Consider the following 107,782-nt stretch of genomic DNA (forward strand, 5'->3'; position numbering starts at 1 on the left):
CAGGAGATCCGCCGGATCCGGGATCAGTACCCGGAGACCAAGCGGCACAAGGCCACCGACGTCCCGGGCATCGCGTCCAACGACATCGGCATCATTAACAGCGCGCCGCGGCCCAGCATGCAGCGCCTGGTGCTGATCAAGCGCGTGCTCGACCGCGTCCTCGGCCGCAGCCGCTTCGGGCTCGGCGCGGTGCCGATCGACGAGGCGAACTGGTGGCACATCGCCCTGTTCGACACGGCGGTCGTCACCGACGCGAACCAGGAAGGCGTCCGCGTCCGGTCCTACGACAAGGTCAAGATGTTCGACCTGGCCAAGCGCGGCGCGAAGGTCGTCCAGCGGCTGCGCAAGGAAGGCGCGGCGGTGCAGGAGCAGTACAAGCGCGCCATGCCGGAGCTGACCTCGCGCGAAAACTGGAAGCGCCTGTACAAGCTCTGAGCTGGGTAGCCTGACCGCATGACCGATCTGGTGGCGCGTGCTCGGGCGATCGCCGACGACGTCCTGTTCCCGGCCGCGGCCGAGGTGGACGTCAAGGGCGAGGTGCCCCGGAGCCATTTCGACCTGCTGGCCGAACAGGGTTTCTACGGCTTGGCCGCCCCGGTCGAGCTGGGCGGTGCGGGAGCGGACCTCCCGCAACTGTCCGCCATCGTGGAAACCCTGGCCGGCGGTTGCCTGAGCACGACGTTCACCTGGTTGCAGCACCACGGCCTGGTCGCCGGGCTGGCGCGGTCCGCGTCTCCACTGCGGGAGCGCTACCTGGCGCCGCTGATCCGCGGTGAGGTGCGCGCGGGCGTCGCGTACGGCGGGGTGATCCCGAAGACGCCGCTCATGCGCGCCACCCGGGTCGACGGCGGGTACGCCTTCACGGGCCTCGCGCCGTTCGTCAGCGGTTGGGGCCTGATCGACGTGCTGCAGCTGTGCGGCCGGGACGGCGACAAGCTGATCAGCGCGGTGGTCGACCCGGCCGCCGGACCGCAGCTGGCGGTCCGGCGGCTCGACCTCGTCGCGGTCCAGGGCACCGCCACCGTCGCGCTGACCCTCGACGGCTACTTCGTCCCCGAAGAGCTCGTCTACGACGAAACCTCGCACGAGGCCTTCATCGCCGGGAACACCTTCGGGGCCCGGCTGAACGGCTGCGCCCACCTCGGCCTGGCCGGGCGGGCCACCCGGCTGATCGACGAGGCCGGGCAGCCGGACGTCGCGGCCACCCTGGCGGCCGAGCAGGCGCAGGTCCGCGACGCGCTCGACGAAGCGTTGGCCGCGGGCGACCTGGCGCGGTTGTTCGAGGCCAGGGCCGCGGGCGCGGAACTGGCCTACCGTTCGGCGGGCGCCCTCGTGGTGGCGGTGGGCAGCCGCGCGGTGCTGACGGGCGAGCACGCACAGCGGCTGGTCCGCGAAGCCACGTTCCTGCTGGTGGTCGCGAGCCGCCCGGAGATCAAGGCGGGACTGCTGGCGCGAGCCGCCCGTTAGGCGTGCATGCCGAAGATGTTCGTTTTCCGGTTGAGGTCGTCGACGTAGGCGGCGGCGACGTGGGCGAAGTTGATCGCCACCTCCGCGTCGTTCTTGGTCGTCACGGTCTCCACCGCGCCGGTCTTCACCAGCTGGGCGAGCTTGCCCGTCAGCTTCGCGGATTCTTCGGTGGTCAGCGCGAACAGCAGCGGTTCGCCGCCGGTCGCGAGGTGCAGCACGAGTGCGGGTTTCTGGTCAGCCATGCACCCATCGGACCAGCGGCGATCTTCGCGCGGCAAGCGAGTTCGCTGAGGGCGCAGCAGGTTCCGCGTCCAGCTGCGGCCCTCGTGCGCGGTGGACTACCGTTTCCCGCAGATCCGGAAACCCGCGGGGGAGAAACAAGCGATGCCACACACGTTCTCGCTGTCGCTGGCAGCGGTGGACATCCTGCTCGAGCAGCTGGGCTTCGGCCGCGCGCCGACGCCGTTCGAGGTCCCGCACGTCGGCACGACCGTCGAGCAGCGGGCGATGATCCGCGACGCCGTGATCCGTGACCTCAGCGGGCGCGGGCTGTGGCAGCGCGGCCGTCTCGACGCGGACGCCGAGCTGGCGCTGGCCACCTTCGTCCGGGGCAGCCTGACCATCAGCGCGGTCGCCGAGCTGGGCGGCAAGCAGCTCTTCGCCCGCGTCGCCTCCGACGGCCAGTTCGCCGTGCTCGTGAAGCAGGACGAGAACCTCCTCGTCTTCGAGGAGGTCCGCCCGACCGGCATCGTCCCGGCGATCGTCGACCTGCTGCCGCTGACCCCGGCCGCGCCCGGCCAGTCGGTCACCATCTCCCGTCCGGCGGAGCAGCCGCGCCGCCCGCGCCGCGACGACACGTACGACCCCTTCGCCGGCGTCAGCGGCCCGCGGTCGAACAGTGGCGCCGGCGGCCCGCAGGTCCGGATGATCGAGCGGGTCTTCCAGGAGCCGAAGAAGCGCATCGGCCAGTTCACGGCCCAGACCCGCAGTGGCACGTTCACCCCGCTGGCCTGGTTCGACACGGACTCGGGCCGCTGGCTGATGTCGTCCCGCACGGCCGCCGACGGCCAGCGCTGGATCACCTACGCCCCGGCCGACAACGCCCGCCTCGCCCAGCAGCTCTACGCCCAGCTCGAAGGACAGTTCTGACCCTCGCGGAACCACGCGCGGCGGCCCTGCGTCCGAAGTGAAGATCGGTGAACGGCAGTTGCGCAGGGTGCCCGGCTAGTAGACTCCCGGGTGCACACGCACGGGCGAAGCGATACGGGGTGGAAAGCATGTTGATTGCCGACGGCGGCGGTGGCGGCTCGTTCGCGGACATAGTCAACCCGCTCTCCTCGGCCGGCATGAGCGAGGCCGTGAAGGGCGTCACGGCCGAGACGCAGAAGCTGGTGGACGCCGCGAAGGGCGGCGGCTTCAAGATCACCCCCGAAGGCGTCAAGCCGATCCGGGACGCGCTGACCGAACTGGTCAACGACCTCGACGCACTGGGTTTCCAGGTCCAAGCCCTCGACCAGGCGCCGCAGCTGGGCAGCCACCCGTACGGCCAGACAGTCGCGTCGCACGACCAGAAGAGCGCCACCGACGCCGAGGGTTCGGCAAGGGCCGTGCTGGACCAGCTCAAGCAGGTCGCCACGCAGGCCGACGAGGCGCTTGCCCGGGCGGCGGGCCTGTACAAGGAGACGGAGAACCAGGCGTTCTCCCAGCTGAAGACCGGTCAGGCCTGAGGTAATGACGAAACTGTTCGTTCGTGTTGTCCTTCCGCTCGTCGCCGGCGGAGCGCTGCTGGCCGGGTGCACCAGCACCCAAGGCGGAACCGCGTCCCCCGTGCAGACGCCCTCGGGCAGCGAGTCCGGAGCACCTGAGCCCTCTTCGTCCTCTTCGAGTGGGGGAACCGAGTCGATCACCGATCCTTGCTCGCTCCTCGAAGTGGGTGACCTGGGCAGCTACGGCGAGTTCAACGCCCCGGTGAACAAGACGCTGGGCTCGGCCCGGTCGTGCAGCTACCAGAAGAAGATCGCCTCGGCGAGCGACAAGGGCATGATCGTCGGCACGAACGTGCGCGACGACGCTTCGGTCGACCAGGTACGGGACACCGGCCGGGGAGTCGTCGACAAGGAAGTCAACGGCCGCCGAGCGAAGGAAGCACCGGACGGCGCCGCTCCGGGGTGCACGCTCGGGCTGGCCGTCGGTGATTCGTCGCGAGTGGACGTGGCGGTGACGGCGGTCGATTCGTCCGATGAGGCTTGCCAGATCGCCGAGGCGGTGGCCAAGGCCGCAGTCGAGCCGCGGTTGCCGAAGGGATAGGGGAACCCAGATGAGTGCGCGACAGGGACCGCTGCCGAAGACGCCGGACAAGACGCCTCAGGAAGTCCAGGACATGGCGCCCGCCGAGCGGGACGCCTACCTGCAGCAGAAGGCCGAAGAGGGCGTCGACCCCGGCAGCTGGCTGTTCGGGCCGGTGCAGCAGTGGGTGGCCCAGGCACAGGCGAAGAACCAGTCCCAGCAGATGGGCGACAAGAACGTCGCGGCGGCCACCAAGGGCCGTGACGTCGAGTACGTCTCGGGCCTGAACGCGCCGAACGCGGACTACAAGGGCAGCGACCACGCCCAGCTCAAGGCCTACCTCGACAGCAACCTGAACGTCGACCAGGTCTCCGACGTCTCGACCGCCTACCACGAGGTCGGCAAGGTCTTCGACAAGTTCTCCACGTCGATGAACACCGCGGTCAACGCGTCCAAGGGCACCTGGGAAGGCAGCGCGGCCACGAACGCGCAGTCGTACTTCTCCAGCCTCGGCAAGTGGTCCGAAGCGAACGGGCAGAACGCCAAGCTCGCTTCGGAGACCATCTACGACCAGGGCCAGGCCGCCGCCACCGCCAAGAACTCCATGCCGGACCCCATCCCGTTCAGCTGGACCGACGAGATGAAGAACTGGGCGACGTCCAACCCGTTCAACCTGCCGGACAACGTCGACAAGTCCCTCCAGAAGCAGAAGGACAGCCAGGCGGCGCACGACGAGGCCGCCGGCGTGATGTCGACCTACGACAAGAACCTCTACGAGGCCGCGTCGAAGCAGCCCGCCTTCGCGCCGCCGCCCAGTTTCAGCACCGGGGGCGGCACCGGCGACCCGAACGGCACCGGCGACAAGAACGGGATCAACACCCCGTCCGGCGTCGACATGCCGGGTGCCGGTTCGGTGAACACGCCGGGTGGCAGCCACAGCGGTAGCAGCAGTACCGGTGGCAGCAACTTCACCGGCGGGAACGTCCCCGGCCCGAACGTCACGCCGCACATCTCCGGCCCCGGCTCGACCACCGGCGCCGGGCTGCTCCCGGCGGGTACCACCACGCCGTCCAGCTTCCTGCCGGGCGGGGTGCCGAGCGGGTCGACGTCGAACCCGAACACCTCCATGGGCGGCATGCCGATGAGCCCGATGCCGATGGGTGGCGGCATGGGCGGCGGGTTCGGCGGCGACGAGGCCTACAACTCCAAGATCGGCGGCGGTGCCGGCGGCGGTGGCCGGGGCGGTTCCGGCTTCGGGCCCGGTGGCTCCGGTGCCGGCGGCGCGACCGGCGCGGGCGCCGCCTCGGGCGCGGCCCGTCCGGGTGGCATCGGTGCGGCCGAAGCAGCCGCCGGGCGTGGCATGGGCGGCCTGGGCGCGGGCAGTGGCGCCGCGGGCCGCGGTGGCGTGGGCTCGGGCGGCGGCCTGGGCCGTGGCCAGAAGGGCGAAGGCGACGAGGACACGGAGCACTCGCGCCCGACGTACCTGGTCGAGGGTGACCCCGACGAGGTCTTCGGCACCGACATGCGCACCGCGCCGCCCGTCATCGGCGAATAACGGCACCCGCGAAAGCCCCGCACCGGACACCCGATGCGGGGCTTTTCGCATCCACGCTGGTCACGGAACCAGTAGCCTTCGCGGCGCGTCGGACAGCGGGGAGGCCGGGATGACACCTGAGGAATGGCTGGCGAACTTCGAGACGAAGATCGCCGACGTGCGCGAGAAGGCCGAAGAGTTCCGCGTCGGGCTCGAGGCCGCCGGTACCACCGTCGCTTCACCCGACGGGACGATCCGCGTCGGGGTCGCGCCCAACGGCTCGCTGACCGACCTGCACCTCACCGACGCCGCGGTGGCCGGCAAGTCCGGGGCCAAGCTCGCCGAGGAGATCCTCAAGCTCGCTCGCAAGGCGCAGCGCGACGCCGCGGTCAACGTCGCGGCCGCGTTCGCGCCGCTGGGCGGGGACTCCGAGGCCATGCACATGGTCACCGGCTACGTCCCGCCGGAGGAACCCGAGGAACCGCCGGCGCCCGAGCCGATCCGCGAACGCCGGCTCTGGCAGCACGAGGAGCCGGAAGCCGCACCTCCGCCGCCACCACCGACACCGCCGCGCCGCCCGGCGCGGCCACCGCGTGACGACGATGACGACTTCGGCGACTCCGGCATCATGCGCCGCGACTGAGGGGACCCCGACATGACCACCGCCACGTCCGGCGCCGGCATCTTCGACACCTACTCCGGCCTCGTCGACTCGATCACCGCCGACTCCGAGTCCGAGGGCGCGCACGTCCTCGACGTCTCCATCAGCGCGGCCGGCGCCGTCGTCGACACCATCGGCGCCGCCGCCGACCCGCTCGGCGCCGTCCTCAACGCGGGGGTCGGCTGGCTGCTGGAGCACATCAGCTTCCTGCGTGAGCCGCTGGACGCCCTGCTGGGCAACCCGGACGAAATCAACGCCAACGTCGACCAGCTCAAGTCCGCCGCGGCCGAGATGCACACCGTCGCCCAGGAACACCGGGAAGACCTGCGCAGTGTCGCCGAGTGGACCGGCCAGGCCGCCGACGCCTACCGCGACAGCCTCACGAAGATGGCCGAGGAGCTCGAATCGCTCGGCAAGACGCTCGACGGGACGGCGGCCGTCGCGGGCATCTCCGGCATGCTCGTCTGCACGCTGCGCGGCATCGTCTTCGGCCTGATCTCGTCGGTGATCGCCGAGCTCGTCCGGGACGCGCTGATCGCGGCGGCCTCGGCGGTGTGCACCTTCGGCGGCTCGATCGCCGCCTTCTGCGGGGTCGCGTCGGCGCGCGCCGCGGCGACCGCGTCCAAGATCGCCGGCAAGATCAGCAAGCTCCTGGAGGGCTTCGCGCGCCAGGGCGGGCGGCTGGCCAAGCTGCTGGAGGCGATGGAGAAGCTCACCAAGGGCCTCGACCGGTTCTCCACGGTCGGCGGCCTCGCGATGGGTGCCTACCAGGCCGCGAAGCCGTACGACACGCAGCCGTCGGAGGCGTGACATGGCGACCCACCACACGAGCACACCGCACCACACCAGCACGCCCCACCACACGGACACGACGCCGTCGCACCACGAGACCTCCACCCCGCACCCGGCCGAGCCGCGCCCGGCGCACTCGACCGGCGGCGGTTCCGCCGGCGGCGGGTACGCGCTGCACACGGACTCGCTGCACACCATGGAGAGCCACCTCGGCGCCACGAAGGACAAGGTGCACGCGGTCGGCCGGACCGTCTCCGGGGCCAGCTTCGGCGCCCAGTCGATGGGCGTCGTCGGCTCCACGATGACCGGGACGCTCAACAGCACCGTCTCGGCGGCCAAGGAGCACGTCACGCGCGCGGGCCAGGCGGTCGAAGACGCGGGCACGCGCACCAAAGCGGTCCGCGAGCACTACCAGACGACCGAAGCGAACGCGGCGGACACGATGACCGCGGCGGGCAAGCACGTGGACGCCCCGACGGAGAAGACCGCGGCGGGCGGCTCGGGCGGCGGCGGAACGCCCCCACCGGGCCCGAACCCACCGAACCCACCGGACGACCCCGGCGGCATGCACAACAACCAGGGCCACCACGCCACGGACGACGAGCTGCGCGGCCAGTACACGCGCGACTCGATGCAGACCCGCCCGACGTCCACCGACGACCAGATCCGCGCCGCGGCGAGCAGGTTGGGCTACGACCCGGACCGCCACCTGGCGATGACGTTGCAGCCGACGGCGAACCTGACCCCGCCCCGGCGCGCGGAGATCGTCGCGGTGCGCAACGAGCTGCACGCCAACCCGGGCGAGATCATGACGAAGGTCGTGAAGCCGGAGATCGGGGAGAAGGCGCTGCTGAACCCGGCGCCCACCGACAAGTTCGACCCGGGGCAGGTCGGTGGCTCGGTGGCGCGAGGCAGCGACACCTCCCAATACGGGACGCCCCAGGAGTTCCGGGACAAGCTCGCCCTCGACGACAAGGGCGCGGGGTGGACCCCGATCAAGGCCGGCGCCGGTGAGGCGTACCAGTTGCGTTTCCCGGCCTCGGACAACGCCGGTGCCATGGAGATCAGCTACGGCGGCACGGATCCGGTGACCGCGCACGAGATGCAGGGGCTGTCCGGGCAAGCCAACCCTCGTCCGTGGGATCCGCCGTTCCTCGGCACCGGCTACACCGGCGGCGGGGTACCCGAGTGGATCCATGCGACACGGGGGTACGAGGGCCGTGGTGAGATGTGGCTCGTGCACGCGGACGGGACGGAATCCCTGGCCGGTGTGTACCTGAGAGGACGAGGGTGGTTCGACGTGCGCGGACGAGGAGGATCTGGTGCCTAGCGTTTCGCCGCGCGAATACGCGGTTTACCGGGGTGAGGTCTACTCGGCTTCCGGGCGGCCACCGGGCAAGCTCGCGCTGAGCCGAGAAGGTGCGCCGGAGCAGGTGGTGCCGATCGCGGACCTCGACGAGTGGTACACGGTACGGACGTGGGGCACCTTCCTCGGTCACGAGTTCGAGGTCTACTTCGAGGGCGAAGACGGGTACGGCATCGGCGTGGTGGGGACCGGGGATGGCCATTGGCTGGCCGCGACCTGGGCCAAGCCCGAAGAACACCCCGAGGTCAGCTTCAACCAGCTCGACCAGTTCACCTTCCGGGCGTCGGTGCCGAAGCACATGGTCAGCGACATCCACGAGGTCCGCACCGACGACCTCGGGCCGTGGCGGAAACGGCAGGAAGAGCGTGAATCCCGTGAGTCCTGACGCTCCCGCCGGCCTGGCGGGCGGCACCGTCGTGCAGCTGCCGGTCAAGCCGGGCCTCGTCGGTCTCTACCTCGGCAACGTCATCGTGCCCGGGCACTTCGAACCGCACCGCGTCCAGGGCTTCGCCGGGCGGGCCGAGGACGTCGCCGAGCTCGACACCGCCGCCATGGTCCGGAACTACGGGCTCGCGAAGATCCCCGGCTGGGGGCCGCTCGACGAGCTGTACCTGCTCAAGTTCCCGGCCGGCCACACCTTTCCGTTCCGCACGTCCTACGGCGCGTCGGACCGGGAGATCGCGGCCGAGCTCGGGGTCGCGCGGGTGTACCCGCCGCCGTTCCTCGGCACCGGTTACTTCCCCGGGGTCGACCACCCGCTGCCGGAGTACGTCCTGCGGCTGGTCGAGATCCCGGTCGGCGCCGAGCTGTGGGTGCACCGGGCCGACGACGCCGGGACGCGGCTCGGGCAGTACCACAGCCGGAAGGTCGGCTGGATCCCGGAACAGAAGGACGCCTTCGGCGAAGCCACGTTCTTCCCGCCGCCGGTGTCGTTGCCTCCGTTGGTGCGGCGCGGGTACACCGCCCGCTACCGCGGGGGCGACTTCGACGCCGAGTTCGCCGGGCCGGGCCGGGTCGTGCTGCACCCGTTGCCCGGTGCGCCGGCGCCGGCCGACTTCGGGGAGACCTACGGCTTCCGGATGAAGGCCGTCGACCAGGTCGAGCTGGACGAGCTCACGTTCGTGCGGACGCTCTGCCGGTGGCGCGGCGGCACCTTCGAGATCCTCGGCCGGACCCGGGACGCCGCCGACCTGATCCTCGTCGACGAGGACTTCCTGACCGCGCGCGACCTCGGTCTGTCCGAAGTGGACTACCGGGTGTGGCGGCAGACCGTGCCCGCCGCCGAACTCACCGACTTCCGGACCGAAGCCGTTCCGGTGCCGCTGGAAGGACAGTTTCAGTAGCGGTAGAACTTCTCCGCCCGGCCCTGGCGGACCAGCTTCAGCCACTGCAGGAACGCCTTCGGGTCGCGCTTCACGCCCACGAAGTACAGGCCGAAGCGGACGACCTCTAGCGCGCCGATCTTGCGCATTCCCGGCTGCGACAACAGGTAACCGCGGTTGCGGTAGGTGTAGTAGCGCTTGACCTCGTTCTCCGGGTCCTGCGCGTGGAACTTGCCGCCGAGCATCGGCTTGAACTCGTCCGAGCCGTCCGGGTGCAGGTACTTCGTCTTCAGCGAGGTGCCGAACGGCAGGCCCGAGCGGGCCAGCCGGCGGTGCAGCTCCACCTCGTCGCCTCGGAAGAACAGGCGCAGGTCCGGCACGCCGACGACGTCCAAAGTGGACGCGCGGAACAGCGCGCCGTTCATCAGGGACGCGATGCCCGGCAGGAAGTCGACGCCCAGCTCGGACTGCGAACGCTTCCAGGTCAGGCCGCGGCGCAGCGGGAACGCGAGCTTCTCCGGGGCGTCGATGTTCGACACCACCGGCGAGATCTCGGCCAGGCCCCGCTTCTCCGCTTCCTCGAGCAGGATCGCCAGCACGTTCTCGTCAGCCGGGCGGCCGTCGTCGTCGGCCAGCCAGACCCAGTCCGCGCCCATCGACAGCGCGTGCAGCATGCCGAGCGCGAACCCGCCGGCGCCGCCGAGGTTCCGGTGCGACGGCAGGTACGTGCAGGGCAGCGGATAGTTCTCGACGACCTCGCGGGCCGAGTTGTCCGGCCCGTTGTCGACCACCACGAGGTGGTCGACCGGCCGGGTCTGGGCGGCGATGACCTTCAGCGAGTCCGCGAGCAGCTCCCGCCGGTGCCGCGTGACGACCACGCCGACGACCGCGCCGTCGGGCAGCTGCCGGGTCTCGCTGGCCATCATTCCCCGCCGTTCGTCGTCGCCACCGGCTCGATGCCCAGGCGCTGCAGCGTTTCCTTGCTCATGTCCGCGAACGGGTCGCGGCCCTTGTACCCGGTGAGGACGTCCCGCAGCGTGCCGTGTTGCTTGAGGTGACCCTCGTCCATCCAGATGGCCGAGTCGCACAGCTCGAACAGGAACTCGTCGGAGTGGCTGGCGAACACCAGGATGCCCGAGCGCTTCACGAGGTCCTTGAGCCGGTCACGCGCCTTGTTGAGGAACGCCGCGTCGACCGCGCCGATGCCCTCGTCCAGGATCAGGATCTCCGGGTCGATCGAGGTGACGACGCCGAGCGCCAGCCGCACCCGCATACCCGTGGAGTACGTGCGCAGCGGCATCTGCAGGTAGTCACCGAGCTCGGTGAACTCCGCGATGTCGTCGACCCGCTTCTCCATCTCCTTGGCCGTCATCCCGAGGAAGAGGCCGCGGATGATGATGTTCTCTTCCCCGGAGATCTCCGGGTCCATGCCGATGCCGAGGTCGAAGACCGGCGCGATCTTGCCGGTGATCCGCGACGAGCCGCGGGTGGGCTCGTAGATCCCGGCGAGCAGGCGCAGCAGCGTGGACTTGCCGGCGCCGTTGTGGCCGACCAGGCCGACGCGGTCGCCCTCGCGGAGGTTGAGGGTCACGTCGTGCAGGGCCTCGATGATCGGCACCTTGGTGTCGGTGCCGATCTTGCCGCCGACCTTGCCGAGGACGCGCTTCTTCATCGACCGCGTCTTCGCGTCGAAGATCGGGAAGTCGACGAACGCGTTGTGGACGTCAATGGAGACCATGTGTCACACCCAATAGGAGACGCGGGCACGGTAATTGCGCATCGCGACGAGCGCGAGCGCCCAGCCGACGATGGTGAGAGAGCCGACCACGATCCAGCTCTCCGCGGAGAACTCCTGCCCCAGCAGCGGTGCGCGGGTCACCTGCATGAAGTGGTACAGCGGGTTCGCCTTGATGATCGGCAGGATCCACGACGCCACGCTGGCTCGGGAGCCGCCGGCCAGGAGCTGGTCGACCGGCCAGACGATCGGTGTGCCGTAGAACAGCAGCTGGATCAGCGAGTTGATGACCTGCGGGATGTCGCGGAAGCGGGTCGAGATGATGCCGAACAGCAGCGCCACCCAGCCGGCGTTCAGGGCCAGCAGCAGGAAACCGGGGATGGCCAGCAGGATGGTCCAGCTGAGGCCCGGGTGGCAGATGCCGCCGGGCACGCAGACCCCGTTGCCCAGCGAGTACGGGTTGCTGAGCGCGTGGAAGAAGATCGCCACCACGGCCACGTAGACGATCATGTTGTGGGCCAGCAGCAGCGTCTGCCGCCAGACCGTCCGCAGGACGTACACGCTCAGCGGCGCGGGGAGCTGCTTGATCATCCCCTCGTTGGCGATGAACGTCTCCATGCCCTCGGACAGGCAGCCGCTGATGAAGCCCCAGATGATGAAGCCGGTGGAGATGTAGGGCAGGAACACCTCGACGGGCACCTTGAACAGCTGCGAGTACAGCAGCCCGAGCCCGAGCGCGATGACCGCCTGGCTGATCGTGATCCAGAAGGGCCCGATCACGGACCGGCGGTAGCGCTGCTTGATGTCCTGCCAGCCGAGGTGACCCCACAGCTCGCGGGCTCGGAAACCGGCCTTGATGTCGGCGAAGGCGCGCGAGAACGTCTTACTGTCCGACGTCGGCGGGGCCGGCGTCGCTACGGGTGAGTCTGCGGCCTGAACCGTGCTGGTGGCATGCACGTGGACGAGGGTACCGATGGGATGAGCGGCGTCCTGGCCACCCCGTCGCTGTGGTAGACGTTCTGACCGCTATGCGGCGGCTCGAGCGCTGCGTGCTGGTACTTTCTCGGCTTATGACTGCTGCTCTCGGCGCGGCGAGCTTGATGGTCAACCTGCTCGCGGCGTACGCCGACCGGCCCGACCCGCGGTCGGTGGCCGTCGTCGGCAACCAGCCGCTGCCCCCCGACCCCCAGCGGGCCAAGGCGATCGACGCGTGCGACCTGGTCATCCGGGTCAACGGCTTCGTCGTCGACAGGCCCGGCGAGGAGGTCGTCGGCTCCCGGACGCACGTGGTGGTGTTCAACCGGGCCATCCGCGCGACGCCGTACGTCTTCCAGGACTACCGCAAGCGCCTCTACCTGCTGGTCGAGCCCGGCCGGATGCACTGGGAACCCGAGGACCTGCCGGGCTGGTGGCCCGCCGACCTCGGCGCGGTTCCGGTGTCGAACCGCGAGGTCGTCCTGCCCCTCTCGGACGCGCTGGGCCTGCCCACGCGCGACGAGCCGACGTGGTCGACCACCGGCACCCTGGCCGCGTGGATCGCGCGGACGTCGTTCCCGGGCGCGCAGCTCGTGCTCACCGGTTTCTCGTTCATCGACAACCCGGACCAGACGTCGTGGGAGCACGCCGCCGGCGACTCCTGCATCGTGGGACCGGAGCACCAGATCGCCGCCGAGGGGCGGCTGCTGGACTCCTGGACCAAGACCGGTGACACCACCCTCCTGCGCTGAAGCGCGTCCCCACCCCACGTAAGGAACACCCTCATGGCAGTGCAGAAACTCGGCAGAGGCCTGCTCGACCGGATCGTCCGGGTCGTCGACTTCCGCGTGGACGAGCGCACTCGCGTGCTGGCCGACCGGGTCAACGACCTCGAGCACGCCACCGCCGACCACCGGCGCCGGCTCGACAGCGCCGAGCACAGCCTCGAGCAGGCTCGTGGCGACCTGGGCTGGGCCCGTGCGGAGCTGGACCGGCTGATCCCGCACGTCGCCGCCCAGGAAGGCCGGCTGGAGACGCTGCGCGAGTCGATCTCGCTGGTCCCGAACACCGACACCCCGCAGCTGGCCGAGGCCCGCACGCTGATCGAGGAGATCCAGCGGCAGCACGCGCAGATCCGGGTCCGGCTGGCCGGCATCTCCCGCTACGAAGACCGGCTGCGCCGCCTCGAGGACCGGGTCGAAGAGCCCGTCGCCCAGTAGGTGCGCGCCCGGGAGGCCACCGAAGCCGACGCCGAGCTGCTGCTGAGCTGGCGCAACGACCCGCGCACGCGGCAGTCGTCCCGGTCGACGGCGGTGGTCACCCTGGCCGAGCACCTCGGCTGGCTGCGCCGCGTGCTGGCGGACGAGGAGCGGCTGCTGCTCGTCGTCGAGCACGAGGACGCCTCCATCGGCACCGTCCGGTTCGACCGGCGCGACGGCGACGGCTGGGAGGTCAGCATCACGCTCGCCCCGGAGACCCGCGGCCGCGGGCTGTCCGGGGCGGTGCTGGCGGAGGGGGAGCGGGCGGCGCGGGAGCGCCTCGGCGTCCGGGTCGTGCTGGCCGCCGTCCACCAGGACAACACCGCTTCGGCGAAGCTGTTCGAGCACGCCGGGTACGCCGAAGCCGCGCCTGCCGTCAGCGGCTTCCGGCAGCTGCGCAAGACTCTGAGCTGACCCGCAGTCCACCCCGGGGAGGCACCATGCACGACATCCGGTTCGGCGCGCACCAGATCGGTCCGGGCCACCCGCCGTTCGTGATCGCCGAGATGTCCGGCAACCACAACGGCGACCTCGACCGGGCCCTGGCCATCGTCGACGCCATCGCGGAGACCGGCGCGCACGCGGTCAAGCTGCAGACCTACCGGCCGGACACGATCACCATCGACGTCGACACCCCGGCGTTCCGGATCGGCGACTCGCACTCCCTCTGGGGCGGCGAGAACCTGTACAAACTGTACGAAAAGGCCCACACGCCCTGGGAGTGGCACGCGCCGATCTTCGAGCGCGCCCGCGCCAAGGGCCTGGAGATCTTCTCCAGCCCGTTCGACCCGACGGCCGTCGAGCTGCTGGAGTCGCTGAACGCGCCGGCGTACAAGATCGCGTCGTCGGAGATCGTCGACCTGCCGCTCATCGACCTCTGCGCGCGTACGGGCAAGCCGCTGGTCATCTCGACCGGCATGGCGAACGTCGCCGAGATCGACGCCGCCGTCCGCACCGCCCGCGCGGCGGGCAACGACCAGCTGATCGTGCTCGGCTGCACGGCGAGCTACCCGGCGTCGCCGCGCGAGAGCAACCTGCGGGGCCTGCCGCTGCTGGCCGGGCTGACCCGGACGCTGGTGGGCCTGTCGGACCACACCCCGGGCATCGGCGCGCCGGTCGCGGCCGTCGCGCTGGGCGCGGTGGCCATCGAGAAGCACGTCACGCTCGCCCGCGCGGACGGCGGAGTCGACTCGGAGTTCTCCCTGGAGCCGCTGGAACTGGCGGGGCTGGTGACCGAGACGCACCGGGCGTGGGAAGCGCTGGGCGAGCCGGTGCTGGGCCCGCGCGAGAGCGAGAAGGAGGGCCTGCGGCTGCGCCGGTCCCTCTACGTCGTCGAGGACGTCCGGGCCGGCGACGAGGTGACGACGGCGAACGTGCGGTCGATCCGGCCCGCCGGCGGACTGGCCCCGGCCGAGATCACGGCCGTGACAGGGCGCACCTTCCGCGTCGACGCCGCGAAGGGCACGCCCCTGACCTGGGACCTCGTCTAGAAGAACGCGCGCACGGCGTCGATCACGCGGTCGACGTCGGCGTCCGTCAGCGACGGGAACAGCGGCAGCGAGAGCTCCTGCTCGTAGTACGCCTCGGCGTTCGGACAGAGCCCGCGCCGGTAGCCGAGGTCCTCGAACACCGGGTGCCAGTACACCGGGATGTAGTTGACCTGGACGCCGATGCCGACCCCGCGCAGGTGCTCGAACAGCGCCTTGCGGCGGCCCTCCAGCACCCGCAGCGGGTAGAGGTGCCACACGGGGTCGGCGCCCGGGCGGCTCGGCGGGGTCGCGACGCCGTCGACGTCCGCGAACGCGGCGGTGTACCGGGCGTGGATCTCGGCGCGGCGCTTCTTGAACTCCGCGAGCCGGGTGAGCTGGCTGCTGCCGAGCGCGCAGAGGACGTCCGGCAGGCGGTAGTTCAGCCCGAACTCGTGCACCTCCTGGTGCCAGCCGCCTTCGTCCGGGTAGCGCTGCTCGGCGCGGTCGCGGACCAGGCCGTGGTTGCGGAACTTCCGGGCGCGCTCCAGCAGGTTCGCGTCCGGGGTGACGACCGCGCCGCCCTCGGCGGTGGTGAGGTTCTTGGTCGGGAAGAACGAGAACGTCGTCAGGTCGGCGATCGAGCCCACCGGCCGGCCCTGCCACGCGCCGCCGACGGAGTGCGCCGCGTCCTCCAGCAGCAGCGCGCCGGCGTCGTGCGCGAGCCGGCCGAGCGCGTCCAGCTCCACGGGGTGACCCGCGTAGTCGACGGCGGCGACGACCTTCGTGCGTCCGGTCACCGCGGCGGCGGCCGCTTCGACCGAAAGGTTCCCGGTGTCCGCCTCGACGTCGGCGAAGACCACCTTGGCGCCGAACAGCGCCGCGGTGGCGGCCGTCGCGACGAACGTCATCGGGCTCGTGACGACCTCGTCACCCGGCCTGATGTCGGCGGCCGCGTACGCGACGTGCAGAGCGGCCGTTCCCGACGTCACGGCGACCGCCGGGGTGCCGCCGGTGTGCGCCGCGAGGTCGGTCTCGAACCGCTGGACCGCGGGCCCGGTGGTCAGCCAGTCGCCGCGCAGCACGTCGACGACGGCCTGGATGTCCGCTTCGCTGATCGACTGGCGGCCGTACGGCAGGAAGTCAGCCATACTGCTCGACCAGTTCGCGCAGCTCCTTCGCGTCCAGCCACAGGTCGTTCGTGTCGGAGCGGTAGGCGAACCCGTCGGGCATCGGCTTGCCGTCCGCCGGCGGCTCGTAACCCCAGCCCGCGAGGTGCGGCTGGACGACGTAGCGGTCGGCCAGCTGAACCGTCCGGCGCGCGTCGTCCGGCGCGATCATCTCCTCGTGCAGCTTCTCGCCGGGCCGGATGCCGACCTCGTGCATCTCGCTGCCCGGCGCGATCGCCTGCGCCAGGTCGACCAGCCGCATGCTCGGGATCCGCGGCACGTACAGCTCACCGCCGCGCATCTGGTCGAACGAGTCGACGACGAACCGCACGGCCTGGGGGAGCGTGATCCAGAAGCGGGTCATCTCCTTGTGCGTGATCGGCAGCGACTCGCCCTGCTCGGCGAGCTTGCGGAAGAACGGGATGACGCTGCCGCGCGAGCCCATCACGTTGCCGTAGCGGACCACGGAGAACCGGGTCACGTGCGCGGCCGCGTAGTGGTTGCCGCTGATGAACATCCGGTCGGCGCAGAGCTTCGTGGCGCCGTACAGGTTGATCGGGCTGGACGCCTTGTCCGTCGACAGCGCGACGACCTTCTTGACCCCCGTGTCGATAGCGGCCTCGATCACGTTCTGCGAGCCCATGACGTTGGTCTGGACGAACTCGAACGGGTTGTACTCACCGGTGTCGACCTGCTTGAGCGCGGCGGCGTGCACGACGTAGTCGACGCCGTGCATGGCGCGCTCCAGCCGGCGCCGGTCGCGGACGTCGCCGATGAACCAGCGCAGGCGCGGGTCGTCGTTGAACAACTGCCGGGCTTCGTACTGCTTGAGCTCGTCGCGGGAGAGCACGACCAGCCGGCTCGGGTTCAGTTCGGCGAGGGCGTGCGCGATGAACGCCTTGCCGAAGGAACCGGTCCCGCCGGTGAGCAGGATGCTGGAGCCATCCAGCTCGGACATCGTTGACCTCCGCGTTTGGGGTTGGGTGCCGTCGGACATCATGTCACCCATGCGTGGAGCGCCCGGTGTCAACGCCGTCATCCAGGCCCGGTCGACGTCGACCAGGCTGCCCGGCAAGGTGCTGCGCCCGCTGGCCGGCCGCAGTGTGCTGGGCTGGGTCGTCCGGGCCGCGGCGACCGCACCCGGCGTCGACCGGGTGATCGTCGCGACCTCCGCCGACGCCTCGGACGACGCCGTCGCCGCCGAGGCCGCCGCTTGTGGTGCCGCGGTCGTCCGGGGTCCGCTCGACGACGTCCTCGCGCGGTTCGCGCTCGCGCTCGACGAGTACCGGGCGGACGCCGTGATCCGGCTCACCGCCGACTGCCCGCTGCTGGACCCGTCGCTGATCGGCCAGCTCGCGGCGCTCTGGCGGGCCCAGCCGTCACTGGACTACGTCAGCACGACGCTCGTGCGGACGCTGCCGCGCGGGTTCGACGCCGAGCTGGTGCGCGCTTCGGCCTTGGCCGAGCAGGTCGCGACCGCGACGGGTGCGCACCGCGAGCACGTCACGTCGGGCATCTACTCGGAGCCTTCGCGCTATTCGTGCACCGGGATCGTGGTGAGCCCGGCGGCCGACGACCTGCGGGTGACGTTGGACACCGCGGAGGACTGGTCGCTGCTGGAAGCGGTCGTGGCCGAGCTGGGCGACCGCGTCGGCGACTGGCGTGCCGTGGTCGCCCTCCTGCGCTCGCGGCCGGACCTGGTGGCGCTGAACGCCGAGGTCGAGCAGAAGAAGGTCGGTCAGTGAGGCTGCTCCTGCGGGCGGACTCGTCGGCGTCCATCGGCGCCGGGCACATCTCGCGGATGGTCGCCTACGCCGAGCGGGCGGTGGCGCGCGGCTGGGAGGTCGCGTTCGCCGGGAGCACGGCGAACGCCGAATGGCTGGCCGCCCGGTTCGACGAGCTGGCGGTGCCGCGGCTCGGGACGTGGGACGCGTCGGGGTTCGACGCGGTGGTCGTCGACCACTACGGCCTCGGTGACCTGCGCGAAGAGGTCAACGCGGCCGGGGCGAAGCTCGTCTCGATCGAGGACGGCGTGTTCGGCCGCCGGCCCGCCGACGTCGTCGTCGACTCGGGTTTCGCGCCCGGCCCGCGGCCGGACGACGGCTCGGACGTCCTGCTGCGCGGAATCGCTTACGCGCCGTTACGCGACGTCGTCCTGCGCACCCACCGGGTTTCCGCCGCGCCGCCGTTGCACGTCACGGTGGTCCTCGGCGGCGGCACCGAGTGGACGAAGACGGTCGAGCTGCTGCTTCGCGCCCTTCGCGACACGGAGCTGCCGTTCGTGGCGGACGTCCTGGTGCGGGGTGAGCCCGTGCTGCCCACCCTGCGGCCGGACCAGTCGATCCGGGTCGCGGCGCCGAGCCCGGCGTTGCTGGAGTTGTTCGCGGCCACCGATGTTGCCATCAGCGCGGCCGGGGTGACGTTCGTGGAGCTGTGCTGCCTCGGCGTCCCGACGGCGGCCGTGCAACTGGTGGCCAACCAAGAGCAGGGCTACCGGGCCGCGTTGGAGCTGGGCCTGGCAGCCGGCCTGGGCCACGCGGACACCCTCGCTTCCCGGCTGCCGGAGGCGACGATGGTGTTGCGCGAGCTGTTGTCCGACGCGGAGCTCCGGCGTTCGCTGTCGGCGACGGCGTCGGCCACAGTGGACGGTCGAGGCGTCGATCGGGTGCTGGATTCCCTCTGATCGAGGACTCAGCCTGTCCGCGATCGTCCATAGGGTCGTGGCATGACGATCACCCCGTTCCGCATCGACGTCCCGCAGGCCGACCTCGACGACCTCCGCACGCGGCTCGCGAACACCCGCTGGCCCGACCAGCCCGCCGGCGCCGGGTGGCGGCTCGGCGCGCCGGTCGACTACGTGCGTGAGCTCGCGGAGTACTGGCGCGTCGGGTTCGACTGGCGGGCGCAGGAAGCGCGGCTCAACGCCTTCCCGCAGTTCACGACGACCATCGACGGGACGAACGTCCACTTCCTGCACGTGGAGTCCCCGGAACTGGCCGCGACGCCGGTGCTGCTCACCCACGGCTGGCCGGGCTCGATCGTCGAATTCCTCGACGTGATCGGCCCGTTGACGGACCCCCGCGCCTACGGCGGCGACCCGGCGGACGCGCTGCACGTCGTCGTCCCGTCGATCCCCGGCTACGGGTTCTCCGGCCCGACCCCGGTACCGGACTGGGGACCGGACCGGATCGCGCGGGCCTTCGCGGACCTGATGTCCCGCTTGGGTTACGAGCGTTTCGGCGCCCACGGCGGCGACTGGGGCGCGATCATCTCGCGCGAACTGGCGGTCCAGTTCCCGTCGCGAGTGCTGGGCATCCACGTGACGATGCTGGCTTCGGCGGTCGCCCGCGGCGAAGCCGACTTCGAGGGCTTGAGCGGCGCGGAACTCGTTGCGGCACAACGATCTTTGGAGAAGGGCCGCAAGTTCTCGTACGAGGGCACGGGTTACGCGATGATCCAGTCGACGAAGCCGCAGACCCTGGCCTACGGCCTGCACGACTCACCGGCGGGCCAGCTGGCGTGGATCGCGGAGAAGTTCAGGTCGTTCTCGAACACGACAGAGGACCTCATCGACCGCGACGACCTCCTGGCGGACGTCTCGATCTACTGGTTCACCGGCACGGCCAACTCGTCGTCCCGCCTGTACGCGGCGCTGAGCGGAGGCTGGGGAGCACCCCCGTCCCCGAACACGGTCCCAACCGGAGTAGCGGTCTTCCCGGACGACATCGGCCTGCCGATCCGGACATTGGCCGAACGAACGGACAAGATCGTCCACTGGACGGAGTATCCCCGGGGAGGCCACTTCCCGGCACTGGAGGAACCGGACGCCCTGATCGGCGACATCCGGACGTTCTTCCGCTCGCTGCGCTGAAGACCCGAGAGGGACCAGACATCCCCTGCCACTCCCAGGGGGGCGTCCCCACGTCCAGTTTATCGGCACCCCCGACTGAACCCCGCGAAAAGCAGGTTGTCCACAGAGGTTGTCCACAACTCCACGACCCTGTGGACAACTTGCGCCGACCCAGAAACCTAGAGACCCCAGAAAGCCGTGAAGGCCTCCTTCCCGCCCATAAGAGCCGGGAAGGAGGCCTTCACGGACCAAACCTCAGAGGTACTGACCCGTCCCGGAGATCCCCGGCCCGTGGCCCTCGTGCCCCGGTAGCCCCGCAGCCGCCGCCGACGGGCCCGCCGGCAGGCCCCGGCGCATCTGCTCCAGCTGGACCCGCGCCGCCATCTGCTGGGCGAACAGCGCGGTCTGTATTCCGCTGAACAACCCCTCCAGCCAGCCCACCAGCTGGGCCTGCGCGATCCGCAGCTCCGCGTCGGACGGGGTCGAATCATCCGTGAACGGGTGGACCAGGCGGTCCAGTTCGTCGCGCAGTTCCGGGGCCAGCGAGTTCGACAGCTCCTTCACCGAGGTCTGGTGGATCTCGCGCACGCGGTTCCGGGACGCGTCGTCGAGCGGGGCCGCGCGGACCTCCTCCAGGAGCTGCTTGATCATCGTGCCGATCCGCATCACCTTGGCCGGCTCTTCGATCAGCTCGCCGACCGCCTCGGCGTGCTCCGCGCCCTCGAGGGGTTCGCCGTCCGGTCCGACTACCACCACGTGGGGTGAAGATTCTTGGCCGGCGTCACCCGCTGTGCCCGATTCCCGGAAGTTCGGCTCGGTCATGTGCTCCATCCTGGCCCGTGTTCAACACGCTCCGCGACGCCCGCGGGGTGTCCGTGTCCGAGCGTAGCCGCAAACCGCCTTCCCGGTGGTTCTCCACCCAACCCCGGACGCACGGCGAAACCGCACGTCCGTACGGTGTCCCCATGGCGTTCGACGTCGCTCGTATCCGTGGGCTCTTTCCCGCGCTGGGTGACGGCTGGATCCACTTCGACGGCGCCGCCGGAATGCTGGTCCCGGAACAGGTCGCTTCGGCCGTTTCGACGGCGATGCGCGCCCCGGTGTCGGGGCCGGGTGGAGCGTTTCCGGCCTCACAGCGCGCGGAAAGCATCGTGACCGCGGCCCGCAGGGCCGTGGCCGACCTGGTCGGTGCCGACCCGGCCGCCGTCGTGCTCGGCCCCAGCGCGCCGGTGATGCTGCGCCGGCTCTGTGACGCGCTCGCCGAGCGGTGGACGATCGGCGACGAGGTCGTCGTCTCCCGGCTCGACGAGCAGGCCAACCTCGCGCCGTGGCAGCGCGCCGCGAAGCGCGTCGGCGCGGTCGTGCGCTGGGGTGAGATCGACATCGAGACCTGCGAGCTGCCCGCGTGGCAGTACGAGCAGCTCGTCTCGGCGCGCACGAAGGCCGTCGCGGTCACGCTCGCCTCGGGGTCCGTCGGCACCCGGCCGGACGTCCCGACGATCATCGAGTTCGCCAAGCGCGTCGGCGCGCTGGTCGTCGTCGACGCCACGTACGCCGCGCCCTTCCTGCCGCTGGACATCAACGCCCTCGGCGCCGACGTCATGGTCGTGTCCGCGCAGGCCTGGGGCGGCCCCTCGGTGGGCGCGCTGGTGTTCCGCGACCCCGAACTGATCGAACGCATCCCGTCCGTCTCGCTCGACCCGGCGGCGCGCGGCGCGGCCCGGCTCGAGCTGGGCCCGCACGCCTACCCGCTGCTGGCCGGGCTGATCGCGTCGATCGACTACCTCGCGGGCCTCGACGACGCCGCCTCCGGCTCGCGGCGCGAACGACTCGTCACCTCGCTCGGCTCGGCGAAGTCGTACCACGCCGGGCTGCTCGCGCAGCTGTCGACGGAACTGCTGTCGCTGCGGCACATCATGGTCATCGGCAACGCCATGCGCCGGATCCCCGCGCTCGCCTTCGCCGTCGCCGGCAAGAAGGCGCCCGAAGTCGCCGAGTACCTCGCGTCGCAGGGGTTGTGCGCCTTCGCCGACGACGGTGCGGCCGGCGTCTTCGCGTCACTCGGCGTCGGAGAAGTCGGCGGCGCCGTGCGGATCGGCCTCGCCCACTACTCCAACGTCTTCGAGATCAACCAGCTCGTCAGGGTCCTCGAAGAGTTGCGCTAGGACTTCGCGGTCAGCAGGATCTTCCCGAACACGCTGCCCTCTTCCATGGCCCGGTGCGCGGACGCGGCTTCGGCCATCGGGACGACCTGGCCGATGATCGGCTTGACGGCGCCGTCGGAAACGAGCGGCCACAGGCGTTCCCGGACGTCGGCGACGATCGCCGCCTTCTGCTCCAGCGGCCGGAAGCGCAGGCCCGCGGCGTACACCTCGGCCCGCTTGCCGAGCAGCGCGCCGACGTTGAGCTCGCCCCTCACCCCGCCCTGCATGCCGATGATCACGAGCCGCCCGTCGGACTTGAGGGCGTCGACGTTGCGGCCCAGGTAGGACGCGCCCATGTTGTCGAGGATGACGTCCACGCCACCGGTCTCCTCGCGGAGCACCTCGACGAAGTCCTGTTCCTTGTAGTTGATCGTGATGTCGGCGCCGAGCTGGCGGCAGCTTTCGAGCCGCTCCGCCGAGCCGGCGGTGACCGCGACGGTCGCGCCGAGTGCCTTGCCCACCTGGATCGCGTGCGTGCCGATGCCGCCGGCACCGCCGTGGACCAGCAGCACCTCGCCCTCGGCGAGCTTCGCGTGCATCACGACGTTCGCCCACACCGTGCAGGCGACCTCGGGCAGCCCGGCCGCGGTGATCAGGTCGATCTCACCGGGCACCGGCAGCAGCTGCCCGGCCGGGACCACGACCTTCTCCGCGTAGCCGCCGCCGGCGAGCAGCGCGCAGACCTCGTCGCCGACTGCCCAGCCCGCAGTGTCTTCCACGCCCTCACCGAGTTCGGCGATCGTGCCGGAGCACTCGAGGCCGATGGTTTCGCTGGCGCCGGGCGGCGGGGGATAGTGCCCCTGCCGCTGGAGCAGGTCGGCCCGGTTCACGGCGCTCGCCGCGACGTCCAGGAGGACCTCGCCGGCCCCGGGGCGCGGATCCGCGACCTGAGTCCATTCGAGAACGTCCGGCCCACCTGGCTCACGGATGGTGATCGCGTACATGCGTCGACCGTATACCGCTGGGTGGGAGTCCCGCCGAATGACGCATTGACGTACCTCTCATATCGCACAAAAGTGAGCAACCATGTCACTCTTCCGAAAAAGACTCGTCCCGCCGGTGGCTTTGGCCGCCTGCGCGACGCTCGCGCTCGGCCTGACCCCGGCCGCCGCGGCGAACCCGGTCCCCGACGGCCCGGCACTGGCGAAACAGCTCGTCAAGAAGGTCGACGTCAACGGTGTCAACCGGCACCTGATCGCGCTGCAGCGCATCGCCGACACCAACGGCGGCACGCGGGCGGCCAGCACCGACGGCCACAAGAAGTCCGCCGAGTACATCGCCACCAAGCTCGAGGCGGCCGGCTTCCAGGTGACCCGCCAGGAGTTCCCGTTCACCTACGCGGAGACCCTGGCCGAGAAGCTCACCGCGGGCGGCAAAGGCGTGCCGATCATCGCGATGGAGTACACCCCGTCGACCCCGGTCGGCGGCATCACCGCGCCGCTGTCGGTCGTCGCGGTCGACGACACCAGCGGCTGCGAGGCCACCGACTACACCGCCGACGTCGCCGGCAAGATCGCGCTGATCAAGCGCGGCGGCTGCCCGTTCGCCCAGAAGCAGGCGACGGCCGCGGCGGCGGGCGCGATCGGCGCCATCGTCTACAACAACACCGACGGCGACCTGAACGGGACGCTCGGCGACCCGGCCGAGGCGAAGATCCCGACCGGCGGCGTGACCGCGGCCGCGGGCGCGCAGCTGGCCACCCTGGGCGGCCAGTCCGTGACGCTGGAGCTGCGGGCCTTCCAGGAGGCGCGGACCAGCTACAACGTCATCGCCGAGACCAAGTCCGGGCGCAAGGACAACGTCGTGATGCTCGGGTCGCACCTCGACAGCGTCCCGGCCGGCCCCGGCATCAACGACAACGGCACCGGCTCGGCGACCCTGCTCGAGACGGCGCTGCAGCTGGGGAGCAGCCCGAAGGTCAACAACGCCGTCCGCTTCGGGTTCTGGAGCGCGGAGGAGTTCGGCCTGATCGGCTCGACCTACTACGTCGACTCGCTGAGCTTCGAGCAGCAGCTCGACATCGCGCTGTACCTGAACTTCGACATGATCGGCTCGCCGAACGCCGGGTACTTCGCCTACGACGGGGACGACTCCGACGGTGTCGGCGCGGGCTCCGGCCCGTACGGCTCGGCGCAGATCGAGAAGACCTTCGTCGACTACCTGCAGGCCGCGCGGGGCGTGTCCCTCGAGGGCACCGACTTCACCGGCCGCTCGGACTACGGCGAGTTCATCGCCGTCGGCATCCCGGCCGGTGGCCTGGACACCGGCGCCGAGGTCCTGAAGACCCCGGCGCAGGCGGCGAAGTGGGGCGGCACGGCGAACATCGCGTTCGACCCGTGTTACCACCAGGCCTGCGACAACCTGGGCAACATCGACCGGGTCGCGCTGGACCGCAACGCGGACGGCGTCGCCTGGGCCCTCGGCGTCTACGCGACGAGCACCGAAACGATCAACGGCGTCAAGCCGGGCAAGGCGAAGACGGCCAAGCAGAAGGCCGCCGAACGCAGCGGGCAGCGGAACTTCTCCGCGCGCGCTGTCGCGGGTGACCCGCACGCGCTGACGGCCTGAGGACAGGCAGAAGGGGCCGTCCCGAACCCGGGACGGCCCCTTCGTCGCGCCAGGAGTGCCTTAGCCCAGGTTGTTGGTGCCGAAGGTGTCGCAGCGGGCCGGGTCGCCGGTCTGGAAGCCGGTGGTGAACCACTTCTTGCGCTGCGCGGACGTGCCGTGGGTGAACTGCGAGCTGTCCACCTGGCCGCCGCCGAGCTTGGTCTGGATGTAGTCGTCGCCGATCCGGGACGCCGTGTCCAGCGCGGACGCGATGTCGTCCTGCGTGATGTCGACGATCAGCGGCTTGCCGGTGTCGGTCGGCGTGGTCGTCGCGTGGTTGCCCCAGACGCCGGCGTAGCAGTCGGCCTGCAGCTCGAGCCGGACCGAGCCCGACGTCGGGCCGGTGCCGGTGCCCTTCTTGGACGTGCCGAGCAGGTTCTGCACGTGGTGGCCGTACTCGTGGGCGAGCACGTATGCCTCGGTGAACTGGCCGCCCTGCGCGCCGAAGCGCGTCCTTAGCTCGTCGAAGAAGCTCAGGTCGATGTAGACCTTGGAATCGGCCGGGCAGTAGAACGGCCCGGTGTCCGACGTGGCGCTGCCGCAGCCGGTGCGGACGCCGCCGTTGAAGAAGTTCGTCGGCGCCTTCCGGTAGGTCGAACCGGAGCGCGCGAACTGCTGCGCCCAGTAGTCCTGGACGGAGTTGACGATCGCGACGATGGCGCAGTCGTGGTTCTTGTTCGCGTCCGCGCCGGTCTTGCAGGTGCTCGCGAGCTGGGAGTTGTCGACCTGCTGCCCGGAGCCGACGCTGCCGAGCCCGCCGCCGCTGCCCAGGTTCACCGCCCCCGGGTTGATCCCGCCGAGCTGCGAGATCACGAAGTAGATGATCAGCCCGACCACGCCGAGCCCACCACCACCGAGCGCCACGCGGCCGCCGATCCCGCCGCCACCACCACCGCTGCCGCGCATGTCCTGGACTTCGGATGCGTCCAGGCCCGCGTCGTCGTCGAATCTCACGCGGCAGATGGTAGCCGGACACGGTCCTGGGCGCGGCCTTCGCGGCCACGCCCAGGACTTGTACCGAGTTTGTCTCTAGTAGAGCGGCTGGCCGCGTACGGACCGGCGTTCAGGCGCTGTCGCCACGGTTGCTGAGACCGCGGCCTGACACAGGCCCGATCGACGCCGAATGCGTGAACGCATGGAAGCCCGCGCGGTGCTGTTCGCAGTGAGGCCGGTTCGGGCCTCGGTCACGACCGACCCGGTAGGTGTCCGTTCCGGTCGCGGGTACGCAGCTGGCGGTCAACCGCGAAAATCACCCGTCACGCAACCACCTGACCTCTCTGGCGGGGAGCCGGGCCGGCACGTCGCCGTCGTCGCGCCTATACCCTGGCCGACCATCCACCGACAAGCAGAATGCGCCTTTTCGCGCCGAGTCTCAACCTTTTCGTAACCCCACCTTCGGGCGATGTTGCAACGGCATTTTTACCGGCAGACAACTCGGACTCGGACCGCGCGGTCCCTTGATCAACGTTCTACGCTGCCTTATGACCGAGGAGCGGCCTGTGCGGTGGTTGGACGAAGCCGAGTCTGATGCGTGGCGCTCCTACATCGTCGCGACCTTGCGGCTGCGGCAGCGGCTGCACCGCGAGCTGGCCGACCGGCACGACGTCTCGCTGACCGACTACGAGGTGCTGGTCTGCCTGGAGATGCAGCCGGCCCACCGGATGCGGATGACGGAGCTGGCGACCCTGATGGGCTCGACGAAGAGCCGGCTGTCCCACCAGGTCGGCCGCCTCGAGGACGCCGGCGTGGTCCGGCGGGTCCGCGACCCGGAGGACAAGCGCGGCGTCATCACCGAGCTGACGAAGGACGGCGTGGCCCTGCTGGAGTCGGCCGCGCCGACCCACGTGGAAGGGGTGCGCGAGCACCTGATCGACCTGCTGAGCCCCGAAGAACAGGCAACGATCGCCTCAGCCTTCGGCCGGGTGCTGGATCACCTGACCGAGGCGGAGAGCTGACACCGAGCAAACCCCCGACGACGAGCAAACCCCCGACGACGAGCGGGAGTGACGAACGAAGGCGGGCGATAAGCAAAGGCGAGCGATCAGCGAAAGCCGACCCCACGGGGGTCCGGGGGCTCGCCCCCGGCTGGGGTCTGGGGGCTTGGCCCCCAGAGGCAATGGCGGACGCAAGCTCATGTCCGCGCTTTCCGCGGACATGGTCCGCCGACTTGCGGTAGCGGTGGGATTCGAACCCACGGAGAGGTTGCCCCCTCGCATGTTTTCAAGACATGTTCCTTCGGCCGCTCGGACACGCTACCTCTGCTCACGAGGGTAGCCGACGGTGTTTCGGCGTCGGCCAGTCAGCTCCAGGTGAGCGTCAGCGACGCGCCTTGGGCCCGGCCTGCCTCCGCCGCCGGGGTGCGGGTCGACGGGTCCAGCGGGTTCTGGCCGATGGCCGTCACCGAGGCTTCGTCCGGGCCGATCACCGCGACCTCCGCGCCTGCCGCTCGCAGGTCCTCCAGCACGGCAAGCAGCGCTTTTTCCCCCGGCAGCGGCGATTCCAGGCCCAGCGGCGCGACCACCGTGACACGGGTGGCTCCCGCCGCGTAGTCCGCGTTCTCGCCGGAGCGGATGCCGCCGTCTACGTAGCGGCGGCCGTCGATCGTGGTCGGGGGCCAGATGCCGGGGACCGCGCAGCTCGCCGCCACCGCGTCCACCAACGGCACTCCGGACTCGCGGTCGAACAGCCGTGGCTCGCCCGTTTCCGCGTCGACCGCGACCAGGACGATGCGCTGCGCCGGCCAGTCGTGGGACGGCAGCCGCGCGGCGATCACCGCGCGGCGGTCCGCTTCGGGCACCGTTTCGGCGGCGAGCGCCATCTCGCCGACCCGTTGCCGCACCTCGGTGGGTGAGCCGGCGTCCGCGAAGGCCGCGCCGAAGTCCGCGACGAACTTCTCCATGTCGATGTCGGCCGGGATCTCCGGGGTGTGCCGCGCCGGGTCCGCCTGGCGCGCGAAGAGGTCCGCCAGCGTGACGCCGCTGGTGACCTGCGCCGCCACCGTCGCGCCCGCCGACGTGCCGACGATCAGGTCCGCGCCGGTCAGGTCCTGCCCGCGATCGGCCAGCCCGGCCAGCAGGCCCGTCGTCCACGCGATCCCGGCGACCCCGCCGCCACCCAGTACCAAAGCCTGTCCGCTCATGCCGGGCACCCTAACGGGACCCACCGACAATTCCGCGGAATCAGGGCTGGCGCAGCTGCTTCGCGGCGATCCGCGCCCGCACCTCGGGACGGCGCAGCGGCGGCACGGTCGCCGGCGGCTGACGGCGTTCGGGCAGCTGCTGCAGCAGCCTCGTGGTGATCTCGGTGATCTCCGCGACGGCCGCTTCGAACGGCTCGCGCGTGGCGTCCGACAGCGACTGCACGCCGGTCACCTTGCGGACGTACTGCCGGGCCGCGGCCTCGATCTCCTCGTCCGTCGCGGACGGCTGGAGTCCCCGCAGGGTGGTGATGTTTCGGCACATGCCGCCCAGGGTACGACTCGTCGGAGGTCCGGATCACACGGTCGGGTTGGCTGTTCCCGACGTCGTTGACGCTGCTGCCCGCGCTTGGGCAAGGTCGGGGAAGTGCCCCTCAGACCGCGTCCCTTCCGTTCCGCCCGCCCCGAACCCGGCATCCTCGAAGACGGCGTCCAAGACAAGAAGCCGGAAACGCCGATCCCGGAACAGGCCTGGCCCCGCGTGCGGGCCGACGAGCTGGTCACCCTCGTGGCACACGTCTTCGCCGCCCACGGTTTCCCGGAGGCGCGGGCGCGCATCGCCGCCGAAGCGCTCTGCCACGGCGATCTGACCGGTTCCCCCGCGACCGGCGTCGCCGAGCTGACCCGGACCCACCTGCCGTTGCTGAAGAACGGCCACGTCGTGCCGCACGCCGAGCCGCTGATGATCGCCGACCGCGGCGCCGCCGCGCTGCTCGACTACCGGCGCGCGTCCGGCCTCTGGGCCGTCGGCGACGCGATGGACCGCGCGGTGACGCGGGCCGGGCGCTTCGGCGTCGGCATGGTTTCGCTGCGCGGGGTCGGTCCGTTCGGCCGGGCCGGGCACCACGCCGCCCGGGCGCTGCCGCACGCGATGATCGGGCTGGTGCTGGCGGCGGGCGGTGAACCCGGCCAGCCGATGAACCCGCTGGGCATGGCCGCGCCGGGCGGCGCGTACCCGGAGTTCGTCTTCGACATGGACCACCCGGGCCAGGAGGCCGCCGCCGGGTTCACGCTGCTGGTCGAGGTCCTCGCCGGGGTGCTCTCCGGCGTCGCCGACCACGAGCACGACACCGGGCTGCTGGTGCTGGCCATCGCGCCGACGACGCTGCGCAGCGCCGACGGCTTCTACCGCGCGGCGAGCGCGCTGTTCGGCAGCATGCTCGGCTGGGAGGGCGGCGCCCCGATCCGCTACCCCGGCTGGCGCGAGGCCCAGCACCTCGAGCAGTGCCGGGCGCTGGGCGTCCCGCTGGCCGGCCCGGTGCGCCGCGAGCTGGACGCCCTCGCCGCGTCGATCGGGCTGCCGCCGCTCACCAGCGTCGGCTGAGCGGGGGCGGCGGGTCCCTCGGCAGGTGCGGCTTCCGCTGGACGGCGCGACGAGGGTCGACACGCGAGCGGGTGTTCTACCGCGCCTCTGGTCGGGCCCGGTGGGCGGCGAGCTGCGCGCCCTCGCCGGGCGACCGGGCTGCCGCCGCGGACGAACGTGGGCCGCGTCGGGGCGGCGGCTCCTCGGCGGGGTCGGGGTGGGGGCTTTCCGCAGGGCCGCCCGGCGTGGGCGGGCGACCTACCGCGCTTCTGGTGGGGCCGGGTCCACGGCGAACTGCCGCGGCCGACCGACGCCGGGTCAGTGGACCAGGACGACCTTGCCGCGGTCGGGGCCGACGGCCACGATGTCGCCGTCGGTCAGCTGGCGGCCGCGGCGGGTCTCCACCTCGCCGTTGACCGTGACCTCCTCGGCGTCGATCAGGTCCTTGGCGTGGGAGCCGTCTTCGGCGAGGCCGGCGAGCTTGAGGAACTGGCCGAGCCGGATCGGCTCGCCGCTGATGGGTACGTCGACGGGGTCGGTCATACCCGCATCATGCCGGGTCAGGCGCGGGCGGTCGTCTGCCGGTAGAGCGCTTGGACGTCCGTGTCGAAGTAGCTCGAGTACGACGTGTCGGCGTCGTCGCCGCCGTACTCGAACCCGCCGATGACGCCGACGACCGTGCCGAGCCGGGTCCGCGGGTCCTGGCCGACCACCCACGGCCCGCCGCTGGTGCCGGTCGGGAAGCCCGCGCAGTCCACCCTGAGCTGGTAGGTGTCCTGGCGGCTGGTCGTGTTCTGGCAGACCGCGGGGGTCTCGGAGTCGTCCGGGTAGCCGGTCAGCGTGATCGCCTGCTCGAACGATCCGCCGGTGGCCAGGGTGTTCGCGCCGACCAGGCTCTCCAGCGACTTCGTGGTGCCCGCCTGGTGCGCGGTGGCGAAGCCGACGTCGAGGTCCTGGTCCGACGAGTCGCTCCAGCCGGCGGCGACGAGCTCGTCGGACACTGTCCAGAAGCCGTACGGCGCGACCCCGTCGTGGTAGGCGGGCGCGAAGGTGACGCCGGTGAGGTAGTCGCCGCCCTCACCGTCGTGGATGCAGTGGGCGGCGGTCAGCAGCACGTCGCCCTGCTGGCTGTGGACGACACTCGCCGTGCAGTAGTGCGCGCCGTCGACGAACAGCGCGCCGACCGCGGGGCTGGACACCGCGGGCAGGTCCACGGTGGACGCCGGGGTCGCCTCCACCGAAGGCGTGGTCGCGCCCGCGGGCTGGGGACGGCGGGCCACGACGACCACGACGAAGGCCGCGCCGAGCAGCAGAACGGCGGCGAGGGAGAGCAGGACGGCGGGCCGCCGCACGTGCATCGCCTCCTTGTCACTGTCACCCCCGGACTCGTCCAGATCACCATAGGGCGTCGCTCCGACACAATCAGCACACCCACAGCAAGCTCACAGCCGCTAGTATCCGTAACTCGGGAGTAACACCTAACGGGCGGGAGGGCCGATGAAGCAGTTCGCGGACAAGGTCGCGGTGATCACCGGGGCGGGGTCGGGGATCGGCCGGGCGCTGGCGCTCGAGTTCGCCCGGCGGGGTGCCCGGGTCGCGCTCTCCGACGTCAACACCGCGAACGCGGAGGAGACGGCGAAACTCGCCGGCGAGAACGCGCGGGCCTACACCCTCGACGTCGCCGACCGGGCCGCCGTGCTCGCGCACGCCGAGGAGGTCGTGCGCGATTTCGGCGGGGCCAACGTCATCGTGAACAACGCCGGTGTCGCCCTCGGTGCCACCGTCGAAGAGATGACCTTCGAGGATTTCGACTGGCTGATGGGCGTGAACCTCGGCGGTGTCGTGAATGGCACGAAGGCGTTCCTGCCGCACCTGATCGCCTCCGGCGACGGGCACGTCGTGAACATTTCCAGCGTGTTCGGCTTCGTCGGCGTCCCGACGCAGAGCGCGTACAACGCGGCGAAGTTCGCGGTCCGCGGATTCACCGAAGCGCTGCGCGAGGAAATGCTGATCGCGCGCCACCCGGTCGCCGTCAGCTGCGTGCACCCCGGGGGGATCAAGACCAACATCGTGCGCAACGCGCGAAGCATCGCCGACGACCAGGAGAAGGCCGCGGAAGGCTTCGAGCGCATCGCGAAGACGACGCCGGAGAAGGCCGCACAGACGATCCTGCGCGGGATCGAGCGCAAGTCCGCGCGGGTCCTCATCGGACCGGACGCCTACGTGATCGACGCCATCCCGCGGGTGCTCGGTTCCGCCTACCAGCGGCCGCTCGCGATCCTCGCCCGGCTGGGCCTCAAACAGATGGAAAGCTGAAACACTTTCTGACTTTTGCGCCTTTCGGGCGAACGCTCTGGTCCGGGAAGGGAGACCTGGGCCACTCTGGTTCGTTCTTCGCGGCCTGCGAAGATCGTCAACGCGTCACTCAATGGAGTTGCGTTTCTGACAAGGCCGTCTGAAATGGTCCAGAATGCGTGGGGTCCGCGAGCCCCTTACCGGAGGTCCCGATGCCGCGCACCGCACAGCGCAGTGCGACCCGTTCGTCCAGCGACCCCGCCGCGGTCGAGCTGCTGGATCGCACCGGCATCATCGCGGCCAGCCTGCCCAAGCGGCGCCGCACGGACGACGACCTGCCCGAGCTCGCCGAGCCGATCTACACCCGGCCGCCGGTGTGCGACCAGGACCTGCGCCCGAAGTCGGTGGTGATCCGCCGCCGCGCCCGCACCTGGCTCGGCACCGGCGCCGCGGCGCTGCTCGTCGCGGCCGGCTGGGTCGCTGGCGGCCTGCTGGGCGGGAGCATGTTCACGCAGACGCCGCCGGACGACGTCGCACAGGTCGACCCGCGGCCCGCCGTCGCGGCCGCCCCCGCGTCGCCACCACAACCGCAACCACAGCCCCAGGCGCCGGCCGTCACGCCGCCGCCCACCACCGTCTACGTGCCGGTGCCCGCGAAGCAGGAAGCGCCGAAACGCGTTCAGGTGCAGGCGAAGGGCCAGCCGAAGAAGACGCCCGCGGAAGTGGACGTGCCGCGCGTCGACCTCCCGTCGTCGACGACCCCGCCGCCCACCACCAACCCGGTCCAGGCCTGGGTGAACGCCGCGGAAAGCATGATGCAGCAGTACCAGTACGGCTCCGGCCGCTGAGTCAGGCGCCCGACCAGCGGTATTCGTGCTCCGGGCGGCCGGTGGCGCCGTAGCGCAGCCGCATCTGGACCGTGCCCGACTCGGCCAGCGCCGTCAGGTACCGCTGCGCCGTCGCGCGCGCCATGCCCAGCTCCCCGGCGACCTCCGCCGCCGACAGCGGCCGCCCCGCGCGCCGCAGCTGCTCCGAGACCAGCCGTGACGTCGCCGTCGACTGGCCCTTCGGCGCGGACGTCCGGTCCTGGTCGTGCAGCACCCGGTACGCGCGGTCGACGTCGTCCTGGCCGAAGGCGCGCCCTTCGGCCAGCAGGCCGCGGAACCGCGCGTACGACGTCAGCCGCTCGGCCAGCTGCCGCGTGGTGAACGGCTTGATCAGGTAGTTCAGCGCGCCGGCCCGGATCGCCGCGGCCACCGACGCGCTGTCGGTCGCCGCGGACAGCACGATGGTGTCGGTCTGCAGCTCCGGCAGCACGGCGAGGCCGGACTCGTCGGGCAGGTAGACGTCGAGCAGCACCAGGTCGGGCGTCAGCTCGCGCACCCGGGCCCGCGCCTCGGCCGCGGTGTGCGCGGTGCCGACCACCGCGAAGCCGTCGACCTCCTCGACGAACCCGGCGTGCACCCCGGCGACCCGGAAGTCGTCGTCCACGATGAGCGTGCGGATCATCCGTCCTCCGTCAGCATTCCGGGCAGTTTGGCGACGAACAGCGCGCCCGTCTCGCCTTCGCCGGCGTCGGCCAGCCAGACGTCGCCGCCGTGCGCCCGCGCGGCCTGGCGGGCCAGCGCGAGCCCGAGTCCGTGCCCGGGCGCGATCTTCGTCGAGACGCCTTCGTCGAACAACGTGCGGCGCAGGTCGGCCGGCACGCCCGGCCCACTGTCCACAACGGACACGTGCAGCGTGGTGCCGTCGGTGAGCAGCCCGATCTCGACGGTCGCCGGGCGCCGCGGGCCCATCCGCGCGGCGTGCAGCGCGTTGTCCACGAGGTTGCCGATCACGGTGTTGGCGGCGATCGGGTCGGTCACCGTCGTCGGCACCCAGGTGTCGTCGGCCAGCTTGAGCGTGAGGCCCTTTTCCTGCGCCTGCTCGGTTTTCGCGACCAGGAGCGCCTGCAGGTACGGGTCGGCGACGGCGTCGCCCAGCTCACTGGGGTGCGCCGACGGCGAGTCCGTGAGCGTCTGCAGGTATTCGACGGCCTCGGTGTGGTGGCCGAGCTGCAGCAGCCCGTAGAGCGTGTGCAGCCGGTTCGCGAACTCGTGGCGTTGCGCGCGCAGGCCGTCGGACAGCGACCGGATGCCGTCCAGCTCGCGGGTGAGCGTGTCGAGGTCGGTGCGGTCGCGGAAGGTCAGCACGGTGCCGATCGGCCGGTCGTCCAGGCGTACCGCCCGGGAGTTGATCACCAGGACGCGGTTGCCGGCCACCGCCAGCAGGTTGTCCACCGGCCGCCCTTCGGCGACGGCCTTGTGCACGCGCGGCGAAAGCTCGAGCTCGGCCATCGCCGCGCCGATCGGGAGCTCGGTGCCGAGCAGGCGTTCGGCCTCGTCGTTGCGCACGGAGACGCGGTGCGCCTCGTCGACGGCCAGCACGCCCTCGCCGATCCCGTGCAGCACGGCTTCGCGTTCGTAGAGCAGCTCGGTGAGTTCGTGCGGCTCGAGGCCGTGCGTGACGCGCCGCAGCCGCCGGTTGAGCAGCGCCGACGCGCCCGCGCCGAGCAGCAGCGCGCCGCCCGCGAACAGCAGCGTGACGACGAGCAGCCGGTTGAAGTCGCCGGTCGGGTCGCCGACCTCGAAGCCGACGCTCACCTCGCCGACCACGCGTTGTCCCTGCCAGATCGGGGTCTTGCTGCGCACCGACAGCCCGAGCGTGCCGTTCTGCACCGCGCTGACCTCGTCCTGCCCGGCCAGCGCCAGCTCCGGGGAGGTGCTCACCCGCTGGCCGATCAGGCTCGTCGTCGGGTGGGCGAGCCGGATGCCCTGGTCGTCGGTGATCACCACGAACAACGCGTCGTTGACCTTCGTGACCGCCAGGACGCGGTCTTCGAGCGGGCCGCCGGGGACCTTCGCGGCCGCGTTCGCGACCACCACCGGGTCGGCGGCCACGGACTTCGCGATGGCCAGCGCCCGGCGGCCGTACTGGTCGTTGAGGGTGCTCCGCAGCAGCACGCTGACCAGCGCGACGCCGAGCCCGACGACGAGGACGACCACGCCGATCTGCAGCAGCAGCACCTGCCTGCTGAACCGCATCCGCGGGAAGAGCGCCCACTTTGGCATGGCTGGGAACATACCCCCAGCTCACGGGCGTGCGCTAAATGAGCAAAACATGCATAACGCGCAGCGGCGACGCAGAACGTCGACAAGCTTCACCTGGCCGCCACACGTACTTAACGTGCCTTCCAGCGTGATCCCCACCACGTGACGAAGGAGTCACCTCCCCATGGTTCCCCCACTGATCGAACTCACCGGAGCCACCAAACGGTTCCCGAGCGGGTCCGGTTCCGTGCACACGGCCGTCCGCGACCTGACCATGACCGTCCAGCCCGGCGAGTTCGTCGCCGTCGTCGGCCCCACCGGCTGCGGCAAGTCGACGACGCTCTCGCTGGTCTCCGGGCTCCAGCCGCCGTCCGCGGGGCGGGTGCAGGTGAACGGGGCCGACGTGAAGTCCATTCCGGACGGTGTCGGCTACATGTTCCAGACCGACGCCGTGATGCCGTGGCGGTCGGTGCTGGACAACGTCGCGTCGGGGCCGCGCTTCCGCGGGGTGCCGAAGGCCGAGGCTCGCGCGCAGGCCGTCGACTGGATCGCCCGGGTCGGGCTCGCCGGGTTCGAGAAGTACTACCCCCACCAGCTCTCCGGCGGCATGCGCAAGCGCGTCGCGCTGGCCCAGACGCTCGTCACCAAGCCGAAGATCATGCTGATGGACGAGCCGTTCTCGGCGCTGGACGTGCAGACCCGCGCGCTCATGCAGGACGAGCTGCTGCGGCTGTGGTCCGGTTCGGGGGCCGCGGTGATCTTCGTGACCCACGACCTGGACGAGGCGATCGCGCTGGCGGACAAGGTCGTCGTGCTGACGTCGTCGCCGGCCACCGTGAAGGACGTCTTCGAGATTCCCCTGGAGCGCCCGCGCAAGGTCGAGGAGCTGCGGCTCACCGAGGAGTTCCGCAAGCTGTACGCCGACATCTGGGAATCGCTGCGCAGCGAGGTCGACAAGGCCCGCGAGAAGGGAGCGAGCAATGTCGCTTGACACCCCGGCGGTGAACACGAACCCGTTGCCGGTCCTCGAGACCGAGCAGGACATCATGGCCCGCGCCAAGCAGACCTCCTCGCGCCGCAAGCGCAACATCTGGCTGCTGCGCCTGGCGATCGTCGTCGTCTGGCTGGGCAGCTGGGAGCTGACCGCGACCTACTGGATCGACCCGTTCTTCTACTCGAAGCCGTCGAACATCTGGCAGCGGCTGGTCGAGTGGTTCAGCACCGGGACCGACTTCGGTTCGATCTGGTACAACATCTTCACCACCGTCGAGGAAGCCGTGCTGGGCTTCGTCATCGGCGCGATCGCCGGGGTCGTGCTCGGGGTCATCCTGGGCCGCAGTGAGTACTTCGCGCAGGTGCTCGCGCCGTTCATCAAGGCCGCCAACGCCCTGCCGCGCATCGTGCTCGCCGCGCTGTTCGTGATCTGGTTCGGTCTCGGGCTGTCGTCGAAGGTCGCGACCGTCGTCGTGCTCGTGTTCTTCGCGGTGTTCTTCAACGCTTTCACCGGCGCTCGCGAGGTGGACCGCAACCTGATCGACAACGCCCGCATCCTGGGCGCGACGCGCGGCCAGGTGCTGAAGTCGATCGTGCTGCCCAGCGCGACGTCGTGGATCCTTTCCTCGCTGCACGTCGCGTTCGGCTTCGCGCTGATCGGCGCGGTCGTCGGCGAGTACACCGGCGCCAAGGCCGGCATGGGCTTCCTGATCAGCAACGCGCAGGGCACGTTCGACACCGCCGGGGTGTACGCCGGGATGCTGATCATCACCGTCGTCGCGCTGCTGGCCGAATGGGGCATCGGCACCCTGGAACGCCGCCTGCTGCGCTGGCGGCCGAACGTCGGCGCCCAGGCGCAGGGGATCTGACATGGGTCTCAAGAGGACACTCGCGATCGCGGCCGCGCTGGCCGTCACCGCGGGCGGGGTGACCGCCTGCCGCGACTCGCGCTCGATCGACTTCGGGGACGGCGGCCGGCCGCACGTCAAGATCATGGTCGGCGGCCTGTCCAAGGTGATCTACCTGCCGGCGCAGCTCGCGCAGCAGCTCGGCGAGTACCAGAAGCAGGGCGTCGACGTCGAGCTGTTCGACCAGCCGTCCGGGGCCAACGCGGAGACGTCGCTGCTGGCCGGCGAGGTGCAGGGGGTGGTCGGGTTCTACGACCACACGATCGACCTGCAGGCCAAGGAGCAGTGCATCCAGAGCGTCGTGCAGTTCGCGAACGTGCCGGGCGAGGCGGAAATGGTCGCCACGGCCAAGGCCGGCGAGGTCAAGTCCGGCAAGGACTTCAAGGGCCGCACGCTCGGCGTGACGTCGCTCGGCTCGTCGACGGACTTCCTGACCAAGGCGCTCGCGCAGCGCGGCGGCGTCAGCTCGAAGGACTACACGCCGTACAAGGCGGGCGCCGGGCAGACGTTCATCACCGCGCTGAACCAGGGCACGATCGACGCCGGGATGACGACCGACCCGACGATCGCCCAGCTGACGAACACCGGCCAGGCCAAGGTGCTTTACGACATGCGCACGGTCGAGGGCACCAAAGCCGCTTTGGGCGGGTTGTACCCGGCGAGCTCGTTGTACATGAGCTGCACCATCGTCGAGCGTTATCCCGACATCGTGCAGAAACTCGCGAACGCGTATGTCGCGTCCCTGAACTGGCTTTCGAAGCACACTCCAGAGGACGTCGCGGCGATCATGCCGCCGTCGTTCGCCGGCGGGGACAAGGCGCTGTACGTGAAGTCGCTCAAGGACAGCCTGCCGATGTTCACCAAGGACGGCCGGATGGACCAGGCCGGCGCGCAGAACGTCCTGAAGGTGCTGGGTGACTCGTCCAGCAACGTCAAGCCGAAGAAGGACAAGATCGACCTGTCGAAGACGTACACCACGAAGTTCGTGGACGCGGCGCACGCGCAGGCCGCTCAGTAGGCCGCTCACCTGACCGGGCGGTTGGTGAGCTGCATGGACCCGTGAAGGCCTCTTCCCCCGCGGAGGCCTTCACGGGTCTTTTCGGGCTCTCGACCACACGCCCACGACGGGAGCCACGTGTTGCCGGTTCGCCGGCCGGCCCGATCGGCTTTCAGGTAGGCGAGCAGCTCGGCGAGGTCGGCGCGCTCGTTGTCGGTGCGCCAGACGATCCAGAGCGGGAAGACCGGGGTGGGTTCGACAATCGGGATGCGGCGAAGGTCGTAGTGCGCGGGCCACAGATAGCGGGAGCCTTCGCCGACGAGGTTCGCGAGTGTCGAAGACCCGGCGATTTCGGTCAGCAGCACTTCGGCTCCGAAGGCGGGACCCAGGACGTCGATGGTGATCCCGAAGGCGGTGGCGAGTTCGTCGTAGTAGGTGGCGACCTCGTCCCCGCGCGGCAGGCCTGGCATCCAGATCCGGTGGTCGGCGAGTTGGTGTGGCGTCACGGAAGAGGCACCGGCAAGCGGGTGGTTCGGGCCGACCAGGAGCTCATGGCGGTCCTCGATGACCAGGGCGCTCGAAAGTCCGGCACCCGCGAGTTGGTTCTTCGCATCGGTCAGGCCGCGGAACGTGGCGTCCACGGTGCCGCTCGCGACGGCGGTGAGCGCGGCCTCGAGGTCGAGGTCGGGCAAGGCGACGACGTCCAGATCAAGCTCGCGGTGTTGCCGGTAGAAGGCGTGCAACAGGGTGGCAGGCGCCGTCCGCCGGTTGCGGACGTCGACCCTGAGCGCGCGTCGGCCCGGCATCACGGACGCGAGGGCCCGGTCCTCGGCTCGGAGGAGCTCCCGAGCGGGTGGCAGGAACGCCTCACCGTCCACCGTCAGCGTGGCACCGCGGGGCCCGCGGGCGAAGAGGACTACGCCGAGCTTGCGCTCAAGCGCGCGGATGCGTTTCGAGACCGCCTGCTGGGTGATGCCCAGCTCGTCGGCCGCGCTCTGGAACTGGCCTTCCGAAGAGACCGTGAGGAAGGTCCGCACCGCGTCGAGGTCCACGCAGGGCACGGTAGCCGCACAACAGCTGGTGGTGGCGCGCCGGCCGCTTGGTTGTTTCTCCCGCACGGCCGTTCGGGATTGAAGAGCCTTTTCGTTCATTCCGGAGTAAATCCGGCAAATATCGTGATTCGTTCCCGGAATGTGAAGACCCTTCGAAAGTAGCTACCTTCCGGTTGTCGCGGATTCAACACTGGTCGCACGGCTTTCCCAGGTCCCCACCCTGTGAACGGAGTCTCCGTCATGACCAGATTCGTTTCCTCGCGAGCTGTCCGCGTGCTCACGGTGGCCGCCGCCGCGGCCGCCGGCCTGGCGATGGCCGGCCCGGCGCACGCCGCGGTCGAGTACGGTTCGCACTTCCACGGGCACCAGTTCGCCGGGGGCAACTGGGGTGGCTACGTCAGTTTCGGCAGCTTCACCACGGCCACCGCGAGCTGGACCGAGCCGACCGTGACGTGCCGCTCCAGCAACGACCTGTTCGCCCCGTGGGTGGGCATCGACGGCGACGGATCGTCCACAGTGGAGCAGACCGGCGTCGAGACGGACTGCTCCAGCGGCCGTGCGGTGTACTCGGCCTGGTACGAGATGTACCCGGCCGCGCCGGTGTACTACAACGTGTCGGTCGGCGCGGGCGACAAGATCACCGCGACCGTGACGCGGACCGCGACCAACACGTACCGGCTGGACCTCACCGACTCCACCAAGGGCTGGACGAAGACCACCACCAAGTCCCTGACCTCGAAGCACTCGTCGGCGGAGGCGATCATCGAGTCCCCGACCGACTCGTACCCGACGATCTCCGGCGGGGTCAAGTTCACCGGCGTCAAGTTCAACGGGACGAACCTGGCCTCGACCAGCCCGTCCGCCCTGAGCGCCGACGACCGCGGCACCGGCACCTGGACCCCGGGCGCGATCGGCTCGGACGGCCAGAGCTTCACCATCGCCCGCCACTGACCCGTCGGTGACGCCCTCGGTCCGCCGGGGGCGTCACTTCTTCGGTAGCCGGACGGTGATCTTCGTGTTCGTCTCGGCCCGCACGTCCACCTCGAGCGCGTAGTCGTCGCCGTAGAGGTGACGCATTCGCCGGGTGAACGCAGGCAAGCCGGACACGCCGCGGTAACCGAGCCGGCGACCTTCCCAAGGGCGTTTGTCCGAGGTGATCCGGGGCACGTCTTCGTACGCCAGCCGCGGATCTTCGTGCTCGATGCTGAGGACAATGTCCGGGTCGCAGTCGATCACCGCGATCGCCACTCGCCAGCCGCGCGGTCCAGGACCGTGCTGCACAACCCCCTCGACCAGCGGCTGAAGGCACAAGAACGGCACCTTGAGCGGCAACACCTCGGGTGCGATGTCCATCACCACTGCTAGCTGGGCGCCGAGGTGTTCCTGGACCAGGGCGAGGTACTGATCGACACACCGCACCTCTTCGGCCAGCTCCGTGAACTCGCCATACTGGCGAGACCGGTAGCGCATGAAGTCGGCGAACTCGCGCAGCAGTTCGGAAGCCCGTTCCGGTTCTGTCTGCACGAGCCGCCGCACCGCGGCGAACGACCACGCGATGAAGGTCGCCGGGATTGGATCGGGCTCGACGAACAGGGGTGCGTCTTCGCCGAAGATCCTGAGCCGTTCCGACTCGCCGAGCCCCAGCTGGTCGGAAGCCCAGCCGCCCACCGCACGCACGATCTCGGCCAGTGCGGTGGACCGGGTCGTCGAGTAGACGACCAACACGGCCCGGATTTCGCCGTCGCACTTCAGCGGCGCGGTCACCGCGTACCGCACCGGGCATGCCGGGTGGCCGCAGGAGACGATCTGTGGCGAGAAGCTCTTGGACCAGCCGGCCACCAATGTCCCCACGGCGAGCCGCACGGCGTCGTCGATGTGCTCATGCTCCACCGTGCCGTCCCAGCTGATGGCACGCTCAGTGTCGGCGATCACCACAGCCGACACGTCGAGTAGCACCCGCAGCTTCCGGGCACCCTCGGCACCGAGGCCGCGGCGGAACTCCGAGATCGCGGAAAGGGTGTCCAAGACCTGTTTCCGGACGAGGTCCCCCCGGCGTCGGTCGGCTGTGGCACGCCACGCGCGCGCGAGGCACAGGGTCACCACGAACCAGAGGATCTCCGCGACAACCGTGACCGCCGGCACTTCAGTGGAGCCCCGGCCGCCGTCGTGAGCGGACCAGGAGGTTCCGCGCCTCGCGGAAGCATTCGGGGCTGACCGGCAGGCTGCGGCCTGCCACCTGCACGGTCATGTCACGGTCGGTCAGCCGAACCTTCTCGACGTGCCGAACGGCAACCAAATGGCATTCGCCGATCCGGACGAACCCGGCCGCGGCCCAGTCGGTGGCCAGCACCGAGACCGGTACCCGCGAGGAGAACTCGCCTTTCGAGGTGTATAGGCGCGCGTTGTCGCCGTCGATTTCGACCAGGTGAACCTCGGAAAGCCGGATGAAGTCCGCCATGCAGTCGCGTTCCACGGAGATCACGGGATCGGCCGGCGATTCGCTGTGGTGCTCGTGTGGCGACGCGCGCACGAGCAGCTTGCGCAGGGTGTCGGCCAGCCGGTCGGGGTGCACTGGCTTAAGCAGGTAGTCGATGGCGTCGAGTTCGAAGGCCTCGATCGCGTGCTCCTCCCAGGCGGTCACGAACACCAGGCCGGGTGGAGTTGTGAACCGGGCGACCATTCGGGCGAGGTCGAGGCCGTTCAGCCCTGGCATTTCGATGTCCATGAACACCGCGTCCAGCGGTTCCCTCCGCTGCAGGACGTGGTGGATGTACCGGCTCGCCGTGGTCGCGTCGGAGACGGCGTCGACCTTCCCGACGCGGGGGTCCGCCCAGAGCAGGTGGACGATCTCCTCAAGCGCGTGGGACTCGTCGTCGACCGCCAGCACGTGCAACTGGCCCTGTTGGGGATCGGGCGCGGACGGCACTGCTGTGTAAACCTGTGAATTGACGTACAGGTTGCCCCGCACGTCGCCGATCTGCACGGCGGTCTCCGGATCGCCTTCCATGTGGTTGACCACATCGCCGTCGGTGTCGGTCATGTGCTCCTCTGCCGGTCCGGTCTCAGACTTGCTGACGGACGAGCGAGGGTCAATTGTCAAAATCTGGACGTCTACTTCAGGTTGTTGATCGCCCAGGAGACCACCATCAGGGCCAGCACCAGGGAGATCACGGCCTGCAGCATCATCGTCATCTTCGCCCAGATCCGCAGCGGCAGGACGTCGGTCGGGCTGAACGCCGCCGCGTTGGTGAACGAGAAGTACAGGTAGTCCAAATAGGACGGTTCCCAGTCCTGTTTCGCCAGGTCCGGATCGGCCATCTGCGGGAACTGCAGGTCCGGGAACACGTGGCGGCCCAGCGCCCGCCGGCCCGGGCCGCCGCGGTCGAACTCCCAGTACCAGAGGGAGAACGCCACGATGTTCGTCCAGTAGACGATGCCGCCGCTGAGCAGGACCGCGCCCGCCGGGGCGGTGAGCGTCGCGGTGGCGATCCCGTAGACCAGCAGCACCGCCGACCCGCCGTTGACCAGCGACACCGCGGCCACCACGAGCAGCGAAATCACCCGCTCGACCGCGCCGAAGTGGTCCGTCTTGCCCGGGTTGACCAGCAGCAGCGCACCCACCAGCAACGCCGACAGCGCCGGCAGCAGCCACGACGGCCGCACCGCCACCTCGCCCGGCAGGGCCAGCTGGAGCGCGAGCGTGGCCACGACGACGCCCATCGCGGGCCAGCGCGTCTCGCCGGCGGTCCGGCGGCGCCACGCGGGAACAGCCTCTTCTGTCACCGGGTCACGGTACGTCCGCGGAGATCACCCCGCAGGTGCGGTCGCCGTCTCACCCGGCATCTTGCGCGCGACGTCCGTGCGGGACCGCGCCCCGAGCTTCCGCAGCACCTTCGCGACGTGCTGCTCGACCGTGCGGGGTGACAGGAACAGGCCGTCCGCGATCTCGCGGTTCGTCCGACCCTCGGCGAGCATCCGCGCCACCTCGCGCTCGCGCGGGGACAGCTCGCTGCCGTACCCCCGCCGCCCGCGTTGCGATGGCGCCCACGCACCGTGCTCGCGCAGCTGGTGACGGCAACGTCCGGCGTCGCGGGTGGCGCCGAGCTGCTCGTACGCCTCGGCCGCCGCGGTCAGCTCGTCGACGGCGTCGCGGTTGCCGGCGGCGAGACGGCACATCGCGGCCCGCTCCCGCGTGGCCGTCGCCGGATACGGCATTGGCAACGCCCCGTAGCCCGCCGCGGCTTCGTCGAACAGCGTGGCCGCGGCCAGGTGCTTGCCGCGGGCCTCGAGCAGCACGGCCCGGCCGGCCACCAGCGCGGCCGTCGCGACCGGCGCGTCCCGGCCTTCGATGCCCCGCGCAAACGCTTCCACCACGCTGTCCGCCTCCGGCCAGCGCCCGGCCCGCGCGTACGCCTGCGCCGCCGCCGGGACCAGCGCGGCCGCCCAGATCCAGACGCCCTTGCGCCCGGCCGCGGCCACCGCCGTGTCGGCCACCGCGCACGCGCCGTCGACGTCGTCGGTCGCGAGGCGGACGCTGATCAGCACGCCCGCGGCCGAGAGCACCACGGGGATCGGGCCCTGGTCCGGCGCGTGCACGCCCGCCGCGGTCAGGTGCCGCTGCGCCGCCGCGAACTCCCCGCGGACGGCGGCGAGCCCGCCCAGCACCAGCGACGACTCCATGACGATCGAGCCCAGCTCCGGGTAGCTGTCGCGCAGCTGCTCGGCGGTTTCGGCGAGCCCGGCCCACTGCCCGCGCACCCAGTCCAGCCGGACGCGGGTGCCCTGGATCAGGCCGATCGCGTACAGCGCGCCCGCGTCGGTCGCGCGCCGGACGCCTTCGGTCACCAGTCGCTGGGCCCGGTCGAGGTAGCCGGCCCAGGCCTGCCCGTCGGCGAGGTTGCACCACAGCCGGGCCAGCTGGACGCGCTCGGCGACCGTGCCGACGGTGTCCGACATCGCCTCGAACTCCGTCCACGCCGAGCCGTCGCCGACGTGCGAAGCGGCCGCGATCCGGTCGGCCGTCAGGGCCAGCCGCAGCTCGGGGTCGTCGAGCCGGTCGTACACCTCACCCGCGCGGGCCCGCCAGAGCTCGTGCCAGGACACCGGGGTCAGCCCGTCGATCGGCTGGGCGAGCAGGGTGATCCCGCGCGCGGCCAGGTCGGGCCGGTCGACCAGCTCGCCGACCGCGCGCTCGACCTCCAGGCGGCCGCGGCCGAGCTGCCCGATGGTCCGGACCAGCAGCATGCCGAGGCTCAGCCGGATCGAGCCGCGCACCGACGGCGGCAGCGCCACCTCTTCGAGGACGTGCTCCAGCGTGCCGATGACGTCCGGGCGGAAGCCGCGCAGCGCGACCTGGCTCAGCTTGCCCGCCACCCGCCCGACGTCGGACTGCGCCGGACCGGGTTCGGCCAGCACCGACTGCAGGAGGTCGATCGCGCGGGACGTCTCACCCCGGGCGATCGCCTCGTCGGCCGCGGCTTCGGCGTAGTGCCGCCACTGGTCGACCCGGCCCGCCGCGCGGGAGTGCCGGGCGAGCAACGTGAGCGGGGGTGACGGCTGCGCGGCGAGCACCCGGATCGCCTGCGCGTGCAGCAGCGCACGCTCGGGGCCGGTCACCGTGTCGTAGACCGCCTTGCGCGCCAGCGGATGCCGGAAGGCGTACTTGCTGTCGCCGGCCTCGCCGAGCACCCCGGCGGACAGCGTGGCGAGCAACGCCGTGCGCAGGTCGTCGCCGGACAGACCGGCCAGCTCGCCGAGCACCCCGGCTTCGGCGCCGACACCGAGCACCGCGGCCGCGCCGGCCAGCCGCACAGCCGGCCCGGGCAGCCCGGAAAGCCGTTCGGTGACGGCTTCCCGCAGCAGCACCGGGACTTCGAGGTTCTCCAGCAACCGGTCGGAGAGGACTTCGCCGACCGGGAGCCGTTCGGCGGCGTCCCGCAGGGCGCGCAGGGTTTCCTCGACGACGAACGGGATCCCGGCCGTGCACTCGTGCAGCTTCGCGGCGAACTCGGCCGTGACGCGGGGCAGTTCGAGGAGTTCGACGGCGAGTTCGCGCACCGCGGCGACGTCGAGCGCGCCCAGCGCGACGCGCGCCGTGTGCACGTCGGGCCCGGTGCGGAAGGGCGGCCCGGGCCGCGCGTCGGGGGCGGACCGGTGGGTGACGACGATCGCCAGCTCCGGCGGCATCGACCCGGCGAGGAACCGCAGGAGGTCGAGGGTGTCCTCGTCGGCCCACTGCAGGTCGTCGACCAGCACGAGCGCGGGCCCGCACGCGGTCAGCAGCTCCCGCACGGCGCGGAACACGCGGTGGCGCTCGGCGACCGGGTCGGCCAGCGGCTCGGGCCGCGGGGGAAGCGCTTCCGCGAGCTCGGGCAGCAGCGGCCGCAGCACGCCGGCGACCGGGCTGAGCGGGCCGAGCGGCGCGTCGCCCGCGGACCGCAGCGCGTCCAGGATCGGGCCGTAGGGAAACGGTTCCCGCAGCGGCTGGCAGGCGCCGCCGAGCACGCGGCCACCGTCGAACTCGGGGCGCCGCGCGATTTCGGCGAGCAGGCGGGTGCGGCCCATGCCGGGCTCGCCCTCGATCACCACGGCGGCCGGGCGCTGCCGAAGCACGCCGGCGACGGCGTCGAGCTCGGCGTCGCGGCCGGTCAGACGGGCCGGTCCGGACCGGACGGACACGGAGGTGGGGCGGGGCGCGGTCAGCCACATATGACCTCCTCGACGCACACCGGGGCTGTGCGCGGGAGCCTAAGCAGCGCTCAACCCGTCCGTAAACCTTTCACCGACTAGGTGGCCGACACCGCGCACGCACGTCCGGCTACCGGTTGTCACCGGGTGGCCGGTGGAATCGCCGATCCCGGGTCGCCGCGCGAGCGAAACGTCGGCGCCTCACGCCGTCCAGCAGCGCTTAACACGTTCAGTGAATCGCGCTGGCTACGGAAAGTAGTAGTCGGAAACCCTACTTACGGACCTGTCCGACCGGGTGACGTTCGGCGCTTGGGGCTGCTTGGAGCAGGGGATTCGTCCGAGGGGAATGCGTATACCCATTCGCCGGGTGCCCGGATTGCACCGTAACGCCCATAACGGGGACGCTCTGCCGGGGGAGTTCCTCTGCGTGGCCGGCGGGGAGCCGCGCGTAACCACCACTAGGGAGAAGCATGAAGATCGCCAGACTCTTCGGTGCCGCTGCCGTAGCCGTGCTGACGACGGGCGCGCTCGCCGTTCCCGCGTCCGGCCAGGACCTGCTGAACCCCGACATCGTGCCCGCGATGCAGCGCGACCTCGGCCTGACCCACGACCAGGCGGTGGCCCGGTTGAAGAGCGAGGACGTCGCGAACAAGGTCTCGGAAGCCGTTGCCGCGACCCTCGGCGACGCGCTCGGCGGTGTCACCTACAACGCCACGACGGGCAAGGCACACGTCGAGACGACGAACGCCGCCCTGCTGGGCAAGATCCGCGAAGCGGGCGCGGAAGCCGAACTCGTGAAGTTCAGCGCGCGCCAGCTCGACTCCACTGTGGACACCCTCAACGCGGCCGACCGCTCGGCTCCCGCCTCGATCACCGGCTGGGGCGTGGACTCGACCACCAACCGCGTGACGATGACCGTGCTGCAGGGCCACGCCGGCGCGGCCGACGCGTTCATCGCGAAGTCCGGTGTGGACAAGTCGTCGATCACGATCCTCGAGACGACGGCGAAGCCCTCCCTGTACGCCAACATCCGCGGTGGTGACGCCTACTACATCGGCGGCTCGTCGCGCTGCTCGGTCGGGTTCTCGACGACCACCGGCTTCCTCACCGCCGGGCACTGCGCCGCGCTCACCGGCGGCGGCTCCCTGACCGGGTCCAACGGCGCCGCGCTCGGCTCGTGGGGCACCTACCGGTTCCCGGGCAGCGACTACGCCTCGGTCCGGACCAACAGCAACTGGACCCCGGTGGGCCAGATGAACAACGGCACCGCGGTGCGCGGCTCGTCGAACGCGGCGACCGGCACCTCGGTCTGCAAGGCCGGCTCGACCACCGGCTGGACCTGCGGCACCATCGGCGCCAAGAACCAGAGCGTCCGCTACGCCGAAGGCACGGTCAACGGCATGACCGCGACCAACGTCCGCTCGGCGGCGGGTGACTCGGGCGGCGGCTTCATCGCCGGCAACTCGGCGCAGGGCCTCCTGTCCGGCGGCAACACGACCGTGACGTACTTCTTCCCGATCGGCGCGGCGCTCTCGGCGACCGGCACCACGCTGCGGCTCGGCTGATCTTCCGGAAAGGCGAAAGGGCGGGTTTCGGCAGCCTCCAGCGCTGCCGAAACCCGCCCTTCGTTCCTCGCCGCGGGAATGGGAGGTTTCCGGGTCAGACGTTGCTGATCTCCTCGATCAGCCCGTCGACGTCGAAGTGCGCGCTCTCTTCGCCGAGCGGCACCAGCTCGTAGGACGCCTCGAGGAACGTCCGGATGTCTTCACGCTCCAGCTCGAACGACGCATAGCCGTCCGGTGACTCGATTTCGAGGGTCAGGAAGTCGTCGTCCTCGGACAGGTCCGGGCGGACGCGGACGTCGCCCAGGCCGGCCGGCTCGTCCAGGCCCTCGACGAGGAGGTCACGGGCGAACGTCCACTCGATCCACCGGCCCCGCTCGGTCCGGAACGCCACGGTGGCCGCGAACGGCTCCTCCGCGTGGTAGGAGAGGCGGGACAGGACGGGCGTGGTGCTCTCGTTCAGCACCACGAACTGGCTCTGGTGTACGGCTTCGGTGTGCACGGCCCCTCCTGGAGTCTCGCGGTGGTTCGCGCGGCGCGAACTGTTCGAGGAGGAGATGACCAGGCCTGACGGTCATGACGGAGAAACTCTCACGTTCACTTGATCGGTTGCATCCGTCCATTGTGGTGTAACGCCGGGCACATACCCCTTGCGTTCAGGTCACGACTGATGGTGACGGCTCGCGCGGCGCTTCCGGACGTTTCCGGCGCAGGACGAGTGGCGCTGGGACGGCTGCCGCGCAGGTCAGCGTGCCGAGCGTGGTGGCCGTCCCGGCGATCCACTGTGGACCGTGCCGCAGGTCGCGGACGGTGATCGGCTGGGCGTGCACCTGCCCGCTCCGGTGATCCGGAAGCCGGCCGAAAGGCTGTGGTCCTGGCCTCGGCCTACGGGCCCAGTGGCAGGTTGAGGCCGACCTTCACCCGGTCCATCGCGACGCTCGTGGTGAAGTGCCGGACGTTCGGGTTGTCGAAGAACATCCGCCGGGTGAACGCCTCGAAGCCGGCCATGTCCGGGCACGTCACGATCAGCACGAAGTCGGCGCTGCCCGTGACGTAGTAGCACTGCTGGACGCAGTCGTCGCCGAGGACCTGGCGGCGGAACGCGTCCAGCACCGCGAGGTTCTCCCGCTCCATCTCGACCATGACCACGAACGTCATGCTCAGCCCGAGCGCTCGCGGCGACAGCACCGCCACCTCGCGCTCGATGACACCCGCCTCGCGCAGCCGCTTGATCCGCCGTTGCACCGCCGCGGCCGAGAGGCCGACCTTCGCGCCGATCGTCTCGGCGATGGTGCGGGCGTCCGCCTGGAGGCAGGCGAGGATGGCGATGTCCAGCTGGTCGAGGTCGGGAGTCTGCACCTCAGCAGGCTAACCGGGACCACCGACGATTCGCCGCGAGTTCTCCGACGGCTCACTCGCTCGTGACGGCGCTCACTACTCCGGACGCCGGGAAGATGAAACAACTTTTTCAGTGACCTGGAACACAACTGACCGGTCTACCAGGGGGTAGCCCATACAAGTGGTAGACCAGCCGGACGCTCCGCCAACCCGCCGGCGTGGGGAGGCTCTCCCGTGCCCGCACCTGCCGCCGTGTTGACCGGAATCGGTTCGTGGTTGCCGACAAAAGTCCTGGACAACCACGAGATCGCCGCCCGGCTCGACACCTCGGACGAGTGGATCCGCACTCGCACGGGGATCCGCGAGCGCCGCGTCGCCGGACCGGGTGAGTCCACTGTGGACCTCGCCGTCGGCGCGGGCCGCAGGGCGCTGGCGTCCACCGACGGCACGGCCGACATGGTCGTGCTCGCCACCTCCACACCCGACCAGCCCTGCCCGGCCAGCGCGCCGCAGGTCGCCGCCCGGCTCGGGCTCGGCACAGCCGCGGCGTTCGACGTCAACGCCGTGTGCAGCGGGTTCGTCTACGCGCTGGCCACCGCGGCGGGCTTCATCGCGGGCGGGCTCGCCGAGCGGGTGCTCGTGATCGGCGCCGACACCTTCACCACGCTCATCGACCCGGACGACCGCACCACCGTCCCGATCTTCGGCGACGGCGCGGGCGCCGTGGTCCTGCGGGCCGGTGACGCCGGCGAGCCCGGCGCGTTCGGGCCGTTCGACCTGCACAGCGAGGGGGAGCACGCCGACCTGCTGTGGGTCGAGGCGGGCGGCTCGCGTCGCCGTCTCTCCGACGACCCGGGTGACCGCTTCCTCGCGATGCAGGGCACCGCGGTGTTCCGGCACGCCTGCGCGCGCATGGCCGAGTCGTCGCGGACGGTCCTGGAGCGCGCGGGCTGGATGGTCGGCGACGTCGACCGCTTCGTCGGGCACCAGGCGAACATCCGGATCCTCCAGGCGACGGCGAAGCAGCTCGGCATGCCGGCCGACGCCGTGGTCGCCAACATCGACCGCGTCGGCAACACCAGCGCCGCGTCCATCCCGCTGGCGCTGGACGACGCCCGCCGCGACGGCACGCTCGCGCCCGGCAACCGGGTCCTGCTCAGCGCGTTCGGCGCGGGCCTGACCTGGGGTTCGACGGTGCTGCGCTGGCCGGATCTGGGTCAGCTGTCCTGAGGTTCCGGGTCGGCTGTCCAGGTCGGCGTCGGCTCCTGCCGTCCCCGCAGCTCGAGCTCCCCGTGCTTGACCCAGAACGCCCGCTCACCCTGCAGCGCGCCGGAGACGGCGGCGTCGCTCGCGAGGATCCGTGACGGCGCCGCCTTGGCCAGCTCGGTGAGCCGCGCGGCCTCGTTCACGGCGTCGCCGATCACGGTGTACTCGAGGCGGCTGCTGCTGCCGAGCTGCCCGGCGAACACCGGGCCGCTGGAGACGCCGATGCCGAGGTCGAGCTCACCGGCCTCGCGCACGGCGTCCCGGATCGCGCGGGCGGCGGCCAGCGCGGCGGTCGGCGCGTCCGAGAGGCGGGTCGGGGCGCCGAAGATGCACAGCGCGGCGTCCCCCTGGAACTTGTTGACCAGCCCGCCGCGCGCGTTCACCGCTGTGACGACGACGGCGAACAGCCGGTTCAGCTTCCCGACCAGCTCCTGCGGCGGCGTCCGGTAGGCGAGCGCGGTCGAGTCGACGACGTCGACGAACAACGCCGTCACCTCGCGGACGTCGCCCGACAGCGAGGCGCCGTACTCCAGCGCGTGCCGGGCGACCTCGGCGCCGACGTGCCTGCCGAACAGGTCGCGCATCCGCGCCTGCTCCCGCAGCCCGGCGGCGAGCTGGTTCACCGACGTCTGGAGCAGCCCGATCTCGCTGGAGTCGTCGACGTCGACGACGACCTCGTTGTCGCCGCGGGCGATCTTGTCGAGCGCCACGCGCAGCCGGTGCAGCGGCGCCGCGACCGCCCGGGCCAGCAGGCCCGTGCCGAGCGCGCCGACGACCAGGCCGATGACCGACAGCATGATCAGGCTGGCGGTGTGGTCACCCGAGCCGAGGTCCGGCGGCGTCGCGACGAGCAGGACGCCGACCAGGGGAACCCCGCAGGTCAGCGCCCACGTCACGATCAGCCGGGTCAGCACGGTCACCGGCAGCGAGCCGCGCGGGGGCACGACGTCGAGCGCGATCGTCATCACCGGCCGCGCGACCCACTCGGCGGCCAGGTAGGTGAGCCCGACGGTGGTCAGGCCGCCGAGCCCGATGGTCGTGGCCATCGCGGCGGCGTCCGCCGCCGAGCCGAGCACGCCGGCCAGCACGCCCAGGACGGTCGTCCCGACCAGCCAGAGCGTTCCGCTGACGACGGCCATGTCGACCGGCAGCCGCAGCGCGCGCCTGGCCTCGCTTTCGCCGGGCGGGCGCCCGAGCACGAACCAGATCGCGGTCCGCCGCTGCAGCCAGGCCGTCCACAGCGTCCCGACGAGCAGCGCGACGGCGACGATCCCGGCCGCGGTGAGCCCGAGGATCCAGCCGCGGTCCCCGACGTCGTTGGGCAGGCCCTGGAGCAGCAGGAGCAGCGCGACGACCCCCGACCCGGCCACGCTGGAGCCGAGTCCCAGCCCGGCGAAGCCCAGGCTGGTGCGCAGGACGATCCGGAACCTCCCGTCGTTCTTGCGCACGGCGTCGATCGTATGGGGTGCGGCCGGAAAAGGCGTGGCCGCAGCGCCGCGCCGCCACTACCGTGCCGATCATGGAGCCACTCGGCCAGGAGGAGATCCGGGCCTCGTTCGTCAACTGCACCCGCGGTGAGGCCAAGGGCGTGACGCTGCCCGCCCGGCCCGGCGAGATCCCGTGGGACCGGCGGGAGTTCCTGGGCTGGCGCGACCCCAAGGCGCCCGGGCGGGCCTACCTCGTGCTGCCCTACGACGGCGAGTTCGTCGGCCTCGCGCTGCGGGCCGCGCCGTCACCGAAGTCCCGGCTGCGCAGCAACATCTGCGGCTTCTGCACCACGACCCACGGCCTGGCCGACGTCACGCTGTTCTCCGGGAAGCGCGCCGGCAAGCTCGGCCGCGAGGGCAACACGCTGGGCATCTACGCCTGCGGCAACCTCGGCTGCTGCCAGTACGTGCGCGGCGAGCTGAAGTCCGACGTGCCCCAGCCGTTCGAGACGCTCACGCTGGGGGAGCGTCTCTCGCGGCTCGAGGAGAACGTGCACAAGTTCGTCGCGCGGGTCCTCGAATCCCGCTAGAAGCGGTACCGGGCGATGGTCGCCATCCGGGCCGGCTTCGGGAAGTACTTCAGCATCCGCAGCTGCAGGCGCGTGACCGGCCGGACCCGGGCCAGGACCTCCGGTGTCAGGTACATCGTCAGGCCCTCGGCGACGATCAGCGCCGGGCGGTCCGAGGGCACCCGGTCGAGCCAGTGTCCATGCCGCAGCCCAGGTGCAGCACGATCGCGTCCGGGTGCGCGGCCAGGTACTCCGCGGCCCATGCGTCGATCGGCTTGGCCCGCAGCACGACGCTCACGGCGGCGTCGCGGGTCATGCCGAGCCGGGTGAAGTCGTAATCGATCTGGCGGACGGCCTCGTCCGCGGCGCGGTCGCCCAGCACCGGGTTCGTCTCGCGGCTGTCCAGCGCGCGGCCGTAGAGGGTGGCCAGCATGGTGGCCTTTTCCTCGGTGAAGTGGACCTTCTCCATGTCACTCCTCCGGGTGGGCGGCGAAGTCGTGGGCGTACGTCTTCGCGTCCGTCAGGTGCTTGAGGGTGCGCTCACGGGCCTCGGCCGGATCCGCGCGGCGGATCGCGTCGAGGATCGCGCGGTGGTCGTCGACGGCCTTTCGGATCTGGCCCGGCAGCCGCAGCGCGGCCCGCCGCTCCTCGCCGACCAGGGCGAGGACCGACCGCAGCAGGCCGGCGACGTCGTCGTTGCCCGCGTTCTGCGCGATCACCCGGTGGAACTCGGCGTCGGTGGCGATGACGCGCAGCATGTCGCCGTCCTCGGCGGCCTGCGCCATCTCCGCGACGTTGTCCTCGAGGCGGCTCACGATGTTCGCCGTCGCGTGGCGCGCGAGCCGGTCGGCCAGCGTCGGCTCGACGGTCGCGCGCAGGTCGAACAGCTTCTCGACGAGCTGGTCGTGCTCGGTGAACCAGGTGCTCAGCGGCTGCTCCCGCTGCTCGGCGACGTAGGTGCCGGAGCCGGCGCGGATCTGGACGTAACCGATGGAGTCGAGCACCCGCAGCGCCTGCCGCAGCGACCCGCGGCTGATGCCCAGCTCCTCGCACAGGACGCGCTCGGCGGGCAGCCGCGACCCAGGCGCCAGCTCGCCGGCGTCGATCATCGCGCGCAGGTGGTCGACGGTCGCGCTCCAGACCTGCTCGGTGTCCGCACCCACGGCCCCATCCTGCCGCACGCCCGGAATTGTCGGGGGTGGCTGCCATGATCGCGGGCATGGACGCTCTGACGGCGTGGGTGCGCGGCTGGGCGGTGTCGCGGGCGGCACCGCCCCCGGTCGCGGAGCCGGACGGCCACCGCGTCGACGTCGGCCGGCCCGGGCACCGGGTGCGCTACCTGCTGCGCACGCCGGACACGGTGGCGGCCCGCGCCCGCTCGGTCGCGGAGCCGGGCACGTGGCTGAAGGCGTGCGGCCCGCGCGAAGCGGTGCTGGCGGGCCTGACCCCGGCGTGGACAGCGGGGGAGACGGAGTACCTGATGACGTCGGCCGGCGTCGGCCCGGCGGTCGAGGCTCCGCCGTCCTACGAGGTGGCGGTGCGCGGCGAGGGGCCGGTCTGGGAGGTGGTCGTGACGTCGGAGGGTGCCTTGGCGGCCCGCGGCCGGGTCGCGGTGGCCGCGGACGTCGCGGTCTTCGACCAGATCGTCACCGAGCCGGCACACCGGCGCCGCGGGCTCGGCAAGGTGGTGATGCACCGCCTGGGCGTGGCGGCGCCGGCGCCCAGGAGCGTCCTGTTGGCCAGTGAGGCCGGGCGCGGCCTGTACGGCGCGCTGGGCTGGCGCGTGGTGTCCTCGGTGATCCCCGCTCACGTACCGGAAGAGGAAACGGCATGACGGCACGGTTCAAGGACCTCGCGCTCGACGCGAACGACCACCAGGCACTGGCGGACTGGTGGTGCCAGGCCATCGGCTACGTCCGGCACGAGTCGGCGGCCGAGCGACCGCCGACCGACCCGATCCCGATCGCCGACCCCGACGGCAAGGGTCCGTTGATCTGGCTCAACCCGGTGGCCGAGGTGAAGACGCTGAAGAACCGCATGCACCTGGACGTCGTCGGCGACCGCGCGGAGCTGCTGGCCCTGGGCGCGACCCTGGTCAGGGCGGAGGACGACGACATCCGGTGGGACATCCTCGCCGACCCGGAAGGCAACGAGTTCTGCGTCTTCGCGCCGTCCTGACGCGCGGTGGGTGTCTGACCAGACACATCTGCGTCGCGGGACGCGGCCACGGTGCTTAGGCTCCGCACGTGAGTGCTTCATGACGTGGTGGCACGCGGCGATCGTCCTGGTCGCCGGGATCTGGGCCGGGACCATCAACGCCGTGGTCGGGTCGGGGACGCTCGTGACGTTCCCGGTGCTGGTCGCGCTGGGGTACCCGCCCGTGACGGCGACGACCTCCAACGCGATCGGGCTCGCCCCCGGCACGCTCAGCGGCGCCTGGGGTTACCGGCACGAGCTCAAGGGCTACTGGCGGCAGACGGCGAAGTTCGCCGTCGCGTCGTTCCTCGGCGCGATCGGCGGCACGATCCTGCTGCTGTCGCTGCCGAAGGACGCCTTCGAGGCCGTGGTCCCGATTCTCGTCGGCCTGGCCGTGATCCTCGTGATCGTGCAGCCGCGGGTGTCCAAGTTGGTCGCGAAGCGCCGCGAGGAGAACGGCGCCGAGCACAAGGCCGGCCCGCTGCTGATGTTCTTCATCTTCCTCATCGGCATCTACGGCGGGTACTTCACCGCCGCGCAGGGCGTGATGCTGATGGCCGTCATGGGGATGCTGCTGTCGGAACCGCTGCAGAAGCTCAACGGCGTGAAGAACGTCCTGGCCGCCGTGGTCAACGTCGTCGCCGGGCTGATCTACGCGTTCGTCGCGCCGATCAGCTGGCCCGTCGTGCTGTGGCTGGCGGTGGGCTCGACCGCCGGCGGCTTCCTCGGCGCGAAGATCGGCCGCAAGCTGCCGCCGGCGGTGCTGCGCGGCGTGATCGTCGTGGTCGGCGTGGCGGCCGTGATCCAGCTGGTCGTCAAGCAGTTCAGCTGAGTCCGCGCGGGAACTCGCGCGCCGCCGCCAGGAACAGGTCGTTCTCCTCGGGCGTGCCGATGGTCACGCGCACGCCGTCGCCGGCGAAGGGGCGCACCACCAGCTTGCGGTCCAGCGCGTGCTCGGCGAACGGCACCGCCTGGTCACCCAGCGGCAGCCAGACGAAGTTGGCCTGCGTCTCCGGCACCTGGTACCCGGCGGCGATCAGGGCGTCCCGCACCCGGCCGCGCTCGGCGACGATGTCCTGGCAGCGCGCGAGCAGCTCGTCCGCGGCGTCGAGCGACGCCAGCGCCGCCACCTGGGCCAGCATGTTCACCGAGAACGCGACGTGCACCTGCCGGAGCGCGTCCGCGATCGCCTCCGGCGCCACGGCGTAACCGACCCGGAGGCCCGCGAGGCCGTACGCCTTCGAGAACGTGCGAAGCACCATGACGTTCGAGCGGCTGCGCGTGAACTCGACACCGTCGGGAACCTCGGGGTCGGTGACGAACTCCTTGTACGCCTCGTCGAGCACGACGAGCACGCGCTCGGGGACGGCGTCCAGGAACCGCTCCAGCTCGGCGCGGCGCACCGCGGTGCCGGTGGGGTTGTTCGGGTTGCACACGAAGATGACGCGCGTGCGGTCGGTGATCGCCGCCAGCATCGCGTCGAGGTCGAGCTCCTGGCCCTCGGTGATCGGGACCAGCACCGGCACGGCGTGCGCCACCTGCGTCACGATCGGGTAAGCCTCGAACGAGCGCCAGCCGAAGAGCACCTCGTCACCCGGGGCGCAGGACGCCTGGATGGTCTGCTGGCACAGCGAAACCGAGCCGCAGCCGATGGCGACGCGCTCCACCGGGACGTCCAGGTCGCGCGCCAGCCGCTCCCGCAGCACCTGCGAGCCGGTGTCCGGGTAACGGTTGATGCGGGCCGCCGCTTCGGCGATCGCCGCCGCGACGCTCGGCAGCGGGCCGCCGGGCACCTCGTTGCTCGCCAGCTTGATCGCGCCTTCGATCGTCCGGCCAGGGATGTACTTCGGCAACGATTCGAGATCGGCACGCGGGGACACGGTCGACATCTTCGGCGCTCCTCGGGTTCAGCGGTACGGCCCAGCAACCGTATCTTTTCCGGTCGCGGTCCCGCGACTCCCTTCGGGCGGGCGACGGGGTTCCTTCCGTTCACCTCGAAGTGATTGAGTTACGCAATGACGTCGACCAGCACCGTGGACTACCAGCGCACCGACGGCGCCGCCCTGCGCCTCACGTTTTCGGAACCCGAAGGCGCGCTACGCGGCGGCCTGGTCGTGCTGCACGAAGCGGACGGGGTCACCGACGGGGTGAAGCTGCTGCTGGCCAGCCTCGCGACGGAGGGTTGGCTGACCGTCACCCCGCACCTCGACGGCCGTCGCCTCACCCAGCAGGACCTGCTCGACGCGACGGACATCACACTCGCCTGGCTCGTCGAACGCGGCGTCCAGGGCGATCTCCTCGGCGTGATGGGCTTCGACCTCGGTGGCTCCGCGGCGCTGGTCGTCGCCTCGCACCGGAGGCTGGGCGCGGCGGTGAGCGTCGGCGGCCAGCAGGCCGCGGAGCTGCCCACGCTGGTCGAGATCGCCGGCAAGCTCACCAGCCCGTGGCTCGGCATGTACGGCGACGCCGGTGACGAAGCCGGCGGCGCGGAGGTGGAGCGCCTGCGTGACGCGGCCGCGTCGGCGAAGGTCGCCACCAACGTCGTGCACTACCCGGGCGCGAACCACCGCTTCGACGCCGACCCGGGCGCGGCCGCGGAGGCCTGGCAGCGCACCCTCAACTGGTTCGACGCACACCTGCGTTAGGCGGATTACGCTCGGGGAGTGACGTACACCGCCGACGCTCCCGAAGTCCTCTGGCGCCCCGAGCCGGGCCACGTTGCCGACACCAAGATCGAAGCCTTCCGCCGGTGGCTGCGCGCCGAACGCGGCGTCGAGGTGGACGACTACGCGTCGCTCTGGGAGTTCTCCGTCGAGCGCGGCCCGGACTTCTGGGCGGCGGTCGCGGACTTCCTCGGCGTCCGCTGGCACGACCGGCCGGGTGAGGTCCTGTCCGGCGGGATGCCGGACGCCGTCTGGTTCGAGGGCGGCACGCTGAACTACGCCGAGCACGCGCTCACCCCCGGCGTCGCGGGCGCCGCGAAGGGTGACGACGAGACCGCGGTGATCTTCCACCGCGAAGACGGCTTCGCGGACCACCTCACTTACGGCGACCTGCGCGCGCAGGTCGCCGCGGCGCGGGCCGCGTTCGTCGAGCTGGGCGTCGGCAAGGGCGACCGCGTCGTCGCGCTGGCGCCGAACTGCCCGCAGACCCTGGTCGCGTTCCTCGCCGCGGCGAGCATCGGCGCGATCTGGTCGTCGTGCTCCCCGGACTTCGGTGTTCGCGCCGTCGCGGACCGGTTCGTGCAGATCGAGCCGAAGCTGTTCTTCGCCGTCAACGCCTACGCCTACAACGGCCGCCGGTTCGACATCCGCACCACCGTCGCCGACCTGCAGCAGAAGCTGCCGTCGCTGGCCGCGACCGTGCTCGTCGAGTACGTCGGCGACGGCCGTATGGAAGGCACGCACGACTGGGCCGAGCTGCTCGCGAAGCACGAAGGCGCGGCGCTGGTCTTCGAGCCGGTCGAGTTCGCGCACCCGCTGTGGGTGCTCTACTCGTCGGGCACCACCGGCCTGCCGAAGGGCATCGTCCACGGCCACGGCGGCATCACGCTGGAGCACCTCAAGGCGCTCGCGCTGCAGACCGACCTCGGCCCCGGCGACCGGTTCTTCTGGTTCAGCACCACCGGCTGGATGATGTGGAACTTCCTCATCTCCGGCCTGCTGGTCGGCACCACGATCATCCTGTACGACGGCAGCCCCGGCTACCCGGACCTGAACGCGCTCTGGCACCTGGCCGAGCAGCACCGTGTCACGTACTTCGGCACGTCGGCGCCGTTCATCCAGAGCTGCCTGAAGGCCGGCATCAAGCCCGCGGAGCGCTACGACCTGACGGCGTTGCGCGCGGTGGGCTCGACCGGCGCGCCGCTGAGCGTCGAGGGCTTCCGGTGGATCGTGAACGAGGTCGGCGCCAAGGTGCAGATCTGCTCGGTCTCGGGCGGCACCGACCTGTGCGCGGCGTTCGTGGCGTCCGCGCCCGACGTCCCGGTCTGGCTCGGTGAGCTCTCCTGCCCGGCGCTCGGTGCCGCGGTCAACGCGTTCGACGAGGCCGGCCACGCCGTCGTCGAGCAGGTCGGCGAGCTGGTCATCACCAAGCCGATGCCGTCCATGCCGGTGTTCTTCTGGAACGACCCCGACGGCTCGCGGCTGCGTGAGGCGTACTTCGAGATGTACCCGGGACGGTGGCGCCACGGCGACTGGATCCGGATCACGAACCGCGGCTCGGCGGTGATCTACGGCCGCAGCGACTCGACGCTCAACCGCGGCGGCGTCCGGATGGGCACGGCGGAGTTCTACCGGGTCGTCGAGGGCTACGACGAGGTCGCGGACTCCCTGGTCGTGGACACCTCGGCGGCCGGGAACGAGGACGGCAAGCTGATCTGTTTCGTGGTGCTCGCCGACGGCGTGAAGATCGAAGACATCGAACCCGCGCTGCGGAAAGAGCTCCGTAGCACCCTGTCACCGCGCCATGTACCCGATCGGTTCGTCGTGGTCTCCGAGATACCTCGTACCTTGAACGGTAAGAAGTGTGAGGTACCGGTGAAGAAGATCCTCGCCGGTGTGGCTCCCGACCGGGCCGTCAGCCGTGACGCGCTGGCCAACCCGGCGGCGCTGACGCCGTTCGTGGAGCTCGCCGGGGGGTAGATGGGGGAAGCATGATCGCCTGCAACGGGTTGCACAGGTGGTGACGGGGACACGCGCGCAGACCACCTGGCGGGTGGCGGGGACCACTTCCGTGGGGGTGATCACCTGGGTGACCCGGCTGGCCGGACTGATGACGCTCGTCGCGGTCCTGGTCCCGGCCGGGCGCCGGAACCTGCGCGGGCACCTGTCGGAGTGGCTGGAGCTGCCGCAGGAGGCGACGGTGGCCGCGGCGACCGTCGCGCTGGTCACCGGCGTGCTGCTGGTGCTGCTGGCCGCCGGGCTGCGGCGGCGCAAGCGGCGCGCGTGGCAGCTGGCCGTCGGCGCGACGGTGCTGCTCACGGTGTCGCACATCGGCCTCAAGCACGTCTTCGGCGCCGGCCTGGTGTCGGTCGTGCTGCTGGTCGGGCTGATCGCGACCCGGAAGTACTTCGTCGCGAAGCCGGACCCGGTGGTCGGGCGCTGGCGCGCGGTGCGGAGCTTCGCCGAGCTGGCGCTGGCCGGGTTCGTGATCAACCTGATCCTGCTGTCGGTGGCTTCGCGGGCGGTGCTGGAGCCGATGAGCTTCGCGGACCGGATGGCGGAGTCGTCGCTCGCGCTGGTCGGCGTCAGCGGGCCGGCGGTGTTCCACGGCATGTGGCTGGAGGACCTGACGGCGGCCGTCGGCCTGCTGTTCGGCATCGCGGCGGTGCTGGTCTCGGCGTACTTCCTGCTGCGCTCGGCCGAGCCGGCGCCCCGGCTGTCCGACGACGAGGTCACCCGCCTGCGCAAGCTGCTCGACGAGCACGGCGAGCGTGACTCGCTGGGGTACTTCGCGCTGCGCCGGGACAAGTTCGCGGTGTTCTCCCGCACGGGCAAGGCCGCGGTCACCTACCGCGTGATCGCCGGCGTCGCGCTCTGCTCGGCGGACCCGCTGGGCGACCACGAAGCCTGGCCGGGCGCGATCGAGGAGTACCTGGAGGTCTGCAAGCGCAACGGCTGGATCCCGGCCGCGATGGGCGTCTCGGAACTGGGCGCGACGGTCTGGGCCCGCTTCGGCCTCGAGGTCCTGGAGATCGGCGACGAGGCCGTCGTCGACGTCGACGGCTTCACGCTGGACGGCCGCACCATGCGCGGCGTCCGCCAGGCCGCGGCCCGCACGAAGCGCGCGGGCTACAAGGTCCTGGTGCGCCGGACCGAGGACCTGCGGCCGGGTGAGCTGGCCGAGCTGGAGGTCCTGGCCGCGAACTGGCGCGGCACGGACACCGAGCGCGGCTTCTCGATGGCCCTGGGCCGCATGGGCGACAAGGGATCGGTGCTGGTGACGGCCGAGCAGGGCGGGCGGGTGCGGGGCGTCCTGCAGTTCGTCCCGTGGGGTGCGGCGGGACTGTCCCTGGACGTGATGCGCCGCGACCGCACGGCCGACAACGGCGTCAACGAGCTGATGATCTCGGAACTGCTGCTGTCGGCGGCCCGCCACGGCGTCACGCAGGTGTCGCTGAACTTCGCGGCGTTCCGCGCGCTGATGGAGCAGGGCCAGCGCATCGGCGCCGGCCCGGTGGCCAAGACGGCGGCGAAGGTGTTGCACTTCTTCTCGCGCTGGATCCAGATCGAGACGCTCTACAAGTTCAACGCGAAGTTCCAGCCGCGCTGGGTCCCGCGTTACCTGGTGTACCCGGGAGTCCGCGAACTCCCGCGCGTCGGCATCGCGACGTTCGAGGCGGAAGGCCTCGGCGGACGATCTCCACGCCTGCTCAGACTGCTGCGCCGGGCGTGACGGGGGGTGGTTACACAGGGGGTTCGGGGGGTGTGTAACCTATCTGAGCAGTGGTCGTTGGGCCCAGGAGGCTTCGCCTAGTCTGGTCTATGGCGCCGCACTGCTAATGCGGTTGGGGGTAACCCCCCCTCCCGGGTTCAAATCCCGGAGCCTCCGCTGGTACTCGGTTCGCCGGGTGCTAGGTTACAACTGAACACGCGCCCGTAGCTCAGCTGGATAGAGCATCTGACTACGGATCAGAAGGTCAGGGGTTCGAATCCCTTCGGGCGCACGTCTGGTTGAGACAGCACTGGAGCCCCCTCGCAAGAGGGGGCTCTTTTGTGTTCCCGGGCGACTGTTTCGGCACCGGAACCTGTGCCGAAACCGCGGTCGCCGATCGATCGGCTCAGGGCGCCTCGCCGCTGCTTTGCGTAACTGGACTGGACCAGTGTACGGGCAACGCCGATCACGGATATCAGCCGTTCAGCCGCCTTTCGGCACTCTCCGTACTGGTGCTTCCATAATTGGTCTGGACCACGTACCGTCTTCGCAAACGGCGCAAAAACACCAACTGGTCCCCGTCGGTGGTGTTCGTGAACGCCGTGCCCGGAACGTCGCACATGCACCTGCGTCAAGGGAGACGAATGTCCAGAAAGAGATGGCACCTCCTCGGTCTGTTCACCGCGGTCGGCGCGATCACCGTCGGCCTGATCACCGTGCCGGCCAGCGCCGCCGGTGGGGTCAGCGCCAGCTACACCAAGGGCTCCGACTGGGGCACCGGCTACGAGGGCAAGTACACGATCGCCAACGGCTCCGGCTCGACGCTGGCTGCCTGGACGGTGGAGTTCGACCTCCCGTCCGGCGCGAAGATCGCCTCCCTCTGGGACGGCAGCTACACCGCGGCCGGCCAGCACGTCACCGTCAAGAACAGCTGGAACGGCAACGTCGGCAACGGCTCGACCGCCAGCTTCGGGTTCAACGTCAGCTACTCCGGCACCTACTCCGCGCCGGCGAACTGCAAGCTGAACGGCGGCTCGTGCGACGCCGGCGGTGGCACCCCCACCACCACGCCGACGACCCCGACCCAGCCGACGACCACCCCGACGACCCCGACCACGCCGCCGACGACAACGACCACCACGCCGCCTCCGCCCGGTGGCCTGAAGAACGTCGGCTACTTCGTGCAGTGGGGCGTCTACGGGCGCAACTACCACGTCAAGAACATCGAGACCTCGGGCTCGGCGAACAAGCTGACCCACATCAACTACTCCTTCGGCAACGTCACGAACGGCCAGTGCTCGGCCAACGACGACCCGTACGCCGACTACCAGAAGACCTACGACGCCGCGGGCAGTGTCGACGGCGTCGCCGACACCTGGGACCAGCCGGTGGCCGGCAACTTCAACCAGTTGCGCAAGCTGAAGAAGCTGCACCCCGGGCTCAAGGTGATCTGGTCGTTCGGCGGCTGGACGTACTCCGGTGGCTTCGGCCAGGCCGCGCAGAACGCCGCCGCGTTCGCGCAGTCCTGCTACAACCTGCTGAAGGACCCGCGCTGGGCCGACATCTGGGACGGCATCGACATCGACTGGGAGTACCCCAACGCGTGCGGCCTGAGCTGTGACACCAGCGGTACGGCGGCGTACAAGAACCTGCTGTCCGCGCTGCGGTCGAAGTTCGGCTCGTCGTTCCTGGTCACCTCGGCCATCTCGGCGGACGGCAGCAACGGCGGCAAGCTCGACGTCGCCGACTACGCCGCGGCCGCGCCGTACGTCGACTGGTTCAACGTCATGACCTACGACTACTTCGGTGCCTGGGCGCCGCAGGGGCCGACGGCGCCGCACTCGCCGCTCACCAACTTCGCGGGCATCCCGACGGCCGGGTTCTACTCCGACGCCGCGATCCAGAAGCTGAAGAGCAAGGGCGTCCCGTCGAGCAAGCTGTTGCTGGGCATCGGGTTCTACGGCCGCGGCTGGACCGGCGTCACGCAGAGCACCCCGGGTGGCACGGCGACCGGCGCCGCGCCGGGCACGTACGAGGCGGGCATCGAGGACTACAAGGTCCTGAAGAACACCTGCCCGTCGACCGGTACCTTCGCCGGCACCGCGTACGCCAAGTGCGGCAGCAACTGGTGGAGCTACGACACCCCCGCCACCATCGGCGGCAAGATGTCCTACGCCAAGCAGCAGGGCCTCGGCGGCGCCTTCTTCTGGGAGCTGACCGGCGACACCACCAACGGTGAGCTGATCACCGCGATGAAGAACGGCCTGTCGTGAAAAGCCGCTGGTTGTCGGCGCTCGGGCTGGCGGCCGCGGCCGCCACGGTCGGTGCCGTGTTCGTGATCGCTCCGGCGAACGCGGCGGGCGGCGTGTCCGCGACCTTCGGCAAGGGCTCCGACTGGGGCACCGGCTACGAGGGCAAGTACACGATCGCCAACGGCTCGGGCTCGGTGCTGCCGACCTGGACGGTGGAGTTCGACCTGCCGAGCGGCGCGAAGATCGCGTCGCTCTGGGACGGCAGCTACACCGCGGCCGGCCAGCACGTCACGGTCAAGAACACGTGGAACGGCAACGTCGGCAACGGCGGTAGCGCGAGCTTCGGCTTCAACGTGACGTACTCGGGTTCGTACGTCGCGCCGTCGAACTGCAAGCTCAACGGTGGGTCGTGTGCGGCCGGGGGGACACCTCCCACCACGACGACACCGCCGCCTACGACGACGCCCCCGCCGACCACCACGCCCCCGAACCAGCCGGGCGGGCGCGGCGCGCCGTACCTGTACCTGGGCTGGGGCAGCCCGCCGAACCCGCAGACGGTGATGAACGCGACCGGGGTCAAGTGGTTCACCATGGCGTTCGTCAACGCCTCCGGTGGCTGCAACCCGGCGTGGGACAGCAGCCGTCCGCTGACCGGCAGTGCGGACGCCACCGCGATCGCGCAGATCAAGGCGGCGGGCGGCCAGGTGGTGCCGTCGTTCGGTGGCTGGAGCGGCAACAAGCTCGGCCCGAACTGCTCGACGCCCGCCGCGCTGGCCGGCGCCTACCAGCAGGTGATCAACGCGTACGGCCTCAAGGCGATCGACATCGACATCGAGAACTCCGACGAGTTCGAGAACGAGGCCGTGCAGGACCGCATCCTGAACGCGCTGAAGATCGTGAAGCAGAACAACCCCGGGATCCAGACGATCCTGACCTTCGGCACCTCGACGACCGGACCGAACTACTACGGCAACCGGCTCATCGACCAGTCGAAGGCGCTGGGCGCCGGAGTGGACATCTACACGATCATGCCGTTCGACTTCGGCGGCGGCTCGAACATGTACCAGAGCACGGTGAACGCGGCGAACGGCTTGCGGGACAAGCTGAAGTCGACGTTCGGCTGGAACGACGCCACGGCGTACAACCACGTGGGCATCTCGGGCATGAACGGCCTGTCCGACCAGCAGGAGCTGACCGATCTTTCGACGTGGACCCAGATCACCAACTGGGCCAAGACGAACAAGATCGGCCGCCTGGCGTTCTGGTCGGTCAACCGTGACCGCGGGTGTCCCGGCGGCGGTGTGCAGTCGGCGTGCAGCGGCATCGCGCAGAACGACTGGGACTTCACCAGGGTGACGGCGGGCTTCTGACGCCGTCCTGAAGAGGCCTCCTTGCCGGCTCCCCGGGCCGGCAAGGAGGCTCTTTTCCATACCGGGCGGATTCTGTCCGGTATTGGCCCTAGCGTCGTCGGCATGACCACGAAGATCGCTTCCCTCCGCATCATCACCGACGACGTCGCGCGGCTCGTCGGCTTCTACGAGCACGTCACCGGCCTGACCACGACCTGGGCCACGCCGGACTTCGCCGAGATCGCGACGCCGTCGTTCACCCTGGCCATCGGCAGCACGCGCACGGTCGGCATCTTCGCGCCCGGCTCGGCGCGCCCGGCCGACAACCACAGCGCGATCGTCGAATTCCTCGTGGACGACGTCGACGCCGAGTACGACCGGCTCAAGCAGGGCGAGCTCGAGTTCGTCAACGAGCCCACGACGATGCCGTGGGGCAACCGCTCCCTGCTCGTGCGCGACCCGGACGGCACGCTGGTCAACCTCTTCACGCCGGTCACCGAGCAGGCCGTCGCCAAGTGGGCGCGCTAGTGGCCCACGAAGAAGTGCCAGCCCACCCACCACCAGGCCAGCACGAACGCGATCCGCGCACTCCGCCGTCGCATCACCACGGCCAGCACGCTCGTCAGCTTCGGGATCCGCTTCGGCACCAGGTGGCTCGCCGCCCAGAGGCCGATGGCGGCCAGCACGATCAGGCCGAAACCCAGCTCGGTGACGACCCGGCTGCTCACGATCGCCTCGCCGTGGCCGCCGCGCGCAGCATCGCGACGCCCGCCGCGAACCAGCCCGTGATGGCCAGGGCCTGGACCCAGCGGCTCGTCAGGAGCGGGTCGACCAGGTCGCTCATCGTCGGGTGCGTCAGCGACAGGCCGCCCGCGGCCTGCTCGAAGACGAACGACAGCAGCTCCCAGCCGCACCAGCTCAGCGCCACCGCCGACCACACCCACGCCCGGTGCGGTACCGGGCGGTCCGCCGGCAGCGACGGGTCGCGCCATTCGGCGAACAGCGCGACCAGGCCGATCACGGAGACCGCGATCGCCACCGGGACGCTGTCGCGGCCGAACGCGAGCACCAGCACCCCGGCCGCGACGACCGCGATCCCCGGCACGCGGAACGGCTCGTCGAACTCCGCGACGGTGTCGGCCCGGGGGCGTTCGGTGATCAGGAGCAGCAGGGTGACGCCGAGGAAGATCAGCGCGTCCGCGGGTGCGCCGCGGATCCAGTGTGCGATCGCGGCGAGGACGAGCGCGATCACGGGGAGGTCGACGGAGAGCCTGCGAGACGATCGGCCGGGGAAGCCCAGAGCCATGGTGGTAGCTCCTTCGGGTCAGTACTTGTCGTTCCTAACCAAAAAGGCCGTACCAAGCCAGCGGATTCCCCCGTCGGGGCCACGAACGGGTCTCAGAGTGTCTTGACGGCGTCCCCGATCGCCTCGTCGAGGATGGACAAACCGAGGGAGATCTCCTCTTCGGACGCCGTCAGCGGCGGGGCGATCCGGAACACCCCGCCCATTCCGGGCAGCTGCACGATGTTCATGTGCAGCCCCAGTTCGAGGCAGCGGCGGGTGACGCGCGCGCCCAGTTCGTCCGAACTGCGCTTGGTTTCCCGGTCCACCACCAGTTCCAGGCCGGCCAGCAGGCCGCGGCCGCGGATGTCGCCGACGACCTCGTGCCGGTGCGCGATCCGCTCGAGGCCGTGCCGGAGCAGGCCGCCCAGCTGCAGGGCGCGCTCGTCGAGGTGGTCGCGAGCCAGGACGTCGAGCACGGTGTTGCCGACGGCGGCGGGCAGCGGGTCGGCGACGTGCGTGGTGAAGAACAGGAACCCGCGGTCGTGCGCCTCCTGCTCGATCTCGGCGCTGGTCAGCACGGCGGCCAGCGGCAGGCCGGCGCCGAGCGTCTTGGACAGCGTGAGGATGTCCGGGACGACGCCGTCGCGCTCGAAGGCGTACCAGTTCCCGGTGCGGCAGAGGCCGGTCTGGGCCTCGTCGACGATGAGCAGCATGCCGCGCTCGCGGCACTTCTCCCGCAGGGCGGCGAAGTAGCCGGGCGGCGGCTCGATGATGCCGCCGGAGCTGAGGATCGGCTCGACGATGCACGCGGCCAGGCTGCCGACCGACTGCGCGTCGATCATCTCGAACCCGAAGTCGAGCTGGCGGCGCCAGTCCAGCTTGCCGTCGGCGTCGGTGAAGTCCGGCCGGTACGCGTTGGGCGCGGGGATGGCGAAGTTGCCGGGCGCGGCGGGCCCGTAGCCCTTGCGGCCGGCGCTGTAGGTGGCGCTCGCCGCGGCCTGCGTCATGCCGTGCCAGGACCGGGCGAACGAGACGATCTCGTGCTTGCCGGTGACGAGCTTGGCCATCCGGATGGCGGCTTCGTTGGATTCGGCCCCGGTGGTCAGCAGCAGCGCCTTCTCCAGCGGCGCCGGGAGCGTCTCGGCGAGGCGGCGCGCGAGGTCGACGACCGGGCGGCTCAGCATGCCGCTGAACAGGTGGTCGAGCTTCGCGGCCTGCCGCCGGACCGTGTCCACGATCTCGGGGTGCGAGTGCCCGAGGATCGCGCTCATCTGGCCGGACGTGAAGTCGAGGATCCGGCGGCCGTCTTCGGTGAAGACGAAACTGCCTTCGGCGTGGTCGATGATTTCGTGGGTGAAGGCGCCGCCGTAGCGCACGAGGTGCTTGTCGGCGTCGGCCCAGAAGACGTCTGCGGAGGTGGTTTCGGAAGTCGGAGCAGCCATGCCTTGACGGTAAGTCCGGTTCGAGCGTCACGTCCATCTCACAATTCCGACTTTCTTGTTCGGTTCCCCTGCACAACAATGGGCCGATGTTGAACCCGTGGCGCCTGCGGCTCCTGAGCCGCCTCGACACCCTGGGCACGGTCCGCGCGGTCGCGCAGGACGCGAACCTCAGCGCGTCGAGCGTGTCGCAGCAACTGGCCGTTCTCGAAGCGGAAACCCGCACCCAGCTGCTGGAACGCACTGGCCGCCGGGTCCGGCTGACGCCCGCGGGCCTGATGCTGGCGCGGCGCGCGCGGGCGATCCTCGACCACATGGACACGGTCGAGGCGGAGCTGCGCGGCCTCGGCGACGAGCCGGTCGGCCTGGTCCGCCTCGGCGCGTTCCAGAGCGCGATCCACACGATGGCGGTCCCGGCGGTGACCCGCCTCGCGGCGGCGTACCCGCACCTGGACGTCGAGCTCCTGGAGCTGGAACCGCACGAGAGCATCCCGGCCCTGCGCGGCGGCGACGCGGACGTCATCATCACGACGACCGACTTCGTCGAGCTGCCACTGGGCCCGGACCTGGACATCGTCCCGCTGGCCACCGACCCGATCGTGCTGGTCACGGCCACGGGCGGCCCGCCCGTCTCCCTGGCGGCGTTCGCGGACGAGCCGTGGGCACTGGACGTCCCGCAGTCGTACATGGCGAACCTGACGCTGCGCCTGTGCCGCGAGTCCGGTTTCGAGCCGCGGGTGGTGTGCCGCTTCGCCAACTACCTGATGACCCTGCAGCACGTCGAGGCCGGCCTGTCGATCGCGCTGCTCCCGGGCCTGGCGGTGGACCGCCGCTATCGGGTGGCGACCCGGGAGCTGACGACGCCGGTGAACCGCACGATCGTGGCGGCGGTGCGTCGCGGGTCGCCGCTGCGCGCGGCGGTGAACGTGGTCCTCGACGCCCTGCGGCAGCAGCCGGACCTGCCGGCGCTGGCCGAATGGTCCGGTGTGGGCGCAGACTGAGCCCGTGCGGGTGGCCGTCCGGGTGTTCGGGGTTGTGCAGGGCGTGGGGTTTCGGCCCTTCGTGCACCAGCTTGCCTCGCGGCTCGAGCTTTCCGGTTTTGTGGGAAACGACGTGCGCGGGGTTTTCGCCGAGGTCGAAGGGGAGGCCGTCGAGGCCTTTCTGGCGGCGCTCAAGACCGAAGCGCCGCCACTGGCGGTGGTCGACGAGGTTCAGGTCCGGGAAATCGCGGCGAAGGGTGACGTCGGGTTCGTCATCGTCGAGAGTCCGGGTGGGGGCGTTGCCGACACCCTGATCTCCGCTGACTCCGCCACCTGCGAAGACTGCCTGCGCGAGCTGTGGGATCCGCGCGATCGGCGTTATCGGTATCCGTTCATCAACTGCACCAACTGCGGACCCCGGTTCACCATTGTCACCGGAGTTCCGTACGACCGGCCGTGCACGACCATGGCCGGGTTCGAGATGTGCGCGGAGTGCAAGCGGGAGTACGAAGATCCCGGGGACCGGCGGTTTCACGCCCAGCCCGTCTGCTGCCCCGCCTGCGGGCCCACCCTGCGGTTCGAGCCCGGAGGTGGTGACGCGATACAAAAAGCCGCCGAGGCATTGGCGCAGGGTGCCGTGCTGGCGGTAAAGGGGCTTGGGGGTTATCACCTCGCCGTTGGCGCGAGGCATGAAGAGGCCGCCTGGAAGTTGCGGGCGCGGAAACATCGGGAGGACAAGCCCTTTGCCGTCATGGTCGCCGATTTGGCGCAGGCCAGGGAACTCGCCGAGGTGGGCGAGGCCGCGGAAACGGCGCTGAGCAGCCGGCAACGGCCCATTGTCTTACTGCCGAAGAAGGGGGAGCTGGCCCAGGCTGTCGCGCCGGGGAATCGGCGGATCGGAGTCATGCTGCCCTACACGCCGCTGCACCACCTCCTGCTCGAAGAGACCGGCCCGATCGTGCTGACCAGCGCCAACGTCTCCGACGAGCCCATCGTGTACCGGGATGAGGAACTCAAGCGGCTGGACACCATCGCCGACGCGGTGCTCACCCACGACCGGCCCATTCACATCCGGACCGACGATTCCGTGGTGCGGATCGTGCGGAACCGAGCGCAGCTGCAACGGCGTTCGCGGGGTTATGCGCCCGAGCCCGTCAGCCTGAAACACGCCACGAAACTGCACCTGCTCGGTTGTGGTGCCGAACTCAAGAACACCTTCTGCCTGGCGAAAGGCCGCCACGCCTTCGTCTCGCACCACATCGGCGACCTCGAGAACTACGAGACGCTCAAGTCGTTCACCGAAGGCATCACCCATTTCGAACGGCTCTTCGCCGTCGACCCCGTGCTCATCGCGCACGACCTGCACCCCGAGTACCTGTCCACGAAGTACGCGCTCGAGCGGGACGTCGAGCTGCTGGGCGTGCAGCACCACCACGCCCACATCGCCTCCTGCCTGGCCGACAACCGCGAGGACGGGCCCGTGCTCGGTGTCGCCTTCGACGGCACCGGGTTCGGGCCCGACGGCACCATCTGGGGCGGCGAGTTCCTGCTCGCCGACCTCACCACCTACGAGCGCCTCACACATCTGAGGCAGGTGCGGATGCCCGGTGGGGCGCAGGCCATCCGGCAGCCCTGGCGGATGGCCGCGTCCTATGTGGACGCGCTGGGGCGGCCCGCGCGGGAGGACGTCGTGAAGCTCATCCGCAGCGGCCTCAACTCACCGCTGACGTCCAGCGCGGGACGCCTTTTCGACGCGGCCGCCGCGTTCCTCGGCGTGCGGGAGACCGTCAACTACGAAGGTCAGGCCGCCATCGAGCTGGAGCAGCTGGCCGACCCGGCCGAGACGACCGCCTACCGGGCGCGGATCGACGACGTCGTCCACGGTGAGGACCTCATCGCCGCTCTTCTGGACGACTCCGCCGCCACGGCGACGAGAGCCGCGCGGTTCCACAACGGCGTCGCCGACGCCATCGCCCGGACCTGCGACCGGTTCCGCGAGCGCAGCACCACCGTCGCGCTGTCCGGTGGTGTGTTCCAGAACGTCCTGCTGCTCGACCGGACCGTGGAACGGCTGGAACAGCTGGGGTTCCGCGTGCTGACCCACCGCCGGGTGCCGGCCAACGACGGCGGGATCAGCCTCGGGCAGGTTGCCGTAGCCAGTCGTACCACTCGGTGAGGCCGTCGCCGCGGGTCGCGCTGACCTGCAGAATCTCCGCCTTGGGGTTCACTCGGCGAGTGTCCTCGACGAACTGCGGGACGTCGAAGTCCACGTACGGCAGCAGGTCGACCTTGTTCAGCAGCACCAGGTCCGTCGCCGCGAACATGTGCGGGTACTTCAGCGGCTTGCCCGGCCCCTCGGTCACCGAGAGGATCACCACGCGCGCCGCCTCGCCGAGGTCGAACAGCGCCGGGCAGACCAGGTTGCCGACGTTCTCGATGAACAACGTCGACCCCGGCGACGGCGCCAGCGAGTGCAGCGCCCGGTGCAGCATCGACGCGTCCAGGTGACAGCCGGCGCCCGTGTTGATCTGGACGACCGGGGCGCCCGTGGCCTTGATGCGCTCGGCGTCCAGCATCGTCTCCTGATCGCCCTCGACCACCGCGCACGGCGTGTCCAAGAACCGGATGGTGCGCTCCAGCAGCGTCGTCTTCCCGGCGCCGGGCGAGCTCATCAGGTTGATCGCGAAGACGCCGGACGCACGCAGGTGCGTGCGGTTGTGCTCGGCCAGGTCGTCGTTCTTCGCCAGGATGTCCTGCTCCAGCAGCACTGTGTGCGTCTGGTCGGTGATCCGGACTTCCGAGTCGGAACAGCCGCACGTGTCGCACATGTCAGACCACCTCCACCGATGTGATGCGCAGTTCGCGCCCGGCCAGCACTTCGACGTTCGCGCTGGTGCACGGGCAGAGCAGGATGAAGTCGTCCAGGGTGAACTCGGCGCCGCAGTCGCGGCAGCGCGCCCGCCCGGACGGCTCGTCGATCTCCAGGCGGGCGCCGTCCAGCGACGTCCCGCTGCACAGGACGTCGAAGCAGAAGCGGACGCTGTCCGGCACCACGCCGGACAGCCGCCCGATCTCCAGCCGCACGCTCTTGACCGTCGCGTCGCCCAGCTTGGCGACGATCGCGTCGACGACCGACTGCGTGATCGACATTTCGTGCATTCAGCAGATCCTCGGCAGCGGGTCCCCGACCAGCAGGTCCACGATCCGGGTGCCGCCGAACGCGGTGTTCAGCAGCACCAGGCCCGGCGGGTCGTCGGCGACGCGGCCGATCACCGCCGCGTCCGCGCCCAGCGGGTGCGCGCGCAAGGCCGCCAGCGCGTCCGACGCCTGTGCGCCGTCGACGACCACCACGATCCGGCCTTCGCAGGCGACGTACAGCGGGTCGATGCCGAGCAGCTCGGACGCGCCGCGGACCTCGGTGCGGACCGGGATGGTGCTCTCGTCGACGACCACCGCGACGTCCGCCGCCTTGGCGATCTCGTTGAGGATCGTCGCGACACCACCGCGGGTCGCGTCCCGCATCGCGCGCACGCCCGGGACGGCGGCCAGCAGCCCGGCGACCAGGTCGTGCACCGGCGCGGTGTCGGACTCCAGGTCGGCGTCGATGTCCAGCTCGCCGCGGGCCAGCATGATCGTGACGCCGTGGTCGCCGATCGGCCCGGAGACGAGGACGGCGTCTCCGGGCTTCACGGTGGCCACCCCGAGCCCGGTGCGCGTGAGGACGCCGACGCCGGCGGTGTTGATGTAGACGCCGTCGGCCTTGCCGCGCTGCACGACCTTGGTGTCGCCGGTGACGATCTGGACGCCGGCGGATTCGGCCGCCGCCTTCATCGACTCGACGATCTTCAGCAGGTCCTCGACCGGGAAACCCTCCTCGAGGATGAACCCCGCGGTCAGGTACAGCGGCCGCGCGCCGGAGACGGCGAGGTCGTTCACCGTGCCGTTGACCGCCAGGTCGCCGATGTTGCCGCCGGGGAAGAACAGCGGCGACACGACGTAGGAGTCCGTCGTCAGCGCGAGCCGGGCGTCGCCGATCGTCAGCGACGCCGCGTCTTCCAGGGGTTCCAGCAGCGGGTTGCGGAACGCGTCCAGGAACACGGCCTCGATGAGCGTCTGGGTCGCCTTGCCTCCCGCGCCGTGCGACAGCGTGATGCGCTCTTCGCGGACCTTCGCGCGCCGGCGCCGGGCGCGGTCGATCCGGTCGAGCACCTGCTGCTCGCGGTCGGACGTCGTCATCGGCACCGGGATCGTCGAGCGCCGCTCAGACGTGCTCATGCCGGCTCGCCTCCCGGACGCGCGTGCGGCTGAACCGCCCGAAGTTGTAGTACGCCGCGCAGGCGCCTTCGGGTGAGACCATGCACGTCCCGATCGGCGTCTCCGGCGTGCACGCGGTGCCGAACACCTTGCACTCCCACGGTTTCAGCACGCCCTTGAGCACCTCGCCGCACTGGCACGCCTTCGGGTCGGCGACGCGCAGGCCGGGGATCTCGAAGATCCGCTCGGCGTCGAAGGACGCGTACTTCTCGCGGACGGCCATCGCCGAGTGCGAGATGAACCCGAGGCCGCGCCACTCGAAGTACGGCCGCAGCTCCATCACCTCGTTGATCGCCTTGAGCGCGACCATGTTCCCGTTCCACGGAACGACCCGCGAGTACTGGTTCTCGACTTCCGACCGCTTCTCGGACAGCTGGACCATCAGCATGTAGATCGACTGCAGGATGTCCAGCGGTTCGAACCCGGCGACGACGACGGGCTTGCCGTAGTCGCGCGCGATGAACTCGTAGGGCCGGCAGCCGATCACCGTCGAGACGTGCCCCGGTCCGATGAAGCCGTCGAGCCGCAGGTCGGGGGAGTCGAGGATGGCCTTGATCGCCGGGATGATCGTGACGTGGTTGGCGAAGACCGAGAAGTTCTCGATGCCTTCGGCGGCCGCGCGCAGCAGCGTCATCGCGGTGGACGGCGTGGTCGTCTCGAAGCCGATGGCCATGAACACGACCCGCAGGTCCGGGTTCTGCCGGGCGATCTTCAGCGAGTCCAGCGGCGAGTACACCATGCGGATGTTGGTACCCTCGGCGTTCGAGTCGAAGAAGTTCCCGCCGGAACCGGGCACGCGCATCATGTCGCCGAACGACGTCATGAGCACGCCGGGCTGGCGCGCGATGTGGATGGCGTCGTCGACGCGGCCCATCGGGATCACGCACACCGGACAGCCGGGCCCGTGCACCAGCGTGACGCTCTCGGGCAGGTAGTCCTCCAGGCCGTGTTTGTAGATGGTGTGCGTGTGCCCGCCGCAGACCTCCATGAACTTGTACTGGCGGCCCGGCTCGCACAGCGACGTGATCTTCGCGGACAGCGCCCGCGCCTTCTCCGCGTCGCGGAACTCGTCGACGAAACGCATGACGACTCCTTATTCGATCTGGGATTCCAGCAGCGCGGCCATTTCGTCCTCGTACGCCTTGCCGATGCTTTCGAGGAAGTCCAGCGCGGCTGCCGCCTCCGCTTCGTCTATTTTGGACAGTGCGAAGCCGACGTGGATGAGGATCCAGTCGCCCGGCACCGGCGGGTCGTCGTCCAGCAGGCCGATGTTGATGAGCCGCTTGACGCCGCTGACCGAGACTTTCGCGAGGTCCGGTCGATCCTCGCTGATCTCGATGATCTCGCCCGGAATCCCGAGGCACACGGCGCTACATCCGGCTCATCTCGAGGTACCGCCGGACGTCGGGTTCGACGAGCTTGACGACGTAGGTCGCCCCGCCCAGCAGCACCAACAGCAACAACAGGCGTTTCATTTGTCAGACCTCCGTGGTCTCTTTTTCAGGCAGAGTCGGGCTGGTGCCCCAAGCGAGTTCGGTGACGGCCCGGACCGCGGCCGGCACCGCCGCCTCGACCTCCGGCGAGAGCCCGATCCCTTCGTCGAGGCACCCGGGTTCGCAGCCGACGATCAGCACGCGCCCGGCGTCCCCGCCGAGCAGCCGCAGCAGCCGGAACACCGCCTCGGGCTGCATGCCGTGGGCGTCGATCGAGGCCGACGCCGCCAGGTCGTCGACGTCGGCTTCGATGAGCGAGAGCGTGCCGGGCGGCTTCCCGTGCGGGGTGGCGTCGAGCAGGATGGTCGTGTCGTAGCCGCCCAGCAGGTCGTAGGCCAGGTGCATGCCCGCGATGCCGTAGTCGGCGATCTGCACCCACTCCGGCAGTTCGGTGCCCTCGAGCTCCTTGATCACCTCGACGCCGAAGCCGTCGTCGCTCAGGAAGATGTTGCCGATGCCCGCCACCAGCACTCGTGGCCTCATTCCGTGACCTCCCATGGCTCGATCTCGTCGGGGGAGAAGTACCGGTACCGGCCGTGGGCGTGCTGCAGGTCGGCGCCGGGGTCGTCGTCGAGGGTCACCGCGACGTGCGTGCCGCCGTCCACATCGGACAGGATGAGCCGGACGGTGGCGGCCCGGCCGGTGAGGAACATGTCCTGGGCATCGGTGCCGCGCAGGTTCGGCCGCAGCCGCACACGTGATCCCGCGGTGACGCGGACGCCCGCGACGGTCACCGAAGGCTCGACCGGCCGCACCGACCGGACGGCGCCGTGCAACCGTTCGAGAAGCTCCGGCGGCATCGTGTCGACCCGGTCGACGATCGCCGCCGCGCGCGGGTCGGTGGCCCGGGCCTCGCGTTTCTCTTCGTCGGTCAGGGTCATCGTGCGCAGCGTGAGGATCTCGTCGATTTCGGTTCCGTCGAAGAGGTCACCCGGGCTTTCCGGCGCGATCGCCGGGTCGTCGTAGAGGATGATCGGCGACGCGAGCATCACCGTGCTGCGCGAGGTGTCGCCGATCAGCACCGGCCAGAGGCGTTCCTGCCGGCACGCCTCGACGGCCGGCTTCGCCCACTCAGGCGGGTCCAGCATCGAGAGGAAGTGCCCGGTGTCGACGCTGAGCACGAGGTGGGCGGCGAGCAGCGCGTGCCGGAGAGCGTGCTCGCGGACGCCGTCGGCGGGCCACGACGTCGTGTTGTGCAGCTCGACGTGCAGCCGGGTGCCGCCGAACGGCCCGTCGAGCGGGTCGACCCGGACGGTGAGGACGCCGGACAGCTCGTTCGTGCCCGGCCGGTCGCCGGGCACGTGGAACGGCGTTTCGACCGGGAGCTCCGAGAGCGGCAGCTCGAAGTCGATCTCGTGCTCGAGGGCTTCGTCCCACGTGCGGTCGGCGGTGGTCCGGGTCAGGGCCTGCAGGAACCGCAGCTTGACGTGCAGGATCGTGTGCGCGAGCGGCTCCAGCAGGCACTCGACGCGCGCCGACGCGTGCTCGCCGATGTCCGCCGAAGCGTACGACGGCGGCATCAGCACCCCCCACTGCCAGCGCACCTTGTTCTTCCCGGCCGACGCGCGGTACGGGTAGAGCAGGTAACCCTCGTAGAGCACGGCGTCCCCGACCGCGCGGGCCTGGTCGAGCACGTTCACGGCTCACCGGCCAGCAGTCGTTCCATCGCCGCTTCCCAGGTCGGGATCGCGTGCCGCGCCTTGTACTTGAGCAGCGCGTCGACGGTTTCCTTGGGCAGCTTGATCCACGCGACGTTCGGGAAGTAGCGCTCGACCAGCTCGTCCCACACCTTCACCGGCATCCGGTACTCGGCCTGGGTGTGCCACGGCACCTGCTCCACCCAGAACCCGGGCCCGCCCTTGCCGAACACCGTGCCGCTGAACAGCAGCACCATCGGCACGACGCCCTCGGTCAGCGCGTGGAAGTACTTGCCGGCCGCGACTTCCAGGTCGTAGGTGCACGGGACCTCGGCGTCGATCTCGGTGGCGCCGCTGAAGCCGGGCACCATGACCGACACCGTCGTGAACTGGAACGGCTTGAGCGTTTCGCCCCAGCGGGAGCGGTCGCCGAAGAGGTGGGTGAGCAGCTCGGACTCGTCGTCGGCGTAGCGGCGCCGCTGCGGTTCGATGCGGATCTGGACGCGCAGCACCATCGCGTGGATCGGCTGCCCGGACAGCTCGGTGATCCGCAGCTTGAACGCCAGCGTCGGCGACGCGGCGTACTTCAGCGGCTGGACGTCGATGCAGTCGAAGGTCAGCTCAGCCATCCGCCACGACCTCACTGCGTTCCCGCAGGTTCGCGAAGAAGCCGTCGATGGCCTCGTGCGCCTCGGTGCCGCCGTCGAAGCCGCGCCACGTCGTCCGGACGATCCCGACCAGCTCGTAACAGACGTCGATCGGCACCAGGAAGCACTCGAAGCCCAGGTCGAGCTTGTTCAGCAGCAGCGCTTCGACGTCGTCGGCGACGTCGGCGAACCCCGGCGTCTCGGCCAGCAGCTCGTCCCAGGTGCCGAGCGGCAGGAGCGACTCGGTCGCCCCCGCCGGGCTCGGGTAGAACGCGACGGTCCGGTCCTGCACCGAGTTGCGGAACAGGAACGCCGTCTTCACCGGGATCCCGGTCGACTCCCACAACGCCGTGCCGGGGCCGAACCGCGGGGCGTGCCGGAACCGCTGCGGCACCGCGCGGTGCCGCTTCCCGCCCGCCCCGCGGTGGGTGAAGAGCAGGTAGCAGCCCCGGCACGTGCACATGATCGCCCGGGATTCGAGGTCGATCACGTGCCCGTGCTCCCCGCCGATCGGCTCGGCGCACAGCTCGCACCGTTCGCCGGGTGCCGTCCGCTGGACGGGGTTGCGGAACCGGCGCAGTCCGCCCGTCACGGGACCTCCACGGGGCAGTCGACCAGCGGCAGCAGCGGACGTCCGCCCGGGCCGGTCTGCTCGGGCACCACGCCGGCCACGACGACGTCGGAGATCTCCGGCGCCGCCTCCCGCACCACCTTCTCGATGGCGTACTTCGCGGTGACGGTCGACGACGGGCAGCCGTCGCAGGTGCCCTGCAGCTGCAGCTTCAGGACGCCTTCGCTGTCGATCTCGACCAGCTCGACGTCGCCGGCGTGCGAGCCGAGGAACGGCCGGACCTTGTCGAGCGCCTCGGCGACGCGCTCGTGCGTGGACTTCGGGTGCAGGTCGTGCAGCACGAGCAGGCCCCGGACGTGGTCGTCCTCGGCCAGCCGGTCCAGCAGGGGGCGGTCGACGATCTCCATGATCCGTTCCAGCCCCGCGCCGTAGAACTCGAGCAACGTGTGGACGAGCTCCTCGGCGATCTCGGCGTCCGGGCCGGAGAACTCGCCCAGCAGCCGCTCGATGCGTTCCCCGACCTGGCCGACGTCCGTCATGCGATCTCCCCGCCGAACGCGTGCGGGGTGTGCAGCCGTTCGACGACCTTGCCCTTGCCGGTGTACATGTGGACGCCGCAGGGCAGGCACGGGTCGAAGCTGCGGACCGCGCGCATGATGTCGATGCCCTTGAAGTTCTCCTGCGTGTTCTCCTCGAAGATCGGCGTGTTCTGCACGGCGTCCTCGTACGGCCCGGGCGTGCCGAAGTTGTCGCGGACGCTGCCGTTCCACGGGGTCGGGGGGTACGGGTGGTAGTTCGCGATCTTGCCGCCCTTGATCACCATGTGGTGCGACAGCACGCCGCGAACGGCTTCGGTGAAACCGCAGCTCACACCCTCGTCCGGGACCTTGAACGGCTCCCACGTCTTCGTGTTGCCCCGGCGGACCTCACCCAGCGCCTGCTCGGCGAAGTGCAGCGCCATCGCGGCCGAGTACGCCTGGAAGTACGTCCGGGCGCGGTTGCGCTCGAGCGCGTTGCTCCACTGCGGGATCTTCCACTCGAAGCTGACCTCGGGCTTGGTCGCCGTGCGCGGCAGGTTGATCGTCACGCTGTGCCCGGTCGACTTGACGTACGGCGTGTCGACGAGCCCCGCCAGCGCGGTCACCCACAGGCGCGCGATCGGGCCGCCGCCGGTGTCGAGGGCCAGGTGGTCCTGGCCGTCGAACCAACGCGGCGACATCGTCCACGAGTACTTGCTGTCGAAGTCGCGCTTGGCCGGGCGCGGGATCGTGTGCTGGTTCCACGGGTGGCGCTGGTCGACCGGGTTGCCCAGCGGGTCCTGCGTGACGAACATCGGCTGGTCGGCCCAGTCCTCGTAGAACGAGCTGCCGAGCAGGATCCGGATGCCGAGGTTGATGTCGAGCAGGCTGGTGGTGACGAGCTTGCCGTCGACGACGACACCGGGCGTCACGAACATCTTCCGGCCCCAGGACTCCATGTTCTCGTAGCTGAAGTCGCAGTACTCCGGGTTGTTCAGGCTGCCCCAGCAGCCGAGCAGGACGCGTCGCCGGCCGACCTCTTCGTAACCGGGGATGGCTTCGTAGAAGAAGTCGAACAGGTCGTCGTGCATCGGCAGGCAGCGCTTCATGAACTCGACGTAGCGCATGAGCCGGGTCAGGTAGTCGGTGAACAGCTGCACGGTGGCGACCGTGCCGACGCCGCCCGGGTACAACGTGGACGGGTGGACGTGCCTGCCCTCCATCAGGCAGAACATCTCGCGTGTGCTCCGGGAGACCTGCAGCGCCTCCCGGTAGAACTCGCCTTCCAGCGGGTTCAGCGAGCGCATGATGTCGCCGATGGTCTTGTACCCGTGGTCGCGCGCGTGCGGCGCTTCGGTGCGGTTGGCCTGCTCCAGGACCCCGGGGTTGGTCTCGGCGACCATCTTCTCGCAGTAGTCCACCCCGACCAGGTTCTCCTGGAAGATGTTGTGGTCGAACATGTACTCGGCGGCCTCGCCGAGGTTGAGGATCCACTCGCCCAGGTGCGGCGGGCGGACGCCGTAGGCCATGTTCTGGGCGTACACCGAGCACGTCGCGTGGTTGTCGCCGCAGATCCCGCAGATCCGGCTGGTGATGAAGTGCGCGTCGCGCGGGTCCTTGCCCTTCATGAAGATGCTGTAGCCGCGGAAGACCGACGACGTGCTGTGGCACTCGACGACGCGCTTGGCGGCCCAGTCGATCTTCGTGTAGATCCCGAGGCTGCCGACGATCCGGGTGATCGGGTCCCAGGCCATCTCGACGAGGTCGGTCCGGCCCTTGGTGCTCACGCCCTTGTCCGTCATATCCCGATCCCTTTCAGCGCCACGAGGACTTGTAGCCGGTGTCGAGCTTCTTGCCCGGGTGCCGCCACTTGGGCTCCTTGTCGAGCTTGCGCTCGGTGATCTGCCGCAGCCGCCGGATCACCGACCCGTACGCGCCGCTGGCCAGCGACGACACGTGCGCGCCCGGGGGCTCGTCCATGAACGGCATGAACTTGTCCGGGAAGCCGGGCATGGTGCAGCCGATGCAGATGCCGCCGACGTTCGGGCAGCCGCCGACGCCGTTGATCCAGCCGCGCTTGGGCACGTTGCACTTCACGACCGGGCCCCAGCAGCCCAGCTTCACCAGGCACTTGGGGGAGTCGTAGGTGTCGGCGAACTGCCCCTGCTCGTAGTAGCCGCCGCGGTCGCAGCCCTCGTGCACGGTCGCGCCGAAGAGCCACTGCGGCCGCAGGTGGTCGTCGAGCGGGATCATCGGCGCCTGGCCGGCGGCCTGGTAGAGCAGGTAGACGATGGTCTCGGACAGGTTGTCCGGGTGGGTCGGGCAGCCGGGCACGCAGACGATCGGGATGCCGGCGCCGGACTTCCAGTCCCAGCCCAGGTAGTCGGGCACGCCCATGGCGCCGGTCGGGTTGCCCTCCATGGCGTGGATGCCGCCGTAGGTGGCGCAGGTGCCGACCGCCATCACCGCCAGTGCCTTGGGGGTCAGCCGGTCCAGCCATTCGCTGGTCGTCATCGGCTGGCCGGTCTCGGGGTTGTTCCCGAAGCCGCACCAGTAACCCTCTTCCTTGATCGATTCGTTCGGGATCGACCCCTCGACGACCAGAACGAACGGGTCCAGCTCACCGCGGTCGGCCTTGTGGAACCACTCGATGAACGTGTCGGCCCCCGTCTCGGGGCCGCACTCGAAGTCGATCAACGGCCAGTGGACCGCGATCTTGGGCAGGCCGGGCAAGGCGCCGAGGACGATTTCCTCGATGCTCGGTTGCGTGGCGGCGGTCAGCGCGACGGAGTCACCGTCGCACGACAGGCCGGCGTTGATCCAGAGGATGTGGATGGGCTTCTCTTCTTGCTGGGCATGCGTCACGGCTGATCAACCCCGAGGTCGTCGAGTGCACCGAGGGTGAGTTCCCACAGCGCGTGGTAAAGGGTCGTCTGGGCTTCCTGGATGCGGTGCACGGAAGGCGACGGGACGACGAAGAGGTGGTCGACGCTGTCGAGCTCGGCCATCTTCCCCCCGTCGTAACCGGAGATGCCGACGGTCACCATGCCGCGCCGGGCGGCTTCGTCGAAGGCGCGCAACAGGTTCGCGGAGTTCCCGCTGGTGGACAGGCCCACCGCGATGTCGCCGGGACGCCCGAACGCGGCCAGCTGCCGGGCGAACACGACGTCGAACCCGATGTCGTTGGACAGGGCGGTCACCACCGCGATGTCGTTCGTCAGCCCGAACGCGGGCAGGGGGCGCGCGTCCCCCGCCGGGCTGAGGAACAGGCTCGCGAGGTCCTGGGCGTCGGTCGAGCTGCCACCGTTGCCGAACGCGAGCAGCCGGCCGCCGCCGGCGAACGCGCGCGCGACGTCCTGCGCGCACGCGAAGAGGCGCTCGCGGTCGGCCGCCAGCACCCTCGCCCGCAGGGCGACGATCTCGTGCACTTTGTCCACAGTGGACTTTTCGACCTGATCGAGGACGGCGTCGACGTCACTGGTCCCCGCGTACAGGAACGGGTACAGCGCTTCGAGACCGTCCGCGCCCACGGGGGTGTGTTCCCGCGTCATGGCGCGTCAACTCCTCGGCTAGGAATTCTCCAGACGAGCGATGGCTTCTCCGGCGTGCACCAGGATTCGGTCGCCGACGCCGGCCGAAACCAGCGCCACACTCACCTCTTCCCGGCCGGAGCCGGTTTCCACGACTGCGAACCCGAGGTCCAGGAGTTCGACCACGGTCACTTCGACCGCGGTGTCCGAGCAGGTGATGCACACCCCGTCGTGGCAGACGGGGGTGGCGACTCTGTCGGCCTCATGGGCGCTCACGGCGCCACCTCCGGGGTCAGGACGCCGGGTTGCTCGAAGAAGACGTGCACCAGCTCCCACAACACGTGGTAGGTGGTCACGTGCACCTCCTTGACGACCCGGGGGTCACCCGAGCGAGCGATGAAGACGTGGTCCAGCCCAGTAGTCGCGGCAATCGCGCCGCCGTTACCACCCGTCAGGGCGACGGTGAGCATGCCGAGGTCACGGGCGGTTTCGAGGGCTCGTTGGACATTGACGCACTCGCCGTCGGTGGAGATACCCAGCGCGATGTCGGCGGGCTCGCCGAGGATCCGCAGCTGGTGGGCGAAGACGTCCGCGAGGCCGACGCGGTTGGCGACACCGGTGACGGTCGCGACGTCGGCGGTCAGCGAGATGGCCGGCAGCGCGCGCTTGCCGACGATCACCGGGTGCACGAACTCCACGGCCACGTGCTGGGCGTCGGTGCTCGGGCCGCCGTTGCCGAAGACGACGAGCTTGCCGCCGCGGTGGAAGCGCCGGGACATCCCGTGGCAGGCTTCCGCGACCGTCCTGGCGTCGTCGGCCAGGGCGAGGACCGGCGCCCGGCGGCGCTCGAAGAGAGCGTCGACGGAGTCGGGGTGATTCGGTGACCACGGCATCGCGGCACTTCCTCGGCAGCTGCTCGGTGGTGGGAGCCATCCCAGGCTAGAGGTGTGAGTTGGATCACACAATAGATCTACCCGGGTGATTCCTGGTCCGTTCGGGTCAGCAGAGCGTCACTTTCCGCTCGTTCATCCGGATTCAGTGCTGGTGCTCGTGGTCTCCCTGGGCGTGCTCCGCGCGGGCTAGCCACAGCTCGGCCTCATGGGCGGCGCCCCGCGAGCGCAGCATCCGGGCCAGGCTCAGCATGCCCTGGACGTCACCGGTTTCGGCCGCGCGGCGGAACCAGTGCTCGGCCTCGGAGAGGTCGTCCCGGTGCTCGGCGAGGTGTCCCAGGTTGGTCAGGGCGGGCACGCTGCCGTGCTCGGCGGCCTTGCGGTACCAGGCCGCGGCCTCACCCTCGTCCCCGCGGTTGCGGGCCAGGACGCCGAGGTTGGTCATCGCGGCCGGGTCGCCGTGCTCGGCGGCGTCGAGGTACCAGCTCTCGGCCTCTTCGAGGTCGCCGCGGCGGTGCAGCAGCAACCCGAGCCGGACGACGGCCTCGACGTTGCCGCCGGTCGCACCCTGCCGGTACCAGGTCTCGGCGTCCCCGGGCCGGCCCAGCCGTTCGGCCTGCCTGCCCAGCTGGCACGCGCCCCCGAGGTCGCCGGCCAGCACGGCCGAGCGCCACCAGCGGGCGGCCTCCGCCGCCTGGCCGCGGTCGCGCAGCAGGATGCCGAGGTCGATCATCGCGCCGGTGAAGCCCGCGTCGGCGGCCTGCCGCAGCCACGACTCGGCCTCGTCGGTCTTCCCCTGCTCGCGCAGCAGGTGCCCCAGCGCGGCCATCGAGGACAGGTCGCCGGTGCGCGCGGCCTCGCCGAACCAGTGCTGGGCGTCGTCGCGCTTGCCCCGCCGCTCGTAGGACCGCGCGAGGTTCAGCATGCCGTGGGGGTCGCCGGCCAGCGCCGCCTCGTGGAACCAGCGCTCGGCGTCTTCCAGCAGGCCGCGTTCGTGGAGCAGGTGCGCCAACGCCGTCATCGACGTCCGGTCACCGCCCATCGCGGCCTTGCGGAACCATGACTCGGCCTCGTCGAGGTCCCCGCGTTCGCGCATCGCCGCACCCATCCGGGCCATGGCGACGACGTTGCCGCCCTCGGCGGCTTTGCGCTGCAGGTAGTCGTCGAAGTTCGAGTTCCACTTCTTCAGCCGACCGGGCATCGGCCTGCTCCCTCCGGCTCGTCCTGCTCCGGTAGTCGCAGTTCATGGGCTCGATGTGACATCCCCGCCGTGGGTGGGCGAGATCACATTCGTGCCAGGTCGTCGTGTCGGCGCGGTTGTCCCTCGTCGACAGCAGCGAGACTACGCCGCGCGGACCCCCAGGTGAGAGGAGAAAATCTTGGCGACCCGCAGCTTTCGGCTCAGCGTGACGCAGCGGATCCTGCTGGTAGTCGCGATCCTGGCGGTCGCGCTCTTCGGGTACTGGGTGACGAGCAGAGGTGCCGGCGCGACGCCGTCCGCGTCACCGACGTCATCGTCGTCGTCCGCGGCGCCGGTCCCGGTCGACGCCGCCGACGCGGCGAAGCAGCTCGGTGAGCTGACCATCGCCGCGCGGACGTCCATGGACGGCTACTCCCGTGAGAAGTTCCCGCACTGGGCGAGCCAGGGGGCAAGCTGTGACACCCGCGAAGTCGTGCTGAAGCGCGCCGGCGTGGACGTCAAGACGGACAAGGAATGCCGGGCGACCTCCGGTACCTGGAAAAGCGTTTACGACGACGAGACGTGGACCAAGCCGACCGACCTCGACATCGACCACATGGTCCCGCTCGGGCAGGCCTGGGCGAGCGGCGCGAAGTCGTGGACGACCGAGAAGCGCGGGCAGTTCGCCAATGACCTGACCCGGCCGCAGCTGTTCGCCGTCACCGACAACCTGAACCAGCAGAAGAGCGACAAGGCACCGGACCAGTGGAAGCCGCCGCTCGTGGCGTTCTGGTGCACCTACGCGACCGACTGGATCGTCGTGAAGCACTACTACGGCCTGACCGTGACCCAGGGCGAGAAGACCGCCTTGACGGACATGCTCCGCCGCTGCTGAGCTCGCCGGCATGACGACGTTCGCGCTGATCCACGGCGGCGGGGGCAGCGGCTGGGACTTCCACCGGCTGGTGCCCGAGCTCGAGGCCCGCGGCCACGACGCGGTCACCCCGGACCTGCCGATCACCGACCCGGCGGCCGGGCTCACGGAGTTCACCGAGACCGTGCTGGCCGCGTTGGGCGACCGCACGGACGTCGCGGTCGTCGGGCATTCGTACGGCGGGTTCACCGCGCCGCTGGTCGCGGCGAAGGTGCGGGCGCGGGTGCTGGTGTACCTGGCCGGGATGATCCCGGCGCCGGGGGAGCAGCCGGGGCGGTGGTGGGGGAACACGGGTTTCGCGGCGCCGGCCGGGCTGAGCGAAGCCGAGACGTACTTCAACGGCGTCTCGCCTTCGCTGGCTGAAGAGTGCCAGGAGCGGGTGCGGGACCAGGTGAGCAAGGAGTGGGACGAGCCGTGGCCGCTGCCCGCGCACCCGGACGTCCCGACCCGGGTGGTGCTCTGCCGCGACGACCGGTTCTTCACACCCGACTTCCAGCGCCGCATCGCGGGTGAACGGCTCGGCCTCACGCCGGACGAGGTCGACGGCCCGCACTGCGCGCCACTGAGCAACCCCGCCCGGATAGCCGACCTGCTGGTCAGCTACCTCTGACCCGGACTTGGGCCGTTCGGGCTACCGGGAAACTAAAAGGTCTAGACCTATTGACTGTGTGGTCCAGGCCACTTAACGTCGGTTTCGCGGCGAACCCGCGCCTCCCACCTGCGTCACCTCCGCCCCGGTCCCCGCCATGGAGGTCTCCCCGTCATGCGCTTCTCCCGGCTCTTCGCTTTGACGGCCTTCGCCGCCGGCAGCCTTCTCGTCGCTCCCGCCGGCCCGGCGTCCGCCGCGGCTTTGCCCGCGTGCCAGCACTTCTACACCGGCCCGATCCCCGACCGCCCGGTCACCGGCGGCCACGGCCCCGGCACGCTCGTCGGTGCCGTCGACGTGACCAACCGGCTGCCCGCGCCCGGCTCGGTCAACGGCGGCCTCGGCGCCGACGGCAAGGTGACCTTCACCTTCGCCCGCGTCAGCGGCGCCAAGGCCTATCGCGCGTTCCGCAACGGCCAGGCCCTGCAGTGGATCAGCGACTGGGGCCAGCCGACGCTCACGGTCACCGACGCGAGCCCCTGCCAGAACGCGAACTACCAGCTCTACGCGATGACGGCCGAGGACAACTCGCCCGGCTCGCTCGGCCAGATCTCCACCGCCTACCGCCTCGACGGCGGCAACCGGCTCGCGGCCTACCGGATCCCGGCGGGCACGACCCTCAGCTACCGCGTCACGTCCTACAACGACGTCGCGCAGACGGCGCTCGGGTACAGCGCCGGGCCCGGGTTCTGCGCGGTCGACGCGCGGAACATCCCGTGGGGCACCAGGTTCTCCGTCCCGGGGTACGGCGAGTGCTACGCGGCCGACATCGGCAGCTGGATCAAGGACGACATCGTCGACGTCTGGCTGCCGGGCTCCCAAGCCGACGCCTGGGGCATCCAGCGTCTCACCCTGACCGTGCGCTGAGGGGGAAGCCGTGAAGTCGAAACTCGCCCTCGCCGCGCTCGCGGCCGTCGTGCTCCCGGCGGCGGCACTGCTCGTCGTCTCACCCGCGACGGCCGCCACCTCCCCGTCGGCGGTGTTCTCCACCGATTCCGACTGGGGTTCCGGTTACCAGGCCAAGTACACGATCAGCGCGGGCTCGTCCGCGCTGACGAGCTGGAAGCTGGAGTTCGACCTGCCGGCCGGCTCGACGCTCGGGTCCTATTGGGACGCTCTCGACACGGCCAGCGGCTCGCACCACTCGTTCGCCAACCGCGAGTACAACGGGACCGTCGCGGCCGGCGCGTCCACGAGCTTCGGGTTCCTGGTCAGCGGCAGCGGCCTGCCGGCGAACTGCAAGCTGAACGGCCAGCCGTGCGGCGGCACCACCACACCGACCACGACTCCCACCACACCTCCGACGACCACCACCACCACCACCACCACGCCGCCGGGTGGGGGCAGCGCGCGCGTGTCGCCGTACATCGACATCACGATGGCGACGCCGTCGCTGGTCTCGGTGGCCGACGCGACCGGCCAGAAGAACTTCACGCTCGCCTTCGCGCTCGGCAGCAGCCTCGGCTGCGACCCGCAGTGGGGCGGCACCGTCCCGCTGCTGGATGCGCGGATCATCAACGACGTCAACGCGTTGCGCGGTCTCGGCGGCGGCGTCACGGTGGCTTCGGGCGGCGCGCTGGGCCCGTACCTCGAGAACGTCTGCGGCTCGGTGGACGCGCTCTACAACGCGTACGTGAAGACGCTGGACGCGGTGGGCAGCAACAGCCTGGACGTCGACGTCGAGGCGTCGATCCCGACGGCGACGGTCAACCAGGCGCTCCTGCGGCTGCAGCAGCAACGTGGCACGCACATCAGCTACACGCTGCGGATCCAGGGCCAGGACTACGGGATGGACCCGTTCTCGGTGTCGATCCTGCAGGACGCGGCGTCACGCGGGCTGAACGTGGTCGTCAACCCGATGCTGATGGACTTCGGTTACAGCGGCTCGTGGGGTGACGCGCTGATCTCCGCGGCCAACGCGACCCTGGGGCAGCTGAAGACGATCTGGCCGTCGAAATCCGACGCGGAGATCAAGGCCATGCTGGGCTTGACGCCGATGATCGGCCGCAACGACACGGGCTCGGTCACCGACCAGGCCGCCGCCCGGCAGTTGCTGGCCTACGCCCAGTCGAACCACGTGGCGAGCATCGGCTTCTGGTCGGCGGGCCGCGACAACGGCGGCTGCCCCGGCGGCGGCGCGGTGGCGTACTGCTCGGGGATTTCCCAGTCGACGTACGAGTTCACGAACATCTTCAAGGCGTACACCGGCTGAACCGCCAGAGCCACCTGACGGCCGAAAGGCCGTGAACGGCCTCCTTGCCGACGTCCCCCTTCGCCCCGGCAAGGAGGCCTTCATGGCGTCCGGCTCACCAGCGATCGACGTGCAGGACCTCCTCCAGCGGCTGCCGCGCCGCCGGCTTGAACGTCTCGCCCGTGTAGAACGCCGTCGGGATCAGGGCCGCCTGGTGCACGTTCTTCGGCAGCCCCAGCACCTCCGCCGCCTCCTGCTCGTACTTCAGGTGCAGCGTCGTCCACGCCGTGCCCAGCGTCACCGAGCGGGCCGCCAGCATGAAGCTCCACACCGCGGGCAGCAGCGACGCCCACAGGCCCGCCTGGTTGCCCGCCGGCAGCTCGTCCGAGGCCGTCTCCAGGCAGGGGACCACCAGGACCGGGACGTCGCCCATCCTGTCGGCCAGGTAGGCGACGCTGGAGCCGACCCGCTGCTGCACCGGGGCCCGCTCGGGGTCGTCCGCGAAGAGCTTGCCCGCCGCGTTGCCCGACTCCAGGTACTCGTGGCAGGCGCGGCCGTAGATCGAGCCGAGGGCCGCCCGCTGGTCCGCGTCGGTGACGACCAGCCACTGCCAGCGCTGGGTGTTCGAGCCACTGGGCGCCTGCAACGCGACCTGTATGCAGTGCTTCACCAGGTCGATCGGCACCGGCCGGTCGAGGTCGAGCCGTTTGCGGACCGTCCTGGTCGTCGTCAGGAGCTCTTCGGGCGTCATCATCGGCCCATCATGCCGGGCCTACCAGCGATCGTGCACCAGCGGACGGATGAGCTCCTCGTACGTCGCGCGGACCCCGGCCGCCGCCTCTTCGGGCAACGGCGCCAGTGCGGCCGCGGCGGTGTTCGCCGTGGCCTGCGCGGCGTTGCGCGCGCCCGGGATGACCGTGCTCACGCCCGGCTGGTCGAGGATCCAGCGCAACGCGAACTGCGCCAGTGTCTGCCCCTCCGGCACCAGCCCGCGCAGCCGCTCGACGGCCTCTAGCCCGACGTCGTAGGGCACGCCGGCGAAGGTCTCCCCGACGTCGAAGGCTTCACCGTTCCGGTTGAAGTTCCGGTGGTCGTCCGCGGCGAACGTCGTGCTCGCCGTGTAGCGCCCGGACAGCAGCCCGGACGCCAGCGGCACCCGCGCGATGATCCCGGCGCCCGCGTCCGTCGCCGCCGGCAGCACGCGCTCCAGCGGCTTGAGCCGCAGGCAGTTGAGGATGATCTGCACCGACGCGACGTTCGGCCGCGCCAGGGCGGCCAGCGCCTCGTCGCAGGTCTCGACGCTCACGCCGTACGCCTTGATCCGGCCCTCGTCCACCATCGCGTCGAGGGCGTCGTACACGGCGTCCGTGGAGTACACCGGCGTCGGCGGGCAGTGCAGCTGGACCAGGTCCAGGGTGTCCACGCCGAGGTTGCGGCGCGACCGGTCGTTCCATTCGCGGAAGTGCGCGGCGACGTAGTTCTCCGGCACCTGCTCGACCCGGCGGCCCATCTTGGTCGCCACGAACACGTCCGGGTGGTCCGCGCGGAAGCGGCCGACCAGCCGCTCGCTGCGGCCGTCGCCGTAGACGTCCGCGGTGTCGAAGAAGGTGACGCCCGCGTCGGCCGCCGCGTGCAGCACGGCGAGGGCGTCGTTCTCGTCGACCTCGCCCCAGTCCGCGCCGAGCTGCCAGCAGCCGAGCCCGACGACCGACACCTCACGGCCGAGACGGGTGATCTTCCGGTTCTCCATGCCGCGATCCAAGCACACCTATGATCGGCCGTCATGGCCATGACTTCGGGTCCGGACGGGCTGGGGACCCGCCTGCGCCACGTCCTCGAGCTGCTCGACGGCGACGTCGCGCAGTTCCTCGCCGACATCGGCGTCGAGGACTACCGGCCGCGGTACTCGGCGGTCGTCCGCGCGCTGCTCGCGAAGGGACCGCTGGCCATCCGCGACCTCGCCGCCGAGATGCGCGTGACGCACTCGGCGGCCAGCCAGACCGTCGCGCAGATGAGCCGCGCCGGCCTGGTCGCCCTCGAGCCGGGCGCCGACGCGCGGCAGCGGATCGTCTCGCTCACGCCGAAGACGCGCGACCTGCTGCCCCTGCTAGAGGGGGAGTGGACCGCGACGAACGAGGCGTGGGACGCGCTCGAAGCCGAGCTTCCGCATTCGCTGCGCGCCCTGCTGGACGCCCTCGTCGAGGCGCTGGACCGCAAGCCGTTCCGGCAGCGGATCGGGGAGACCCAAGCCGCCCGCGAATTGCTATGAAACGTCCGGGATCCGGAAGACCGCCCAGACGTACTTGCCGCCGTCGCAGACCTCGAAACCCCAGTCTTCGGACAGCGCCTGGACCAGCACCAGCCCGCGGCTGCGGGCCTTGGCCGGTGACGGCGCCCGCAGCTCGGGCAGCCTCCGGCCGACGTCGTACACCCGCAGCGTCAACCGGCTGCCGGTGTACTCCAGCTCCATCCGCTCGGGGCGCTCGCCGTGCTCGAAGGCGTTGGTGACCAGCTCCGAGGCCGCCAGCAGGACGTCGTCCAGCTGGCCTTCGCACAGGCCGAAGCCGAGCATGGCCTTGCGGACCTCGTGGCGGGCCAGCGCCGGGGCGGTGACATCGGCCGGGAGAAGCACCGTCAGCGGGGCGGCCTGCACAGCCATGCGCTGCGGCATCTTCGACGTCGTCATCGGGTCCCCCTCCCAGTGAGTTTCGGTACTGTCCGCGAAGTACCCAAGCTCGCGAACAGCTAATCAGGTGCCGTCGGCGAGCTCGGATTCGTCCAGGCCCGAACGCAGCTTCTTCAAGGTCGCAGCCAGCAACCGCGACACCTGCATCTGGGAGACCCCGACCCGGCGCGCGATGTCCGACTGGCTCATCCCCGAGCCGAACCGCAGCGCGACGATCTTGCGTTCGCGTTCCGGCAGGCTGTCCAGCATCGGCCGCAGCGCCTCCCGCAGCTCGGCCTGGCCCAGCTCGGCGTCCGGCGCCCCGAAGCGCGTGTGCGCCGCGTTCTCCAGCAGGTGGTCGAGCGACGCGCCGTAACGGCCTTGACCAGCGCGAAGGCCCTCGTAGACGTCCTCGATCGGCACCCCGAGCCGGGACGCGATCTCACTCGGCCGCGGCGCGCGCGAGAGCTGCACGGTGAGTTCTTCGCGCGCGGCGGAGATGTTCGCGTTCAGCTCCTTGAGCCGCCGCGGCACCCGCACCGACCAGCTGTTGTCCCGGAAGTGGTGCCGCAGCTCGCCGGAGATGGTGGGCACCGCGAACGCCAGGAAGTCGGTGCCCTGCGCCGGGTCGAACCGGTCGACGGCGTGGATCAGCCCGACCGTGGCGATCTGGACCAGGTCCTCCATCGCCTCGTCGCGGTTGCGGAACTTGCGCGCCAGGTTGCGCGCGAGTTCGAGGTGGTTCCGCACCAGGGTGTCCCGGATGCGCTCCCGTTGCGGGGAGTCCGCCGGCAGACCGGCGAGTTGGGTGAACAGCTCGCCGACGTCGAGGTCGTTCCCGCTGTTCCTGCTCCCGGCGGGATCGGTCACGAGCCGGCCGCCTGGCTCTCCCGGACGAGGTCGACCCGGGACAGGTAGCGCCCGTCCTCGGGGGTCACGGTGCGCTCGGCCGAGGTCGCGAGCGCGGTCAGCAGCTGCCAGGACAGTCCGGTGTCGTCGCCGTGTTCGGGCGAATCCGACAGGACGGACACCGAGACCTCGATGCGCGGCCCGCGCCACGAGAAGACACAGGTGAGCTTGCCGTCCGCACTGGCGGGCAGCAGCAGCGAGCAGGCCTCGTCCACCGCCATCCGCAGGTCCTCGACGGCGTCGAGGTCGAAGTCCTGGCGCATCGCGATGTCGGCCACGATGGTCCGCAGCGTCGGCACGACGTGCGGGATCGCGGCCGTCCGCACCTCGATGACCTGTGCGCCCTCCGGCACGAGCGGGGCGTTGTCCTCCACGTTTGTTCCTTTCTCCGCACTCGCGCTGGGTGACTGGCGGTGTCCCTCACGCCCGGTCAGCGAGATGCCCGTGGGGTGAGCAAACCAAACCCGGGTTTGATCCGCTCCACCGGCGGGCACATAGCGGTCGACGTGCTGATCCTGGGAAAGGCAGGGACGACATGGCTGACGTGAGCCGGCTGCCCAATGTGGTTGCTGAAGAGTGGGAATGGCAGCTGCGCGGCTCGTGCCGGGGTGCGGACAGCAGCCTCTTCTTCCACACGGACAACGAGCGGGGTTCGGCGCGGGAGCGGCGTGAGGCGCGGGCGAAGGCCATCTGCCAGGCCTGCCCGGTGCTGGCCCAGTGCCGTGCGCACGCGATGACCGTACAGGAGCCCTACGGCATCTGGGGTGGCCTCGGTGAGATCGAACGGCGGCAGCTGTTCCTCCGTCAGCGCAGGGCGGCCAGGAAGGCCGTCGGTGCGCACTGAAGAAGGCTCCCTGCAGCACCCTGAACAGGCAGGATCGGATCGCACGTGAGCACTCCGCGCGAAAGGGTGGCGGCCGTGGCGGGCTCGGTCGCTCACTGGGTTAGGGTTGGCCCCGGAGTTGCCTTGACCGTGTCCGGTGCGGGGTCGATCCTCGCGCCTGCGCCGGGGTCCTGCCCCGGGCCGTGGAAGCCACGGTGACACGGTTGCCGCTTGAGACAACAGGCGCGTACCCGGCGCAGGAGCAGCGCCTGACGAGGAGAAACTGCATGCCCGCAGCCGACCAGAACGCCACCCCGCCCGGGTTCGGCATCACGCTGGACACCGAAGCGACGGAGCCCCGGGTGGTGGTCACCGGCGAGCTCGACCTGCTCACCAGTCCGCAGCTGCAGGAGGCCTTGGCCGGCCTGATCGCGGACAAGCGCGCGCAGCGGGTCGTGGCCGATCTGACCGGGGTGACCTTCTTCGATTCCTCCGCGCTGAACGTGGTGCTCCGCGCCCAGCGTCAGGCCGGCGAGCAGGACGTCCAGCTCGCGGTGGTCCCGAGCCCGGCCGTCAGCCGGGTGATCGAGCTCACCGGCGTGGCCGAACACCTGAGCGTGTCGGAAGACCCGCAAGCCTGATCCCCCGCTACGGTCCTGCGGGTTGATTCGGTTCGCGGACCTGGGGGCGGCACGATGATGGGGCGCACGCATGCCCTGACCGGCTGGTGCGCGGGGCTCGCCATCGCGCCCGCGGTCGGCGCGGGTTCGGTGCACCAAGCGGTGGTCTTCGCCGCGACAACGGCGGGCTTCGCCCTGCTGCCCGACCTGGACCACCCCGGCGCCAGCGCGTCCCGTCTCCTGGGCTGGCTGACCGGAGCCCTCTCTTGGGTGCTGCGCCGCGTCTCGGCGGGCATCTACGCCCTGACCAAGGGCCCCCGCGACGAGAACGTCACGGGCAAGCACCGCCACCTCTCCCACACCGTCCTGTTCGCGGCCGGCCTCGGCGCGCTGACGTCGTGGGCCACCGAAACGGGTGGCCCCTGGGCCGTGGTCGGCGTGGTGATCTTCGGGTTGATGCTGGCGGAAGGCGCACTTGGCGACTGGCTGCTGCCGGTGAGCGGCGCGGCGGTGGCGTGGTGGTTCTTCACCGCCCCACCGGATCGCGCGGGCGAGCTGGAGTCGATCACCGGCTGGCTGGGCATCGCGGTCGCGGCCGGCTGCCTGACCCACTGCCTCGGCGACGCCCTGACGGAGGCCGGCTGCCCGTTCCTCTTCCCGGTGCCCATCGCGGGCGAGACCTGGTACGAGATCCGGCCCCCGCGCGCCCTGCGCTTCCGGACGGGCAAGAAGGTCGAGAAGCGGCTGATCTTCCCGGTGTTCGCGCTGGCCGGCATCCTGCTGATCCCGGGGGTGTGGCAGTTCACGAGCAGCACGTTCCACCGCCTGTTCATCCCCCCGACGAGCCAGCAGGCGACGACTCCCTGACGACTTGGGCCGGCCCGGGGCGCGGCCGGGCGGTCACTGGCCGGCAGGCGAGGACTCCCTGAACCGGCGGATCCGCTCCGCCGACGCGGCGGTGTCCGCGTAGTCGCGGGAGTACGTGATCCGGCCGCCGTCGACCGTCATGACCATCACGTACGACACGGCGAAGGTCTCGCCGCCCAGCTCCTGGTGCAGGTCGAACTCCGCCACCAGCACCGCCGGGTCGGCCGTCTCGTGCACCACCACGTTGTCCGCCTTGACGATCCGCCGGACCGCGGCCGCGGCCCGGAACCGGCGCCGCAGCTCCTCGCGGCCCTTCGTGAAGCGTTCGACCCCCGCCGGGGTGAAGGGCATCTCGATCACGACGTCCTCGGCGTACAGGTCGGCGAGGTCGTCCCAGCGGTTCTCGACGGACGCCGCCAGGAACGCGTCGAACACGGCCCGCGCCGCCGAGGACACGCCCGCGGTGTTCGGGTAGTCGCGGTACGACGTGATCTGGCCGTCCGCCACCGTCACGATGCCCACCGACGACGGGAACCGGAACGTGCGGCCGACAGCGACCAGCTCCAGCACGAAGCCCGTCGCCGACAAGGTCACGGTGACCTCGGTCTTCTCCAAGCCCAGCGCGCGGCCGCGGACACCGCCCGCGGTCAGGGCCGCCAGGATCGCGTCGCGGCCCTCGATGCGTTCGGACCGGAAGGGCAGCTCGTAGACGGCGTCTTCGGCGAAGACGTCCGAGAGGGCCGAGGCGTCGATCGTCTCCAGGGCGTGGCGGACGACTTCGACGATTTCGGGCACGGTACGTGGCATCGGAATGCTCCTGGGAAGATGGGCGTTGAATCGGAACGGTGCACCCGCTTACGATAATACGGAGCCATCGTTCCGGTTGTCAACGAGGAGGATCTTGATGGAGAAAACCGGCCTGCGCGCGGACGCGCGGCGCAACCGGGCGAAGGTCCTGGCTGCCGCCGAAGAGGCGTTCGCCGCCGAGGGGCTGGCGGTGCCCCTCGACGACATCGCGCGGCTGGCCGGGGTCGGGGCCGGCACCGTCTACCGGCACTTCCCCAGCAAGGAAGCGCTCTTCCGGGCCGTCGTCCTCGAGCGCATCAACCAGTTCGCCGAGGAGGCGCGCGCCCTCGCCGCCGCCGACGACCCCGGCGAGGTGTTCTTCGACTACTTCGTCCGCGTCATCAAGCAGGCTTCGCTCAACCGCGCCCTCTGCGACGCCTTGACCGAGTCCACCGGCATCGGCTTCAAGGCCGACGCGGGTGACGACTTCCGCGTCGCCTTCGCCGTCCTGCTCGAACGCGCCCAGGCCGCCGGCGCCGTCCGCGCCGACATCGACGGGGACGACCTGCGCGCGCTCATCGTCGGCTGCCTCGCCGTCGAGCGGTACGCGCCGGGGAGCCGGCACCTGGTCCGCGTGGTCGTCGACGGCCTCAGGACGCCGTGACCGGCAGGTCGCGCAGCTTCCGCAGCGGTGCCAGGAGCGCGACCGACACGAGGATCCCGGCGGCCGCGACGTGCAGCGTGGCCCGCATGCCGAGCACGCCCGCCAGCCCGCCCCCGGCGAGGCTGCCGAGCGGGATGACGCCGTAGATCAGCGTCCGCGTGGTCGCGTTGACCCGGCCCAGCAGGTCCGGCGGGGTGATCGCCTGCTGGAAGCTCGTGCCGAAGACGCTCTTGACGATCACGCCGTAGCTCGACCCGAACCCGGCGACGACGTAGCAGGCGAGGGCCCAGCCGCGGTCGGTGAGCGGGTAGAGCTGGTAGACCAGGCCGAACAGCAGGGAGCCGCCCAGGAACGCGCGCACCGGGCCGACGCCGTCGCCGAGCCGGCGCGCGGTGAGCCCGGCCGCGAGCGCGCCGGTCAGCGAGGACGTGCTGAGCAGGCCGATCACCCAGGGCGCGAGGCCGAGGTCCCGGCTGAGGAAGACGATCACGATCGCCAGGTGCATCGACTGGAAGAAGCTCGTGCACGCGTAGTACGCGCTGATGGCCCGCAGGATCGGGTGGCCGCGGACCACCCGCAGGCCCGCGCCGATCTCGCGCAGCAGGTGCCGCTCCCGGGGTTCCGGCCGCACGTCGGGCGTCCTGATCCGGCGCAGCCACAGGGCCGACCACAGGTAGCTGAGGGCGTCGGCGGCCAGCGCCGTGGCGTTCCCGAGGGCCTGCACGATGAACCCGGCCGCGCTCGGGCCCGCCACCGCGGCCATCGACAGGTTCGTCGCGAGGCGGGCGTTGGCGTCCGGCAGCTGCTCGCGCGGCACCAGCCGCGGCAGGTACGTCTGGTGGGCGATGTCGAAGAACATCGTCAGGAAGCCGACGCCGAAGACGACCGCCAGCAGCTGCGGCAGCCCGAGGACGCCGAACCACGCGGCGACCGGGATCGAGCCGATCAGCGCGGCCCGGCCGAAGTCCGCGGCGATCAGCACCGGGCGGTGGCGCACGCGGTCGCACCACGCGCCCGCCTGCAGGCCGAGCACCAGGTAGGGAAGGCTCTCGGCGGTCCGCAGCAGCGAGACCTCGAAGACCGACGCGCCGAGCGCGGTGGTCGCGAGCAGGGGCACGGCCAGTACGTCGATCCGGCTGCCGAGCTGGCTCACCAGATCGGCCAGCCACAGTCGCCGGAAGTCCTGGTTCCGCAACGCCCCCATGATCGTGAACCTGGCACATGAGTGCAGCGGATGCAACAAAGTTGAGTCAAATACACTCAATGCGAACAGTGTGTAACAAGAGCTAAGATCGACGCGAGTTTCCTCGTACCTGCGCTTCGCGTTGCGAGGGGGTGCCGGATGTCCACCCGACCCAGCTGGGGCTCCGCCATCGTCATCGGGCTGGCGGGCTTCGCCACCGGACTGCTCGTGGCCGCGCTGCTCGTCGCGGGTCGGCCGACCGTCAAGTCGCCGCAGGTCAGCGGCCCGCCACCGACTCCTTCGACCACCGTGGTACCGGTCACCGTGACGGCCCCGGCACCCCCGGCCGCGACGGTGACCGACGTCGAAACCTCGCCGCCGGTCACCTCGACCACGGTCGTGCAGGTGACGGTCTCGCCGCCCGCGCCGACGTCCACGCCGACCCCGACGTCGACCTCACTGGTGGCCACCAGCGCGGACTGACTAGCCGACGTCGCGGCGCCGCCAGCCGGCCAGCCCCGCGCCCAGCGCGACGGCCGTGACCACGAGGAGCCAGACGAGCGGTGTCGCCACGAACGCGTGGCCCGGGATCTTCGGCGGGTGCTGGAACGGCGAGACGTCCAGCGCGCCCTGCGGCAGGTCGAGGATCGGGCCGAGCAGGCTGATCAGCAGCGCCAAGGCGCCGACGCCCCAGGCCGCGGCCGAGTAGGCCGGCAGCAGCCCGAAGATCGTCACCGCCAGCGCGATCACCACCCACGTCGCGGGCAGCTGGACGAGCATCCCGCTCAGCATGTCGCCGACCGAGCCGCCGACGTCGTGGGTGCGCAGGCCGTTGGCCAGCCCCAGGAAGAGGCCGCCGGCCAGCAGGAGCAGCGCCGTGCCGAAGAAGGCGAACAGCAGGTGGCCGCCTGCCCAGCGCAGCCGGCCGACGCTGGTCGCCAGCACCGGTTCGAGCCGGATCGCTGTCTCCTCGCCTCGCATCCGCAGCACCGCCTGGATGCCGTACAGCGACGCGACCATGGCGAACATGCCGGCCATCGTGGCGAGGAACGCCTGCGTGAGGCTGTGCGCGCCGCCGAGCCGTTCCATGATCTGCAGCGCCTGCGGGCTCGAGCCGACCAGGCCGCCGATGCCGCTGGCGATCGAGCCGAACACCGCGCCGACCACGGCCATCCCGATGGTCCAGCCGAGCAGCGGGCCGCGGTGCAGCCGCCACGCCAGCGCCAGCGGGGACCGCAGGCTCGCGGCCGCGCGCGGCGGGCCCGGGCGCGGCGGCAGGAAGCCGACCCCGACGTCACGGCGGGGCAGCAGCCAGTAGGCCACCGCGCCGACCACCAGGGTCAGCGCCACCGGCAGCAGCAGCACCCACCAGCGTTCGACGGCGAACGCGCGGATCTGCTGCACCCAGCCGATCGGCGAAAGCCACGACAGCCAGCGAGCGTCCACAGTGGAGTCACCGGCGCCGCGCAGCAGGAACGCGGCGCCGACCACGGCCGTGCCGATCCCGTTGGCCGTGCGCGAGTACTCCGCGAGCTGGACGGCGACCGCCGCGACGGCGGTGAACACCAGCCCGGCCAGCGCGATCGACGCGCCGAAGGCGAGCGAACCGGCCGAAGGCAGGCCCGCGCCGACCATCGAGCCGACCTGGATCAGCCCGATCAGCACGCTCGCCCCGGCGGACACCAGCACGCCGGCGGTCAACGCCGCGTACCGGCCGACGACCGCGGCCGCGAGCAGCTCGGCCCGCCCGGAGTCCTCCTCGGCGCGGGTGTGCCGCGTGACGGTGAAGACCGCCATCAGCCCGATCAGCAGGGCCAGGAACCCGCACATGCGCCAGGCGATGAACCCGCCGGCGGTGGTCAGGTCGAACGGCGGGCCGTAGAGCAGCGCGTACGACGGGTTGGCGGTCGCGCCCGCCTGCAGCCCGGCCCGGTCGGCGGCCGTCGGGTAGAACTGCGCGAACGTCTTGACGGTGCTGGCCGGGACGATGCTGAGCAGCACGATCCAGATCGGCAGGATCACGCGGTCGCGGCGCAGCGCGAGGCGCGTCAGGTGCCAGGTGCCGGCCAGTTCGTGCGCGGGCGCGGCCTCGGCTTCACGGGAGAGGGTCGCGGTCATTTCGCGCTCGCCTCGGTGGTGTAGTGCCGCAGGAACAGCTCTTCCAGCGTCGGCGGCTGGCTGACCAGGCTCCGCACGCCGACCTGGGTCAGCCGGCGCAGCGCTTCGTCGAGCGAGCGGGTTTCGACGTCGAACCGGACGCGGTTGCCGTCGACCTTCAGGTCGTGGATGTTCTCCAGCTTCGCCAGCCCGTTGGGCGGTCCGGCCAGCTCGGCGGTGATCGACGTCCGGGTCAGGTGCCGCAGCTCGGCGAGGGTGCCCGACTCGACGGTGCGGCCGTTGCGGATGATGCTCACCTTGTCGCACAGCGCCTCGACCTCGGCAAGGATGTGGCTGGAGAGCAGCACGGTGCGGCCCTGTTCGCGCTCCTCCTGGATGGCGTACTGGAACGTCGCCTCCATCAGCGGGTCGAGGCCGGACGTCGGCTCGTCGAGGATCAGCAGGTCGACCCGCGACGCGAGCGCGGCGACGATGGCCACCTTCTGCCGGTTGCCCTTCGAGTACGTCCGCCCCTTCTTCTTCGGGTCGAGGTCGAACCGCTCGATCAGCTCGGCGCGGCGCTTCTCGTCGAGCCCGCCGCGCAGCCGGCCGAGCAGGTCGATCACCTCGCCGCCGGAGAGGTTGGGCCAGAGGTTGACGTCGCCGGGCACGTAGGCCAGGCGGCGGTGCAGGCTCGCCGCGTCCTTCCAGGGGTCGCCGCCGAGCAGGCGGACGTCCCCCGAATCCGCGTGCAGCAGGCCGAGCAGGACCCGGACGGTGGTCGACTTCCCGGCGCCGTTCGGGCCGAGGAAACCGTGTACTTCCCCAGTAGGTACCTGCAGATCGAGGCCGTCCAAGGCCTTGGTCCGGCCGAACGACTTGTGCAAGCCGGAGATCGCGATGGCATTTTCCATGCTTCGGAAGCTACACTGATTTCACGAAGTTGTGAAGTTAAGAAAATGTCTGGATGGAGTGATCTTGCCGGACCGGTACGGGAGGATGGGCCGATGACGACGCCTGACACGAAGAGGGATGAAGACGCCGTCCGCCGGTACGTCGAGAGCCTCGCGCTCGTGCTTTCGCAGATCGGGATGCAGCGCATGTCCGCGCGGGTGTTCGCGGCCCTGATGACCACCGACGAAGGCCGGCTGACCGCGGCCGACCTGGCCTCGCAGCTGTCGGTCAGCCCGGCGGCCGTCTCCGGCGCCGTGCGGTTCCTGGAGCAGGTCGGCCTGGTCGCCAAGGAGCGCGAGCCCGGCGAGCGCCGCGACCACTACCGCCTCTTCGACGACCTCTGGTACGCCACGTTCCTCAAGCGCGACCGCATGATCATCATGTGGCGCGACGCCGCCGAGAACGGCATCGAAGCCCTCGGTGAGGGTTCGCCGGCCGGCGAACGGCTCGCCGAGATGCGGGACTTCCTGTCGTTCATGCTCGAGGAGCTCAACGGCATGTACGAGCGCTGGCACAAGTTCCGCGACGCGAAGAACAGCGCCAGCTAACGTCGAGGCGTGCTCATCCTTCTCGCCGCTCAAGCCCTGTACGTCAAGCGGACGACACCGCGGCTGCCCGGGGCCGCCGGGCCCGCCGAGGGTCTCGTCGACGGCGCCGGCGAGCCCGTCCGGCTGGCCGTCCTCGGCGAATCCACTGTGGACGGCGTCGGCGCGGCCACCCACGACGAGGCGCTGACCGGCTGCCTCGCCCGTGAACTCGCGAAGGACGGCCGGGCCGTGCGCTGGCAGGCGGTCGGCCGGACCGGGGCCAACGCCCGGACCGTCCGCGCCGAGCTGGCGCCGGAAGTGCGGCCGGCCGATCTCGTCGTGATCGCCCTCGGCGTCAACGACACGATCGAGCTGCGGACCGCCGCGGGCTACCGCCGGGACCTACTGGCCCTGGTCGTCGACCTGCGACGCCGCCTCGGCCCGGTGGACGTCGTCCTCGCCGGGGTGCCGCCGATGTCCCGGTTCCCGGCACTCCCGCGGCCGCTGCGGGACGTCCTCGCGGCCCGGTCCACCGCGCTCGACGCGGCGGCCGCCGCCGTGGCGCGGGTTCCCGGCGTCACCCACGTGCCGATGGCGCCCGACCTCCTCGACCCCGCGGCCTTCGCCTCGGACCGCTTCCACCCCGGGCCGGCGGGCTACGCGCGCTGGGCGCAAACGCTTGCCACCGCACTCTCGGTGATCAAGTAGCCGCATTCCGTCAAGCTTCGAAAAAACTTCGGCATTCGTGTATCTGGGGGTCCCCCCACCGCGTCCTGTGGGGCAGCCAAGCACGGAGATCGGATCGGGCAGGGGGTTGCCGGGTTCGGAGGAAAACGCGGTGGCCGGGAGCCGAGGGGGCCCCCGGACGCCGTCGGCCGGGTGCCCTTCGGGGGAGGGGTCATCCGGCGGGGTCCGTTGGGGAGCGGGCCCGTGAGGGAGGGGAGTACCGGTCGGCGCGGGTGCGCGTCGGCCGGTACCTCCCACGAAGCCGTTGACCGAGAGCGACCGACGAAGTAAGAGAATTGATGTATCCCAGATCCTCCTGCACGCTCCTTCCCCCCGAAGGACCCGCGATACTGCCGAAGCCGACTCGAAGACGTTTGCGAAGAGGGGCAGATACGGTGACCGACGTGCAAACCGCAGAGGTTGATCCTCCTTGGGAGGGCCTGACCGGCGCCGAGCTGCATGCCGCCTGCATGCACGCGGCGAGAGAAGGCGACCGCCAGGCGATGGCCCGCCTGGTCGACGAGCTCACCCCGCTCGTCTGGCACGTCGCCAGGGCGAACGGCCTCGACCGGTCGGTCGCCGAGGACGTGGTCCAGACGGTGTGGCTCGCCCTCTTCAGCCAGCTCGGAAAGCTGCGTGATCCCAAGGCTCTCGCCGCCTGGTTGATCACCACGACCCGGCGCGAGGCGACGCACCCCCACGGCCGCCGCATGCAACCCGTCCCGCTGAGCGACGAGGTGGCCGAAGCCATGCCCAGCACCCAACCGGCTCCCGAAGACGAAGCCGTCCGCGCCGACCGCGATCGCCGGGTCTGGCGCGCCTTCGTCCGGCTGCCCAACCGCTGTCAGGAGTTGCTCCGGCTGACCGTTCTCGCGGGCCGCGCGGAGTACCAGCTCGTCGCCGAAGCGTTGCGGATGCCGCGCGGCAGCGTCGGACCGACCAGAGGGCGCTGCCTCGACCAGATGCGCGATCTCCTCGCCAGTGAAGGGGGCAGCCGATGAACGAAGTCGGGGCACCGGGAGGCACGGCCTCCGCGGACGACGAAATCCTGCTGGCCGACATCGGCCGCCTGCTCGACGAGCTCGATCCGGTGCCGGACGACCTGGTGCAGCGGGTCCAGTTCGCGCTCGCGCTGGAGGACCTCGACGTCGAGGTCGCCCGCTGGGAACGGCTCGACAACCTGGCCGGCGTGCGCGGCAGCGGCACCGGCACGATCACCTTCACCGTCAGCGACCTGACCGTGATGATCAACCTGACCAAGATCGGCAAGCAGCACCGCATCGACGGCTGGCTGGTGCCGGCCGGCCAGTACGGCGTCGAGGTGCGCGTCGCCGAGCACGGGACGACGTCCACGACCGCCGACGAAGGCGGCCGGTTCGTGCTCGACAACGTGCCCCGCGGGACCACGCAGATCCTGGTGCACCTCGGTGACGTGACGTGCCGCCGGACCGTCGTCACGCCGACCGTGGTGCTCTAGCGGTCAGCCGAGGAAGTCGGCGAGGGGGACGGGGGTGAGCCCGTCCTTCTTCGCCTGCTCGACGAACGCCGTGTAGTCCTCTTTGAAGGTCTTCCGGAAGTGCATCAGCACGATGTCGCCCGGCTTGAGCTTGTCGCCGGCCTGGAACTGGACGTGCCCGTCGTTGACCGCGGCCGTCCACAGCACCGCGACGCGCATCCCGCACGCGGCCGCCGCGCGCAGCGTGGTGTGGTCGTAGTTGCCGAACGGCGGCCGGAACAGCGACGGCCGCACGCCGAGGCTCTTCTGGAAGTCGTCGGCGTCGTCGCAGATCTCCTTGCGCTGGAACTCGAACGGCTTGCCCTTGAGGTTCGGGTGGTCGACCGTGTGGTCGCCGAGCGTCGCGCCGGTCGCGTCGAGGATCTGCTTGAAGTAGGCCTCGTGGCCCTTCACGTACTTCTGGTTCAGGAACAGCACCGGGTGCGTGCCGGACTGCTGCATCAGCTTGAGCGCGTCCGGGTCCTTGACCGCGCCGTCGTCCATCGTGAGGAAGACGTACGGCTTGTCGGTGGTGATCCTGCGGACGACCTGGACCTCGCCGTTCGCGGCGGCGGGCGCCTTCTGCTGCACGGTGCCGAACGCGTAGGGCGCCGCGGGCGTCGAACCGGGCCCGCCACCGGGAGCCGGGTTCGGCTGGCTGGGTTCGGGTGGCGCCGGCTGGGCGCTCGAACACGCCGTGAGCGCCGAGAGCACTACAGCCGCCGCGGCCACCGCCGCTGTCACTCTTCCGTGTCGCTTCTTGCGGAACATTCCCACGCCCCCCTTTCGAAGGGTAGTCGATGACTACCCGAAAGAGTGACGTTGGAGTGGGGTGTGAAGTTGCGTCAAACGATCTTGTGTGGCCTGACGCACCCAGGTCAGTGCCCGGTTTCGGCCGCCTTGACCAGCTTCGCCGAGAACAGCTTGATGGCGCTCTTGAGCCCGGCGGCCAGGATCGGGCCGCTGCCGCGCACGGGCTCGGTGAACGAGCCGGTCCAGCGCAGGTGTGTGCCGCCGTCGACGGTCGGGGTGAAGAACACCTCGGCCCGGTAGTCCTTGATCGGGTTGGCCCCGAAGAACGTGTAGACGTGCCGGTGGTCCTGCTCGTACTCGACCGTCTCCTCCTTGATCAGCACCGGCCACAGGCCGACCGCGCGAACGGCGCCGACACCGTTCGGCTCCTCGGTGCCCTGTCGCACCCAGCCGGCCTGGATGATCAGTGGCTTTCCCCACTCCGCCCAGCGCGGGCCGTCGGCTTCCCGCGCGAACAACGCCGACGGCGGCGCGGTGCTCGTGCGGTTGACCTCGAAGGAGTACTTGCGGCCCACCGGAACCTCCCACGTTGTTGACAGGTTGATAATTAAGCGCTTCCGGCAGCGTAGGTCAAGATGGGGGCGTGAGCACCCCGCGCCCCGACATCGCCGCGCCGCACTGGCTGGTCCAGCTGTTGCGGAGCAAGCCGGTCCCGGTGCCCTGGAACATGGTCGCCCGGGCCGTGATCGCGCTCGCCGTCCCGCTGGCCGTGGGTTACGCGGCGGGCGACATCGCCGTGGGCGCCCTGATCTCGACCGGTGCCCTGCCCGCCGTCCTGTCCGAGTCGGCGGGCCCGTACCGCTACCGCGCGCGACGCCGCGGCGGCGCGACGCTCGCCGCGACCGCCGGCTACGTCGTCGGCCTGCTCACCGGCGGCACGCCCGCGCTGTCCGTGCCCGCGGTGATCCTGGTCGCCGCGGTGTCCGCGCTGATCAGCGCGGCCGGCAGCAACGCCTCGGTCGCCGGGCTGCAGATGTTCGTGTTCTGCGTGCTCGGCACCGGCCAGCACGCGACCGGCGTGCGCGTCGAGATCCTGCTGGGCTGCTTCTGCATCGGCGCCGTCTGGAGCATGCTGGTCGCGCTCGTCACCTGGACGGTCCGCGCGACCAGCGCCGAACGCAGCGCCGTCGCGCACGTCTACGTCGAGCTGGCCGCGATGCTCTCGGCGGACGACGAGGCCGTCTCGCGGGTGGCCCGCCACCGGCTGACCACGGCCATGAACACCGCCTACGACCAGCTGCTCACCGCGCGCTCGTGGCTGTCCGGCCGCGACGCCGCCTACCGCCGGCTGCTCAACCTGCTCTCGGCGACGACACCCGCGGTCGAGGCGTCGGTGGCGATCGTCAACGCCGGGCGTCGCGTGTCCGGCGAGGTCATCGACCACTTCGTCGCGCTGTCGGCCGCGGTGCTGGCGAGCCAGCCGCTGCCCGAGCCGCCGCCGGAACCGGACGACGACGCCGACCCGCTGCTGGCCGCCCTGTACGCCGGCCTGGTCCGGATCGGGAAGGGTGACGACCGGAAACGCCGGGAGCGGACGCCCTGGTACCGGCGCCTGCGCACGTGGGCGGGCTCGCTCGCGTCCGGCCCGCTGACCTGGATCGCCGCGGCCCGGCTGACGCTGTGCGTCGCGATCGCCGAGGTCGTCGGGCTGCTCGTGCCGCTGGAACGCTCGTACTGGATCACCCTGACCGTGGGGATCGTGCTCAAGCCGGACTTCGGCTCGGTCTTCGGCCGCGCGGTGCTGCGCGGGATCGGCACGGTCGCCGGCGTCGGGATCGGTGCCGTGGTGCTCGCCGCGGGCGGCCGCGGCTGGATCCTGGTGGCGCTGATCGCGATCTTCGCCGGCGGCGTCGCGGTCGGGAAGGTGCGCAACTACGGCATCCTCAGCGCGTTCGTGACGCCGTTGATCATCCTGCAGATGGACCTGGCGAACACCGGGAGCTGGGACGTCGTCGTCGCGCGGCTGGTCGACACGGTGCTGGGCTGCGTGATCGTCCTGGTCTTCGGTTACCTGCTGTGGCCCGGCAGCCGTCGTCCCCAGGTCGGCGGCCGGCTGGCCGACGGGCTGGACGCCGTCGCGAAGTACGTCGAGCACGCCCTGGTCGAGTCGTCGTCGGGGGACGCGCGGCTGGCGCGGTCCCGGGCCCGGCGCGGTGCCTACCGGTCGCTGGCCGACCTGCGGACGGCGTTCCAGCAGGTGGTCGTCGAGCCGTCGGCCAACGGCCGCCAGGCGGTGGCGTGGTGGCCGGTCATCGCCGCGCAGGAACGGGTCGCCGACGCCGTGACGGAGGTCGGCGTGACGATCGGGCGCGGGGTGACACCACCGGCCCCGGCCGACGTCGAGCTGATCACCGCCGCGCTCGACGAGCTGGCGTCGTCGATCCGCGAGCAGCGGACGCCGGAATCGGTGCCGCTGCCCGACAGCGAGCAGCTGGCCGGGGTGGTCGACCAGCTCGAGTCGGCGTTCGACGCGGTCCGCGGGCCGGACCTGGTCGAACACACGCCGTTGCGGCTGGTCAGGCGGTTTCTGCCCGAGCACAGGCGTACCTGACGCGAGTGCTGTTCAATGCACCCATGGGAATCGACTTCGACGCGTTGAAGGGCAAGGCCGAAGAGGCCCTGCGCGAGCACAACGACAAGATCGAGCAGGGGCTCGACAAGGCGGCCGACTTCGCGAAGTCGAAGTTCGCCGGCCACGACTCGCAGATCGACGGCGGCGTCGAGAAGGCGAAGGACTTCCTCAACAAGTTCGACGACACGCCGGACAACCCGCCGCCCGCCCCGCCGGCCCAGTAGGTTCCCAAGTCCGTGAAGGCCACATCGAGGGACTCCGAGTCCCTCGATGTGGCCTTCACGGACTACTGGACCTCGCCGGTCGCGATCCCGTCCGAGAGGCCGGTGATCCGGCCGCCGCGCTCGCCGAGCGCGATCAGGCCGTCGCGGGCGTCCGGAGCGGACAGGCTGATCCGGACGCCCGCCCGCTCGACGTCCAGGCTGGCCGCAAGCGCTTGCGCGCCTTCGTGTCCCGCGTTGATCGTCGCCGCCAGGCCGCCGGTCGACGCCAGCGAGCCGCGCGCGGCGCCCAGCCGGCCGAGTGCTTCGTCGACGATCGGGAGCAGCGCGTCCCGGTTGCCTTCGGTCATCGCGCGCACGAGGTGCGGGTTCGACCCCGCGACCCGCGTCCCGTCGCGGTAGGAGCCGGCCGCGAGCGACATCGCCAGCGGGCCGCCCTCGGCGCCGATGGTGGCGAGGATCGCGGCGAACAGGTGCGGCAGGTGCGAGATCCGCGCGACGGCCTCGTCGTGCGACTCCGCGGGCAGCGGCACGACGTGCGCGCCGAGGTCGAGCACCAGCTGCGCCACCTCGGCCCAGGCTTCGAGGTCCGTGTCCTCTTCGACGGCGACCACCCAGGCGGCGCCGCGGAACAGCGAAGCGTCGCTGGCCAGCCAGCCCGAATGCGACGTCCCGGCCATCGGGTGCCCGCCGACGTACCGCGTGTACGGCACCCGGCGGCGGACGGCGTCGAGCACCGGCGCCTTCACGCTGGTGACGTCGGTGAGCAGGCAGTGCGAAGCGTGCTGGGCGACCAGGCGCAGCAGGTCCTCGACGGCCGGCAGCGGCACGGCCATGACCACCAGCGCGTCGTCCGCGGCCGCCCGGTGCAGCGCGGCCTCGACGTCGGTCGTGACGTCGAACCCCGCTCTGCTCGCCGCGTCGGCGTCCACTTCGGAAACCGCCGCTCCCCACGCCGTGCGGCCGCTCGCGGCCGCCGCGCGCAGCAACGACCCGCCGATCAGCCCGAGCCCGATCACGCATACGTCTCGCACGGGGTTCATCCTGCCAGTGCGGAAGGCATCCCGGGCTACAGCGCGGCCGCGAGCCGCGTTCCCTGGTCGATCGCGCGTTTCGCGTCGAGTTCGGCGGCGACGTCGGCCCCGCCGATCACGTGCACCGGCCGCCCCGAGGCCGTCAGCTCGTCGGCCAGGTCCCGCACCGGCTCCTGACCGGCGCAGACGACGACGGTGTCGACCTCCAGCAGCCGCGCCCGGCCGTCGACGGTGATGTGCAGGCCGGCGTCGTCGATCCGGTCGTAGGTGACGCCGGGAATCCGTTCGACGCCCTTCGCCTTCAGCGCGGCCCGGTGCACCCAGCCGGACGTCTTGCCGAGCCCGGCGCCGATCCCGGACTTCTTGCGCTGCAGCAGGTAGACCTGCCGCGGCGACGGCTCGGGCTTCGGCTCGGCGAGCCCGCCGGGCGCCTGTTCGGGATCGGTGACACCCCACTCGGCCATCCACGCGTCGAGGTCCAGCGCGGGGGAGTCCGTGTGCGTCAGGAACTCGCTGACGTCGACGCCGATCCCGCCGGCGCCGATCACCGCGACCCGGTCACCGACCGGCTTGCCGTGCCGGACGACGTCCACGTACGACAGCACCTTCGGGTGGTCGATGCCGGGCAGCGACGGCACCCGCGGCGCGACGCCGGTGGCCACGACGACCTCGTCGAAGTCCGCCAGCTCCGCCGCGGTGACGCGGGTGCCGAGGTGCAGCTTCACGCCGGTCACCTCGAGCCGCCGCCGGTAGTAGCGGATCGTCTCGGCGAACTCCTCCTTGCCGGGGATCTTCCGCGCGATGCCGAACTGGCCGCCGATCTCGTCGTCCGCTTCGAACAGTTCGACGCGGTGGCCGCGCTCGGCGAGCGCGGTGGCGGACGACAGCCCGGCGGGCCCGGCGCCGACGACGGCGACGTGCTTCGAGCGGCGGGCCGGAGCCAGCGTCAACGTCGTCTCGTGGCCGGCGCGCGGATTCACCATGCAGGACACCAGCTTGCGCTTGAACGCGTGGTCGAGACAGGCCTGGTTGCAGGCGATGCAGGTGTTGATCTCGTCCTCGCGCCCGCTCTCGGCCTTCCGGATCCACTCGGGATCGGCGAGGAACGGCCGGGCCATCGACACGAGGTCGGCGTCGCCGCTCGCCAGGGCCTCCTCGGCCACCTGCGGCATGTTGATCCGGTTCGACGTCACCACCGGGATCCCGACGTGCGGCTTGAGCTTCCCGGTGACCCAGGTGAACGCGGCGCGCGGCACCGACGTGACGATCGTCGGCACCCGGGCCTCGTGCCAGCCGATGCCGGTGTTGATGATCGTCGCCCCGGCGGCCTCGACGTCCTTCGCGAGCGCGACGACGTCCTCCCAGCGCTGGCCGCCCGGCACGAGGTCGAGCATGGAGAGCCGGTAGATGATGATGAAGTCGTCGCCGACCTTCTCGCGTGTCCGCCGCACGATTTCGACGGCGAACCGGCGGCGGTTCTCCGGGCTGCCACCCCAGGCGTCGGTGCGTTTGTTGGTGCGCTCGGCCAGGAACTGGTTGATCAGGTAACCCTCGGACCCCATGATCTCGACGCCGTCGTAACCCGCTTCGCGGGCGAGAGCCGCACAGTCGGCGAAGGCGCGGATCTGCTGGTGCACGCCGTAACCGGTCAGCGCCCGTGGCCGGAACGGGTTGATCGGCGCCTTGCGGCTCGACGCGGACACGCTCAGCGGGTGGTAGGCGTAGCGGCCCGCGTGCAGGATCTGCAGCGCGATCTTGCCGCCCGCCTCGTGCACCGGCGCGGTGAGCTGCCGGTGCTGCCGCGCCTCGGCGGACGTCGTCAGCTTCGACGCGAGCGGCAGCAGCCAGCCGGTGCGGTTCGGCGCGAACCCGCCGGTGACGATCAGCCCGACGCCGCCGCGGGCGCGCTCGGCGTAGTACTCGGCCAGCTCGGGGAAGTGCGCGGCCCGGTCCTCGAGTCCGGTGTGCATCGAGCCCATGAGCACGCGGTTGCGCAGGGTCGTGAAGCCGAGATCCAGCGGGGCCAGCAAGTTCGGGTAGGGGCTCATCAGGCGTCCTTCTCGTGGTGGAGAGCGGCGAGCACTTCGTCGAACCACTCGACCTGGCCCTCCTCGACGCGGATGCCGCCGCGCAGGACCAGGTACTGGTGCAGGTGCCGGCCTTCGAGACCGGCCGGGGCGGGGAAGTCGCGCTTCTCGATCTGCCGGTAGACGTCGAGGCGCTCGGCGTGCGCCGCGCGGTGCCGGACGATCTCGGCCGCGACGGCGCCGGGATCGCCGAAGGTGGCGCCGCGGATCTTCACCGCGAGTTCGACCGGCCCGGCCGACGGGTCCGGCTCGGCGAGCCAGCGGACGAGTTCGGCGCGTCCGCCTTCGCTGACCGTGTAGACCTTCTTGTCCGGCCGCCCCGACTGCGTGACGACGTCGACGCCCACCCAGGCGGCCTCTTCCATCCGCTTCAGCACGCGGTAGATCTGCTGGTGGGTGGCGCTCCAGAAGAGCCCGATCGACTTCTCGAAGCGGCGCGTGAGCTCGTAGCCCGAGCCGGCGCGCTCGGACAGCGAAACGAGGATCGCGTGCTCCAGGGCCATGCTCCGAGAGTGCTATGCAACTAGGTGCAGTGCAACGAGGCGCGCATCACTTCACCCTGCCGAGTGACGCAAAACGGGTCGACGAATCGGCGTAAAAGACCAGGATGGGAGGAGTGCACCCGGTACTCGAACTGATCTCCGAACGGATGGCGACCGGCAGTGTCCCGGGCGAACGCACGGACGGCCGGCGCCTCGCGCTGGCCATCGAAGGCGGGAGCAGCCGTGGCACCTATTCGAGCGGCATGGTCCTGGCGTTGGACGAACTGGGGATCACGCCCGCGTTCGACGCCGTCTACGGCTCGTCGGCCGGCGCGCTGAACGGCGCCTGGCTGCTCTGCGGCCGCTCGTCGACGGGGGTGCGGACCTGGTGGAACCCGGTGGTCATGCGCCGGATCATCAACCCGCTGCACACCCTGCGCGGCCGCGCGGTGATC

The 107,782-nt window shown here is 70.7% G+C and carries 120 protein-coding genes, 3 tRNA genes and 1 pseudogene (1 of these 124 cut by a window edge); 61 read left to right on the forward strand and 63 right to left on the reverse strand.

Annotated features, from left to right (window positions below):
• Together ACGFMK_RS02690 and ACGFMK_RS02695 are read left to right on the forward strand one after the other, a co-directional pair.
• Positions 1-435, forward strand: a pseudogene (locus ACGFMK_RS02690) (glycosyltransferase family 2 protein); the annotation flags it as partial.
• An 18-nt stretch (positions 436-453) separates the two neighbouring features.
• Positions 454-1,467, forward strand: coding sequence for an acyl-CoA dehydrogenase family protein (locus ACGFMK_RS02695; RefSeq protein WP_392757721.1), 1,014 nt, complete (start codon positions 454-456; stop codon positions 1,465-1,467).
• Here the strand turns inward: ACGFMK_RS02695 and ACGFMK_RS02700 are convergent.
• A complete protein-coding gene (locus tag ACGFMK_RS02700; RefSeq protein WP_323328900.1) occupies positions 1,464-1,709 on the reverse strand; it encodes a hypothetical protein in 246 nt (81 codons plus the stop codon). The two genes, ACGFMK_RS02695 and ACGFMK_RS02700, sit on opposite strands and share 4 nt — an antisense overlap.
• A 142-nt stretch (positions 1,710-1,851) precedes the next feature.
• Between ACGFMK_RS02700 and ACGFMK_RS02705 the strand changes: the two genes are divergently transcribed.
• The 9 genes from ACGFMK_RS02705 (at position 1,852) to ACGFMK_RS02745 (ending at position 9,449) form a co-directional block, all read left to right on the forward strand.
• On the forward strand, positions 1,852-2,616 hold the full coding sequence (locus tag ACGFMK_RS02705; RefSeq protein WP_392757724.1) for an ESX secretion-associated protein EspG: 765 nt from the start codon (positions 1,852-1,854) through the stop codon (positions 2,614-2,616).
• 128 nt (positions 2,617-2,744) lie between these two features.
• Entirely contained in the window at positions 2,745-3,194 is a 450-nt protein-coding gene (locus ACGFMK_RS02710) for a hypothetical protein (protein ID WP_392757727.1), read from the forward strand.
• Positions 3,195-3,198: 4 nt separating this feature from the next.
• Positions 3,199-3,774, forward strand: a complete 576-nt coding sequence (locus ACGFMK_RS02715) for a DUF3558 family protein (protein WP_392757730.1) — start codon at positions 3,199-3,201, stop codon at positions 3,772-3,774.
• Positions 3,775-3,784: 10 nt separating this feature from the next.
• The gene (locus ACGFMK_RS02720; protein ID WP_392757732.1) at positions 3,785-5,308 is read left to right on the forward strand and encodes a hypothetical protein; all 1,524 of its coding nucleotides are present in this window, start codon (positions 3,785-3,787) and stop codon (positions 5,306-5,308) included.
• A 109-nt stretch (positions 5,309-5,417) separates the two neighbouring features.
• The gene (locus tag ACGFMK_RS02725; protein ID WP_392757736.1) at positions 5,418-5,930 is read left to right on the forward strand and encodes a YbaB/EbfC family nucleoid-associated protein; all 513 of its coding nucleotides are present in this window, start codon (positions 5,418-5,420) and stop codon (positions 5,928-5,930) included.
• A gap of 12 nt (positions 5,931-5,942) precedes the next feature.
• Positions 5,943-6,758: a WXG100 family type VII secretion target gene (locus tag ACGFMK_RS02730; RefSeq protein WP_392757739.1), complete on the forward strand. Its 816-nt coding sequence runs from the start codon at positions 5,943-5,945 to the stop codon at positions 6,756-6,758.
• 1 nt (position 6,759) lies between these two features.
• On the forward strand, positions 6,760-8,070 hold the full coding sequence (locus tag ACGFMK_RS02735; protein WP_392757742.1) for a hypothetical protein: 1,311 nt from the start codon (positions 6,760-6,762) through the stop codon (positions 8,068-8,070).
• Positions 8,063-8,491, forward strand: a complete 429-nt coding sequence (locus ACGFMK_RS02740; protein ID WP_392757745.1) for a hypothetical protein — start codon at positions 8,063-8,065, stop codon at positions 8,489-8,491. The genes ACGFMK_RS02735 and ACGFMK_RS02740 overlap by 8 nt, the downstream gene beginning before the upstream one ends.
• Positions 8,481-9,449 carry a hypothetical protein gene (locus ACGFMK_RS02745; RefSeq protein ID WP_392757747.1) on the forward strand — a complete coding sequence of 323 codons (969 nt, stop codon included), beginning with the start codon at positions 8,481-8,483 and terminating at the stop codon, positions 9,447-9,449. Before ACGFMK_RS02740 ends, ACGFMK_RS02745 begins: the two co-directional genes overlap by 11 nt.
• Here ACGFMK_RS02745 and ACGFMK_RS02750 read toward each other — a convergent pair.
• The 3 genes from ACGFMK_RS02750 to ACGFMK_RS02760 are packed head-to-tail and all read right to left on the reverse strand — an operon-like array spanning position 9,443 to position 12,120.
• Positions 9,443-10,351 (reverse strand): glycosyltransferase family 2 protein, encoded by a 909-nt coding sequence (locus tag ACGFMK_RS02750; protein WP_323328918.1) that lies wholly within the window; start codon positions 10,349-10,351, stop codon positions 9,443-9,445. The genes ACGFMK_RS02745 and ACGFMK_RS02750 overlap by 7 nt on opposite strands.
• Positions 10,351-11,166: an ABC transporter ATP-binding protein gene (locus tag ACGFMK_RS02755; RefSeq protein ID WP_323328920.1), complete on the reverse strand. Its 816-nt coding sequence runs from the start codon at positions 11,164-11,166 to the stop codon at positions 10,351-10,353. The genes ACGFMK_RS02750 and ACGFMK_RS02755 overlap by 1 nt, the downstream gene beginning before the upstream one ends.
• A gap of 3 nt (positions 11,167-11,169) precedes the next feature.
• Positions 11,170-12,120: an ABC transporter permease gene (locus tag ACGFMK_RS02760; RefSeq protein ID WP_392757750.1), complete on the reverse strand. Its 951-nt coding sequence runs from the start codon at positions 12,118-12,120 to the stop codon at positions 11,170-11,172.
• Positions 12,121-12,263: 143 nt separating this feature from the next.
• Here ACGFMK_RS02760 and ACGFMK_RS02765 point away from each other — a divergent pair, with 143 nt between their 5' ends.
• From ACGFMK_RS02765 to pseI, 4 genes are read left to right on the forward strand one after another with little or no spacing between them, the layout of a single operon-like run.
• Positions 12,264-12,890: a hypothetical protein gene (locus ACGFMK_RS02765; protein WP_392758597.1), complete on the forward strand. Its 627-nt coding sequence runs from the start codon at positions 12,264-12,266 to the stop codon at positions 12,888-12,890.
• Positions 12,891-12,923: 33 nt separating this feature from the next.
• The gene (locus tag ACGFMK_RS02770) at positions 12,924-13,358 is read left to right on the forward strand and encodes a hypothetical protein (protein WP_392757752.1); all 435 of its coding nucleotides are present in this window, start codon (positions 12,924-12,926) and stop codon (positions 13,356-13,358) included.
• Entirely contained in the window at positions 13,359-13,811 is a 453-nt protein-coding gene (locus tag ACGFMK_RS02775; RefSeq protein WP_392757755.1) for a GNAT family N-acetyltransferase, read from the forward strand.
• 26 nt (positions 13,812-13,837) lie between these two features.
• Positions 13,838-14,887 (forward strand): pseudaminic acid synthase, encoded by a 1,050-nt coding sequence (gene pseI, locus ACGFMK_RS02780; protein ID WP_392757758.1) that lies wholly within the window; start codon positions 13,838-13,840, stop codon positions 14,885-14,887.
• Here the strand turns inward: pseI and pseC are convergent.
• Both pseC and pseB read right to left on the reverse strand, forming a co-directional pair.
• Entirely contained in the window at positions 14,884-16,014 is a 1,131-nt protein-coding gene (gene pseC, locus ACGFMK_RS02785; protein ID WP_392757762.1) for a UDP-4-amino-4,6-dideoxy-N-acetyl-beta-L-altrosamine transaminase, read from the reverse strand. The two genes, pseI and pseC, sit on opposite strands and share 4 nt — an antisense overlap.
• On the reverse strand, positions 16,007-16,990 hold the full coding sequence (gene pseB, locus ACGFMK_RS02790) for a UDP-N-acetylglucosamine 4,6-dehydratase (inverting) (RefSeq protein WP_392757763.1): 984 nt from the start codon (positions 16,988-16,990) through the stop codon (positions 16,007-16,009). Before pseB ends, pseC begins: the two co-directional genes overlap by 8 nt.
• A 40-nt stretch (positions 16,991-17,030) precedes the next feature.
• On the opposite strand from pseB, the gene ACGFMK_RS02795 reads away from it, so the two are divergent.
• Genes ACGFMK_RS02795 through ACGFMK_RS02805 form a run of 3 tightly spaced genes read left to right on the forward strand, consistent with a single transcriptional unit; the run spans position 17,031 to position 19,903 of the window.
• The gene (locus ACGFMK_RS02795) at positions 17,031-17,777 is read left to right on the forward strand and encodes a cytidylyltransferase domain-containing protein (RefSeq protein ID WP_392757765.1); all 747 of its coding nucleotides are present in this window, start codon (positions 17,031-17,033) and stop codon (positions 17,775-17,777) included.
• Positions 17,774-18,715, forward strand: coding sequence for a spore coat protein (locus tag ACGFMK_RS02800; RefSeq protein WP_392757767.1), 942 nt, complete (start codon positions 17,774-17,776; stop codon positions 18,713-18,715). The genes ACGFMK_RS02795 and ACGFMK_RS02800 overlap by 4 nt, the downstream gene beginning before the upstream one ends.
• 42 nt (positions 18,716-18,757) lie before the next feature.
• On the forward strand, positions 18,758-19,903 hold the full coding sequence (locus ACGFMK_RS02805; protein ID WP_392757769.1) for an epoxide hydrolase family protein: 1,146 nt from the start codon (positions 18,758-18,760) through the stop codon (positions 19,901-19,903).
• 234 nt (positions 19,904-20,137) lie between these two features.
• On the opposite strand, the gene ACGFMK_RS02810 is transcribed toward ACGFMK_RS02805, so the two are convergent.
• On the reverse strand, positions 20,138-20,713 hold the full coding sequence (locus tag ACGFMK_RS02810) for a bacterial proteasome activator family protein (protein ID WP_392757771.1): 576 nt from the start codon (positions 20,711-20,713) through the stop codon (positions 20,138-20,140).
• A 134-nt stretch (positions 20,714-20,847) separates the two neighbouring features.
• On the opposite strand from ACGFMK_RS02810, the gene ACGFMK_RS02815 reads away from it, so the two are divergent.
• Positions 20,848-22,047 (forward strand): cysteine desulfurase-like protein, encoded by a 1,200-nt coding sequence (locus ACGFMK_RS02815; protein ID WP_392757774.1) that lies wholly within the window; start codon positions 20,848-20,850, stop codon positions 22,045-22,047.
• Here the strand turns inward: ACGFMK_RS02815 and ACGFMK_RS02820 are convergent.
• A complete protein-coding gene (locus ACGFMK_RS02820; protein WP_392757776.1) occupies positions 22,044-23,030 on the reverse strand; it encodes an NAD(P)H-quinone oxidoreductase in 987 nt (328 codons plus the stop codon). The genes ACGFMK_RS02815 and ACGFMK_RS02820 overlap by 4 nt on opposite strands.
• Before the next feature lie 82 nt (positions 23,031-23,112).
• Here ACGFMK_RS02820 and ACGFMK_RS02825 point away from each other — a divergent pair, with 82 nt between their 5' ends.
• Entirely contained in the window at positions 23,113-24,654 is a 1,542-nt protein-coding gene (locus tag ACGFMK_RS02825; RefSeq protein WP_392757780.1) for a M28 family metallopeptidase, read from the forward strand.
• A gap of 60 nt (positions 24,655-24,714) precedes the next feature.
• On the opposite strand, the gene ACGFMK_RS02830 is transcribed toward ACGFMK_RS02825, so the two are convergent.
• On the reverse strand, positions 24,715-25,647 hold the full coding sequence (locus ACGFMK_RS02830) for a neutral zinc metallopeptidase (protein WP_392757783.1): 933 nt from the start codon (positions 25,645-25,647) through the stop codon (positions 24,715-24,717).
• Positions 25,648-26,192: 545 nt separating this feature from the next.
• Between ACGFMK_RS02830 and ACGFMK_RS02835 the strand changes: the two genes are divergently transcribed.
• Positions 26,193-26,648, forward strand: coding sequence for a MarR family winged helix-turn-helix transcriptional regulator (locus ACGFMK_RS02835; protein ID WP_392757787.1), 456 nt, complete (start codon positions 26,193-26,195; stop codon positions 26,646-26,648).
• A gap of 215 nt (positions 26,649-26,863) precedes the next feature.
• Here ACGFMK_RS02835 and ACGFMK_RS02840 read toward each other — a convergent pair.
• The 3 genes from ACGFMK_RS02840 to ACGFMK_RS02850 form a co-directional block, all read right to left on the reverse strand.
• Positions 26,864-26,950: transfer RNA gene (locus ACGFMK_RS02840), tRNA-Ser, on the reverse strand.
• A gap of 42 nt (positions 26,951-26,992) precedes the next feature.
• Entirely contained in the window at positions 26,993-27,832 is an 840-nt protein-coding gene (locus ACGFMK_RS02845; RefSeq protein ID WP_392757790.1) for a patatin-like phospholipase family protein, read from the reverse strand.
• A gap of 40 nt (positions 27,833-27,872) precedes the next feature.
• Positions 27,873-28,154 (reverse strand): DUF2277 domain-containing protein, encoded by a 282-nt coding sequence (locus tag ACGFMK_RS02850; RefSeq protein ID WP_323328955.1) that lies wholly within the window; start codon positions 28,152-28,154, stop codon positions 27,873-27,875.
• A 102-nt stretch (positions 28,155-28,256) separates the two neighbouring features.
• Between ACGFMK_RS02850 and ACGFMK_RS02855 the strand changes: the two genes are divergently transcribed.
• Positions 28,257-29,213, forward strand: coding sequence for an Ldh family oxidoreductase (locus ACGFMK_RS02855; protein WP_392757794.1), 957 nt, complete (start codon positions 28,257-28,259; stop codon positions 29,211-29,213).
• 297 nt (positions 29,214-29,510) lie between these two features.
• Here the strand turns inward: ACGFMK_RS02855 and ACGFMK_RS02860 are convergent, their stop codons facing one another.
• Together ACGFMK_RS02860 and ACGFMK_RS02865 are read right to left on the reverse strand one after the other, a co-directional pair.
• A complete protein-coding gene (locus ACGFMK_RS02860; protein WP_392757797.1) occupies positions 29,511-29,735 on the reverse strand; it encodes an RNA-binding S4 domain-containing protein in 225 nt (74 codons plus the stop codon).
• Positions 29,736-29,752: 17 nt separating this feature from the next.
• On the reverse strand, positions 29,753-30,550 hold the full coding sequence (locus tag ACGFMK_RS02865) for a trypsin-like serine peptidase (RefSeq protein WP_392757800.1): 798 nt from the start codon (positions 30,548-30,550) through the stop codon (positions 29,753-29,755).
• Positions 30,551-30,689: 139 nt separating this feature from the next.
• On the opposite strand from ACGFMK_RS02865, the gene ACGFMK_RS02870 reads away from it, so the two are divergent.
• Together ACGFMK_RS02870 and ACGFMK_RS02875 are read left to right on the forward strand one after the other, a co-directional pair.
• Positions 30,690-31,508, forward strand: coding sequence for an SDR family oxidoreductase (locus ACGFMK_RS02870; protein WP_392757802.1), 819 nt, complete (start codon positions 30,690-30,692; stop codon positions 31,506-31,508).
• Between the two features lie 191 nt (positions 31,509-31,699).
• Positions 31,700-32,335 (forward strand): hypothetical protein, encoded by a 636-nt coding sequence (locus ACGFMK_RS02875; RefSeq protein WP_392757804.1) that lies wholly within the window; start codon positions 31,700-31,702, stop codon positions 32,333-32,335.
• 1 nt (position 32,336) lies between these two features.
• Here the strand turns inward: ACGFMK_RS02875 and ACGFMK_RS02880 are convergent, their stop codons facing one another.
• Complete coding sequence (locus ACGFMK_RS02880) at positions 32,337-32,996, reverse strand: response regulator (protein ID WP_392757806.1); 660 nt, start codon at positions 32,994-32,996, stop codon at positions 32,337-32,339.
• Complete coding sequence (locus ACGFMK_RS02885) at positions 32,993-34,570, reverse strand: ATP-binding protein (RefSeq protein WP_392758599.1); 1,578 nt, start codon at positions 34,568-34,570, stop codon at positions 32,993-32,995. Before ACGFMK_RS02885 ends, ACGFMK_RS02880 begins: the two co-directional genes overlap by 4 nt.
• Before the next feature lie 190 nt (positions 34,571-34,760).
• Between ACGFMK_RS02885 and ACGFMK_RS02890 the strand changes: the two genes are divergently transcribed.
• Genes ACGFMK_RS02890 through ACGFMK_RS02900 form a run of 3 tightly spaced genes read left to right on the forward strand, consistent with a single transcriptional unit; the run spans position 34,761 to position 37,495 of the window.
• Positions 34,761-35,567, forward strand: coding sequence for an ABC transporter ATP-binding protein (locus tag ACGFMK_RS02890; RefSeq protein WP_323328968.1), 807 nt, complete (start codon positions 34,761-34,763; stop codon positions 35,565-35,567).
• Positions 35,557-36,438, forward strand: a complete 882-nt coding sequence (locus tag ACGFMK_RS02895; RefSeq protein ID WP_392757808.1) for an ABC transporter permease — start codon at positions 35,557-35,559, stop codon at positions 36,436-36,438. Before ACGFMK_RS02890 ends, ACGFMK_RS02895 begins: the two co-directional genes overlap by 11 nt.
• Before the next feature lies 1 nt (position 36,439).
• Positions 36,440-37,495, forward strand: coding sequence for an ABC transporter substrate-binding protein (locus tag ACGFMK_RS02900; RefSeq protein ID WP_392757811.1), 1,056 nt, complete (start codon positions 36,440-36,442; stop codon positions 37,493-37,495).
• 5 nt (positions 37,496-37,500) lie between these two features.
• Here ACGFMK_RS02900 and ACGFMK_RS02905 read toward each other — a convergent pair whose 3' ends face one another.
• Positions 37,501-38,526: a LysR family transcriptional regulator gene (locus ACGFMK_RS02905; RefSeq protein WP_392757814.1), complete on the reverse strand. Its 1,026-nt coding sequence runs from the start codon at positions 38,524-38,526 to the stop codon at positions 37,501-37,503.
• 240 nt (positions 38,527-38,766) lie between these two features.
• Here ACGFMK_RS02905 and ACGFMK_RS02910 point away from each other — a divergent pair, with 240 nt between their 5' ends.
• A complete protein-coding gene (locus tag ACGFMK_RS02910; protein WP_392757817.1) occupies positions 38,767-39,477 on the forward strand; it encodes a G1 family glutamic endopeptidase in 711 nt (236 codons plus the stop codon).
• A 33-nt stretch (positions 39,478-39,510) separates the two neighbouring features.
• On the opposite strand, the gene ACGFMK_RS02915 is transcribed toward ACGFMK_RS02910, so the two are convergent.
• From ACGFMK_RS02915 to ACGFMK_RS02930, 4 genes are all read right to left on the reverse strand, one after another.
• Positions 39,511-40,668: a sensor histidine kinase gene (locus ACGFMK_RS02915; protein WP_392757821.1), complete on the reverse strand. Its 1,158-nt coding sequence runs from the start codon at positions 40,666-40,668 to the stop codon at positions 39,511-39,513.
• A 1-nt stretch (position 40,669) separates the two neighbouring features.
• Complete coding sequence (locus ACGFMK_RS02920) at positions 40,670-41,566, reverse strand: LytR/AlgR family response regulator transcription factor (RefSeq protein ID WP_392757823.1); 897 nt, start codon at positions 41,564-41,566, stop codon at positions 40,670-40,672.
• 71 nt (positions 41,567-41,637) lie between these two features.
• Positions 41,638-42,246, reverse strand: a complete 609-nt coding sequence (locus ACGFMK_RS02925; protein ID WP_392758600.1) for a hypothetical protein — start codon at positions 42,244-42,246, stop codon at positions 41,638-41,640.
• Positions 42,247-42,333: 87 nt separating this feature from the next.
• Positions 42,334-45,234, reverse strand: a complete 2,901-nt coding sequence (locus tag ACGFMK_RS02930) for an ATP-binding protein (RefSeq protein WP_392757825.1) — start codon at positions 45,232-45,234, stop codon at positions 42,334-42,336.
• A 449-nt stretch (positions 45,235-45,683) separates the two neighbouring features.
• On the opposite strand from ACGFMK_RS02930, the gene ACGFMK_RS02935 reads away from it, so the two are divergent.
• Entirely contained in the window at positions 45,684-46,778 is a 1,095-nt protein-coding gene (locus ACGFMK_RS02935; protein WP_392757827.1) for a S1 family peptidase, read from the forward strand.
• A 94-nt stretch (positions 46,779-46,872) separates the two neighbouring features.
• Here ACGFMK_RS02935 and ACGFMK_RS02940 read toward each other — a convergent pair whose 3' ends face one another.
• The 3 genes from ACGFMK_RS02940 to ACGFMK_RS02950 form a co-directional block, all read right to left on the reverse strand.
• Complete coding sequence (locus ACGFMK_RS02940; RefSeq protein ID WP_392757830.1) at positions 46,873-47,277, reverse strand: SsgA family sporulation/cell division regulator; 405 nt, start codon at positions 47,275-47,277, stop codon at positions 46,873-46,875.
• Between the two features lie 154 nt (positions 47,278-47,431).
• A complete protein-coding gene (locus ACGFMK_RS02945) occupies positions 47,432-47,605 on the reverse strand; it encodes a hypothetical protein (protein ID WP_392757833.1) in 174 nt (57 codons plus the stop codon).
• 55 nt (positions 47,606-47,660) lie between these two features.
• Positions 47,661-48,134, reverse strand: a complete 474-nt coding sequence (locus ACGFMK_RS02950) for an Lrp/AsnC family transcriptional regulator (protein WP_392757836.1) — start codon at positions 48,132-48,134, stop codon at positions 47,661-47,663.
• A gap of 213 nt (positions 48,135-48,347) precedes the next feature.
• Between ACGFMK_RS02950 and ACGFMK_RS02955 the strand changes: the two genes are divergently transcribed.
• Positions 48,348-49,343 carry a beta-ketoacyl-ACP synthase III gene (locus tag ACGFMK_RS02955; RefSeq protein ID WP_392757840.1) on the forward strand — a complete coding sequence of 332 codons (996 nt, stop codon included), beginning with the start codon at positions 48,348-48,350 and terminating at the stop codon, positions 49,341-49,343.
• On the opposite strand, the gene ACGFMK_RS02960 is transcribed toward ACGFMK_RS02955, so the two are convergent.
• Positions 49,331-50,827: an adenylate/guanylate cyclase domain-containing protein gene (locus ACGFMK_RS02960; RefSeq protein ID WP_392757843.1), complete on the reverse strand. Its 1,497-nt coding sequence runs from the start codon at positions 50,825-50,827 to the stop codon at positions 49,331-49,333. The genes ACGFMK_RS02955 and ACGFMK_RS02960 overlap by 13 nt on opposite strands.
• A 71-nt stretch (positions 50,828-50,898) precedes the next feature.
• Between ACGFMK_RS02960 and ACGFMK_RS02965 the strand changes: the two genes are divergently transcribed.
• Positions 50,899-51,396, forward strand: a complete 498-nt coding sequence (locus tag ACGFMK_RS02965) for an FBP domain-containing protein (RefSeq protein WP_392757846.1) — start codon at positions 50,899-50,901, stop codon at positions 51,394-51,396.
• On the opposite strand, the gene ACGFMK_RS02970 is transcribed toward ACGFMK_RS02965, so the two are convergent.
• The 3 genes from ACGFMK_RS02970 to ACGFMK_RS02980 are packed head-to-tail and all read right to left on the reverse strand — an operon-like array spanning position 51,393 to position 52,538.
• Positions 51,393-51,557 (reverse strand): hypothetical protein, encoded by a 165-nt coding sequence (locus tag ACGFMK_RS02970; RefSeq protein WP_392757849.1) that lies wholly within the window; start codon positions 51,555-51,557, stop codon positions 51,393-51,395. The genes ACGFMK_RS02965 and ACGFMK_RS02970 overlap by 4 nt on opposite strands.
• Positions 51,533-51,844 (reverse strand): hypothetical protein, encoded by a 312-nt coding sequence (locus ACGFMK_RS02975; RefSeq protein WP_392757851.1) that lies wholly within the window; start codon positions 51,842-51,844, stop codon positions 51,533-51,535. The genes ACGFMK_RS02970 and ACGFMK_RS02975 overlap by 25 nt, the downstream gene beginning before the upstream one ends.
• 1 nt (position 51,845) lies before the next feature.
• Positions 51,846-52,538 (reverse strand): FadR/GntR family transcriptional regulator, encoded by a 693-nt coding sequence (locus ACGFMK_RS02980; RefSeq protein WP_392757854.1) that lies wholly within the window; start codon positions 52,536-52,538, stop codon positions 51,846-51,848.
• Positions 52,539-52,594: 56 nt separating this feature from the next.
• Between ACGFMK_RS02980 and ACGFMK_RS02985 the strand changes: the two genes are divergently transcribed.
• The 3 genes from ACGFMK_RS02985 (at position 52,595) to ACGFMK_RS02995 (ending at position 54,403) form a co-directional block, all read left to right on the forward strand.
• Positions 52,595-53,209, forward strand: coding sequence for a GNAT family N-acetyltransferase (locus tag ACGFMK_RS02985; RefSeq protein ID WP_392757857.1), 615 nt, complete (start codon positions 52,595-52,597; stop codon positions 53,207-53,209).
• Positions 53,206-53,553, forward strand: coding sequence for a VOC family protein (locus ACGFMK_RS02990; RefSeq protein WP_392757860.1), 348 nt, complete (start codon positions 53,206-53,208; stop codon positions 53,551-53,553). The genes ACGFMK_RS02985 and ACGFMK_RS02990 overlap by 4 nt, the downstream gene beginning before the upstream one ends.
• A gap of 79 nt (positions 53,554-53,632) precedes the next feature.
• Positions 53,633-54,403 (forward strand): sulfite exporter TauE/SafE family protein, encoded by a 771-nt coding sequence (locus tag ACGFMK_RS02995; protein WP_392757863.1) that lies wholly within the window; start codon positions 53,633-53,635, stop codon positions 54,401-54,403.
• Here the strand turns inward: ACGFMK_RS02995 and hisC are convergent.
• Positions 54,396-55,460 (reverse strand): histidinol-phosphate transaminase, encoded by a 1,065-nt coding sequence (gene hisC / locus ACGFMK_RS03000; RefSeq protein WP_392757866.1) that lies wholly within the window; start codon positions 55,458-55,460, stop codon positions 54,396-54,398. The genes ACGFMK_RS02995 and hisC overlap by 8 nt on opposite strands.
• A gap of 126 nt (positions 55,461-55,586) precedes the next feature.
• Between hisC and ACGFMK_RS03005 the strand changes: the two genes are divergently transcribed.
• From ACGFMK_RS03005 to ACGFMK_RS03040, 8 genes are all read left to right on the forward strand, one after another.
• A complete protein-coding gene (locus ACGFMK_RS03005; protein WP_392757868.1) occupies positions 55,587-56,216 on the forward strand; it encodes a dienelactone hydrolase family protein in 630 nt (209 codons plus the stop codon).
• 18 nt (positions 56,217-56,234) lie between these two features.
• Positions 56,235-58,214 (forward strand): acetoacetate--CoA ligase, encoded by a 1,980-nt coding sequence (locus ACGFMK_RS03010; RefSeq protein ID WP_392757871.1) that lies wholly within the window; start codon positions 56,235-56,237, stop codon positions 58,212-58,214.
• A 37-nt stretch (positions 58,215-58,251) separates the two neighbouring features.
• Entirely contained in the window at positions 58,252-59,967 is a 1,716-nt protein-coding gene (locus tag ACGFMK_RS03015) for a phosphatidylglycerol lysyltransferase domain-containing protein (protein WP_392757875.1), read from the forward strand.
• Between the two features lie 66 nt (positions 59,968-60,033).
• A tRNA-Ser gene (locus ACGFMK_RS03020) sits at positions 60,034-60,123 on the forward strand.
• A gap of 41 nt (positions 60,124-60,164) precedes the next feature.
• Positions 60,165-60,238 (forward strand) — tRNA-Arg (locus ACGFMK_RS03025).
• Positions 60,239-60,590: 352 nt separating this feature from the next.
• Complete coding sequence (locus tag ACGFMK_RS03030; RefSeq protein WP_392757878.1) at positions 60,591-62,219, forward strand: glycosyl hydrolase family 18 protein; 1,629 nt, start codon at positions 60,591-60,593, stop codon at positions 62,217-62,219.
• Positions 62,216-63,568 (forward strand): cellulose binding domain-containing protein, encoded by a 1,353-nt coding sequence (locus ACGFMK_RS03035; protein WP_392757882.1) that lies wholly within the window; start codon positions 62,216-62,218, stop codon positions 63,566-63,568. The genes ACGFMK_RS03030 and ACGFMK_RS03035 overlap by 4 nt, the downstream gene beginning before the upstream one ends.
• A gap of 102 nt (positions 63,569-63,670) precedes the next feature.
• Complete coding sequence (locus ACGFMK_RS03040; protein ID WP_392757885.1) at positions 63,671-64,075, forward strand: VOC family protein; 405 nt, start codon at positions 63,671-63,673, stop codon at positions 64,073-64,075.
• On the opposite strand, the gene ACGFMK_RS03045 is transcribed toward ACGFMK_RS03040, so the two are convergent.
• The 3 genes from ACGFMK_RS03045 to ACGFMK_RS03055 all read right to left on the reverse strand — a co-directional run bounded on the left by ACGFMK_RS03045 (position 64,072) and on the right by ACGFMK_RS03055 (position 66,274).
• The gene (locus ACGFMK_RS03045) at positions 64,072-64,275 is read right to left on the reverse strand and encodes a DUF6186 family protein (protein WP_392757888.1); all 204 of its coding nucleotides are present in this window, start codon (positions 64,273-64,275) and stop codon (positions 64,072-64,074) included. The genes ACGFMK_RS03040 and ACGFMK_RS03045 overlap by 4 nt on opposite strands.
• Positions 64,272-64,853 (reverse strand): hypothetical protein, encoded by a 582-nt coding sequence (locus ACGFMK_RS03050; protein WP_392757890.1) that lies wholly within the window; start codon positions 64,851-64,853, stop codon positions 64,272-64,274. The genes ACGFMK_RS03045 and ACGFMK_RS03050 overlap by 4 nt, the downstream gene beginning before the upstream one ends.
• Before the next feature lie 92 nt (positions 64,854-64,945).
• Positions 64,946-66,274, reverse strand: a complete 1,329-nt coding sequence (locus ACGFMK_RS03055; RefSeq protein ID WP_392757893.1) for an aspartate aminotransferase family protein — start codon at positions 66,272-66,274, stop codon at positions 64,946-64,948.
• Positions 66,275-66,360: 86 nt separating this feature from the next.
• Between ACGFMK_RS03055 and ACGFMK_RS03060 the strand changes: the two genes are divergently transcribed.
• Together ACGFMK_RS03060 and hypF are read left to right on the forward strand one after the other, a co-directional pair.
• A complete protein-coding gene (locus ACGFMK_RS03060; protein WP_392757896.1) occupies positions 66,361-67,272 on the forward strand; it encodes a LysR family transcriptional regulator in 912 nt (303 codons plus the stop codon).
• Positions 67,273-67,276: 4 nt separating this feature from the next.
• Positions 67,277-69,427, forward strand: coding sequence for a carbamoyltransferase HypF (gene hypF / locus ACGFMK_RS03065; protein ID WP_392757899.1), 2,151 nt, complete (start codon positions 67,277-67,279; stop codon positions 69,425-69,427).
• Here the strand turns inward: hypF and hypB are convergent.
• From hypB to ACGFMK_RS03150, 17 genes are all read right to left on the reverse strand, one after another.
• Positions 69,384-70,079 (reverse strand): hydrogenase nickel incorporation protein HypB, encoded by a 696-nt coding sequence (hypB, locus tag ACGFMK_RS03070; protein ID WP_392757902.1) that lies wholly within the window; start codon positions 70,077-70,079, stop codon positions 69,384-69,386. The genes hypF and hypB overlap by 44 nt on opposite strands.
• A gap of 1 nt (position 70,080) precedes the next feature.
• Positions 70,081-70,410: a hydrogenase maturation nickel metallochaperone HypA gene (locus ACGFMK_RS03075; protein WP_392757905.1), complete on the reverse strand. Its 330-nt coding sequence runs from the start codon at positions 70,408-70,410 to the stop codon at positions 70,081-70,083.
• Positions 70,411-71,487: a hydrogenase expression/formation protein HypE gene (hypE, locus tag ACGFMK_RS03080; protein ID WP_392758602.1), complete on the reverse strand. Its 1,077-nt coding sequence runs from the start codon at positions 71,485-71,487 to the stop codon at positions 70,411-70,413.
• Positions 71,488-71,512: 25 nt separating this feature from the next.
• Positions 71,513-72,649, reverse strand: a complete 1,137-nt coding sequence (gene hypD, locus ACGFMK_RS03085) for a hydrogenase formation protein HypD (RefSeq protein ID WP_326956280.1) — start codon at positions 72,647-72,649, stop codon at positions 71,513-71,515.
• A gap of 9 nt (positions 72,650-72,658) precedes the next feature.
• Positions 72,659-72,931 carry a HypC/HybG/HupF family hydrogenase formation chaperone gene (locus ACGFMK_RS03090; protein ID WP_392757908.1) on the reverse strand — a complete coding sequence of 91 codons (273 nt, stop codon included), beginning with the start codon at positions 72,929-72,931 and terminating at the stop codon, positions 72,659-72,661.
• 4 nt (positions 72,932-72,935) lie between these two features.
• On the reverse strand, positions 72,936-73,040 hold the full coding sequence (locus ACGFMK_RS03095) for a DUF6893 family small protein (protein WP_392757911.1): 105 nt from the start codon (positions 73,038-73,040) through the stop codon (positions 72,936-72,938).
• A gap of 3 nt (positions 73,041-73,043) precedes the next feature.
• The gene (locus tag ACGFMK_RS03100; RefSeq protein WP_392757914.1) at positions 73,044-73,541 is read right to left on the reverse strand and encodes a hydrogenase maturation protease; all 498 of its coding nucleotides are present in this window, start codon (positions 73,539-73,541) and stop codon (positions 73,044-73,046) included.
• Positions 73,538-74,698 carry a hypothetical protein gene (locus ACGFMK_RS03105; protein WP_392757916.1) on the reverse strand — a complete coding sequence of 387 codons (1,161 nt, stop codon included), beginning with the start codon at positions 74,696-74,698 and terminating at the stop codon, positions 73,538-73,540. The genes ACGFMK_RS03100 and ACGFMK_RS03105 overlap by 4 nt, the downstream gene beginning before the upstream one ends.
• On the reverse strand, positions 74,695-75,324 hold the full coding sequence (locus tag ACGFMK_RS03110; RefSeq protein ID WP_392757918.1) for a DUF6084 family protein: 630 nt from the start codon (positions 75,322-75,324) through the stop codon (positions 74,695-74,697). Before ACGFMK_RS03110 ends, ACGFMK_RS03105 begins: the two co-directional genes overlap by 4 nt.
• Positions 75,317-75,934, reverse strand: coding sequence for a DUF5947 family protein (locus tag ACGFMK_RS03115; protein WP_392757920.1), 618 nt, complete (start codon positions 75,932-75,934; stop codon positions 75,317-75,319). Before ACGFMK_RS03115 ends, ACGFMK_RS03110 begins: the two co-directional genes overlap by 8 nt.
• Positions 75,931-76,452, reverse strand: coding sequence for a NifU family protein (locus ACGFMK_RS03120; RefSeq protein ID WP_392757922.1), 522 nt, complete (start codon positions 76,450-76,452; stop codon positions 75,931-75,933). The genes ACGFMK_RS03115 and ACGFMK_RS03120 overlap by 4 nt, the downstream gene beginning before the upstream one ends.
• Complete coding sequence (locus ACGFMK_RS03125) at positions 76,449-78,233, reverse strand: nickel-dependent hydrogenase large subunit (RefSeq protein ID WP_392757924.1); 1,785 nt, start codon at positions 78,231-78,233, stop codon at positions 76,449-76,451. The genes ACGFMK_RS03120 and ACGFMK_RS03125 overlap by 4 nt, the downstream gene beginning before the upstream one ends.
• Positions 78,234-78,246: 13 nt before the next feature.
• Positions 78,247-79,296: a hydrogenase expression protein HypE gene (locus ACGFMK_RS03130; protein WP_392757927.1), complete on the reverse strand. Its 1,050-nt coding sequence runs from the start codon at positions 79,294-79,296 to the stop codon at positions 78,247-78,249.
• Positions 79,293-79,982 carry an SIS domain-containing protein gene (locus ACGFMK_RS03135; RefSeq protein ID WP_392757930.1) on the reverse strand — a complete coding sequence of 230 codons (690 nt, stop codon included), beginning with the start codon at positions 79,980-79,982 and terminating at the stop codon, positions 79,293-79,295. Before ACGFMK_RS03135 ends, ACGFMK_RS03130 begins: the two co-directional genes overlap by 4 nt.
• Positions 79,983-80,000: 18 nt before the next feature.
• On the reverse strand, positions 80,001-80,237 hold the full coding sequence (locus tag ACGFMK_RS03140; protein WP_392757934.1) for a HypC/HybG/HupF family hydrogenase formation chaperone: 237 nt from the start codon (positions 80,235-80,237) through the stop codon (positions 80,001-80,003).
• Positions 80,234-80,854: an SIS domain-containing protein gene (locus ACGFMK_RS03145; protein ID WP_392757937.1), complete on the reverse strand. Its 621-nt coding sequence runs from the start codon at positions 80,852-80,854 to the stop codon at positions 80,234-80,236. Before ACGFMK_RS03145 ends, ACGFMK_RS03140 begins: the two co-directional genes overlap by 4 nt.
• Before the next feature lie 142 nt (positions 80,855-80,996).
• On the reverse strand, positions 80,997-82,052 hold the full coding sequence (locus ACGFMK_RS03150; RefSeq protein ID WP_392757940.1) for a tetratricopeptide repeat protein: 1,056 nt from the start codon (positions 82,050-82,052) through the stop codon (positions 80,997-80,999).
• 178 nt (positions 82,053-82,230) lie between these two features.
• Here ACGFMK_RS03150 and ACGFMK_RS03155 point away from each other — a divergent pair, with 178 nt between their 5' ends.
• The 4 genes from ACGFMK_RS03155 (at position 82,231) to ACGFMK_RS03170 (ending at position 85,823) form a co-directional block, all read left to right on the forward strand.
• Positions 82,231-82,926, forward strand: coding sequence for an HNH endonuclease family protein (locus ACGFMK_RS03155; protein ID WP_392757942.1), 696 nt, complete (start codon positions 82,231-82,233; stop codon positions 82,924-82,926).
• Positions 82,927-82,936: 10 nt separating this feature from the next.
• Positions 82,937-83,575 carry an alpha/beta fold hydrolase gene (locus tag ACGFMK_RS03160; RefSeq protein WP_392757945.1) on the forward strand — a complete coding sequence of 213 codons (639 nt, stop codon included), beginning with the start codon at positions 82,937-82,939 and terminating at the stop codon, positions 83,573-83,575.
• A gap of 153 nt (positions 83,576-83,728) precedes the next feature.
• Complete coding sequence (locus ACGFMK_RS03165; RefSeq protein WP_392757948.1) at positions 83,729-84,478, forward strand: 3D domain-containing protein; 750 nt, start codon at positions 83,729-83,731, stop codon at positions 84,476-84,478.
• Between the two features lie 10 nt (positions 84,479-84,488).
• On the forward strand, positions 84,489-85,823 hold the full coding sequence (locus ACGFMK_RS03170; protein ID WP_392757950.1) for a cellulose binding domain-containing protein: 1,335 nt from the start codon (positions 84,489-84,491) through the stop codon (positions 85,821-85,823).
• Positions 85,824-85,917: 94 nt separating this feature from the next.
• Here the strand turns inward: ACGFMK_RS03170 and ACGFMK_RS03175 are convergent, their stop codons facing one another.
• Positions 85,918-86,556 carry a nitroreductase family protein gene (locus ACGFMK_RS03175; RefSeq protein WP_392757953.1) on the reverse strand — a complete coding sequence of 213 codons (639 nt, stop codon included), beginning with the start codon at positions 86,554-86,556 and terminating at the stop codon, positions 85,918-85,920.
• Between the two features lie 18 nt (positions 86,557-86,574).
• Positions 86,575-87,552 carry an aldo/keto reductase gene (locus tag ACGFMK_RS03180; RefSeq protein WP_392757956.1) on the reverse strand — a complete coding sequence of 326 codons (978 nt, stop codon included), beginning with the start codon at positions 87,550-87,552 and terminating at the stop codon, positions 86,575-86,577.
• Between the two features lie 39 nt (positions 87,553-87,591).
• Here ACGFMK_RS03180 and ACGFMK_RS03185 point away from each other — a divergent pair, with 39 nt between their 5' ends.
• Positions 87,592-88,071 carry a MarR family winged helix-turn-helix transcriptional regulator gene (locus ACGFMK_RS03185; protein ID WP_392758604.1) on the forward strand — a complete coding sequence of 160 codons (480 nt, stop codon included), beginning with the start codon at positions 87,592-87,594 and terminating at the stop codon, positions 88,069-88,071.
• Here the strand turns inward: ACGFMK_RS03185 and ACGFMK_RS03190 are convergent.
• From ACGFMK_RS03190 to ACGFMK_RS03200, 3 genes are all read right to left on the reverse strand, one after another.
• The gene (locus tag ACGFMK_RS03190) at positions 88,066-88,488 is read right to left on the reverse strand and encodes an ATP-binding protein (RefSeq protein WP_392757959.1); all 423 of its coding nucleotides are present in this window, start codon (positions 88,486-88,488) and stop codon (positions 88,066-88,068) included. The genes ACGFMK_RS03185 and ACGFMK_RS03190 overlap by 6 nt on opposite strands.
• A 63-nt stretch (positions 88,489-88,551) precedes the next feature.
• The gene (locus tag ACGFMK_RS03195; protein ID WP_392757962.1) at positions 88,552-89,337 is read right to left on the reverse strand and encodes a SigB/SigF/SigG family RNA polymerase sigma factor; all 786 of its coding nucleotides are present in this window, start codon (positions 89,335-89,337) and stop codon (positions 88,552-88,554) included.
• Entirely contained in the window at positions 89,334-89,750 is a 417-nt protein-coding gene (locus ACGFMK_RS03200) for an anti-sigma factor (RefSeq protein ID WP_392757963.1), read from the reverse strand. The genes ACGFMK_RS03195 and ACGFMK_RS03200 overlap by 4 nt, the downstream gene beginning before the upstream one ends.
• A 161-nt stretch (positions 89,751-89,911) precedes the next feature.
• Between ACGFMK_RS03200 and ACGFMK_RS03205 the strand changes: the two genes are divergently transcribed.
• From ACGFMK_RS03205 to ACGFMK_RS03215, 3 genes are all read left to right on the forward strand, one after another.
• Positions 89,912-90,220, forward strand: a complete 309-nt coding sequence (locus ACGFMK_RS03205) for a WhiB family transcriptional regulator (protein WP_392757967.1) — start codon at positions 89,912-89,914, stop codon at positions 90,218-90,220.
• 266 nt (positions 90,221-90,486) lie between these two features.
• On the forward strand, positions 90,487-90,840 hold the full coding sequence (locus ACGFMK_RS03210; protein WP_247060053.1) for an STAS domain-containing protein: 354 nt from the start codon (positions 90,487-90,489) through the stop codon (positions 90,838-90,840).
• 57 nt (positions 90,841-90,897) lie between these two features.
• Entirely contained in the window at positions 90,898-91,686 is a 789-nt protein-coding gene (locus ACGFMK_RS03215; RefSeq protein WP_392758605.1) for a metal-dependent hydrolase, read from the forward strand.
• 33 nt (positions 91,687-91,719) lie between these two features.
• Here ACGFMK_RS03215 and ACGFMK_RS03220 read toward each other — a convergent pair whose 3' ends face one another.
• The gene (locus ACGFMK_RS03220; protein ID WP_392757969.1) at positions 91,720-92,493 is read right to left on the reverse strand and encodes a nuclear transport factor 2 family protein; all 774 of its coding nucleotides are present in this window, start codon (positions 92,491-92,493) and stop codon (positions 91,720-91,722) included.
• Positions 92,494-92,590: 97 nt separating this feature from the next.
• On the opposite strand from ACGFMK_RS03220, the gene ACGFMK_RS03225 reads away from it, so the two are divergent.
• Positions 92,591-93,136 carry a TetR/AcrR family transcriptional regulator gene (locus ACGFMK_RS03225; protein WP_392757972.1) on the forward strand — a complete coding sequence of 182 codons (546 nt, stop codon included), beginning with the start codon at positions 92,591-92,593 and terminating at the stop codon, positions 93,134-93,136.
• Here the strand turns inward: ACGFMK_RS03225 and ACGFMK_RS03230 are convergent.
• Positions 93,123-94,340, reverse strand: coding sequence for an MFS transporter (locus ACGFMK_RS03230; RefSeq protein WP_392757975.1), 1,218 nt, complete (start codon positions 94,338-94,340; stop codon positions 93,123-93,125). The genes ACGFMK_RS03225 and ACGFMK_RS03230 overlap by 14 nt on opposite strands.
• Before the next feature lie 138 nt (positions 94,341-94,478).
• Between ACGFMK_RS03230 and ACGFMK_RS03235 the strand changes: the two genes are divergently transcribed.
• Positions 94,479-94,802: a hypothetical protein gene (locus ACGFMK_RS03235; RefSeq protein WP_392757978.1), complete on the forward strand. Its 324-nt coding sequence runs from the start codon at positions 94,479-94,481 to the stop codon at positions 94,800-94,802.
• Here ACGFMK_RS03235 and ACGFMK_RS03240 read toward each other — a convergent pair whose 3' ends face one another.
• Positions 94,803-96,437: an ABC transporter permease gene (locus tag ACGFMK_RS03240; RefSeq protein WP_392757980.1), complete on the reverse strand. Its 1,635-nt coding sequence runs from the start codon at positions 96,435-96,437 to the stop codon at positions 94,803-94,805.
• Entirely contained in the window at positions 96,434-97,330 is an 897-nt protein-coding gene (locus ACGFMK_RS03245) for an ATP-binding cassette domain-containing protein (RefSeq protein WP_392757983.1), read from the reverse strand. Before ACGFMK_RS03245 ends, ACGFMK_RS03240 begins: the two co-directional genes overlap by 4 nt.
• A gap of 93 nt (positions 97,331-97,423) precedes the next feature.
• Between ACGFMK_RS03245 and ACGFMK_RS03250 the strand changes: the two genes are divergently transcribed.
• The 4 genes from ACGFMK_RS03250 (at position 97,424) to ACGFMK_RS03265 (ending at position 100,100) form a co-directional block, all read left to right on the forward strand.
• The gene (locus tag ACGFMK_RS03250) at positions 97,424-97,918 is read left to right on the forward strand and encodes a GbsR/MarR family transcriptional regulator (RefSeq protein WP_392757986.1); all 495 of its coding nucleotides are present in this window, start codon (positions 97,424-97,426) and stop codon (positions 97,916-97,918) included.
• Positions 97,919-97,933: 15 nt separating this feature from the next.
• Entirely contained in the window at positions 97,934-98,605 is a 672-nt protein-coding gene (locus ACGFMK_RS03255) for an SGNH/GDSL hydrolase family protein (protein ID WP_392758606.1), read from the forward strand.
• A gap of 413 nt (positions 98,606-99,018) precedes the next feature.
• Entirely contained in the window at positions 99,019-99,624 is a 606-nt protein-coding gene (locus ACGFMK_RS03260; RefSeq protein ID WP_392757988.1) for an RNA polymerase sigma factor, read from the forward strand.
• Positions 99,621-100,100 carry a carboxypeptidase regulatory-like domain-containing protein gene (locus ACGFMK_RS03265; protein ID WP_392757991.1) on the forward strand — a complete coding sequence of 160 codons (480 nt, stop codon included), beginning with the start codon at positions 99,621-99,623 and terminating at the stop codon, positions 100,098-100,100. The genes ACGFMK_RS03260 and ACGFMK_RS03265 overlap by 4 nt, the downstream gene beginning before the upstream one ends.
• 3 nt (positions 100,101-100,103) lie before the next feature.
• On the opposite strand, the gene ACGFMK_RS03270 is transcribed toward ACGFMK_RS03265, so the two are convergent.
• The gene (locus ACGFMK_RS03270; protein WP_392757995.1) at positions 100,104-100,889 is read right to left on the reverse strand and encodes a polysaccharide deacetylase family protein; all 786 of its coding nucleotides are present in this window, start codon (positions 100,887-100,889) and stop codon (positions 100,104-100,106) included.
• A gap of 107 nt (positions 100,890-100,996) precedes the next feature.
• Positions 100,997-101,446, reverse strand: a complete 450-nt coding sequence (locus ACGFMK_RS03275; protein ID WP_392757998.1) for an SRPBCC family protein — start codon at positions 101,444-101,446, stop codon at positions 100,997-100,999.
• Between the two features lie 68 nt (positions 101,447-101,514).
• Between ACGFMK_RS03275 and ACGFMK_RS03280 the strand changes: the two genes are divergently transcribed.
• Both ACGFMK_RS03280 and ACGFMK_RS03285 read left to right on the forward strand, forming a co-directional pair.
• The gene (locus ACGFMK_RS03280; RefSeq protein ID WP_392758002.1) at positions 101,515-103,482 is read left to right on the forward strand and encodes an FUSC family protein; all 1,968 of its coding nucleotides are present in this window, start codon (positions 101,515-101,517) and stop codon (positions 103,480-103,482) included.
• Between the two features lie 23 nt (positions 103,483-103,505).
• Entirely contained in the window at positions 103,506-103,727 is a 222-nt protein-coding gene (locus ACGFMK_RS03285) for an antitoxin (RefSeq protein ID WP_323329097.1), read from the forward strand.
• A gap of 62 nt (positions 103,728-103,789) precedes the next feature.
• On the opposite strand, the gene ACGFMK_RS03290 is transcribed toward ACGFMK_RS03285, so the two are convergent.
• The 3 genes from ACGFMK_RS03290 to ACGFMK_RS03300 are packed head-to-tail and all read right to left on the reverse strand — an operon-like array spanning position 103,790 to position 107,348.
• Positions 103,790-104,767, reverse strand: a complete 978-nt coding sequence (locus tag ACGFMK_RS03290) for a prephenate dehydrogenase (RefSeq protein WP_392758005.1) — start codon at positions 104,765-104,767, stop codon at positions 103,790-103,792.
• 26 nt (positions 104,768-104,793) lie between these two features.
• Positions 104,794-106,806, reverse strand: a complete 2,013-nt coding sequence (locus ACGFMK_RS03295; RefSeq protein WP_392758007.1) for an FAD-dependent oxidoreductase — start codon at positions 106,804-106,806, stop codon at positions 104,794-104,796.
• On the reverse strand, positions 106,806-107,348 hold the full coding sequence (locus ACGFMK_RS03300) for a PadR family transcriptional regulator (RefSeq protein WP_392758013.1): 543 nt from the start codon (positions 107,346-107,348) through the stop codon (positions 106,806-106,808). The genes ACGFMK_RS03295 and ACGFMK_RS03300 overlap by 1 nt, the downstream gene beginning before the upstream one ends.
• A gap of 104 nt (positions 107,349-107,452) precedes the next feature.
• Here ACGFMK_RS03300 and ACGFMK_RS03305 point away from each other — a divergent pair, with 104 nt between their 5' ends.
• On the forward strand, positions 107,453-107,782 hold the 5' end (the start) of the coding sequence (locus tag ACGFMK_RS03305; protein ID WP_392758015.1) for a patatin family protein. The gene runs 609 nt beyond the window's last position; only the first 330 of its 939 coding nucleotides appear in the window; the start codon lies at positions 107,453-107,455; the stop codon falls past the right edge of the window.

Origin of the sequence: Amycolatopsis sp. NPDC049252, assembly GCF_043197175.1 — a bacterium.
In the GTDB taxonomy this organism is placed as follows: Bacteria; Actinomycetota; Actinomycetes; order Mycobacteriales; family Pseudonocardiaceae; genus Amycolatopsis.

Bases quoted from the DNA above. Each gene is read 5' to 3' on its own strand.
- ACGFMK_RS03245 (WP_392757983.1), bottom strand. From the start codon at position 97,330: ATGGAAAATGCCATCGCGATCTCCGGCTTGCACAAGTCGTTCGGCCGG.
- ACGFMK_RS02725 (WP_392757736.1), top strand. From the start codon at position 5,418: ATGACACCTGAGGAATGGCTGGCGAACTTCGAGACGAAGATCGCCGAC.
- ACGFMK_RS02845 (WP_392757790.1), bottom strand. From the start codon at position 27,832: ATGAGCGGACAGGCTTTGGTACTGGGTGGCGGCGGGGTCGCCGGGATC.
- ACGFMK_RS03205 (WP_392757967.1), top strand. From the start codon at position 89,912: ATGGCTGACGTGAGCCGGCTGCCCAATGTGGTTGCTGAAGAGTGGGAA.
- ACGFMK_RS02965 (WP_392757846.1), top strand. From the start codon at position 50,899: ATGGAGCCACTCGGCCAGGAGGAGATCCGGGCCTCGTTCGTCAACTGC.
- ACGFMK_RS02895 (WP_392757808.1), top strand. From the start codon at position 35,557: ATGTCGCTTGACACCCCGGCGGTGAACACGAACCCGTTGCCGGTCCTC.
- ACGFMK_RS02875 (WP_392757804.1), top strand. From the start codon at position 31,700: ATGCCGCGCACCGCACAGCGCAGTGCGACCCGTTCGTCCAGCGACCCC.
- ACGFMK_RS03100 (WP_392757914.1), bottom strand. From the start codon at position 73,541: ATGAGGCCACGAGTGCTGGTGGCGGGCATCGGCAACATCTTCCTGAGC.
- ACGFMK_RS02860 (WP_392757797.1), bottom strand. From the start codon at position 29,735: ATGACCGACCCCGTCGACGTACCCATCAGCGGCGAGCCGATCCGGCTC.
- ACGFMK_RS02985 (WP_392757857.1), top strand. From the start codon at position 52,595: ATGGACGCTCTGACGGCGTGGGTGCGCGGCTGGGCGGTGTCGCGGGCG.
- ACGFMK_RS02765 (WP_392758597.1), top strand. From the start codon at position 12,264: ATGGTCAACCTGCTCGCGGCGTACGCCGACCGGCCCGACCCGCGGTCG.
- ACGFMK_RS03300 (WP_392758013.1), bottom strand. From the start codon at position 107,348: ATGGCCCTGGAGCACGCGATCCTCGTTTCGCTGTCCGAGCGCGCCGGC.
- hypD (WP_326956280.1), bottom strand. From the start codon at position 72,649: ATGCGTTTCGTCGACGAGTTCCGCGACGCGGAGAAGGCGCGGGCGCTG.
- ACGFMK_RS02730 (WP_392757739.1), top strand. From the start codon at position 5,943: ATGACCACCGCCACGTCCGGCGCCGGCATCTTCGACACCTACTCCGGC.
- ACGFMK_RS03180 (WP_392757956.1), bottom strand. From the start codon at position 87,552: ATGGAGAACCGGAAGATCACCCGTCTCGGCCGTGAGGTGTCGGTCGTC.
- ACGFMK_RS02990 (WP_392757860.1), top strand. From the start codon at position 53,206: ATGACGGCACGGTTCAAGGACCTCGCGCTCGACGCGAACGACCACCAG.
- ACGFMK_RS02710 (WP_392757727.1), top strand. From the start codon at position 2,745: ATGTTGATTGCCGACGGCGGCGGTGGCGGCTCGTTCGCGGACATAGTC.
- ACGFMK_RS03285 (WP_323329097.1), top strand. From the start codon at position 103,506: ATGGGAATCGACTTCGACGCGTTGAAGGGCAAGGCCGAAGAGGCCCTG.
- ACGFMK_RS02930 (WP_392757825.1), bottom strand. From the start codon at position 45,234: ATGTGGCTGACCGCGCCCCGCCCCACCTCCGTGTCCGTCCGGTCCGGA.
- ACGFMK_RS02735 (WP_392757742.1), top strand. From the start codon at position 6,760: ATGGCGACCCACCACACGAGCACACCGCACCACACCAGCACGCCCCAC.
- ACGFMK_RS02890 (WP_323328968.1), top strand. From the start codon at position 34,761: ATGGTTCCCCCACTGATCGAACTCACCGGAGCCACCAAACGGTTCCCG.
- ACGFMK_RS03225 (WP_392757972.1), top strand. From the start codon at position 92,591: ATGGAGAAAACCGGCCTGCGCGCGGACGCGCGGCGCAACCGGGCGAAG.
- ACGFMK_RS03165 (WP_392757948.1), top strand. From the start codon at position 83,729: ATGCGCTTCTCCCGGCTCTTCGCTTTGACGGCCTTCGCCGCCGGCAGC.
- ACGFMK_RS02885 (WP_392758599.1), bottom strand. From the start codon at position 34,570: ATGCGGTTCAGCAGGCAGGTGCTGCTGCTGCAGATCGGCGTGGTCGTC.
- ACGFMK_RS03230 (WP_392757975.1), bottom strand. From the start codon at position 94,340: ATGGGGGCGTTGCGGAACCAGGACTTCCGGCGACTGTGGCTGGCCGAT.
- ACGFMK_RS03120 (WP_392757922.1), bottom strand. From the start codon at position 76,452: ATGACGGACGTCGGCCAGGTCGGGGAACGCATCGAGCGGCTGCTGGGC.
- ACGFMK_RS03145 (WP_392757937.1), bottom strand. From the start codon at position 80,854: ATGCCGTGGTCACCGAATCACCCCGACTCCGTCGACGCTCTCTTCGAG.
- ACGFMK_RS03295 (WP_392758007.1), bottom strand. From the start codon at position 106,806: ATGAGCCCCTACCCGAACTTGCTGGCCCCGCTGGATCTCGGCTTCACG.
- ACGFMK_RS03220 (WP_392757969.1), bottom strand. From the start codon at position 92,493: ATGCCACGTACCGTGCCCGAAATCGTCGAAGTCGTCCGCCACGCCCTG.
- ACGFMK_RS03030 (WP_392757878.1), top strand. From the start codon at position 60,591: ATGTCCAGAAAGAGATGGCACCTCCTCGGTCTGTTCACCGCGGTCGGC.
- ACGFMK_RS03270 (WP_392757995.1), bottom strand. From the start codon at position 100,889: ATGTTCCGCAAGAAGCGACACGGAAGAGTGACAGCGGCGGTGGCCGCG.
- ACGFMK_RS02700 (WP_323328900.1), bottom strand. From the start codon at position 1,709: ATGGCTGACCAGAAACCCGCACTCGTGCTGCACCTCGCGACCGGCGGC.
- ACGFMK_RS03005 (WP_392757868.1), top strand. From the start codon at position 55,587: ATGACGTCGACCAGCACCGTGGACTACCAGCGCACCGACGGCGCCGCC.
- ACGFMK_RS03075 (WP_392757905.1), bottom strand. From the start codon at position 70,410: ATGCACGAAATGTCGATCACGCAGTCGGTCGTCGACGCGATCGTCGCC.
- ACGFMK_RS03185 (WP_392758604.1), top strand. From the start codon at position 87,592: ATGACTTCGGGTCCGGACGGGCTGGGGACCCGCCTGCGCCACGTCCTC.
- ACGFMK_RS02920 (WP_392757823.1), bottom strand. From the start codon at position 41,566: ATGACCGACACCGACGGCGATGTGGTCAACCACATGGAAGGCGATCCG.
- ACGFMK_RS02770 (WP_392757752.1), top strand. From the start codon at position 12,924: ATGGCAGTGCAGAAACTCGGCAGAGGCCTGCTCGACCGGATCGTCCGG.
- ACGFMK_RS02705 (WP_392757724.1), top strand. From the start codon at position 1,852: ATGCCACACACGTTCTCGCTGTCGCTGGCAGCGGTGGACATCCTGCTC.
- ACGFMK_RS02755 (WP_323328920.1), bottom strand. From the start codon at position 11,166: ATGGTCTCCATTGACGTCCACAACGCGTTCGTCGACTTCCCGATCTTC.
- ACGFMK_RS02810 (WP_392757771.1), bottom strand. From the start codon at position 20,713: ATGGAGCACATGACCGAGCCGAACTTCCGGGAATCGGGCACAGCGGGT.
- ACGFMK_RS03190 (WP_392757959.1), bottom strand. From the start codon at position 88,488: ATGACGACGTCGAAGATGCCGCAGCGCATGGCTGTGCAGGCCGCCCCG.
- ACGFMK_RS03135 (WP_392757930.1), bottom strand. From the start codon at position 79,982: ATGACGCGGGAACACACCCCCGTGGGCGCGGACGGTCTCGAAGCGCTG.
- pseI (WP_392757758.1), top strand. From the start codon at position 13,838: ATGCACGACATCCGGTTCGGCGCGCACCAGATCGGTCCGGGCCACCCG.
- ACGFMK_RS03110 (WP_392757918.1), bottom strand. From the start codon at position 75,324: ATGGCTGAGCTGACCTTCGACTGCATCGACGTCCAGCCGCTGAAGTAC.
- hisC (WP_392757866.1), bottom strand. From the start codon at position 55,460: ATGTCGACCGTGTCCCCGCGTGCCGATCTCGAATCGTTGCCGAAGTAC.
- ACGFMK_RS03210 (WP_247060053.1), top strand. From the start codon at position 90,487: ATGCCCGCAGCCGACCAGAACGCCACCCCGCCCGGGTTCGGCATCACG.
- pseB (WP_392757763.1), bottom strand. From the start codon at position 16,990: ATGTCCGAGCTGGATGGCTCCAGCATCCTGCTCACCGGCGGGACCGGT.
- ACGFMK_RS03040 (WP_392757885.1), top strand. From the start codon at position 63,671: ATGACCACGAAGATCGCTTCCCTCCGCATCATCACCGACGACGTCGCG.
- ACGFMK_RS02795 (WP_392757765.1), top strand. From the start codon at position 17,031: ATGTCACCCATGCGTGGAGCGCCCGGTGTCAACGCCGTCATCCAGGCC.
- hypE (WP_392758602.1), bottom strand. From the start codon at position 71,487: ATGACGACGTCCGACCGCGAGCAGCAGGTGCTCGACCGGATCGACCGC.
- ACGFMK_RS02935 (WP_392757827.1), top strand. From the start codon at position 45,684: ATGAAGATCGCCAGACTCTTCGGTGCCGCTGCCGTAGCCGTGCTGACG.
- ACGFMK_RS03235 (WP_392757978.1), top strand. From the start codon at position 94,479: ATGTCCACCCGACCCAGCTGGGGCTCCGCCATCGTCATCGGGCTGGCG.
- ACGFMK_RS02815 (WP_392757774.1), top strand. From the start codon at position 20,848: ATGGCGTTCGACGTCGCTCGTATCCGTGGGCTCTTTCCCGCGCTGGGT.
- ACGFMK_RS03150 (WP_392757940.1), bottom strand. From the start codon at position 82,052: ATGCCCGGTCGGCTGAAGAAGTGGAACTCGAACTTCGACGACTACCTG.
- ACGFMK_RS03050 (WP_392757890.1), bottom strand. From the start codon at position 64,853: ATGGCTCTGGGCTTCCCCGGCCGATCGTCTCGCAGGCTCTCCGTCGAC.
- ACGFMK_RS02720 (WP_392757732.1), top strand. From the start codon at position 3,785: ATGAGTGCGCGACAGGGACCGCTGCCGAAGACGCCGGACAAGACGCCT.
- ACGFMK_RS02870 (WP_392757802.1), top strand. From the start codon at position 30,690: ATGAAGCAGTTCGCGGACAAGGTCGCGGTGATCACCGGGGCGGGGTCG.
- ACGFMK_RS03250 (WP_392757986.1), top strand. From the start codon at position 97,424: ATGACGACGCCTGACACGAAGAGGGATGAAGACGCCGTCCGCCGGTAC.
- ACGFMK_RS02850 (WP_323328955.1), bottom strand. From the start codon at position 28,154: ATGTGCCGAAACATCACCACCCTGCGGGGACTCCAGCCGTCCGCGACG.
- ACGFMK_RS02750 (WP_323328918.1), bottom strand. From the start codon at position 10,351: ATGGCCAGCGAGACCCGGCAGCTGCCCGACGGCGCGGTCGTCGGCGTG.
- ACGFMK_RS03160 (WP_392757945.1), top strand. From the start codon at position 82,937: ATGACGACGTTCGCGCTGATCCACGGCGGCGGGGGCAGCGGCTGGGAC.
- ACGFMK_RS02695 (WP_392757721.1), top strand. From the start codon at position 454: ATGACCGATCTGGTGGCGCGTGCTCGGGCGATCGCCGACGACGTCCTG.
- ACGFMK_RS03055 (WP_392757893.1), bottom strand. From the start codon at position 66,274: ATGGCTGCTCCGACTTCCGAAACCACCTCCGCAGACGTCTTCTGGGCC.
- ACGFMK_RS03240 (WP_392757980.1), bottom strand. From the start codon at position 96,437: ATGACCGCGACCCTCTCCCGTGAAGCCGAGGCCGCGCCCGCGCACGAA.
- ACGFMK_RS02880 (WP_392757806.1), bottom strand. From the start codon at position 32,996: ATGATCCGCACGCTCATCGTGGACGACGACTTCCGGGTCGCCGGGGTG.
- pseC (WP_392757762.1), bottom strand. From the start codon at position 16,014: ATGGCTGACTTCCTGCCGTACGGCCGCCAGTCGATCAGCGAAGCGGAC.
- ACGFMK_RS03125 (WP_392757924.1), bottom strand. From the start codon at position 78,233: ATGACGGACAAGGGCGTGAGCACCAAGGGCCGGACCGACCTCGTCGAG.
- ACGFMK_RS02975 (WP_392757851.1), bottom strand. From the start codon at position 51,844: ATGGAGAAGGTCCACTTCACCGAGGAAAAGGCCACCATGCTGGCCACC.
- ACGFMK_RS02910 (WP_392757817.1), top strand. From the start codon at position 38,767: ATGACCAGATTCGTTTCCTCGCGAGCTGTCCGCGTGCTCACGGTGGCC.
- ACGFMK_RS02995 (WP_392757863.1), top strand. From the start codon at position 53,633: ATGACGTGGTGGCACGCGGCGATCGTCCTGGTCGCCGGGATCTGGGCC.
- ACGFMK_RS03215 (WP_392758605.1), top strand. From the start codon at position 90,898: ATGGGGCGCACGCATGCCCTGACCGGCTGGTGCGCGGGGCTCGCCATC.
- ACGFMK_RS02925 (WP_392758600.1), bottom strand. From the start codon at position 42,246: ATGGGCGTCGTCGTGGCCACGCTCGCGCTCCAGCTGGCCCTGCCGGGC.
- ACGFMK_RS02820 (WP_392757776.1), bottom strand. From the start codon at position 23,030: ATGTACGCGATCACCATCCGTGAGCCAGGTGGGCCGGACGTTCTCGAA.
- ACGFMK_RS03290 (WP_392758005.1), bottom strand. From the start codon at position 104,767: ATGAACCCCGTGCGAGACGTATGCGTGATCGGGCTCGGGCTGATCGGC.
- hypB (WP_392757902.1), bottom strand. From the start codon at position 70,079: ATGTGCGACACGTGCGGCTGTTCCGACTCGGAAGTCCGGATCACCGAC.
- ACGFMK_RS02865 (WP_392757800.1), bottom strand. From the start codon at position 30,550: ATGCACGTGCGGCGGCCCGCCGTCCTGCTCTCCCTCGCCGCCGTTCTG.
- ACGFMK_RS03175 (WP_392757953.1), bottom strand. From the start codon at position 86,556: ATGATGACGCCCGAAGAGCTCCTGACGACGACCAGGACGGTCCGCAAA.
- ACGFMK_RS03095 (WP_392757911.1), bottom strand. From the start codon at position 73,040: ATGAAACGCCTGTTGTTGCTGTTGGTGCTGCTGGGCGGGGCGACCTAC.
- ACGFMK_RS03060 (WP_392757896.1), top strand. From the start codon at position 66,361: ATGTTGAACCCGTGGCGCCTGCGGCTCCTGAGCCGCCTCGACACCCTG.
- ACGFMK_RS02805 (WP_392757769.1), top strand. From the start codon at position 18,758: ATGACGATCACCCCGTTCCGCATCGACGTCCCGCAGGCCGACCTCGAC.
- ACGFMK_RS02715 (WP_392757730.1), top strand. From the start codon at position 3,199: ATGACGAAACTGTTCGTTCGTGTTGTCCTTCCGCTCGTCGCCGGCGGA.
- ACGFMK_RS02825 (WP_392757780.1), top strand. From the start codon at position 23,113: ATGTCACTCTTCCGAAAAAGACTCGTCCCGCCGGTGGCTTTGGCCGCC.
- ACGFMK_RS03265 (WP_392757991.1), top strand. From the start codon at position 99,621: ATGAACGAAGTCGGGGCACCGGGAGGCACGGCCTCCGCGGACGACGAA.
- ACGFMK_RS02900 (WP_392757811.1), top strand. From the start codon at position 36,440: ATGGGTCTCAAGAGGACACTCGCGATCGCGGCCGCGCTGGCCGTCACC.